The organism is Methanococcoides methylutens (genome assembly GCF_000765475.1).
Taxonomy (GTDB): Archaea; Halobacteriota; Methanosarcinia; order Methanosarcinales; family Methanosarcinaceae; genus Methanococcoides; species Methanococcoides methylutens.
The window spans coordinates 1-115,343 of the sequence record NZ_JRHO01000013.1 but is presented as its reverse complement, the minus strand read 5'-3'; the positions used below and the strand labels follow the sequence as shown (position 1 = coordinate 115,343).

The 115,343-nt window shown below is 41.3% G+C and carries 108 protein-coding genes and 3 pseudogenes; 63 read left to right on the top strand and 48 right to left on the bottom strand.

Annotated features, from left to right (window positions below):
• The first annotated feature begins 194 nt into the window (after window positions 1-194).
• Window positions 195-665 carry a metal-binding protein gene (locus LI82_RS06735; protein ID WP_048194415.1) on the top strand — a complete coding sequence of 157 codons (471 nt, stop codon included), beginning with the start codon at window positions 195-197 and terminating at the stop codon, window positions 663-665.
• Window positions 666-782: 117 nt separating this feature from the next.
• Here LI82_RS06735 and LI82_RS06730 read toward each other — a convergent pair whose 3' ends face one another.
• Window positions 783-986, bottom strand: coding sequence for a hypothetical protein (locus tag LI82_RS06730; RefSeq protein WP_048194413.1), 204 nt, complete (start codon window positions 984-986; stop codon window positions 783-785).
• A gap of 491 nt (window positions 987-1,477) precedes the next feature.
• On the opposite strand from LI82_RS06730, the gene LI82_RS12745 reads away from it, so the two are divergent.
• A complete protein-coding gene (locus LI82_RS12745; RefSeq protein ID WP_081955768.1) occupies window positions 1,478-1,636 on the top strand; it encodes a CxxC-x17-CxxC domain-containing protein in 159 nt (52 codons plus the stop codon).
• A 397-nt stretch (window positions 1,637-2,033) separates the two neighbouring features.
• Here LI82_RS12745 and LI82_RS12915 read toward each other — a convergent pair whose 3' ends face one another.
• Complete coding sequence (locus LI82_RS12915) at window positions 2,034-2,213, bottom strand: hypothetical protein (RefSeq protein WP_135607298.1); 180 nt, start codon at window positions 2,211-2,213, stop codon at window positions 2,034-2,036.
• Window positions 2,214-2,274: 61 nt separating this feature from the next.
• Window positions 2,275-2,433 carry a hypothetical protein gene (locus LI82_RS13090; protein WP_160174960.1) on the bottom strand — a complete coding sequence of 53 codons (159 nt, stop codon included), beginning with the start codon at window positions 2,431-2,433 and terminating at the stop codon, window positions 2,275-2,277.
• A 350-nt stretch (window positions 2,434-2,783) separates the two neighbouring features.
• Between LI82_RS13090 and LI82_RS06725 the strand changes: the two genes are divergently transcribed.
• The gene (locus tag LI82_RS06725; RefSeq protein ID WP_048194411.1) at window positions 2,784-3,476 is read left to right on the top strand and encodes a DUF1614 domain-containing protein; all 693 of its coding nucleotides are present in this window, start codon (window positions 2,784-2,786) and stop codon (window positions 3,474-3,476) included.
• Here the strand turns inward: LI82_RS06725 and LI82_RS06720 are convergent.
• Together LI82_RS06720 and LI82_RS06715 are read right to left on the bottom strand one after the other, a co-directional pair.
• A complete protein-coding gene (locus tag LI82_RS06720; RefSeq protein WP_048194410.1) occupies window positions 3,456-4,358 on the bottom strand; it encodes an RAD55 family ATPase in 903 nt (300 codons plus the stop codon). The two genes, LI82_RS06725 and LI82_RS06720, sit on opposite strands and share 21 nt — an antisense overlap.
• 68 nt (window positions 4,359-4,426) lie before the next feature.
• Complete coding sequence (locus LI82_RS06715; protein ID WP_048194409.1) at window positions 4,427-5,797, bottom strand: dihydroorotase; 1,371 nt, start codon at window positions 5,795-5,797, stop codon at window positions 4,427-4,429.
• A 340-nt stretch (window positions 5,798-6,137) separates the two neighbouring features.
• On the opposite strand from LI82_RS06715, the gene LI82_RS06710 reads away from it, so the two are divergent.
• The 5 genes from LI82_RS06710 to phoU are packed head-to-tail and all read left to right on the top strand — an operon-like array spanning window position 6,138 to window position 10,239.
• A complete protein-coding gene (locus LI82_RS06710) occupies window positions 6,138-7,007 on the top strand; it encodes a phosphate ABC transporter substrate-binding protein (protein WP_048194407.1) in 870 nt (289 codons plus the stop codon).
• A 36-nt stretch (window positions 7,008-7,043) separates the two neighbouring features.
• Entirely contained in the window at window positions 7,044-7,937 is an 894-nt protein-coding gene (gene pstC / locus LI82_RS06705; protein WP_081955767.1) for a phosphate ABC transporter permease subunit PstC, read from the top strand.
• Entirely contained in the window at window positions 7,937-8,794 is an 858-nt protein-coding gene (pstA, locus tag LI82_RS06700) for a phosphate ABC transporter permease PstA (protein ID WP_048194405.1), read from the top strand. The genes pstC and pstA overlap by 1 nt, the downstream gene beginning before the upstream one ends.
• Before the next feature lie 22 nt (window positions 8,795-8,816).
• Window positions 8,817-9,584 (top strand): phosphate ABC transporter ATP-binding protein PstB, encoded by a 768-nt coding sequence (gene pstB / locus LI82_RS06695; RefSeq protein ID WP_048194403.1) that lies wholly within the window; start codon window positions 8,817-8,819, stop codon window positions 9,582-9,584.
• A gap of 4 nt (window positions 9,585-9,588) precedes the next feature.
• Window positions 9,589-10,239: a phosphate signaling complex protein PhoU gene (gene phoU, locus LI82_RS06690; protein ID WP_048194401.1), complete on the top strand. Its 651-nt coding sequence runs from the start codon at window positions 9,589-9,591 to the stop codon at window positions 10,237-10,239.
• Window positions 10,240-10,450: 211 nt separating this feature from the next.
• On the opposite strand, the gene LI82_RS12455 is transcribed toward phoU, so the two are convergent.
• From LI82_RS12455 to LI82_RS06660, 7 genes are all read right to left on the bottom strand, one after another.
• Window positions 10,451-10,690: a methyltransferase domain-containing protein gene (locus tag LI82_RS12455; RefSeq protein ID WP_052402790.1), complete on the bottom strand. Its 240-nt coding sequence runs from the start codon at window positions 10,688-10,690 to the stop codon at window positions 10,451-10,453.
• Window positions 10,691-10,957: 267 nt separating this feature from the next.
• Window positions 10,958-12,190 (bottom strand): ABC transporter substrate-binding protein, encoded by a 1,233-nt coding sequence (locus LI82_RS06680; protein WP_048194612.1) that lies wholly within the window; start codon window positions 12,188-12,190, stop codon window positions 10,958-10,960.
• Window positions 12,191-12,236: 46 nt separating this feature from the next.
• Window positions 12,237-12,653, bottom strand: a complete 417-nt coding sequence (locus LI82_RS13640; RefSeq protein ID WP_330217376.1) for a hypothetical protein — start codon at window positions 12,651-12,653, stop codon at window positions 12,237-12,239.
• Between the two features lie 9 nt (window positions 12,654-12,662).
• Window positions 12,663-13,082, bottom strand: coding sequence for a class I SAM-dependent methyltransferase (locus tag LI82_RS13635; protein WP_330217375.1), 420 nt, complete (start codon window positions 13,080-13,082; stop codon window positions 12,663-12,665).
• A gap of 14 nt (window positions 13,083-13,096) precedes the next feature.
• On the bottom strand, window positions 13,097-13,921 hold the full coding sequence (locus LI82_RS06670; protein WP_048194399.1) for an ABC transporter ATP-binding protein: 825 nt from the start codon (window positions 13,919-13,921) through the stop codon (window positions 13,097-13,099).
• 5 nt (window positions 13,922-13,926) lie between these two features.
• The gene (locus LI82_RS06665; RefSeq protein ID WP_048194397.1) at window positions 13,927-15,009 is read right to left on the bottom strand and encodes a FecCD family ABC transporter permease; all 1,083 of its coding nucleotides are present in this window, start codon (window positions 15,007-15,009) and stop codon (window positions 13,927-13,929) included.
• A gap of 1,109 nt (window positions 15,010-16,118) precedes the next feature.
• Window positions 16,119-18,095 (bottom strand): DUF2341 domain-containing protein, encoded by a 1,977-nt coding sequence (locus LI82_RS06660; RefSeq protein ID WP_048194395.1) that lies wholly within the window; start codon window positions 18,093-18,095, stop codon window positions 16,119-16,121.
• 121 nt (window positions 18,096-18,216) lie between these two features.
• Between LI82_RS06660 and LI82_RS13670 the strand changes: the two genes are divergently transcribed.
• From LI82_RS13670 to LI82_RS06640, 5 genes and pseudogenes are all read left to right on the top strand, one after another.
• Window positions 18,217-18,390 (top strand): amidase family protein, encoded by a 174-nt coding sequence (locus LI82_RS13670; RefSeq protein ID WP_135607299.1) that lies wholly within the window; start codon window positions 18,217-18,219, stop codon window positions 18,388-18,390.
• A gap of 548 nt (window positions 18,391-18,938) precedes the next feature.
• Window positions 18,939-19,565, top strand: coding sequence for a YkgJ family cysteine cluster protein (locus tag LI82_RS06655; protein ID WP_081955766.1), 627 nt, complete (start codon window positions 18,939-18,941; stop codon window positions 19,563-19,565).
• An 80-nt stretch (window positions 19,566-19,645) separates the two neighbouring features.
• Window positions 19,646-20,146: pseudogene (locus LI82_RS06650) on the top strand (CRISPR-associated endonuclease Cas1); the annotation flags it as partial.
• Between the two features lie 22 nt (window positions 20,147-20,168).
• Window positions 20,169-20,720 (top strand): GNAT family N-acetyltransferase, encoded by a 552-nt coding sequence (locus tag LI82_RS06645; RefSeq protein ID WP_048194391.1) that lies wholly within the window; start codon window positions 20,169-20,171, stop codon window positions 20,718-20,720.
• A gap of 12 nt (window positions 20,721-20,732) precedes the next feature.
• Window positions 20,733-21,053, top strand: a complete 321-nt coding sequence (locus LI82_RS06640) for a hypothetical protein (RefSeq protein ID WP_048194389.1) — start codon at window positions 20,733-20,735, stop codon at window positions 21,051-21,053.
• A gap of 25 nt (window positions 21,054-21,078) precedes the next feature.
• On the opposite strand, the gene LI82_RS06635 is transcribed toward LI82_RS06640, so the two are convergent.
• From LI82_RS06635 to mmp11, 3 genes are all read right to left on the bottom strand, one after another.
• A complete protein-coding gene (locus LI82_RS06635; RefSeq protein WP_048194388.1) occupies window positions 21,079-21,816 on the bottom strand; it encodes a GNAT family N-acetyltransferase in 738 nt (245 codons plus the stop codon).
• Between the two features lie 332 nt (window positions 21,817-22,148).
• On the bottom strand, window positions 22,149-23,702 hold the full coding sequence (locus LI82_RS06630) for a thiamine pyrophosphate-dependent enzyme (protein ID WP_048194387.1): 1,554 nt from the start codon (window positions 23,700-23,702) through the stop codon (window positions 22,149-22,151).
• Window positions 23,699-24,607, bottom strand: coding sequence for a methanogenesis marker protein 11 (mmp11, locus tag LI82_RS06625; RefSeq protein ID WP_048194386.1), 909 nt, complete (start codon window positions 24,605-24,607; stop codon window positions 23,699-23,701). The genes LI82_RS06630 and mmp11 overlap by 4 nt, the downstream gene beginning before the upstream one ends.
• A gap of 612 nt (window positions 24,608-25,219) precedes the next feature.
• Between mmp11 and LI82_RS06620 the strand changes: the two genes are divergently transcribed.
• The 3 genes from LI82_RS06620 (at window position 25,220) to LI82_RS06610 (ending at window position 27,725) form a co-directional block, all read left to right on the top strand.
• A complete protein-coding gene (locus LI82_RS06620; RefSeq protein ID WP_048194385.1) occupies window positions 25,220-26,308 on the top strand; it encodes an outer membrane lipoprotein-sorting protein in 1,089 nt (362 codons plus the stop codon).
• 285 nt (window positions 26,309-26,593) lie between these two features.
• Window positions 26,594-27,118 (top strand): dihydrofolate reductase family protein, encoded by a 525-nt coding sequence (locus LI82_RS06615; protein WP_048194383.1) that lies wholly within the window; start codon window positions 26,594-26,596, stop codon window positions 27,116-27,118.
• Window positions 27,119-27,242: 124 nt separating this feature from the next.
• Window positions 27,243-27,725: a hypothetical protein gene (locus LI82_RS06610; protein ID WP_048194381.1), complete on the top strand. Its 483-nt coding sequence runs from the start codon at window positions 27,243-27,245 to the stop codon at window positions 27,723-27,725.
• A 51-nt stretch (window positions 27,726-27,776) separates the two neighbouring features.
• Here LI82_RS06610 and radC read toward each other — a convergent pair whose 3' ends face one another.
• Window positions 27,777-28,466: a RadC family protein gene (radC, locus tag LI82_RS06605; RefSeq protein WP_048194379.1), complete on the bottom strand. Its 690-nt coding sequence runs from the start codon at window positions 28,464-28,466 to the stop codon at window positions 27,777-27,779.
• Window positions 28,467-28,567: 101 nt separating this feature from the next.
• Here radC and LI82_RS12740 point away from each other — a divergent pair.
• The 9 genes and pseudogenes from LI82_RS12740 to LI82_RS06575 form a co-directional block, all read left to right on the top strand.
• Window positions 28,568-28,747, top strand: a pseudogene (locus LI82_RS12740) (IS5 family transposase); the annotation flags it as partial.
• A gap of 119 nt (window positions 28,748-28,866) precedes the next feature.
• The gene (locus tag LI82_RS06600; protein WP_135607300.1) at window positions 28,867-30,639 is read left to right on the top strand and encodes a hypothetical protein; all 1,773 of its coding nucleotides are present in this window, start codon (window positions 28,867-28,869) and stop codon (window positions 30,637-30,639) included.
• A 305-nt stretch (window positions 30,640-30,944) separates the two neighbouring features.
• Entirely contained in the window at window positions 30,945-31,769 is an 825-nt protein-coding gene (locus LI82_RS06595) for a molybdopterin synthase (RefSeq protein WP_048194374.1), read from the top strand.
• A gap of 247 nt (window positions 31,770-32,016) precedes the next feature.
• Entirely contained in the window at window positions 32,017-32,136 is a 120-nt protein-coding gene (locus tag LI82_RS13630) for a symporter small accessory protein (protein ID WP_330217374.1), read from the top strand.
• Entirely contained in the window at window positions 32,136-33,728 is a 1,593-nt protein-coding gene (locus LI82_RS06590) for a sodium:solute symporter family protein (protein WP_048194372.1), read from the top strand. The genes LI82_RS13630 and LI82_RS06590 overlap by 1 nt, the downstream gene beginning before the upstream one ends.
• Before the next feature lie 296 nt (window positions 33,729-34,024).
• On the top strand, window positions 34,025-34,141 hold the full coding sequence (locus LI82_RS13625; RefSeq protein ID WP_330217373.1) for a symporter small accessory protein: 117 nt from the start codon (window positions 34,025-34,027) through the stop codon (window positions 34,139-34,141).
• Entirely contained in the window at window positions 34,141-35,727 is a 1,587-nt protein-coding gene (locus LI82_RS06585) for a sodium:solute symporter family protein (protein ID WP_048194370.1), read from the top strand. The genes LI82_RS13625 and LI82_RS06585 overlap by 1 nt, the downstream gene beginning before the upstream one ends.
• Before the next feature lie 351 nt (window positions 35,728-36,078).
• Window positions 36,079-37,212, top strand: a complete 1,134-nt coding sequence (locus tag LI82_RS06580; RefSeq protein WP_048194368.1) for a DUF2117 family protein — start codon at window positions 36,079-36,081, stop codon at window positions 37,210-37,212.
• Window positions 37,213-37,582: 370 nt separating this feature from the next.
• Entirely contained in the window at window positions 37,583-37,957 is a 375-nt protein-coding gene (locus LI82_RS06575) for a transcriptional regulator protein (RefSeq protein ID WP_048194365.1), read from the top strand.
• 236 nt (window positions 37,958-38,193) lie between these two features.
• Here LI82_RS06575 and LI82_RS06570 read toward each other — a convergent pair whose 3' ends face one another.
• On the bottom strand, window positions 38,194-38,406 hold the full coding sequence (locus LI82_RS06570) for a ubiquitin family protein (protein ID WP_048194363.1): 213 nt from the start codon (window positions 38,404-38,406) through the stop codon (window positions 38,194-38,196).
• On the bottom strand, window positions 38,403-38,528 hold the full coding sequence (locus tag LI82_RS13555; protein WP_259370112.1) for a hypothetical protein: 126 nt from the start codon (window positions 38,526-38,528) through the stop codon (window positions 38,403-38,405). The genes LI82_RS06570 and LI82_RS13555 overlap by 4 nt, the downstream gene beginning before the upstream one ends.
• Window positions 38,529-38,653: 125 nt before the next feature.
• Between LI82_RS13555 and LI82_RS06565 the strand changes: the two genes are divergently transcribed.
• Window positions 38,654-39,304 (top strand): HAD family hydrolase, encoded by a 651-nt coding sequence (locus LI82_RS06565; RefSeq protein ID WP_048194361.1) that lies wholly within the window; start codon window positions 38,654-38,656, stop codon window positions 39,302-39,304.
• Window positions 39,305-39,337: 33 nt separating this feature from the next.
• On the opposite strand, the gene LI82_RS06560 is transcribed toward LI82_RS06565, so the two are convergent.
• From LI82_RS06560 to LI82_RS06525, 8 genes are all read right to left on the bottom strand, one after another.
• Window positions 39,338-41,248 carry a beta-CASP ribonuclease aCPSF1 gene (locus LI82_RS06560; RefSeq protein WP_048194359.1) on the bottom strand — a complete coding sequence of 637 codons (1,911 nt, stop codon included), beginning with the start codon at window positions 41,246-41,248 and terminating at the stop codon, window positions 39,338-39,340.
• 103 nt (window positions 41,249-41,351) lie between these two features.
• Entirely contained in the window at window positions 41,352-41,984 is a 633-nt protein-coding gene (gene psmB, locus LI82_RS06555; protein WP_048194357.1) for an archaeal proteasome endopeptidase complex subunit beta, read from the bottom strand.
• A 134-nt stretch (window positions 41,985-42,118) separates the two neighbouring features.
• Window positions 42,119-42,625, bottom strand: a complete 507-nt coding sequence (locus LI82_RS06550) for a TIGR00295 family protein (RefSeq protein WP_048194355.1) — start codon at window positions 42,623-42,625, stop codon at window positions 42,119-42,121.
• A complete protein-coding gene (locus LI82_RS06545; protein WP_048194353.1) occupies window positions 42,622-43,122 on the bottom strand; it encodes a transcription factor in 501 nt (166 codons plus the stop codon). Before LI82_RS06545 ends, LI82_RS06550 begins: the two co-directional genes overlap by 4 nt.
• Before the next feature lie 137 nt (window positions 43,123-43,259).
• Window positions 43,260-44,411, bottom strand: a complete 1,152-nt coding sequence (locus tag LI82_RS06540) for an ATP-grasp domain-containing protein (protein ID WP_048194351.1) — start codon at window positions 44,409-44,411, stop codon at window positions 43,260-43,262.
• Between the two features lie 14 nt (window positions 44,412-44,425).
• Window positions 44,426-45,487, bottom strand: a complete 1,062-nt coding sequence (locus LI82_RS06535; RefSeq protein ID WP_048194348.1) for a 60S ribosomal export protein NMD3 — start codon at window positions 45,485-45,487, stop codon at window positions 44,426-44,428.
• A 151-nt stretch (window positions 45,488-45,638) separates the two neighbouring features.
• Entirely contained in the window at window positions 45,639-46,388 is a 750-nt protein-coding gene (locus tag LI82_RS06530; protein WP_236622692.1) for an SAM-dependent methyltransferase, read from the bottom strand.
• Between the two features lie 249 nt (window positions 46,389-46,637).
• On the bottom strand, window positions 46,638-47,864 hold the full coding sequence (locus LI82_RS06525; RefSeq protein WP_048194344.1) for an NAD(P)/FAD-dependent oxidoreductase: 1,227 nt from the start codon (window positions 47,862-47,864) through the stop codon (window positions 46,638-46,640).
• 781 nt (window positions 47,865-48,645) lie between these two features.
• Between LI82_RS06525 and cobN the strand changes: the two genes are divergently transcribed.
• Window positions 48,646-53,187, top strand: coding sequence for a cobaltochelatase subunit CobN (gene cobN, locus LI82_RS06520; protein WP_236622691.1), 4,542 nt, complete (start codon window positions 48,646-48,648; stop codon window positions 53,185-53,187).
• Between the two features lie 96 nt (window positions 53,188-53,283).
• On the opposite strand, the gene LI82_RS06515 is transcribed toward cobN, so the two are convergent.
• From LI82_RS06515 to cdhA, 7 genes are all read right to left on the bottom strand, one after another.
• Window positions 53,284-54,219, bottom strand: a complete 936-nt coding sequence (locus LI82_RS06515) for an alpha/beta hydrolase (RefSeq protein WP_048194342.1) — start codon at window positions 54,217-54,219, stop codon at window positions 53,284-53,286.
• Window positions 54,220-54,291: 72 nt separating this feature from the next.
• Window positions 54,292-55,701, bottom strand: a complete 1,410-nt coding sequence (gene acsC, locus LI82_RS06510) for an acetyl-CoA decarbonylase/synthase complex subunit gamma (protein ID WP_048194340.1) — start codon at window positions 55,699-55,701, stop codon at window positions 54,292-54,294.
• 3 nt (window positions 55,702-55,704) lie between these two features.
• Entirely contained in the window at window positions 55,705-57,021 is a 1,317-nt protein-coding gene (gene cdhD, locus LI82_RS06505; RefSeq protein ID WP_048194338.1) for a CO dehydrogenase/acetyl-CoA synthase subunit delta, read from the bottom strand.
• 40 nt (window positions 57,022-57,061) lie between these two features.
• Window positions 57,062-57,814 (bottom strand): ATP-binding protein, encoded by a 753-nt coding sequence (locus LI82_RS06500; protein WP_048194336.1) that lies wholly within the window; start codon window positions 57,812-57,814, stop codon window positions 57,062-57,064.
• A gap of 12 nt (window positions 57,815-57,826) precedes the next feature.
• Entirely contained in the window at window positions 57,827-59,236 is a 1,410-nt protein-coding gene (gene cdhC / locus LI82_RS06495; RefSeq protein ID WP_048194334.1) for a CO dehydrogenase/CO-methylating acetyl-CoA synthase complex subunit beta, read from the bottom strand.
• A 62-nt stretch (window positions 59,237-59,298) separates the two neighbouring features.
• A complete protein-coding gene (gene cdhB / locus LI82_RS06490) occupies window positions 59,299-59,814 on the bottom strand; it encodes a CO dehydrogenase/acetyl-CoA synthase complex subunit epsilon (RefSeq protein WP_048194332.1) in 516 nt (171 codons plus the stop codon).
• 2 nt (window positions 59,815-59,816) lie between these two features.
• Entirely contained in the window at window positions 59,817-62,225 is a 2,409-nt protein-coding gene (gene cdhA, locus LI82_RS06485; RefSeq protein WP_048194329.1) for a CO dehydrogenase/acetyl-CoA synthase complex subunit alpha, read from the bottom strand.
• 365 nt (window positions 62,226-62,590) lie between these two features.
• Here cdhA and LI82_RS06480 point away from each other — a divergent pair, with 365 nt between their 5' ends.
• From LI82_RS06480 to pyk, 4 genes are all read left to right on the top strand, one after another.
• Window positions 62,591-63,484 (top strand): rhomboid family intramembrane serine protease, encoded by an 894-nt coding sequence (locus tag LI82_RS06480; protein WP_081955764.1) that lies wholly within the window; start codon window positions 62,591-62,593, stop codon window positions 63,482-63,484.
• Window positions 63,481-63,900: a hypothetical protein gene (locus LI82_RS06475; protein ID WP_236622690.1), complete on the top strand. Its 420-nt coding sequence runs from the start codon at window positions 63,481-63,483 to the stop codon at window positions 63,898-63,900. The genes LI82_RS06480 and LI82_RS06475 overlap by 4 nt, the downstream gene beginning before the upstream one ends.
• Before the next feature lie 143 nt (window positions 63,901-64,043).
• On the top strand, window positions 64,044-64,301 hold the full coding sequence (locus LI82_RS06470; protein ID WP_048194326.1) for a hypothetical protein: 258 nt from the start codon (window positions 64,044-64,046) through the stop codon (window positions 64,299-64,301).
• 114 nt (window positions 64,302-64,415) lie between these two features.
• Window positions 64,416-65,837: a pyruvate kinase gene (gene pyk / locus LI82_RS06465; RefSeq protein WP_048194606.1), complete on the top strand. Its 1,422-nt coding sequence runs from the start codon at window positions 64,416-64,418 to the stop codon at window positions 65,835-65,837.
• Window positions 65,838-65,974: 137 nt separating this feature from the next.
• Here pyk and LI82_RS06460 read toward each other — a convergent pair whose 3' ends face one another.
• Window positions 65,975-67,060 (bottom strand): (Fe-S)-binding protein, encoded by a 1,086-nt coding sequence (locus LI82_RS06460; RefSeq protein WP_048194324.1) that lies wholly within the window; start codon window positions 67,058-67,060, stop codon window positions 65,975-65,977.
• 59 nt (window positions 67,061-67,119) lie between these two features.
• On the opposite strand from LI82_RS06460, the gene LI82_RS06455 reads away from it, so the two are divergent.
• Together LI82_RS06455 and LI82_RS06450 are read left to right on the top strand one after the other, a co-directional pair.
• The gene (locus tag LI82_RS06455) at window positions 67,120-68,379 is read left to right on the top strand and encodes a GntP family permease (protein WP_048194322.1); all 1,260 of its coding nucleotides are present in this window, start codon (window positions 67,120-67,122) and stop codon (window positions 68,377-68,379) included.
• Window positions 68,380-68,463: 84 nt separating this feature from the next.
• Window positions 68,464-68,985: an O-acetyl-ADP-ribose deacetylase gene (locus tag LI82_RS06450; RefSeq protein WP_048194320.1), complete on the top strand. Its 522-nt coding sequence runs from the start codon at window positions 68,464-68,466 to the stop codon at window positions 68,983-68,985.
• Between the two features lie 74 nt (window positions 68,986-69,059).
• Here the strand turns inward: LI82_RS06450 and LI82_RS06445 are convergent, their stop codons facing one another.
• Genes LI82_RS06445 through LI82_RS06435 form a run of 3 tightly spaced genes read right to left on the bottom strand, consistent with a single transcriptional unit; the run spans window position 69,060 to window position 70,038 of the window.
• Window positions 69,060-69,380, bottom strand: a complete 321-nt coding sequence (locus tag LI82_RS06445; protein ID WP_048194319.1) for a hypothetical protein — start codon at window positions 69,378-69,380, stop codon at window positions 69,060-69,062.
• Complete coding sequence (locus tag LI82_RS06440; RefSeq protein WP_048194317.1) at window positions 69,377-69,751, bottom strand: DUF4064 domain-containing protein; 375 nt, start codon at window positions 69,749-69,751, stop codon at window positions 69,377-69,379. Before LI82_RS06440 ends, LI82_RS06445 begins: the two co-directional genes overlap by 4 nt.
• Window positions 69,748-70,038, bottom strand: coding sequence for a PLDc N-terminal domain-containing protein (locus tag LI82_RS06435; RefSeq protein ID WP_081955775.1), 291 nt, complete (start codon window positions 70,036-70,038; stop codon window positions 69,748-69,750). The genes LI82_RS06440 and LI82_RS06435 overlap by 4 nt, the downstream gene beginning before the upstream one ends.
• Before the next feature lie 258 nt (window positions 70,039-70,296).
• Between LI82_RS06435 and LI82_RS06430 the strand changes: the two genes are divergently transcribed.
• From LI82_RS06430 to LI82_RS06405, 6 genes are read left to right on the top strand one after another with little or no spacing between them, the layout of a single operon-like run.
• Window positions 70,297-70,743, top strand: coding sequence for a hypothetical protein (locus LI82_RS06430; RefSeq protein WP_048194316.1), 447 nt, complete (start codon window positions 70,297-70,299; stop codon window positions 70,741-70,743).
• Entirely contained in the window at window positions 70,740-71,159 is a 420-nt protein-coding gene (locus tag LI82_RS06425; RefSeq protein ID WP_048194314.1) for a DUF1673 family protein, read from the top strand. The genes LI82_RS06430 and LI82_RS06425 overlap by 4 nt, the downstream gene beginning before the upstream one ends.
• Before the next feature lie 33 nt (window positions 71,160-71,192).
• Window positions 71,193-71,933, top strand: coding sequence for a DUF1673 family protein (locus LI82_RS06420; RefSeq protein ID WP_048194312.1), 741 nt, complete (start codon window positions 71,193-71,195; stop codon window positions 71,931-71,933).
• The gene (locus tag LI82_RS06415) at window positions 71,934-72,518 is read left to right on the top strand and encodes a DUF1673 family protein (protein WP_048194310.1); all 585 of its coding nucleotides are present in this window, start codon (window positions 71,934-71,936) and stop codon (window positions 72,516-72,518) included. It abuts the gene before it with no gap.
• A 1-nt stretch (window position 72,519) separates the two neighbouring features.
• Window positions 72,520-73,248 carry a DUF1673 family protein gene (locus tag LI82_RS06410; protein ID WP_048194309.1) on the top strand — a complete coding sequence of 243 codons (729 nt, stop codon included), beginning with the start codon at window positions 72,520-72,522 and terminating at the stop codon, window positions 73,246-73,248.
• 47 nt (window positions 73,249-73,295) lie between these two features.
• Window positions 73,296-73,976, top strand: a complete 681-nt coding sequence (locus LI82_RS06405; protein WP_160174957.1) for a hypothetical protein — start codon at window positions 73,296-73,298, stop codon at window positions 73,974-73,976.
• Window positions 73,977-74,021: 45 nt separating this feature from the next.
• Here the strand turns inward: LI82_RS06405 and LI82_RS06400 are convergent, their stop codons facing one another.
• Window positions 74,022-74,930, bottom strand: coding sequence for a cache domain-containing protein (locus LI82_RS06400; protein WP_052402780.1), 909 nt, complete (start codon window positions 74,928-74,930; stop codon window positions 74,022-74,024).
• A gap of 176 nt (window positions 74,931-75,106) precedes the next feature.
• Complete coding sequence (locus tag LI82_RS12450) at window positions 75,107-76,012, bottom strand: cache domain-containing protein (protein WP_081955763.1); 906 nt, start codon at window positions 76,010-76,012, stop codon at window positions 75,107-75,109.
• Window positions 76,013-76,314: 302 nt separating this feature from the next.
• Here LI82_RS12450 and LI82_RS13620 point away from each other — a divergent pair, with 302 nt between their 5' ends.
• Together LI82_RS13620 and LI82_RS06385 are read left to right on the top strand one after the other, a co-directional pair.
• Complete coding sequence (locus LI82_RS13620) at window positions 76,315-76,434, top strand: symporter small accessory protein (protein ID WP_330217372.1); 120 nt, start codon at window positions 76,315-76,317, stop codon at window positions 76,432-76,434.
• Between the two features lies 1 nt (window position 76,435).
• Entirely contained in the window at window positions 76,436-78,028 is a 1,593-nt protein-coding gene (locus tag LI82_RS06385; RefSeq protein WP_048194306.1) for a sodium:solute symporter family protein, read from the top strand.
• A gap of 202 nt (window positions 78,029-78,230) precedes the next feature.
• Here LI82_RS06385 and modA read toward each other — a convergent pair whose 3' ends face one another.
• Window positions 78,231-79,043: a molybdate ABC transporter substrate-binding protein gene (modA, locus tag LI82_RS06380; RefSeq protein ID WP_048194304.1), complete on the bottom strand. Its 813-nt coding sequence runs from the start codon at window positions 79,041-79,043 to the stop codon at window positions 78,231-78,233.
• A 654-nt stretch (window positions 79,044-79,697) separates the two neighbouring features.
• Here modA and LI82_RS12905 point away from each other — a divergent pair.
• Window positions 79,698-80,651 (top strand): hypothetical protein, encoded by a 954-nt coding sequence (locus tag LI82_RS12905; protein WP_048194302.1) that lies wholly within the window; start codon window positions 79,698-79,700, stop codon window positions 80,649-80,651.
• 59 nt (window positions 80,652-80,710) lie between these two features.
• Here the strand turns inward: LI82_RS12905 and cas1 are convergent.
• Window positions 80,711-81,133 (bottom strand): annotated as a pseudogene (gene cas1 / locus LI82_RS12735) (CRISPR-associated endonuclease Cas1); the annotation flags it as partial.
• 62 nt (window positions 81,134-81,195) lie between these two features.
• On the opposite strand from cas1, the gene LI82_RS06370 reads away from it, so the two are divergent.
• From LI82_RS06370 to LI82_RS06360, 3 genes are all read left to right on the top strand, one after another.
• Window positions 81,196-81,945: a class I SAM-dependent methyltransferase gene (locus LI82_RS06370; protein ID WP_048194300.1), complete on the top strand. Its 750-nt coding sequence runs from the start codon at window positions 81,196-81,198 to the stop codon at window positions 81,943-81,945.
• 235 nt (window positions 81,946-82,180) lie between these two features.
• Window positions 82,181-82,978, top strand: a complete 798-nt coding sequence (locus tag LI82_RS06365) for a DUF1638 domain-containing protein (protein ID WP_048194298.1) — start codon at window positions 82,181-82,183, stop codon at window positions 82,976-82,978.
• 116 nt (window positions 82,979-83,094) lie between these two features.
• Window positions 83,095-83,529 (top strand): adenylyltransferase/cytidyltransferase family protein, encoded by a 435-nt coding sequence (locus LI82_RS06360; RefSeq protein WP_052402776.1) that lies wholly within the window; start codon window positions 83,095-83,097, stop codon window positions 83,527-83,529.
• 106 nt (window positions 83,530-83,635) lie between these two features.
• Here the strand turns inward: LI82_RS06360 and LI82_RS06355 are convergent, their stop codons facing one another.
• Both LI82_RS06355 and ribH read right to left on the bottom strand, forming a co-directional pair.
• Window positions 83,636-84,778 (bottom strand): pyridoxal phosphate-dependent aminotransferase, encoded by a 1,143-nt coding sequence (locus LI82_RS06355; protein ID WP_048194293.1) that lies wholly within the window; start codon window positions 84,776-84,778, stop codon window positions 83,636-83,638.
• 51 nt (window positions 84,779-84,829) lie between these two features.
• Window positions 84,830-85,249, bottom strand: a complete 420-nt coding sequence (gene ribH / locus LI82_RS06350; protein ID WP_201770303.1) for a 6,7-dimethyl-8-ribityllumazine synthase — start codon at window positions 85,247-85,249, stop codon at window positions 84,830-84,832.
• A 190-nt stretch (window positions 85,250-85,439) separates the two neighbouring features.
• On the opposite strand from ribH, the gene LI82_RS06345 reads away from it, so the two are divergent.
• The 5 genes from LI82_RS06345 to LI82_RS06325 all read left to right on the top strand — a co-directional run bounded on the left by LI82_RS06345 (window position 85,440) and on the right by LI82_RS06325 (window position 90,873).
• On the top strand, window positions 85,440-86,486 hold the full coding sequence (locus LI82_RS06345; RefSeq protein ID WP_201770309.1) for a calcium/sodium antiporter: 1,047 nt from the start codon (window positions 85,440-85,442) through the stop codon (window positions 86,484-86,486).
• Between the two features lie 323 nt (window positions 86,487-86,809).
• On the top strand, window positions 86,810-88,021 hold the full coding sequence (locus LI82_RS06340) for a quaternary amine ABC transporter ATP-binding protein (protein ID WP_048194290.1): 1,212 nt from the start codon (window positions 86,810-86,812) through the stop codon (window positions 88,019-88,021).
• A gap of 3 nt (window positions 88,022-88,024) precedes the next feature.
• Entirely contained in the window at window positions 88,025-88,855 is an 831-nt protein-coding gene (locus LI82_RS06335) for an ABC transporter permease (protein ID WP_048194288.1), read from the top strand.
• Window positions 88,856-88,967: 112 nt separating this feature from the next.
• A complete protein-coding gene (locus LI82_RS06330) occupies window positions 88,968-89,807 on the top strand; it encodes a glycine betaine ABC transporter substrate-binding protein (protein WP_236622689.1) in 840 nt (279 codons plus the stop codon).
• A gap of 178 nt (window positions 89,808-89,985) precedes the next feature.
• Window positions 89,986-90,873, top strand: coding sequence for a glycine betaine ABC transporter substrate-binding protein (locus LI82_RS06325; protein ID WP_052402774.1), 888 nt, complete (start codon window positions 89,986-89,988; stop codon window positions 90,871-90,873).
• A 169-nt stretch (window positions 90,874-91,042) separates the two neighbouring features.
• Here LI82_RS06325 and LI82_RS06320 read toward each other — a convergent pair whose 3' ends face one another.
• On the bottom strand, window positions 91,043-93,805 hold the full coding sequence (locus LI82_RS06320; protein WP_201770308.1) for a cation-translocating P-type ATPase: 2,763 nt from the start codon (window positions 93,803-93,805) through the stop codon (window positions 91,043-91,045).
• 223 nt (window positions 93,806-94,028) lie between these two features.
• On the opposite strand from LI82_RS06320, the gene LI82_RS06315 reads away from it, so the two are divergent.
• The 7 genes from LI82_RS06315 to LI82_RS06285 all read left to right on the top strand — a co-directional run bounded on the left by LI82_RS06315 (window position 94,029) and on the right by LI82_RS06285 (window position 104,657).
• Window positions 94,029-95,852 carry a glycosyltransferase family protein gene (locus LI82_RS06315; RefSeq protein ID WP_081955761.1) on the top strand — a complete coding sequence of 608 codons (1,824 nt, stop codon included), beginning with the start codon at window positions 94,029-94,031 and terminating at the stop codon, window positions 95,850-95,852.
• 133 nt (window positions 95,853-95,985) lie between these two features.
• Window positions 95,986-96,960 (top strand): galactose-1-phosphate uridylyltransferase, encoded by a 975-nt coding sequence (locus LI82_RS06310; RefSeq protein WP_048194284.1) that lies wholly within the window; start codon window positions 95,986-95,988, stop codon window positions 96,958-96,960.
• Between the two features lie 74 nt (window positions 96,961-97,034).
• Window positions 97,035-98,204, top strand: coding sequence for a glycosyltransferase family 4 protein (locus LI82_RS06305; protein WP_048194283.1), 1,170 nt, complete (start codon window positions 97,035-97,037; stop codon window positions 98,202-98,204).
• A 62-nt stretch (window positions 98,205-98,266) separates the two neighbouring features.
• On the top strand, window positions 98,267-99,397 hold the full coding sequence (locus tag LI82_RS06300) for a glycoside hydrolase family 57 protein (RefSeq protein WP_048194282.1): 1,131 nt from the start codon (window positions 98,267-98,269) through the stop codon (window positions 99,395-99,397).
• Complete coding sequence (locus LI82_RS06295) at window positions 99,394-100,593, top strand: glycoside hydrolase family 57 protein (protein ID WP_048194280.1); 1,200 nt, start codon at window positions 99,394-99,396, stop codon at window positions 100,591-100,593. Before LI82_RS06300 ends, LI82_RS06295 begins: the two co-directional genes overlap by 4 nt.
• A gap of 88 nt (window positions 100,594-100,681) precedes the next feature.
• Window positions 100,682-102,628 carry a glycoside hydrolase family 15 protein gene (locus LI82_RS06290; protein WP_330217371.1) on the top strand — a complete coding sequence of 649 codons (1,947 nt, stop codon included), beginning with the start codon at window positions 100,682-100,684 and terminating at the stop codon, window positions 102,626-102,628.
• A 46-nt stretch (window positions 102,629-102,674) separates the two neighbouring features.
• On the top strand, window positions 102,675-104,657 hold the full coding sequence (locus LI82_RS06285) for an amylo-alpha-1,6-glucosidase (protein ID WP_048194278.1): 1,983 nt from the start codon (window positions 102,675-102,677) through the stop codon (window positions 104,655-104,657).
• A 39-nt stretch (window positions 104,658-104,696) separates the two neighbouring features.
• Here LI82_RS06285 and LI82_RS06280 read toward each other — a convergent pair whose 3' ends face one another.
• Window positions 104,697-105,227 (bottom strand): YfcE family phosphodiesterase, encoded by a 531-nt coding sequence (locus tag LI82_RS06280; protein ID WP_048194276.1) that lies wholly within the window; start codon window positions 105,225-105,227, stop codon window positions 104,697-104,699.
• 512 nt (window positions 105,228-105,739) lie between these two features.
• On the opposite strand from LI82_RS06280, the gene LI82_RS06275 reads away from it, so the two are divergent.
• A complete protein-coding gene (locus tag LI82_RS06275; protein ID WP_048194274.1) occupies window positions 105,740-106,717 on the top strand; it encodes a hypothetical protein in 978 nt (325 codons plus the stop codon).
• Window positions 106,718-106,821: 104 nt separating this feature from the next.
• The gene (locus LI82_RS06270) at window positions 106,822-107,490 is read left to right on the top strand and encodes a hypothetical protein (RefSeq protein WP_048194272.1); all 669 of its coding nucleotides are present in this window, start codon (window positions 106,822-106,824) and stop codon (window positions 107,488-107,490) included.
• Between the two features lie 309 nt (window positions 107,491-107,799).
• Here LI82_RS06270 and ribC read toward each other — a convergent pair whose 3' ends face one another.
• On the bottom strand, window positions 107,800-108,264 hold the full coding sequence (gene ribC, locus LI82_RS06265; RefSeq protein WP_048194270.1) for a riboflavin synthase: 465 nt from the start codon (window positions 108,262-108,264) through the stop codon (window positions 107,800-107,802).
• 5 nt (window positions 108,265-108,269) lie between these two features.
• The gene (locus tag LI82_RS06260) at window positions 108,270-109,412 is read right to left on the bottom strand and encodes a pyridoxal-phosphate-dependent aminotransferase family protein (RefSeq protein WP_048194269.1); all 1,143 of its coding nucleotides are present in this window, start codon (window positions 109,410-109,412) and stop codon (window positions 108,270-108,272) included.
• A gap of 426 nt (window positions 109,413-109,838) precedes the next feature.
• Between LI82_RS06260 and LI82_RS06255 the strand changes: the two genes are divergently transcribed.
• Together LI82_RS06255 and LI82_RS06250 are read left to right on the top strand one after the other, a co-directional pair.
• Complete coding sequence (locus tag LI82_RS06255) at window positions 109,839-112,715, top strand: NosD domain-containing protein (protein ID WP_160174956.1); 2,877 nt, start codon at window positions 109,839-109,841, stop codon at window positions 112,713-112,715.
• Between the two features lie 274 nt (window positions 112,716-112,989).
• Window positions 112,990-113,511: a hypothetical protein gene (locus LI82_RS06250; RefSeq protein ID WP_048194265.1), complete on the top strand. Its 522-nt coding sequence runs from the start codon at window positions 112,990-112,992 to the stop codon at window positions 113,509-113,511.
• Window positions 113,512-113,651: 140 nt separating this feature from the next.
• Here the strand turns inward: LI82_RS06250 and LI82_RS06245 are convergent, their stop codons facing one another.
• Complete coding sequence (locus LI82_RS06245; protein ID WP_052402772.1) at window positions 113,652-113,876, bottom strand: CBS domain-containing protein; 225 nt, start codon at window positions 113,874-113,876, stop codon at window positions 113,652-113,654.
• 8 nt (window positions 113,877-113,884) lie between these two features.
• On the opposite strand from LI82_RS06245, the gene LI82_RS06240 reads away from it, so the two are divergent.
• The gene (locus tag LI82_RS06240; protein WP_048194263.1) at window positions 113,885-114,280 is read left to right on the top strand and encodes a hypothetical protein; all 396 of its coding nucleotides are present in this window, start codon (window positions 113,885-113,887) and stop codon (window positions 114,278-114,280) included.
• Between the two features lie 278 nt (window positions 114,281-114,558).
• On the top strand, window positions 114,559-115,071 hold the full coding sequence (locus LI82_RS06235) for a hypothetical protein (RefSeq protein ID WP_135607308.1): 513 nt from the start codon (window positions 114,559-114,561) through the stop codon (window positions 115,069-115,071).
• Window positions 115,072-115,343: the final 272 nt, after the last annotated feature.

Sequence of the window (115,343 nt, the reverse complement as noted above, 5' to 3'; positions counted from 1 at the left end):
TGCTGCTATTTTACTTTGGATGGAGTTATTGTAAACACAGAAAAACTGTTTTATATCAAGCTTTGACCTGAACGGAAGTCATTTTTCCCGGATCATATATTTGTTCCCTGATATGAAAAAGCACCATGATGCGAAGATATAAAATCCTTCACACCATTAAAGGCCAGAATTCAGATCAAGGAAACGAATTAACAATGCCAGACGCAAAAACACATGATACGATAAATATTGCAGTGATGTTAGTTATACTGGCAGTCATTTCCTATCTTACTATATGGGCAAAAAATGAGATAGCTATCAGTTATCTGGACATTTATATGATATCGGTCTTTTCCATATCCTATCTGTTCGCAACATTCTTCCTTAGCCCGGATCTCGATATTGAAAGTAAGCCGTATAAAAGATGGAAGATCTTCAAGTTCCTCTGGTGGCCCTACAAGGTTATATTCAAACACAGAGGATTCTCCCATAATCCTATAATCGGACCCCTGTCTATTGTAATTAATCTTGCATTGATAGTAGCCTTATTGTTTCTGCTTACAGGTGTTGATCTGCACAAAGTACCTTTGAGGTATATAGTAGCAACCACAGCAGGGATGTGTCTGTCAATGGAAGTCCACATAATATCGGACTTCCTGATATCAAAAGCAAAAAGTTATTTTTGAGATTTTCGTTCTAGAAGTTTCGTTTTATTAGATTCCGGAAAAGGAATTTTTAAGAATTATTTGTGGATCTTGTATGCCGATCAAGTCAATCGGTATCTTGAAAATGAATTATTGATCTTATTCAATTTCGACAAATTCCACATAATTACTTGAAGTTTTAATAGCTGAATCGAACATGTTGCCATCACGGTTGATCTTCCTGATGTATTCAAGTTTCTCTTTATACATATCAGCCTTATCCAATGCTCTGATAACACAACCGATCAAAGCATGAACATCATTAGTTTCACCGTAAAAAGCACATTTTGGTTTATCGGACATTATAGCTCCTATAACAAATATAATAAAACGAATGAACATTTGCCATTCATTCACAAAATGAAAAATTAATCATTACCAATTATCAAAAACCTTTAAAAAAACGTAGTTCTTATAATGTCCTCTATCTTTAATAAGGTTTGTATCCAGTCACATAGAGGAAATTAAGTAAATTCTCTCAAATTAAGTGATCATTACCACATCAATAAATACCTGAGGCTGCTCAATTGTTTGAACTAACTTGATCATTCCTTGATCCAGCAACTCCATGACCAATAAATAAACAATAAACATTTTGGAGACAAATCAAAAAGCAGCTCAACTTTTTACTGTCTTACCAGCATTTTCAGCCACCTGAAAACCAACAGTGATATATCCGGTCAGACCATGAGGGAACATAGTCAACTAGTTCATCAAGACCTCCCAAGAATAATAGATTCCCAAGTGCGGCTTTTTGGATCGAATTGGTATACAATATAAAGGGAGGAAAACAAATGGAAAATAGAGGTTTCAACAACGGACCAAGGGATATGCACAAAGCAAAATGTGCTGACTGCGGTCAGGAAACAGAAGTACCTTTCGTACCGGACCCAAACAGACCGGTATACTGCAGGGAATGCTTCCAGAGCCACAGACCACCTAAAAAATTCTAAGTGGATGTGACTAATAACTTTTAAAGATCAAAGTTAAATGTGCGATTAGATAGAATATCCCTATCAACATCGCACAATTCATTTTTGTATTATTATGTTAGCAATAGCTTATTGTTGCTGATTATGGCCTTTAAGACGCACAAAGTGCGTTTATTTGATTCCAATACCCATGGCAGTAATGGTACTGTCAATAATCACACATAACATCAGACTTATTGATATCAAAAATAAAATCATTATGAGATATAAAAAGCAGAATGATTGCCCTAATCATATCAATTTCAAGGACAATATGCACTTTTATTCAGTTTACGAATAAATAAATAAATAAATAAATAAATAAATAAATGAATATATAAATTCTATAAATTATATACGTTAGCCCGAACTATTCACTTCAGGAACTTGCTTTTATCGTGCCGATCGATCTCATCATGTCTAGCTTGAGATTGATCATTTCCCGGACAGATGTCATACTCAGACATTCCCTGCAACAATAAAATGTGTTCAGACCTATCATTTGTCTTTCAAGCTCTGTGTTGCAATTTCGACATAACAGTTTTTCTTCGTTTGCCATAATTTTCCCCTCCGTTAGTTTCTACTCTATTGATTTTTTAAAAGTTTCTAACTTCTATCTATCATTTAGATAGGAGGCCACCGAGCATGAACCTGTAAAGGTCAAGCTCTTCAGCATTCAGATCATTCCCGACGTGTCCCCCGATCACTGAATGTTGGTCATTATTTAACTGAGAGTTCTTTTTCAGAATGCTATCGTTTTTGATTTGAACTTTGATCATTAGCTTTCCTCTTTTTAAATTTAGACTCTATTTATCTCTGATCTCGTGTTACATATGACAATATACATTTAAAGCATATATATTATGTGTACATAATTTATAGATAACTCAATAAAATATATAGAGAATTTATACCTACGTAGCTTTTCTGATTAAGGCAGAGAAGGTAAGGTCCAGCAAATGTGATCTTACCTTTTCATCAAAAAAGATGCTTTATTGACTTCTCATGAACAATCTAATTGATATGTAAAGGACTGAAGTTTAAACTGAGATGACAAAAATCAGATTTTGAATTGAATTCGCATTAGAAATATTTAATAACTAAAAACGTGCTCTTATTAAAGAGAACAATGAGAGGATATATCAATAAATCAGAGATGCGCATGTTTTTGATCTTTGGAGCCATACTACTGCCTATGGCATTCCTGTGTTTTCAGCAGGAACTTTCGTTAGGGATAATATCTTCTTATCCACTTTTCATCATACTGGTTCTCATGCTTCTTGGTGCTAATATTGAACTACCTGTCAGTACCATCAGGACAAAGAAAACACAGGACCTTCAAAGGGATGCAGCAACACTTGAAGAGGTCTATTCAGTGCCTCTGGTAAAAGATATCTCATCCAGTATGAAGCTGGCATTCGACACGGTCATTACCCTCAATGTTGGGGGATTCATAATTCCTTTTGCTGTAATGCTGTTCCTGATCATATTTCAGCCTGACTTTGTAGGGCTTGAGATCATGCTGATCATGATAGTAGCTGCAACACTTCTCTCCGATTTTGTTAATGGTATCGGCATTGTGATGCCTGATTACATTGGTTTGATAGCAGTGCCTTTCGCACTCATCTTCGCACCGGGAAATGCAGCTTCCGTGATATTCGTATCAGGTATTGGAGGTATCCTTCTGGGAAATCTCACAGGACTGCTGATGTTTGATAAAGAGAATAAAGGAAGTGCTTTCATCAACCTTGGTGGAGTTGGAAGCTTTAAAGCAGTGTATGTGACAGCAATAGTTGCAGCATTAATATCCTGGTTCGTTTGAAGAAGAGTTCTGGCGCATGTTCATCCTCTCCTGAAGTTTGCTGGCTGTCAGGTTAACGGTCCTGTACTTTGAAATACCATTATCCGTGAACCTGAAAGGTTGTGGGGAAGTATCCACCCGGGTAGCTCGCATTTTCTGTACAGCCATAACAGGGGTCAGATTTGCATCGACCTCATTTGCCTGCATTTTATCAAGGAAGATTATTCCATCTCCAAGGAAATCATATGTATCATATGACTTTGTCTCAATTCCAAACTCTTTCTCAGTTACAAGGAAAGAAGTAATATTTTTTGATTTTAGCATCTTATGCAATGTACGCCATTCCAGGGATTTCCTGAACTCAGCAGGATCGGTGAACATGTTAAGAGAATCGAAAACGATACGTCGCGGTTTATACGACTCTATGATCTCACCGATCTCTTCAAATGACAGCATGGACATACCGAACACTTCAAGGTATCCATCATCGATATGCTTGCCAATATCCCAGCCAAAACGCATGAAATGCTGAATTAATTGCTGAATCCTTTCTTCAAAGGAGAAAAAGAGGCATTTCTCATCATTCTTGATCCCTTCCATCAAAAACTGCATACAAAGGGTAGTTTTACCTGTTCCCGGAGGACCTGTAACAACAACTGTAAATCCTTCCGGAATACCGCCTTCAAGCATGTCATCAAGCCCGACAACACCAGTATTGACCCTTTTGATAGCCTTCTCTATATTGTTCGTATCGATCTTGGATTTGAACTTGCTGCTATCAAGTGACATCAGAGCTTTTTCAAGTACAAGGTTCTTGGCTCCAAGTTCCTTCTCATACCTTTCAAGTATCTTAACAGCATCAGAACTTAATGTTGTGTGAACAGGGAACTTGTTTCTTGCCATAAATGTAGATTGAATGCTACATATTTAAGACTTACTTCATGTGTTCACATATATGAATAATATGTCCATCATTGCTCTTCTTCAGGGTAACCATGCCCTTCAAGGAACTTTCCGCGTCCCTTTTCAGCAATAACCTCATTCTCCCAGACAACTTCACCCCTAGCGATAGTGGTCATCGGGAAGATGGCATCCATACCTTCAAACGGAGACCAACCGGCTTTGCTGTGAAGCTTGTCAGCTTTGATAGGAGTGGCATTGCGTGTATCCACAATTATCAGGTCGGCATCATACCCTTCAGCAAAAACTCCTTTTGAGTGACGTGTATCAAGGCCAAATATGTGTGCAGGATTTCTGCTTGTGACCTCTATCATCCTGCCGATCGGAAGAATGTTCTTCTTTACAGCCATTAGCATAAGCGGCATAAGTGTCTCCACTCCCGGAACACCTGATGGTGCACTCCTGATATCAAGGTCCTTATCGAACTCTGAATGTGGTGCATGGTCTGAAGCTATAGCACTCACAGTTCCATCATTTACCGCATTCATAAGCGCTTTCACATTCCTGCGGTCACGCAATGGGGGGTTCATCTTTCCGAAAGTTCCCAGCTTGTCCCAATCCCTTGTAGATAAGAAGAGGTGATGTGGAGCGACCTCACAGGTAACGTTATGCTCACGGTTCTCTGCTGCTGCCACATATTTTTCCTTACGGATAAGCCCCAGTGCCTCAAGTGTGCTGATATGGCAGAAGTGTGATCTTGTGCCCTTTTCTGCAATGACTTCAAGTGCTTTCTCAACAGCATATCCTTCACAGAGGTTTGAGCGTATTCGTGAATGCGATGAAGGGGAAAAGTCCTTCTTAAGCAGCTTTTCGTTTTCCAGGCGGATGTTCTCATCCTCTGCATGTATGCAGGCGACAGCATCAAGTTCCTTGATGATCCCAAGAGCTTCCGAAAAGTCCTTCTCATCTATGTTTAACCCGCCTGTGGACTCGGCCATGAATATCTCACCAAATGAGGTAACACCCAATTCCCAGAGAAGGGAAAGTGACTCAAGGTTCTTTGTTACGCCACCATTGATTCCGAAATCGATTACCGATTTGCGGTTTGCGAGTTTAAGCTTTTCCTTGAAAGATGACTTGCTGATAGTAGGTGGAATGGTGTTCGGATGCTCTATCACAGTTGTGATGCCGCCTGCTGCTGCTGAACATGAACCTGTATACCAGTCCTCTTTCTTGATCATACCAGGTTCCCTGAAATGCACATGTGCATCTATACCTGCAGGTATGGTCAATGCACCTTTAGCATCTATCAGGAGATCGGGGTCAGCCCCGCTGATATCCTTTGCAATTCGCTCGATCTTTCCATTGTTGATCGATATTTCTCCTGGTTGCAAAAAGTTGTTGTAGAAGACCTTTGTGTTCTTAATTAGGATATCAGTCATGGATAGGAGCCCCTTTTTGAAAAATGTAGATTTAAATATAGATTTAGACTTAAGTCAACACTGGGATTTACTTTTTTATGTATTATAAAACTGTTCTTTATCGTTTTAGCATTTTGCACTTCTCTGTTCTGCTTCAATACTCACTGAACGATCAAATTATGTATCAAGATATATAGAATATATATGAATATAGCGAATATTTAGTATTATATATTGAAATATAGAATATATCGAGAAAGAATATATACGTTTCACCTTATTTCATCCCTTGCAGGTCGATAAATTACACTTCCGATCTGAAATCCAAAAAATGCTTTAGTTCAATAAGGTGAAAGAACCAATGTCCAAAAAATCAATGTCATATATGATCACGCTTTTGCTGGTCACTTCACTTGCTCTTTTCGGAGCAGGATGTGTTGGTAATGATGCTACAGATTCCGGTAGTGAAGAAGAAATGCAGTCAATTATGATCAAGGGATCTGACACAGTACTTCCACTTGCACAGGCAGAAGCTGAAGTTTTCATGATGGAAAACCATGAAAGCATCGTATCTATCATCGGTGGTGGATCCGGTGTCGGTATCGCAGCACTCATTGATGGTGAAGTAGACATCGCAATGACATCAAGAGCAATGAAAGAATCAGAGATCGAAAATGCACAGACAAATGGTATCAACCCACTGCAGCAGACAATTGCATGGGATGGTATCTCAGTTGTTGTAAATCCTGAGAACCCTGTATCTGATCTGACATACGAACAGCTCGAGGCGATCTATGTAGGAGATATCTCCAACTGGAATGAAGTCGGTGGCGAAGACCTTGAGATCGTGGTTCTCTCACGTGACAGCAGTTCCGGTACCTACGAGTACTTCAAGGACGAAGTGATGGAAGGAAACGAATACAGAGCTGATGCACTTATCAATCCATCAACCGGAGCGATCATCCAGACCGTCTCACAGAACCCTAATGCTATCGGATATGTCGGTGTCGCTTACCTTGACGAGACAGTAAAGGCACTTGCAGTAGACAAGGGCGAAGGTGCTGAGGAACCAACCTCCGAGAACATTCTCTCAGGTGCATACCCGCTTGCAAGACCACTTTACTTCTACACTGACGGTGAACCAACAGGCCTTGCACTGGAATTCATTGAATTCATATCCAGCGAGACCGGAGAAGAAACAGTATTTGAAGTAGGGTACTTCCCTGCTTAATTTTTTAAAGATCTCCTAAAGGATCAGGGATAAATTATGATGCATAGAAAAAAGAAGGAAAAGGCAATTGAATCCACTCTCTTAATGGTAAGTGGAATTACAGTTGTAGCTCTGTTCCTTCTTTGTTTTTTCCTTTTCAGGGAAGGTTACCTTTTGTTCGGTGACTATTCCATCATATCTTTCCTAACCGAAACTTCCTGGTATCCATCATCATCACCGGCAAAATTCGGTTTGTTGCCGTTATTGACAGGATCATTGATCGTAACAGCCGGTGCTATTATCCTCTCGGTGCCTCTTGGAATTGCTTCTGCGATCTATATATCAGAACTTGCAGACCCGAAGGTAGCACAAATTATCAAACCATTTGTAGAGATCCTCGCAGGCATACCTTCAGTCGTTTACGGTTTCTTCGGACTTATTATAGTGGTCCCGTTGCTACAGGACCTACTAGACCTCCCCACAGGACAGACAGCACTTGCAGGTTCTATCATGCTTGGAATGATGGCACTTCCTACAATTATATCAGTATCAGAGGATGCTATAAATTCAGTTCCCACTGCACTAAAGGAAGGTTCCCTTGCACTTGGAAGTACCAAGTGGCAGACTATTTACAGGGTAGTCTTACCAGCAGCATTGTCAGGAATATCCGCAGCCGTTATGCTTGGTATCGGAAGGGCTATCGGCGAGACCATGACCGTCATGATGGTAACAGGAAATACTGCTATCATACCCGGAATTCCCGAAGGTCTCTTTGATCCGGTAAGGACAATGACCGCAACCATTGCACTTGAAATGGGAGAAGTTCCACAGGGAAGTGATCATTTCCATGCCCTGTTCGCAGTTGGTGCAGTACTTTTCCTAATAACATTCATAATCAATCTTATCGCTGACAGCGTTAAGAAGAAATACAGACTCAAGGAGGCAGCATAATGTTCTTTGGAGCAAAGACATCCGAGAAACTGGCATTTGCCACGCTGAAGCTCTCCATGGCACTAGTACTCGCTTTTGTATCGGTCCTTGTGGTCTACATTACTGTCAACGGCTACAGCGTGCTCAGCCTTGATTTCATAACCCAGATGCCAATGAAAAGAATGACCGAGGGAGGCATTTACCCGGCAATTGTGGGAAGTCTCATGCTTATCGGACTTTCAATGGCCTTTGCAATTCCACTTGGCATACTCTCGGCAGTTTACCTTAATGAATATTCAACTCCGGGACGTACTTCCTGGGCAATTGAGATGGCGATCAACAACCTTGCAGGTACACCATCAGTAGTGTTCGGCCTTTTCGGACTGGCATTGTTCGTCAAGTACTTCGGATTCGGAGCGTCCATCCTGTCAGCATCCCTGACATTGGCCTTGCTGATCCTGCCCGTGATAATCCGTGCAAGCAAGGAAGCACTGATGACAGTACCACAGGAGTACAGGGAAGCTTCCCTCGCACTGGGTGTTACCAAATGGCAGACCACAAGAAAGGTAATTCTTCCTGCAGCGATCCCCGGAATGATGACAGGCATAATCCTGAGTATCGGCAGGGTTGCAGGTGAAACAGCACCGATCCTGCTTACAGGAGCAGCATACTTCTTACCAAGAATACCGGATTCGGTATTCTCCCAGTTCATGGCATTGCCATACCACCTTTTCGTACTGGCGACCTCAGGTACGAACATCACACAGACAAGACCGATCCAGTATGGAACAGCACTGATACTGCTCTTGATAGTTGTTTTCATGAACAGCATTGCAGTAGTGATAAGAAGACATTACCGGAACAAACTGAACAGGTAAAAGAGAATTCAAGGATGATCCTATGTCTAAAAATGAAATTAATACGAATATCAATATTAAAGACCTTAATCTCTGGTACGGTGAAAAACACGCACTTAAAGATATTTCACTTGACATACCGGAGAAAAGCGTTACTGCATTAATAGGGCCTTCAGGCTGTGGGAAATCAACATTCCTCAGATGCCTGAACCGCATGAACGACCTGGTAAAATCATGCAGGATAGAAGGAGAAGTACTTGTTGATGATGAGAACATCTATGAAAAGGACGTTGATGTCGTCGACCTGAGGAAAAAGGTTGGAATGGTCTTCCAGAAGCCAAACCCTTTCCCCATGTCGATCTATGATAACATCGCCTATGGTCCGAAGATCCATGGTTGTTCAAAATCCGAGACAAATGAAAGGGTACACAAAGCACTCGATGATGCTGCCCTTATGGAAGAGGTTCAGGAGAGACTTGGTGACCAGGCATTTGCACTTAGTGGCGGACAGCAGCAAAGGTTGTGCATTGCAAGAACACTTGCAGTCAAGCCGGAAATAATCCTGTTCGACGAACCATGCAGTGCTCTTGATCCTATTTCCACTTCCAAGATCGAGGACCTTATCCTTGAGCTTAAGAAGGACTATACTATCGTGATCGTTACACATAATATGCAACAGGCAGCACGTATTTCTGACTACACTGCCTTTTTCCTTCTCGGGGAACTGGTAGAGTTCGGAAAGACAAAGAACATATTTGAGAATCCACAGGTCAAAAGTACTGAGGACTATATTACAGGAAGGTTCGGGTGATCATATGGTGAGAGAAAGATACATTGAGAGACTTGATTACTTAAAATCAGAGATAGAAGAGATGGGAAAGGTATCCGGAGAAATGCTGGCCAGTTCAATAAAAGCTCTGGAAACCCTTGATATAGAACTCTCAGAAAAGGTTATTGAAATGGATACAGCCGTCGATAATTATGAATATGATGTCGAAAAGGCTACAGCCCACTTACTTGCCCTTCAGCAGCCAATGGCCGGTGACCTCCGCCTGATAACAGCCTCTTACAAGATCGCCATCGACCTTGAGAGAATGAGCGATTTTGCAGTCAATATTGCAGAGCTTGTCAAGAAGATCGAGGGAGAAAATTCGATTCCGTTGTCCGAAATAACCACCATTGCATCCATCACCCAGAATATGCTCACTAATTCCATCAAAGCCTACGCAGAAGCAGATGCTGAACTTGCAAAAGCAACAGCTGCAGAGGATGAGAAGGTCGATAAGCTATTCTATTCCACATGGGAAAAGATGGTTAATATGATGATAGATGATGCGATCCTTATTCCAAATGCTGTTGACCTGATATTCGTCCTCAGGTATCTAGAACGTATCGCAGACCACGCATGCAATATCTGTGAAAGTGTGGTTTATATGGTCACAAACCAGAGACCAAACCTTAATTGAAAGGTTGAAGTGCTTAAAAGGTTGAACGGTTAAAAGTTGATAGGGTTCTTTGAACCTTATTAACATCATTTTTTCAATTCAATTCAATTTATTATCATTTAATTCGTTTCTTCTCACTCAAAATAACGACATGAATCCCCATCGCATCGAATAACACTTCCCTTTACCTTTCCCTCAATGATTTCGAGTTCTATCGCACTGGGTTCAACAATTACAGATAGTTCACACTTCCCGGAGAGAGCAGAAGTACCTCACAATCCTTGATGATCGGATGCTGCAGCACACTTATCATACCCCTAAATAGCTCAACAGCTGACATGGAGACCTTTTTTGCAAGTGGGATTGCCAATGTCCCGCGTCCGGCACCAACATCAAGCACTCGGGAATCCGGAGAGATCAAAATTCCACTTATGGTCTTTTCAATCCGTTCTCCACTGTTTGCCCCGGACATCGCCCAGAAGCGCTTTGCATTCTATTTTTCCTCTCATACAAAAGCACAATCTACATTACTGTGCGATTCTACCTGCTTCAACATCTGGGGTTTCCAGATCTCATTCAAGTTTATTAAATTTTCATTCATGGTTAGTCCTCATATCGTTCCAATACCTTATTGCGTCCATATCCAAGGATAAAAACCGTCAGTGAAAAACATTCATAATCTGTATGCCAAAAAATGTTGAAATCCATATCAAATTTCAGTTGATATGGATTTGAGAATTTAACTGCAGGTTGGGCACCCCTCGACCGTCCAGTCCATCCACTGGGCTGAGCGCAACTCTTTTGCAGTATCGCGGTCAACACCATAGACGTTCTGGTAGAAGTCTAACAGCCACTCAGCAAGGTTAATATCCTCAAAGTGCTCCGGATATGTTCCCTTTGCAATCACCATTACATCAATCGGGTATTCAAGCCGTTTTGCACAGTTGCACGGTGACCACGGTAATGCTACAACCCGTCTGTTCTTCACGGCGCTAAGTTCCTGCAGATTCTGGTAGTAAGGTGCCTCATAAAGTTCCAGTGGCGGGTGATATCCAGATGCAGTGCAAAGCACAATCACATCAGGATCCAATGCCAACACGTGCTCGGCACTTACAGTCTTGAAGTACCCTGATTCCTGGAACCCATTTTTCGCATGAGCAATGTCCTGAATAAAGAACGACTCGATTGTATCAAGACCAAAGATTTGACCTGCACCACCATCACCCCGGGCTTTAGGCGATGCTCCAAAAATCAGCACATCAGGTTTTTCTTCATCGGGAATATCTTTTGTCCTTTCATTTATAAGATTAGTCTGGCTTTCAAGATATCCTGCGAGTTTGGTAGTTTCGGCCTCTTTGCCAAAGACCTGACCGATGATGCAAATTTCATCCGAGATGGTGGTAACATCCGGATCATCATAGCAATTTGATCCATATAAAACGACCAGCGGTATTCCAAGAGATTCGATCGTTTCGATGCTCTTTTGTGTGCTTTCATCATCAATGAAACGCAGTGAGCAGCTACCAAGGCGTACGATCACCACATCAGGATCAAGGCTTGCAAGTGTTTCGTAGTTCACCGCAGAACCGGACTTTGCAAAGCAAGGAAGGTCCACGATCCCGGGGTTCAGATAGGTAACCGGATTCATCCCATCCTCATAGATAAATGTCTCCCCACCGACGGTTTCGTAGGCGTATTTAAAGTTCCGTTGAAGACAGCTTGACCCCACACCCACAAGAGTATCTTGGACTCCAATCGAAGTCATAACCCCTTCAATCATTCCATCGCTGATCGTGGCCACCTTTTCAATCTCTATTGGTACCTGCACAGCAACTCCGCGACTATCGACAACTGTTCGGTACTTCTCGTGAGATACTGCGGAATCTTCACTAGCATTCCCCACACATCCTGCACTCAGCAGGACGCTCAACAATACAGTAACAAAAACGCAATATTGTAAATTGGATTTCATATTTATGTCCTCTTTTTTGATATAATGCATAAATAAATTCGAGTGATCAATCGTCTGCCTGTTGTTCCCACCAGATCTTCACAGAAGTATATGATTCATTCAAAAAAAGGGAATCATCATCCTTTTCAAGAACGTCTTCAAGGTAACTCTTAAGAACCGATTCCTGATGTTCTGTAGTGATATTGTAGTAGGATTTGAAATGTCCAATCGCCTCTTCAATAGACTTAAAACGGTTGAAATGGTCACGCGGAGAGACCTCTATATGGGGATATATGCCCATATTGTAGAGCACATTGTAGATCACATCGCATTTTGGTCCAGGATGATAATCACTCGCATGAAGGGAAGGCCAAAGCGCCTTGTAATGGGTTCCCCAGGAAGGTTCTCCGGCAAACCAGAATAAATAGACATATCTCGAGGAGACGTCTGTCATCTTCTTGATCGATTCCCTGATATCAGGCATACCTAAGGACTAAGAGGCTATGACCACATCATAGGGCCCTTCAAGATCCTGTTCAACATTCACATCCTCCCACCGCTTCTGAACACAGGTGATATTATCGGCCTCATACTCTGCGATGTTGTTCTGCAGCACACCCGCCATCCCTTCGGAGGGTTCTACTGCAGTTACATGCATTGCCTGAGTGGATAGTGGAATCGTAAGTGTTCCCGGCCCGGCACCAATATCCAGTATTCGGGAATCCGGAGTGAGTGCAAGTCCCTCGATGGTCTGCTGTGTTTGTTCTTTGTTATTCTGCGTCGCATTCCAGTATTGTGTTGCACTTTCCTTGTTATCCCATACACGGGCACACTCAACGGCACACTTCGATTCAATGTTCTTTAGCATTTGATTTTTCCAGACTTTATTCCAATCAATCGTATTTTCATCCATAGTAATTCATCCGTTTATTCTACATCTCTCCGAAGCGATGACATCTGTCTTGACATCCCATTTTTCTTTTTGACTGCCACATCACGGGGCAATACCATTTTGGTCCCATCCAGACTCCTGACTGTGCACATACTCTGGTAGATCTCATCGAGGACGGGCTCTGTGATCACATGGCAGGGATGACCCTGCCCAATTATCCCATTTTTATTCATAACCACCACATCGTCGCAGAACCACGAGACATGATTCGGATTGTGACTGCACGCAAGAATGGTAATTCCCTGATCAGCCACCTTGCGTAGTAGCTTCCAGATTTTCAACTGGTTGCTAAAATCAAGGGCAGAAGTAGGTTCGTCAAGGAACATCAATTTTGTCTCCTGGGCTATTGCCCGTGCTATCAACACCATCTGACGCTGTCCGCCTGACAACTCGTTATAAGGTTGTTCTGCAAGATGGGAGATCTCCAGCAATTCAAGTGCATCCAGTGCTTTTTCTTTATCGGCACGTTTGACGCCAAAAAAGCCTCCAAGATGTGGTGTTCTTCCCATCAATACAACTTCCTTTACCAGATATGGAAAGGGGGGTTTATGCTCCTGAGGAACGTACGCCACTACTTTGGCCATATCCTCGATCCTGCACTCATTGATGTCCACACCATCCATGGTCACGGAACCCTTATGGAACTTTAGGAATTTCATGCAGCATTTGAAAAGTGTGGTCTTTCCGCATCCGTTTGGACCAAATAACCCACAGAGCTGTCCTTCTTCAACATCAAAAGAGATGTCTTTAAGGATCTGAGTCGATCCATAGTTAAAATGAATATCTTTTACCTGTAGCATGAGAATCACCCAAGTAACGAACGTCCTTTGTTTCTCAAAAGATAGCAAAGATATGGTGCACCCACAATTGATGTGATGATCCCGACTGGAATCTCGGAAGTGGTGAGCGTACGTGCCAGTGTATCACAGACAATAAGATATATCCCGCCAAGCATTGCCGCAGAAGGTATCACAAATCTGTGATCAGGACCAAGGATCATTCGCGTTGCGTGGGGCATCATAAGACCAACCCACGCGATTATTCCAACAGTTGAAACCGCAACAGCTGTAACAAGTGTTGCAAGTGCGACCACGATCATCTTGGATTTCTCCGGGTTAATACCCAGTGCCCGGGCTTCTTCATCCCCCATTGAGAGAATATTCAGTTTCCAGCCATACATCCACAGTACCAGAAAAGACAGACCCACAATTGGTGCGATAATAACAACGTCATTCCAGGTAGCATAGTAGAAACCACCCATCAACCAGAAGACGATCTCACGTAATGAGGAATCATTAGCCGTATATTTTAGGAGGGATACCAGTGCTGAAAAAATAGAACCAATGATAACACCTCCAAGTATGAGAGTGATGATCGGGGTCTGACCTCGCGTTCTCGCCAGCATATAAGCGGCCATAACTGCAAGTGAGGCAAAAACAAAGGCCGATATCTGGATAGACTGAAATATATGGGGATAAACAATTGCCAGAGCCGCTCCGAACGCCGCCCCGGAGGAAACACCGAGAATATAGGGTTCAACCAGGGGATTCCTGAAACATCCCTGGAAGACCGCACCAGATGTTGCAAGGGCAGCACCTACTATAATAGCTAACAAAACTCTTGGTAACCGTATGTTCCATATTATGGTATTATGTAGTTTATTGATGCTGGATGCATCCTGAAAGGGACTGAGGTTAGCGATGATAGTTGCATATACATCTACAAAGGAGATATTATATGCACCAAGTACCATGGCGATGACTGCTGCAAGGCCCAGCACTGCAAAAAGAATGAAAAGGATTAAGAACTTTCTCATATCCGAGAAACCCGTTACATCCTGATTTGTTATCCGTTCCAGGATATTAATGCATTTTAATCTTTCAAACATTGTCAACTTCCTTTATCGGCATCTATTATTGCACATTAGTGCCTTCTTTTGGAAAAGAAAAAGACCGCAAGAAGTCCTGAGATTTTTGGGAGAATGATAAATCAAGTGAGAATCTGCGAATCTTAAATAATGATGCAGAGCAGACGCCTGCATCAGGACAAGTGATATAAATATCAGCAATGTGAGATTTACCTTTTTAGCTAGTTTAGTCTTAATAGCTCACCCCTCCGGTTTTTAATAATTATACCATAATTAATATCTATTAATAATATTTATTCAATTAATCGTTGTTTTTTGTGTTACTTATTTATTAAAAACTCATACTAAATAGGTATTATATATAATTTGGTATTAACACCGTGACGATGTTAATTTGTAGAAGGGGTATCAGGCAGTAAATATAAATAAATTAGAACAGAAAATAATATGAAATTGTTTACACATACGTATGAATTTGCTCCGCATTCCCATAAACGAAATCGATCTGTAAAGAAGAACTAATATCTCATTTGAGATAGATCATCAAATTCGTTTTTCGATTTGAAAGCGAAATTCTTTTTTTCAGATACCTATATCCACCGACTTACTGTTCAAAGGTAACATTTGAATTCATAGTACACTATGATAAAATAATAGCTCAAACGACTGAAAATGACTATTAAGAGCCTTCGAAGAATTTAAAATCTTGTGTTTACTTTTTTTGTTAAATATGACATCATACTTAAGATCCAATATCATTAGTCATCCATAATATGATGTTACGTAGTAATTTAGTAAAATATACAAAAAAAGAACTTAAATTCCGGGACAGTATATCTCGATTTCAAAGCTCAACCTCCAGAATTCCCCTTTTGATCTCATTGACCTACATATGCACAAACCTTGTGGGTTCCGGCAGTTTTTAACCCCTGAGGCATTTCTGGCAACCTCAAGACAGGTTTCAAGGGATATACTGTGATCGGGGTCAAGAAATAACTGTATAAGAGAAAAATAATTATTAAAAAAAGAGATAATCAAAAAAAAAGAACTTAAGGAATGGATCATTGGAAGATTGCTTTCCAAATATCCATCCTATTCACATTTTCAGCTATTCCGGTATAGCGATGATCTCATTGCTTCCTTAGTCTATATGCGATCGATAGCAAACCAATGATCGCAAATATAGCTTCAAATCCTGGTGTTCTCTTTTCTTCGGCTGGGGCTGAAGCCTCTATAATTTCTTGCAGGTCTTCGTGCATTAGAAGAGAAACACCCAAAAATGCGGGATCATCAGAGTAGTAGGCGTATAGACTGTTCAACAGTTCATTGACTTCTGCATCATCAGATCCTTCGCTCACGACAACTGTGATAAGAGCATATTCTCCACCCCCCCTTATCTCTCCCATTTTTGAAGCAACAGAATCCTCTATTTCTTCAGCTGTCAGCTCGATTTGATCCATGTCATGGGTCATTAGGACAAAGAGATCAACATTGGATGTAATGTTCTCTATAGCTGATCTGTCATAAGCTGCCGGGATTCCTGCAACCAATAATATCTTTCCAGCTGTTTTTTCATGGATGACTTCCAGAAGCTGTTCATTTTCCTGACACACCTGTTCCAGTTCAGCAGGATCGCAGGTTTTCAGGCTTATGTATATGCCATCAAATCCTGCAAGTGATTTCGTGTTGTAATCAAGGACTGCCTCGATCGCCTCAATTGAACTTTCATCAATTCCACCCACGAAATCCTTGTTTTCATCAAGGATCATTGCGTGGACGGTTATGTCATTTTCATGAGCAGACTTTATGAATCTTTCAGAGCTCCAGATATTATTGATGTCCGTTCTAAGGAACACTGTGTTTATGCCACTGTCCTTCAGATCGTTTATAACGGAAATCGATCTGTCATCAGAATAAGGTTCAAAGATAAAGATCGCTTGTTTTCCAGCCTCAGAGGCGGGCATATTAATATCTTTTAAAATCGGCTGAGGGACCTGCATCTCACTTTCCGGCAAGGGCTCTGGCTCTTGCGCAACGACCTCTCCGGGCAGGAAAACGGTTGGCTCCTGTGGCGTATATTTACGTACAAATGCATAATCCACAGCCATATATCCCATATTATTTATGGTGCTGGCTGTAGTTGAATGCAAGTATAATTTCAATTCATTGTCCGGGATATGGTCAATTATAGTTTCATCTTCATTCTCAATGTAATAGGAATAATCCATCCTTGTATCTCTTACTCCGTTCTTGAACCATGAAACGTTTTTGAAATCACCATCCTGATACCATGCAATACCTGATGTATACCATGTCCCCTCCGCAATACCAAGGTCTGTCAGGTCTCTTGATTTGAACTTATCGTCATCCCTGGTCAGAGTCCACGAAACCTTACTCTCATTGGCGAGTTCTGTACGAAGGATAATCCTATTTTCGCTTTCGTCTTGCGGATCACGAAGTCCCTGCTCCAGCACCGGACCTATTGGTTCGGATCCTGTGGTAACCTTCATTCTCTTGACAACGAACATTGAGTTTATCCCAAATGCATCCTTGGAAGTAATTTCCGAAAAATCCGTGGGGTGTTTTATTGGGTTTACCAAACTGAGGATCCCATTGCTAATCTCAATTTCTCCTCCAGCATTTGTATCTGATCTCCAGTTTGCAATGCCCAGGCGCGATTCGACAAAGTCATCAAAGAAATCGAACGTGGAAGCACCATTGCTAATGTCAGTTGCAGCTGGATTTCCATAATGCATTGTCACACCTGTCATTCCATTAGCGGGGATCGAAGGAACCTTGATCCATATAATAGCACTCTCTGATTCAGCATCCCACTCTTCGATCCAATGATACAATTGATTATCGTTTACGGAAAATCTGATATCTGACCCATCCGGGTTTGCTTTTGAGAAATCGAAATTTGAAGAATCCAGCAGAACCTGTATCTGGTAATTGCTTAAATCCTTACCAGAGTTCTCTTCTATTGTCATTTCTTCAGAGTGATTCCAGTCCCCTCCCCCTGTATTGGATAGAGCAAAGCCTGTACTTGTTATTCCGGTCAAAAGAATTATAGAAATTAGCAGAACTAAGATTATTTTTCTTTTCATACAACTCACCTATCTTATTTATTGTTCTGTCTTCATTTATATTATATGTGTTTATTCGAGTTCTGGTTGAAGCCAAGGTCAAAGAACCTCTTTCGAACAGTTCCCTGCTTTTAGCTATACTATGACCTATAACCTGACCGGATGGCCTGCTGCAGTTGTACGTGCCGGCACTTCACCGGAAGGACTGCCCATTGATGTGCAGGTGGTGGCTCGCCCATGGAGAGAAGATGTTGCTCTGGCTGTGATTCAATACATCGAGAAAGTCATGGGCGGGTGGCAACCTCCGCAGCTCTGAGAAGCATGCAGAGAACACTTGAGAGAAATGCTGAAAAAGTTCAAAACTGCAACTTTACTTTGTGTTTTCCCCATCCTGCAACCCTACTTTCCTACATAGTAAGCACTCACCGGGTTTCCGATTATATCAGGAGTGAAATAAAAAGGACTGGATATCCACATAGTCTTTTTTATTTTATTTATAATATTATATGGAATTATTAAAACTTTATTTTTCATAAGATCATCCTTATACCTATTAATTAACAAAAAAAAGCTAATAATAGCTTTAAACAAAGATTTAATTTTTAATAATATTTTAAAATTGATTATTCTAATTTATTTTCTAATTATAAGTTCAAAAAGCTAAATTTAAATTTTAAATCCTTATTTTTCTGATTTTATTTGTTTTTGAAAATAATGGGCTTATTATTACTAATTATAAGCGTAAAAACCTTATTATATCTGTTTTTAATAAAGCAAAGCTCCTATATATGTGTTATATCATTATTAAAACTAATTCTAGTTTTTAATTGATAAAATATTTTCTAAAAATGGAGCTTAAGGATTTTGAACTCTGTTATAATGGTAAAAAAAGCTATTCACTACAATGTGATACAGAACATTCTGCAATACTATGAATGTCCTGATACCTGTAAGGCAGAATGTTGCAGGAATGGACGGGTTCATATATTCGAAGCCGAGTTCAATCTTCTGAAAGAAAATGATCATGAAAGAACAAAGGATATTAGAAGTGATGTTCTTTATCCAGCTCTTTACATTATGAACAATCCATGTTCTTTTCTCAATCAGACTAACAGGTGTGACACCTATGAAAGAAGACCAACTGTTTGTGGTATGTACCCATTCAAAGTGAACAATTCAGGGACATCATTGGGATTACAACCATGTCCATTGGGTTTTATGATCATCAAAGACATATCATCATGGGCAACAGACACAATATCGAAAGCAGACATTACTGCTGCTGAAAAAGTTGAAAAACTGATGCAATGGGAGATAAGCCTTGAGTCTTATGCAATAGAGGCCTCAGAATTTCATTCCAGAGAGTCCCTGCAAGAAATGCAGATACCTTACGATGAACTTGAGATGCTATCCATGTTCCTGCTATCTAAAAATGCATTGAAGAAGGTCCCTGATATATCCGATGTACAGGAGAAACATTGTTCAATATAAGATGATCAATATTCCTTCCCCGATATTTTAGCATGAAAGATGCTTACAGGCAAGTCATCTAAGATCAAGAAACGTTCAGGTTCATTGTTGATCTTGCTGTTATGAACCTGATTGAGAAGGGAGCTGTGGATAATAAGGACTTTATCAGAACTGAGAGCTTTTCATTGAGGCTTAGACCAACAGGAGCAAGGAAGGTTACTGCTGAGTTCAACAATATGATGAACGGTAAGGTTGAGTACAGGAAAAAGAATAGTTCTTGGGGATCTATCCTGTTACTCAAGGCAAGGGAGTTAAGCCATCATCTTGTTGGGAAGAGGAAAGCTGTTGAGTTTATGAAACCTGTTTATGTGGCTGAAAGGCATGATACTGATCTGTTGAGGAAGAAGATCATTGATATGTCCTACACTGAATGGAAGGATATGGGTTTCTCTAAAGGTACTTTGCATTACATGAAGCAGAACGCTAAAGCTGATAAGCCTTTTACTCTCAATGCTCATGTAAGAGAAAGAGAAGAAATGTGGGAACAGAGTGTTAAAGTATTACATGAAGTTAAACTGAGCTATGTTGGTAATGGTAAGTAACAATTATTAAAAGTGATCTAAAATGACAACTCAAGATATTCAGATTAGAGAAGCAAAAGAATCCGATTTTGCTGCTGTAATGCAAGTAGAAAAAGAAGCCTTTGGCTATGAGAAGGAAGCAATTTTAGTATCTCAACTTCTTGAAGACAAAAGTGCAACACCAGTATTATCTTTACTGGCTTTCAACGAAGATGAAGCAGTCGGACATATTTTGTTTACAAAAGCAACTTTAGATGGAAAAGCATCTCCGTTAATTTATCTTCTTGCACCTCTGGCAATTAAACCACAACATCAAAAACAAGGAATCGGTGGAATGTTAATTAATGAAGGGTTGAAGAAATTGAAAGGGATTGGTGCTGAAATGGTATTTGTTCTCGGACATGAAAGTTATTATCCAAAGTACGGATTTAAGCAGGATGCCGGAAGTATGGGTTTTGCTGCACCTTATCCAATTCCTGAAGAGCATGCAGGTGCATGGATGGTCTATCATTTGAGTTCAGAATCTGTTGATGGAGTTAAGGGAAGAGTTGTATGTGCAGATGCTTTGAATAAACCAGAGCATTGGAGAGAGTGAAAGACTAATCCTATGATGAATGGGAAGGTTGAGTACAGGAAGAAGAATAGTTCATGGGGAACTGTCCTGTTGCTGAAGGCAAGGGAGTTAGCTCAATATCTTGTAGGTAAGAGGAAGACAATTGACTTCAGCAAGCCTGTTTATGTTGTTGAAAGGGATGATTCAGATGATATGAGGAAGAAGATCCTTGCCATGCCTTATGATGAATGGAAGAAAATGGGTTTCTCTAAAGGTACTTTACATTACATGAAACAGAATGCTGAAGCAGATAAACCGTTTAGTTTGAATGCACATGTGAAAGAGAGATTAGAGAGTTGGGGAGAGTGCTGTTAATGGATGCTAATACAGAAACATCAGATTATTGTCTTTCTATTATTTGATATGTTTCAATTTCCTCAAATGAAACGAATCCCAATTTCTTGTATATTTTCTCACCCATCAAAGAAGCATGCAAAACACAATATTCATTTTTGTTGGTTTTAGCTTCCATAATTAATTTTTCAGTAATCTTAGTTCCAATTCCCTGCCCTCTTCCTTTAGGAATAGTTCCGATCATATGAAACCCTGCAATATTATTAGAATCAAAAAAAACGATCCCACACCCGAGATATTCACCATTTTTTGTATAATTAAACATTCTTACCTTAGATGCGTCTTTACTTATTAAATAAATAATATCTCCATCGACCCTAGTACCAAATGCTTCTGAAGCCGTTTCAGCAAAACTAAAGGCGTTTTCTCTTGATCTAACTTGATGAATGTTTTCATCCATCTCAAAGGTTGCTTCTACCATTTTCAACTCCAGAGCCATATTCATCTGTCTGAAAAGCAATTCAACCTGAGAATGATTCTCTAAATCATTTGTTTTTGGAATCGTAATAATGTTTGGCAACAACTTTTTTTGACTCAGATCAATAATCTCTGAGATAATTTCTTTTTTAGGTGAAACCGAAAATACTCTATTAGGATAATCGGAATTAATTAGTGAAATTGAACTGTAATTTTTATTTTCATCTAATTTGTCCGTTTTTTCTCCAATATAAGTCCAAAATTCATATAGATTATTCAATATTTCGTCATTCATCTTAATTTTCATTTTTAGTTCACTGAATCTAATCTATAATTAATTTTTGGCAACCGAGAAAGGCTAATAAAATCAAGCGTTTTAGACTAAAAGCGTTGAATTTTTTTTGTTTACTAACTTTGAAATACTCAATTTTAAAGATAAAATGAAATTAACTAAAAATTTTAAAAGTTCGGTTTTTTACACTTACCTATATCCCCAACTTTCTATGCGAGAGGGAAGATTCGAACCTATTGTAAATCAAAAATTTCTAAGAGTGGTCTTTTTAGATATTCTATATAACAAAAAATAATTCATGAATCATGAATCAGACCACCAAAAAAGCAATCCAAGGTCCCTATTCTTCACTTATACAAAACACAATCAGCCCTGACATAGATAACCGAAACCCCATTTATAGAAAGCTTATCCCTCACAAGCCCTTCGAGTTCCTTTATCCTGTCACCAGCAAGTTCCGGATCATTGAACTCAAAGACAGTGACATCATCACATAGAGCCTTTACAGCCCCCGTAAGGTCAGGTGTAGACTGGCCACCCGTCATTGCTGCTGTCCTGTTGTCAAGTACCATAACCAGCACGTCACGTCCAGTCTCGACAGCATTTATCAGACCTACGATGCCGGAATGTGAAAGTCCGAAATCACCTATGACAGCAACGGACTTCTTATCGAAACCTATGGCTGTGGAAATAGCGGCACCGAGTGCAAAGCCTACATCAACGGCTTCAAGGGGTGCAGGGGCACTGCGTATGGAGCAGCCCATGTCGCCTGCTATCAGAATGTTCAGGTCGTGAAGCATTCTGTAGACCGGCAGGAAAAGACAGTCCTCGCACAAAGAACGGGAACCTCTTCCCTTGATAGTTTCAATGAAAGTATATTCAGTTACCTTATCTTTATCGAAGTTCTCGATTGCAAGAGCGATCTGCTCTTTTTCAATGCGACCATAGGGGAGATGTCCGGTCATCTTTCCCAACACGTTCCCACAGATACTGATGTGAGATTCGATGAAGGCTTCACTTTCCTCAACAACGAGAACCTTTTCATGGTCGGATATGAAATCCCTTAATTTCCTGAGAGGAAGCGGGCATACGACATTAAGTGAAAGATGTGAGACCTCAAGCTGTTTTTCGGACAATAGTTCATCCACGAGCAAAGAGGGATAGCCGGAAGAGATAATTCCGATCTTGCTTGTTTTACTGGCTTTAACGGATCGGGTCAGTGGACTGTTCTCTGCTTCATCCACAAGCAACGGCTGCACATTTATGTGAAAATGCTGGTGCTTGCCACGCATTGTCAGCTTCCAGATCGACCTGTCAAATGTGGCTTTTGCTTCGGTCCCTGTTTTAATATCATCCGATCTTGTAACAGTTCCAATGGTTTTTTCCAGACGGTCGGTTATCCTGACTATAACAGGTGTCTTTGTACTTTCAGAGAGCTCAAAAGCCCTGATAAGTGAACTGTATGTAGCATCCGGATTCGACGGGTCGAACACGGCGACCTCCGCCACCTCGCCATACCATCGCGAGTCCTGCTCATTCTGGGATGCCCTGACCCCCGGATCATCTCCTGCTACGATCACTACCCCGGCACCAATTGTGTGAGTAACAGCTGTAACAAGGGGGTCGGAAAGGACGTTCATACCCACGTGCTTTGTGAGCACAAGAGATCGTTTGCCTGAGACCGAAGCACCCAGTGCTGCCTCCAGGGCAACCTTCTCATTCGTCATCCAGAGCGTGGGAATGTCAGATGCGAGGTTCTTCTCAAAATAGTTCATTACGGCAGTGACAGGAAATCCGGCAACTCCCGTGACCAGCTCCACTTTGCTGTCGATCAATGCAAAATAGAGTGCTTCAAGCCCTGTGATCTCTGAAATTCCGATCTCACTGCCAGTTTGGTTCATAACTTTTCTTCCAGGTCTACCGATTCGTCAGGTCGTGCGAACCATGCCAGTGATGCAAGAGCACCGATGACACCGTTGCCATCAAGCCAGATATCAACGCCGTTCTTCTCCGCATGTTCCATGGCGATATCCTTAGTAAGCTCCCCACTGCGGCACATGGTGCTGTATTCCTCCATCTTAGAGGCTTCAAAGGATGATAGTACGACCATTCCAGTCTCATCGGAAACACTGTATTTGAGAAGTGCAGCCTTCAGGTCTTCCAGAAGCTCCTGCTTTGCTTCCTTGCTGACACAACCAAACTCCAGCACAGTGGAAACACAGTTCTGCGTCTTTGCTGATACCGGGAAAAGCTGTACAAGTGAATGTGAAAGATAGACGGATTCGTTGCAGTTCAGCGCCGTTGCAATGTTGTGTGTCATTGACCATGTGGCACCCTCTTCCTTGGTGTCGGTATCATCTATGCCAATAAGGACACGCTCACGCCTTGGAACCACGATGGTGCCTTTGGCAGCTTTTCCGCCACCGGATTCACTAACGTCGTAGCGCAATACTCCCTGTGCAAATGCCCTGCATTTAGTAGCACCAACGCCACCACCACCAAGACCTGCATAGGTTATTGATACTTCATCACCTTCGACCACAACGGACTCGATTCCTGCAGCAGCCACAGATGGCTGAAGTGTAAGGTCACATACTCCGGTGTCCACAAGATAGCGGGTCATGTTCCCCACAGCACGTGCCTGCTGTATCAGGGGTGACCTTGCATAATGAAAACGTGACCATGCAGCCCCACTATAGCAATTGGTATGCTCAATTATCTCTGCGTTCTTATTATCCTCATCGCAGACTACATATATGCCCCTGTAAGGGATTGTGTAGGGGTCTGTTAGTTCTACTTCTGTCATCTGAATTGATAATTACAGGTGATGGTTTAAAAGTTTTGTTAAAAGGGTGCTTTGTTCGGGAAATAAAGTAGTTATTGGACAACAACATGAATTTTTGGACGAAATCATTATTATTCGGTCAAAAAGTAAAAAAGCCAATTCCCCTCACTTTAATTCCCATCCTCACAACAGTCTTTCAATTAACCCAGTTGTATTTCATTCACTTCTCATAAACACAAATGCAATTCCCAACATGATTAAGGTCAGCGAGGGACTAATAAATGGCATCTCGGCAATTTCCCTATCGTGATCTAGTTGATAACGGTGTTATTATCAAAAAAACAATTGCTATTGCAAGATAAAATCTGATGCATCATTTCATTTGGATCTATCCCCACATCCAACATTGATAATATATTTCAATGATATCATATATCAGAACATCGTATAAATGTATTAACTGTAAGGATGTGGATTTTGCTCAAAAACTAATTTCATCTAAAAATTATCGAAATCTGACATTTCACATAGAATTATCTAAAGAAACTGTAAAGAATATTCCCTATTTTTAGCGATTTAACCATATTTTTATAGATGTTATGCATTCTACCCCATACCTTTTGGAGTGGAACTATGAATACACAAAAATTAACAGTTATTTTACTAATATCATTTCTCCTACTCTTTTCTGCGGGATGTATTGGTGAAGAACTTACAGCCGAGCAGATAGCTGAGGAATACAAACAAAAGCAAGCAAGCGTTGAGGACTATTCTGCTACTATTAACACGACGGCATATTTGGGTGAGCAGGAAATCACATCCATTTCTTCAATTTCCCAAAAGATGCCCGATAAGATGAAAACTACTATAATAAAAGCCGAACAGGGTGAAGGCATGGTTATGGTTTCCAACGGGAAAACAATGTGGACATATAATCCAGATCAGAATTCTGTGATGGTTATGGAGATGGATCCCGAAAATACTTTTGATGCCAGCCAGATGGAATATAATAGTCTAATACAGGATCTTCTGGATGATAGTGATCTTACATTCGATGGAATGGACAATGTTGCTGGCAGAAGCAGTTATGTAATATTTGCAAGACCAAATGATAACACAACATCTACCTTTGTCGTTGATACGAAAGCATGGATCGATAAGGAAACATGGATGCCCCTTAAATTTGAGATCTATGATGAAGAAGGAAATCTCCTGATCGTTACCGAATACAGAGATTTTGAGTTAAACACAGGCATTCCTGATTCAGAATTCGAATTCGAGATACCTGAAGAAGCTGAAGTTATCAATTTCGATGAAACTGATATGGTTCCTGAGGAAATGACTCTTGAAGAAGCACAGGAGCTATCTGAGTGCGATATATTGATACCTTCGTACCTTCCTGAGGGGTATGAGTTTGAAAGTGCAATGGTCAGCAATCAATCAAGATATTATAATGGAATACAGGAGATCATTACCATACTCTATAAGAAAGATGTGCCATACCTCACCATCCATGAAACCTTCTATGACGAAGAACCCCTTGAACCGATGACAACAAATAGCGAGATCGTTGATATTAATGGCCACGAAGGACACCTTAATTTTCTGGGCCATGATGAATATTTTGCTACCCTTTCATGGAATGCAGGAAAAGCAACCATTACTATAACCAGCACATTAGGACGTGAAGAAACAATAAAGGTCGCGAAATCAATGGAATGAGGAGCTCAACTCCTCATATTCTATTTTTGGATAAATATCCATTGATAGAAGAGCTGGAGGAAGCTGAAAGCCATAAGTAAATCAGTAACAGCCATAGTACTCATAGAAATGTTGCTTATTGGAATGGCATTCTTGTCCGTACTTAAAAAGCAAAAACGATTGAACCAAACAACTTCTTTTTTCGGTCAACAACACGAATTTTCGGACAGAATCATGAATATTCGGACAAAGAATTGACAGTTGAAAGTGCATGAAATTAGGTGAAAAACTAAAAGGTGTAAAAAGATGAGTAGAAATATTATTTTGTATATTGCAATGAGTCTGGATGGTTACATCGCACGAAAGAACGGAGATGTTGATTGGCTGGAAGGTGATGGCTCTGAACCTGATGCGAATATTGGTTATGATGAATTCTATGGAACTATTGATACATTGATCATGGGTCGGAAGACATACGACCAGATACTTACTTTCGGAGAATATCCGTACAAGGGGACCAGAGGATATGTTTACACATCAGAAAAAAGGGACAAAAATGAAGATGTTGAATTCACTGATGAAAATGCCGAAGATCTCATTGGAAAACTAAAACGAGAGACCGGAAAAGATGTCTGGTTAATAGGCGGCGCAGGACTCATTGATGCTTTCATAAAGAAAGAACTGATCGATGAATACTTCATTTCTGTTATCCCCTGTATCCTGGGAGAAGGTATCTCTCTTTTCAAAGACAACAATCCTGAGATCAAGCTGAAATTGTTAAAGAATGAAACTGTGAATGGAATTGCAATGCTCCATTATACAAAAAGATAAGCGATATTCATATGGATCAGTTCATTGAAATTAAGGGGACAAAATAAATAAAACAAATCAGAGATACATCATATATTTATGAATAGTACATATAATTAAATATTGAATGATGGATTTAGCAACAATGGAACTTAAACTTTCTACGGAAAAAAGAACAGAATATACAGATAGAATTAAAGATGTTATCAAAGATCCATCTTATTCCATATTTGTTATCCTGGGATTTCCATTCATACTTGCATTGATAGGAGGACTGTTCGACCCATTTTCTATGTTCGTTATACTGGTTGGACCAATTATTACATTGGCTTGCTATGCCTACTACACAGGAAACAAACTGTCTTCTGCAATGTTAGGACTAGTGGTAATTCCACTTATGTTCTTTTATGCCGGACCCATCGGTGCAATTGTTGATTTCCAACTCTCACGACTTGACAGGTATTTTGAATGGACATACATATTTGATATTATTGATGATTTCTGGAAGTATTCGCTTGCCCATTCACTAATAGGCTTCCTAATTGCATTCCGAAAAATACCATACCTGTTACTTGCATTGCTTATCTTTGTGCTACAGCTTATGGAACTTCTCAGCCACGTCGATTGAAAATAGTACCGATATCCCCTTATATTTGATTAAATACTGATTGACGAAATATCAACTGATAAAACCTTCTTCCTTCAAACTGACATACCTGCCATCCCCGATTATCACGTGGTCAAGCACATTGATCCCGAGGATCTTCCCGCCCTCCACAAGCTTTTCAGTAACAGCAATATCCTCCCTGCTTGGTGAAGGATCTCCAGATGGGTGGTTATGGGTCAATATAACAGATGCTGATGATTCCATCAGTGCCGACTTGAACACCTCGCGCGGGTGGACGATATTTGCATTCAAGCTGCCTACGGATACGACCTCTTCCCGAAGGATCTGGTTCTTGGTGTCAAGGTAGAGAGCAGTGAGAATTTCCTTTTTGAGCTCCCTGTGTTTTGGATAAAGGAGTGAATAGACATCACCGGCTGATCGTATCTTCCGTTTGGGATCATCCATGAAGACCTCCAGCTTTCTTGCAAGTTCAAAGACAGCAGCTATCTGAGTGGCCTTTGCAGGCCCGATACCACGCATCTTTGTTAACTGGCTGATGTTTGCCTGGCTGAGCTGCTTCAGGTTGTATTCAGAAAGTATGCGTGCACACATGTTCAGGACGTTCTCATCCTTTGAACCTGTGCGAAGGATAATTGACAGTAGTTCTGCATTGGAAAGTGAACCGGGGCCATGCTTTAACAGGCGTTCCCTGGGACGTTCCTCTTCAGGCATATCATGTATCCGCACTTTGTTGTCAGGCATATGGAGGTATAATATAGAAGATTAATATAAAGCATCCGAAATTTAAGTATCCATATTATATTTTTATGAGGAACTATATAATGACATGATCTTATTAAAAAATATTTTCAGTCCTGAAAAGAAAGTATAGAAAAAGTTTCTGTGCAAGAAAGTAAAGAAATCAAGTGAAATAAGTGAAGTTCAAGACGTTAACACACAATCTTGACAAGTATGTTAAGATTGTATGTTTGGTATGGTTGAGTATTTCTACAAAGACACTTTTAGTAGTAGTTTATAAATAATAATAACTATATTTTTATATAGCTTTTAATCGGTGGTAGATATGAGCTTAAACTATACAAATTTGAAAATATGTAGGGTATTGATAATTCTAACTCTTTCTATAACGCTTTTTACTTCGATGATATTGGTTGCCTCGGCAGCTACAACTTATGAATTTCAGGATCCTCACGGGGAATATACTTTCAAATTCACCTTTCCAAATGGGGATGTAGTAGGTTGTGACCCTGTGTATCATGTTGATGGCAGGGGTGATTATGTCAAACTTTCAGTTGATAGCACTCCGGAAAATAAGCAGTCGGGTGTTTATACTATAATTGAAGTTGAAGGAGTAGATACTAAAGGATGGTCACTCCTCAAACGAAGCTACCCTATAAAGAGAACATATAATTCAACTAATGAATTCATGTTGTCCTATATCTTAGACTCAGATTATGATAACCTTAAATACGCTACTAGCAATTTTTATTCCGTACAAGTGTCGAGTAGACAGTCTCGAGATCTTAGATATCTAACTTTCTTTTTAATGGCTGTAGAAGATGATGAAGATGATTTCTTTATTGTTCCGGCATATGAAGAGATCGAATGTGGCGAAACAATTGATTTCACTCTGAAAAAAGAGAGAAATGGCATCTATTCAGACGTAGATGATAGTGATGTCGAATGGATTGTTAGACAATCCCGATCACTTAGTGATTTTAGAAGTGTAACTATAGGAACAATAGATAATGCAGGCCTTTTAAACTCCAATGGTGGTGTTTTTACTTCCGAAGAGATCGGTACCTGCTCTGTTTTTGCCAGAATGGGTGGGGAAATAAAAGCCGAAGCTGAAGTAAATGTAATATGTCCTTGTGACGAGGAAGCAGATATTGAGGAAGTTATTCGCCTCTACCAGCTTCGCATTTCTGAAGGCCCATATCACAGGGATCTTAAAGCAGGAAAAGTATGGTCAAGTTTCATAGGTCTTCAACCGGGTACCGCTACAAACCTTTATGCTAACTTAAATGATGAATATGGAGAATTTACCTGTGGATCATATCAAGATAAAGTATTGAGATTTCTGAGTAAAATGCAGTCAAATCCCGAAGAATGTCATCTTTTGAACGGATATGATTTCGGGCCCATAGAAGGATCATACAGTGCACACCATGCAACCGTTGTATATCCCAAAGGAACTGACTGGAAAAAGACCGGGATAGTCTTTGATCCATGGCCTCAACAGAAACCGGAGGTAATGTCCATTAGCGAATGGGAAAAAACCTTCTCACCGATCGCGGGTGACACTTCTCCAGGATCCAGACATAAATATAATACTACAAAAGACCCAAATGATTACCAATATGCTGCATGGACCGCAGCCGGTGACCTGGCTCAGGAAACAAGTGACCTGATTGGGGATGTAGGTGCATTAGTGGGCTTTGGCCAATGTCCGGTAAACATTTTGATCACTGACAGTAATGGTCGTCAGATGGGTGCTATTGATGATAGCAACATGGTTTTTGATATTCCGGATGCTTTCATTACGAGGATGGGCGATGGAGAAGGAGGCTATTCATGGTATTTCATTCTCCCGAATACAGGTGAATATGATGTTGACATTACAGCATTTGATGATGGTGAGTTTGAGTTCTTCGTCATGAACACCAATACAGAACAACTGCAAAATTATGGGGAGCGAATCATAAAGAATGGTGAGGTCGCAGAGGTTGAACTGAGCTCACAGTATCCGACAACACCTATGACGCTACCTGATGGCTCTAAAGTTATTCCGACCCTGGAAGAACCTGTAATTCCAGAGAGCACTGTGCCGACCGAAGAAAAAGGACTTCCGGGTTTTGAACTCTGGATGACTACCTTTGTAATTTTCGTAGTTATGCTGTTCAGAAGGTCATAAGTTCAGAAGTTTGGATGTAGTAAGTGGCATTTTCTTTTTTCTAAGCCACTAACCTTCTTTTCTTTTTTAATCTTTTTTGATATGATTTTTGATTTTTATCTTTTTCATTTAACAGAGAATAGGGCATTACTATCGCTACCAGTGGCATCAACCACATGTTTTCGTAACCTGCATTTTCTGACGCTCTCCCTATAAGACTAAGAGTGCTGTTGATCGTTGGAAAAATAACTTCAACGAAGTTAGGTATTGTACACCAATACACAATCCAACGTGCTTATATACTGAGCTGAAAATACAGAAAGACCATGAAAGTCATCTCAGTAATAGGCTACAAGAACACAGGAAAGACTACCCTTGTTACAAGACTTGTGCAGGAACTTTCAAAGCTTGGTCGTGTGGGAACGGCCAAAATGATGCTTGACCATCGTCTTGATGATCCGAAAACTGACACAGGCAAACATTTCGATGCCGGTGCTGACATGGTCACTGCAGTCACCAACAGCGAACTTGTTTCCATCCAGCGTGATCCATCTATTGAAAAGGCAATCGATGCTCTTGCAGACGCAGGAATGGACTTTGCTGTGGTCGAAGGTGCAAAGGACAGCACTATCGCAAAAATATTACTGGGAGATATAGATGAGGATGTTCAGAATGTGGTTGCAAGGCTTCCTGCAAGGTCTGAATGGAACCTTGGAGAGCTTGTAGACGTCATCAGGGAACAGCCTGACCATGTGACACTGGACCTGCTTCTCAAGCAGATCAAAGAGACTCCTGGAATAGAGAAGGTAGGCGGTATAGGAAGCTTTACCGGGATCGTCCGTGTGGACAATGAGGACTTCAGGACCAGCCAGCTCGAGTTCGAGAGTTATAAAACAGCGGCGGATACAAGCATTCAGAAGATCCGTGAAGAGATCATGCAGCAGGAAGGTATCATTGATGTGCTGATCCATCACAAGGTCGGCACTATTAAGCCTCTGGAGGATATCGTGTACATTGTAGTGGCAGCAGGCCACAGGCAGCAGCTATTCCCGGCGCTTGCAGAGACTCTTGAAAGAGTTAAATCAGAAGTACCTATCTGGAAGAAAGAGATCACTGTTGATGGTAACTTCTGGGTACACGACCATGCCTGAACTGTCTTTCAGTTCAGCGCATCCAACCTTATTTTACATGTAAATTAATTATAATTCTCCTTTTAATTGACCTTTTACTACTTATACAACTTCACCACACGTCAGCTTCCGTATACTTATGGACATTGATGCAACTATATGTTCAGTAACTTCCAGAATATACTTAGTTCAGACGAAACATTAATGTATGCTCCATGTTAACGCTTGACATGATTTATACAATTTATAAAAAAACGTGGTGATAATTATGTTAGGAATAGATGACCCGCAGATCTGGCTCGCCTACGTGCTTTGCATTGTAAGCGCTCTTGGTTGTATGGTTTATGGCCTTTTGAAATGGAATGAAGAAGAGGAGGATGACATCTAATGGCAGTCAGTACCCCTCTGCTTGGAGTTATTGTACTTGTATATCTGATGATAATCTTCTACCTGGGATTATTAGGATACAAGAAAACAAAACAGATCGATGACTACATGGTCGCCGGAAGAACGATCCATCCTTATATTCTTGCACTTTCCTATGGTGCGACATTTATCAGTACATCTGCGATCGTCGGTTTTGGCGGTGCTGCAGGTGCTCTTGGCATGGGTCTGCTCTGGCTTGCAGTGATGAACATCATTGTCGGTATCTTCATCGCTTTTGTCATATTTGGAAAAAGAACAAGAAGCATTGGTGCCCGTCTGAATGCTGTCACATTCCCGGAATTGCTTGGGAAGCGTTTCCAGTCCCGGTTCATCCAGGGATTCTCCGGAGCCCTCATCGGCGTGTTCATGCCCCTTTATGCAGGTATCGTCCTGATCGGCGGAGCACGTTTTGTTGAGACCACACTTGGAGTGAACTACGATATTGCAGTTCTTATCCTTACGATCATAGTAGCAGCTTATGTAATTACAGGCGGACTTATTGCTGTAATGTATACCGATGCATTGCAGGGTGCTTTCATGTTCGTCGGTATGATAATCCTGCTTGCACTGACATATGTCAAACTCGGAGGTGTCAGTGCAGCACACGAAGCACTTTCAGGCATGTCAAATCTTGTTCCTGAATCCCTTGCTGCGGGAGGACATCTTGGATGGACAGTGATGCCGGCTTTCGGTACGCCCATCTGGTGGACACTGATTTCAACCCTCGTTCTTGGAGTAGGGATCGGCGTACTGGCACAGCCTCAGCTTGCTGTCAGGTTCATGACAGTTGAGAACGACAAGGCACTAAATCGTGCTGTCTTCGTAGGAGGACCATTCATCCTGATGATGACCGGTGTGGCCTTTACCGTAGGAGCCCTCTCAAATGTCTATTTCCAGAAAACACAGGGACTTATTGCAGTAGCAGCAGCAAAAGGGAACACTGACCTCATTATGCCGGAATATATCAATGGTGCAATGCCGGAATTGTTCGTTGTCCTCTTCATGCTAACACTACTTGCAGCTGCAATGTCTACGCTGAGCTCACAGTTCCACACAATGGGAACCGCCATAGGACATGACCTCTACCGCGAATACATCAAGAAAGGAGAGATCGGAAATACGGTGAACATCACAAGACTTGGTATTGCAGTGACCATCCTTGCAAGTGTCATCCTGGCATACATACTTCCAATAAGTATCATTGCAAGAGCAACAGCGATCTTCTTCGGGTTGTGTGCAGCAGCATTCCTTCCAATGTACATAGGCGCATTGTTCTGGAAGAGGATGACAAAAGAAGGCGCTATCGCAAGTATGCTTGTAGGTACTGTAAGCAGCCTTTTCTGGCTTACGTTCGTCCATGCAAAGGAAGCAGTTCCTCTCGGCATATCAAAAGCGATCTTCGGAATGGACACATTGCTCACAGGAACATGGACAGTCGTTGACCCTATCCTTGTAGCGACCCCCCTTGCAATGGTTGTTGCAGTGGTTGTCAGCCTTGCCACAAAGCCTCCATCGAAGGAACACCTTGATGCTTGTTACAGCAATCAGAAATGAGAGTAACTCGCTGATCAAAACATTAAGAAAATGTGTGGACAGATCATACAAAAGGACAGTATCGTTGCTGTCCTGATCCATCATAATACCGGCAGGATAATACCTGAGCTGCTATTCAGTTCAGCGCAGTAACTACCGGTTGATTTTTTTATATACCTGATAGTATATATCTTCAGACTTTGTGAACAGCTGCCAATTTTATTCTAAATATATACTTTTTTTCATACGAAACCTTAATGTATAGCATTGTTAACATTTGTCATGATTTATATTGATAAAAAAACGTGGTGACAATTATGTTAGGAATAGATGACCCGCAGATCTGGATCGCTTACGTCCTTTGCGTTGTAAGCGCTCTTGGTTGTATGGTATATGGTCTTTTAAAATGGAATGAAGAGGAGGAGGAGCTCTAATGGCAGTGAGTATACCTCTTCTCGGAATTGTTGTACTTATTTACCTGATGGTTGTTTTCTGGTGCGGCTGGCTTGCATACAAGCGTACCAAGGAAGTGGATGACTACATGCTGGCAGGAAGGAACGTGCATCCTGTCATTCTTGCCCTCTCCTACGGTGCTGCATTCATCAGCACATCGGCAATTGTAGGGTTTGGCGGTGCTGCCGCTGTCCTGGGAATGGGTCTCTTGTGGCTTGCTGCCATGACTATAATTGTAGGGATCTTTGTTGCTTTCGTTTTATTCGGATCCAGAACCAGGAGTATGGGAGCTAACCTTAAAGCAGTCACTTTCCCCGAACTTCTGGGAAAGCGATACCAATCCCGTTTCATACAGGGTTTTTCCGGAGCAATTATCGGGTTGTTCATGCCTCTTTACGCAGGAATTGTCCTGATCGGTGGAGCAAGATTTGTTGAAACCACTCTGGGGATCAATTATGATGTTGCAGTCCTGATCCTTGCGATCATTGTTGCAGCTTATGTTATTACAGGAGGATTACTTGCCGTTATGTACACCGATGCCTTGCAGGGAGCCCTGATGTTCATTGGTATGACCGTCCTTCTGGTTCTTACATATATTAAGCTCGGAGGAATTACCGAAGCCCATATGGCACTTACCAATATGGCAAGTCTTGTACCCGATAGCCTGGCTGCAGGAGGACATACGGGATGGACCTCAATGCCAGCGTTTGGCTCGCCTATATGGTGGACACTTATTTCAACACTGGTGCTTGGTGTGGGTATCGGCGTTCTTGCACAGCCACAGCTTGCCGTACGTTTCATGACCGTGAACAGCAAGAAGTCGCTCAACAGGGCAGTCTTTGTGGGAGGACCTTTTATCCTTATGATGACAGGTGTCGCCTTTATCGTAGGTTCACTTTCCAACGTATATTTCTTCCAGACAGATGGCCTGATAGCCATCGCCGCAGCAGGTGGGAATCAGGACCTTATCATTCCTGAATATATCAACAGTGCCATGCCTGACCTGTTTGTAATTATATTCATGGTGACCCTGCTTGCAGCAGCAATGTCAACCATGAGTTCACAGTACCACACAATGGGAAGTGCGATTGGTCACGACTTCTATCGCGAGTTCCTTATGAAAGGAAAATCCGGGCAGACAGTGACTATGACAAGAGTGGGAATTTTCATTACCATTATTGCGAGTGTGATACTTGCATACATCCTGCCTATTAGCATAATTGCAAGAGCAACAGCAATATTCTTCGGAATTTGTGCAGCAGCTTTCCTGCCCATGTATGCAGGTGCTCTTTTCTGGAAGAGAATGACCCGCCAGGGTGCAATTGCAAGTCTTCTGGTCGGTACATTCAGCAGCCTTTTCTGGCTGACATTTGTCCACGCAAAAGAGGCAGTACCACTGGGCATTTCACAGGCACTTTTCGGTATGGATACGATCCTGACCGGGACCTGGACAGTTGTTGACCCGATACTGGTGGCCACTCCTATTTCAGCTATTGTGGCCATTGCGGTCAGCCTGATGACAAAACCACCATCAGAAGAACATCTTGCGACCTGCTATAAAAAATAAGATCAGCAGATAAGATGATCAACATAGAAGAAAATTAACTGATAAACTTCATGTTGACATCTTTCGCATTTTTTCTTTTTTGATAAAGAAATGAGCTGAAAGCTTTTACTTTATAGTATAAAAACGATTTCAAAGATTATGGTATAAGCTATTCTAAAAGGAAGTAATCAGAATAAGATGAAAGGCAAAAGTCTATGACGGAAGTTTAGAGGGGATGGATTTATACTTCATAATAATTAGTTCGACTTTTGCCTAATTTTAGTTCGTTTACATCGAATATAAATGTATTGATTTTATTGTTTGGAGATCACATCGAAAACCAAAAATACGGTCCATTACAAAGTATTAACCATGAAAATAGGTGTTGTTATCCACGGACCTGAAGTGATCGATTCCGGTCATGCAAAACATATACTGGAGATTCTCTCAGGCATGGGGAAAGTCACTGCGAAGCTTGGTGGTACAATGGGAAAGATCGCAGTCATGGATGCACACATGGAAGATCTCATAGATATTAAGGAAAGCCTCAAACCTAGTAATGCCATTGATTCCCTTCTTGGTAACTGTGATGCTGTTTTCCTGCTCAATCATGGGAAAACGCCAGAAAATGGGATTGAATTTGGCAGTATTGTAATGTCCAGGCTTTCTGACAGGAACCTCAACCCCATCATCCAGATAGAAAGCCCGGGCTGTGAAGGTAGCAGCGTGATCTACTGGAACGATGAAGGTTACAGTCTCGCAACGAAAGTGGGAGATCTGCTTGCAATGCCAGTATCCGAAGGTCAGGATCACGGAGATGTTGATATCTCGACTCTAGGCTCAAAGACTATGAGGAAGATACGAGGGGTTCATGCCGGCGAGCTTATCATGGTCGAAGGATTCGTCATTGGTAAAGCTATTTCCGAGGATGTATCCATTGTAGTGGAAAACGGTTTTGTAACGGGATTAGAGGGCGGCATAATCAAAGAGCATGGACTTGAGAAACTGCATATGTACGAATCCTTGGAACCACTTGATATCAGGAAAGCCTGGGTTAAGACCGGCGCTATAAGACGCAGTTTACCTGAAGTTGGGATCGGATCAAAAAAATGCCATACATTAATACATGAAAGCAGCTCTTCCCTCATGGCCACTTTGATCGATCATCTGGCAGAGCGATCCATAGAACTTGCCGAAGGATGTAAATGTGCCATCACTGTGGGTGATGATACGACTGCAATAGCAGGTGATATTCTCTACAGGTTGCATATTCCTGTCATTGGGATCACTGATGGTGACCCCGATGGTTTTTCACACACTGCACACTTTTATCCGGGATCTCTTGTTCTGCAACTTGAGCCGGGATGGGATGATATTATCGGGAAACTTATACGCAAGAAACTTTTCGATGGCAATGATCGTGCAAGATTTGACAGCTTTGAAAATATGCGAGAGAATGTTCTGGAAATAATCGGGGAAAAACTGGTACTGTTGACCAATTATTAAATAATCTATGTTAGTTGACAGATTTCCACACCAGGACTAATAGTAGATCTGTACAGTAAATCTGCATAGTAAATCTCCATACCAGAGTTTCCATACAAAACTCCACCATAGTAATTACTCCATAGTAGTCACCCTGTACGAAATACGGGATGATCTTGAAGGCTGATCTTTAAAAATATACATGTAAAATAAGGAGATTAAATATTATATTATTTATTTATTTATTTATTTATTTATTTATTTATTTATATAATCTCTGCATAATTGCCTAATTCGTCACACACAGTTTAAATATAATAATGACACATCTTTAATTGGGGGTAGAAAATACTCTACAGTATTACTCTACAATAGTGGTACGGTGGTAAACATGATAAGCTTTGGTGGAAAGCAATTGGGTGAATCCAACGAGGAGATCGTTGAGTCTCTCAAGAGTCTTGGAATGACACGAAATCTTGCTACGACCATTGCATATCTATCAAATGTGAAAGAAGCCTCTTCGCAGGAGATAGAAATGAGCACAGGTCTTCGTCAACCCGAAGTCAGTGTTGCAATGAGAGAAATGAGAGAGAACTCCTGGATCTCAGTCCATAATGAGAAGGTGACCGGCAAAGGAAGGCCTACAAAGATCTATTCTTTAAAAACTCCTTTTGCAAAGATCATTAAACATTATGAAGAAAAGATCCGTGAGGAAAACGAAGCAAGAATGCGCATAATCAACAAACTGAAAACTCTTGCCAAATAAAGAACACCCGGATTTAGATCCTTCCGGGTTTTTTTTGTTAGATGTGTTCTTTGGTTGCAAGAAAGAAAGTTTCAAAACAGCTTTGCTTTTTTTGATTTATATGATCATCGATCACATTACTATATATTATCAAAATACTTTGCAACTCTTGCAACCATATACATTACATTGCAGCAATATTCAAATGAATTGTTAATGAATTATATTGCTGCGATGAATTATATTACAGGGTAGTATCAGCCACCTGATATCGCCCTGAGAATAGTTATTGTTCCGGCATCGACTGTCCCATCAATGGGAACAGCCTGACCGTTGTTTAATAATATTACTAGCTCCTGATTTATATCCAGAATTTTCAACAGGTCTTCATAGGTTGCTCCATCGGGAACATCTATGATCTGTCCTTCCGGACTTTCAGGGAAGATCTTCACTTCTACTTGCGGACTCAATCTAGTATTTCACCGCCTTCTCCTTTGAGATCTTCGAGGTTTTCGTGTATTAATTTGTCTTCCAGAATTTCGATCTTCTTTTCACCCTTACGTTCTGACTCGCGTTTATGGTACTTTGACATACATTTCACCTCACTAATAAAGTGGGTTGGTATAGTTATTAATCCTTTCGAAAACCGGTATATAAACCTTAAAAAGAATGAAAGAACAGGCAACCTTTATGTCAGATCAACCGGATTTTAAATGCATGTTAAATTCACTGATATTTGACGCTGATGGAGTCCTTATGGATTCTATGCCATGCCATGCTGATGCCTGGGTACACACATTCTCTGAAGTTGGTATTGACATCGTCCGACAGGATATCTATGACATTGAGGGTTCAAACCACGTCGGCGTCATCAAGCTCATATTCAAAAAAGCCGGTCGTGAAGCAGACCCTGAAATTATCGAAAAGCTTCGGGTTCGAAAACGTGAACTGTTCTTAAAAAAGAAGAATATAGATCCTTTTGACGGGATGTACAATCTACTGAAGAAACTTAAAAACGATTTCCATCTTGCCGTGGTTTCCGGTTCAGATCGTCCGATCGTTGATAGTATGATAAATGAATTCTATCCGGACATCTTCGAAGTGACGATATCAGGTGCCGATGTTAACAATGGAAAACCAGATCCTGAACCTTACCTTAAGGCCATGGAAATATTAAAAGTAAAAAAAGAGAACTGTCTTGTGATCGAGAACGCACCTCTTGGCGTAGATTCTGCAAAGAATGCAGGAATTTACTGCGTGGCAGTTCCAACCTATGTGGATGCTGAAAAACTTAAGAGAGCAGACCAGATAATCCAGGATCACAAACAATTAATTGAATTCCTGAGCGATATCGAATCGCCCAGGTAATTCTTTCAATATCCTTTTTTTCTATTAGATGCTTCAAACAAGCCTTACAGTCTCAAGGTTTGTAAGTGCTCTTGTTTCAAGACGATACTTCTTGTGCAATGAACTTGCAAGATCAATGCAGGAACGTTCATCACCATGCTCAGTGAAAACACGCTCTGGCTGTGGCTTCATCTTCTTGAAGAAGTCCATCAGCTGTTTTCTGTCAGAGTGACCTGAGAAACCATCGACTACCTGTACATCCATATTCATCTGGACAACCTCAGCTCCGTTCTTGGATGAGAGCGGGATCTCCTTCCAGCCTTTCTGAATGCGTCTTCCAAGTGTACCATCTGCCTGGTAACCGACGAACACAAGAGTGTTGTTAGGATCAGGTGCAAATGCCTTGAAATATTCCATAACAGGACCTGCATTCATCATACCGGAGGTCGAGAGGATAACACATGGGTGTGGATCATTGATGATCTTCTTTCGAAGGTCATGGGAATCTACCGGCTTGAAGCATTCTGCAAGGAACGGATTCTGTCCTTTCTGGAAAATGAGCTTCCTGAGATTATTGTTCAGGTATTCCGGATAGGTCGCATGGATTGCTGTAGCCTCCCATATCATACCATCAAGGTAGACAGGAATATCGTCAATTATACCTTTCCTGATAGCATCTTCAAGAACTATCATAACTTCCTGGCTTCTTCCAACAGCAAACGCAGGGATCAGTACAATACCATTGTTGGCAATTGTCTTTTTGACGATCTGCTGAAGGTTCTTCTCAGCTTCTTTAAGGGATGGCTGTGTTGCCGAGGATGCACCATAGGTTGATTCGGTTATAACGGTCTCAACACGCGGGAACTTGTTGACAGCCGGATCAAAGAGCCTTGTCGGACCGTACTTGTAGTCACCGGTGATAACAACATTGTGAAGACCATCACCAATATGGAAATGTGATATGGCTGAACCAATGATATGGCCGGCATTGTGGAATGTGAGCTTAATATCAGGTGCAATATCGGTGACCTCTTCGAAATCAAGTGCAATGGTGTGTTTAAGTCCGTCACGCACATTTGAAGACTCGTAAGGTATCCTTTTACCATCTTTTGCAGCTACATCGATATAATCCAGCTGTAAGAGCACCATCATATCCCTTGTAGGTGATGTGCAGTAAATAGGACCTTCATATCCATATTTGTAAAGGAGAGGAACAAGTCCCTGGTGATCAAGGTGAGCATGTGTAATTACAACCGCATCGATCTGGTTAAGTGGCTGTACTTCAGGTAAATAGAGGTATGGGGTCATATTGTCGTCTGAACCAACGTTCACACCACAATCGATCAGGACCTTTGACTCAGGAGTTGATAAAAGGAAACAACTTCTTCCTACTTCTTTACACCCTCCTAATGATGTGACCCTTACCCACTTATCCTTTGAGGTACATTCCCTGTGAATATTGCGACCAACGGTCTTAAGAATCTCTTTACGGTCCTTGTGGTTGGTTCGCATAAATTCCCTGATGTTATTAACAGTTCGGGATTTGATAGGCGGCGTGCGGACAACCTTTGGTGTCCAGCCGATCTTCTTTGTGATCTCACGGAGCGTCTCTCCGTGCTTACCGATCACAAGTCCGGGTTTCTCCGCTTCTATAACCACTTCTCCCACATCAGGATCAAAGTGAAAATTAGTTAGAATGGAATCCTTTGGAACGGTATCTTTTATTTTTTCGATAGCATCCTCTGGAGGAACTAAGACCTTAGGGTCCGGACGAACGACTATCCTTGTTCGAAGAGCTTTTGCAAGGTTCCTTACGATATGACCATTATCTGCAAAATTTTTAGGATCCTCAGTATAAACAACAAGTTGTGGTCCCTCAAACTCAACACTGGTGATGGTAGTTCCATCAGGGACCTTTTCTTCTATTTTCTTTTTTAGGTCAGATAGTACATCTTCTATTGCCATTAAATAGCCTTCCTATTTCAAAAAAGTCAAAAAATGTTAAAATTTAAAAAAAATATATTAAAATTAGACCAAACCCATAAGAACGGATCTGGTCTGCATAAAATCAATATAGAGCTTTACGTTTTTCCTTAACCTCTTCCTGATCAAGTCTTTCATACTTGTCCTTTGTGATCACAACGACGTCAATACCTTCTCCGGAAGCGGAATCCCTCTTCATTGCATTGTGAAGAGCACGTATTGCAAGGTCAACTCCTTCATCTACGGTCATATCATCTTTATAGCGGTCCTCGAGAACACCATATGCCATAGGAGATCCTGAACCTGTTGACACTGCCTTTGTCTCTTCGATCTTGCCTCCAAGTGCATCCAGTGAATAAACTGCAGGTCCGTTCTTGTCAAATCCGCCAATAAGCAACTGAACCATAAGTGGATAATATCTCTGTCCGCTCAAAAGATTAGAGAGAAGTGTCGCAATACCTTTGATGGTGACTGACTCCTGCCTGCGCATCTTGAAAAGCTTGGATTCTACACTAATGACACGTACGATCTGCTGTGCATCGCCTACAGAACCTGCAGTGGTCATTCCCACAAGGTCATCGATCTGATAGATCTTCTTTGCAGTCTTGCTGGCGATAAAATTCCCCATTGTTGCTCTCTGTTCAGTAGCAAGGACTACTCCATCAGAGCACACTATACCTACAGTAGTTGTGCCTTTTAAATGCTTATCATTATCCATTAATTATACCTCATAGTAAAAAACGAGAAAATCAATAGGTAAAAATGTGTTTTGCTTCCCGCAATACAACATCTCTTTAGTGATTTTAATATATAAATTTATCCATAGTCATTTTTCAAAAGACAATATAAAGATCAATAAATTCCGACCTCATCTTCAAGATCCTGAACCCTGGCAATAGCATCTTCACTCATCCCCCTGTCCTTCATACGCTGGATACATCTTGAAATGGTCACAGTTTCTTCCCCCATTACAAGATTATCAGCATGAGACACGATCTTCTCTTCGATGCTCACAGGAAGGTAATCGTCTTCAGGAAGACCCAGAAGTGAAGCTTCCTGACAGGTTATACCTGCACCAATATGGTTCCTTATAATACGTATAAGACGGGGATCAAGATCAAGATCTTCTGCGATCGATGCCCCTTCCAGAGCGTGCCTTATTCCATGAGTACGACATCTTCCAATATCATGAAGAAGGGCACCCACTTCCACGATCCCGAGATCTACATCCTTACCCGATCCCCTGTATGCAGCAGCAATTTCCACCGCCTTCTTTGAAACCACCTGGCAATGGCGGATAACGTTCGCTGCACAGCCTGCTTCCTCAAGAAGTTCCAGGGCATCAGAAGGTGAGATCATGGATTGCTGGTTTTTAGCTCTTCAAGGCGTTTTGTAAGCTTTTCGACCATAGGTGAATTATCTTCGAACATAAGATCTTCACCGCATGCAGGGCAAAGGAACTCACATTCACTTGCATCATTGAACTGGAACCTTACACATCCTTCAGGACATGTGTAGAATACATTATCTTCTTCAGATTCAAGGCGCAACTGAAGGTTCTTGAAAAGTTTCTTTTTTTCCTTTGCAAGATGGGATTCAATGTCACTAAGATCAAGCTGCCACAAGTAAGTAAGCCATCCACTGCTGGAATCACGCTCCCTTCTGCAGATCGCAAGCTTGTTCTCGTTCATGATGAAAAGTGTTCTCCTGACAATGTTAAGCATAACACCGGTTGCTTCGGCGATCTGCTCGTCAGTGACCTCGCCCTCAGGCATCTTCTCGATCATCTCAAGCCCTTCTTCACCCATTAATTGTATCAGATATCCTCGGACAACTGGATCATTTAAATCTGTCAATAGTATCACCTTTCAAGTAAGATCGTATTTATAAGTAGATAATATGAATAATTATTAAACTAAGGATAGGACTCTTGGGTATTTTGTTATTTATAACTAATCCATAAATAATTGGTATTAGTTTCGTCCTTCCGGTCTTAAGCCATGTTTCTTATTCTGTATGTTGTGTCCAATGCCTTTTCCATAACGTCTTCACGGGTAGCACCTGTAGCAAGTATTGATGCAACGGGATCATCGGGAAGAGCCTGATATCCCGGTGCAGGAATATCAGCAATGGGTTCAGTCCTTATCATCTCATAAAATGAGCCATCCACAGTTACATTCTTATCAGCATACAATACAGCCCGAATGGCATATCGACAGATATCAGGAGTTTCTTCCGGAAGAATGCCATCAAAGGACCGTACATGAAGATCAAAGAGATTAACGCCGGTTGACATTTCCACAGTATCCAGACTTCCCTGCAATCGGGCATTTACCTCTATTACCACAGGACCTGTATCAGTAAGGAGAAAATCCACACCATTGGAGCCTATTAATCCAAATTCGGATGAGATCTTTTCAGAGATCTCATACATTTGCTGAGTATAAGGTGTCCTATAAGGCGTTATGTTACCACAGTACGCAAAAGGCAAGCCGGAAAGCCAGGGAACACCGATGAGCTGCTCGTTGGCTGCTATAGGGACTGCACGGGATCCGACCGCAACAAGAGAAACACTTGCGGGAAAACCTGACAGGAACTCCTGGACCATGATATCCCCGGATGTCAAGGTCGGATCCAGTTCAGGGATCTCTTCCAGAATGGCAGTAAGATCATCTTCATTATGTGCGATCCTGTTCAAACGGCCTCCTCCTGCACATTTAGGTTTCACCATGAGAGGATAGCCGATCTCATCAGCTTCTTCCACATTACCTGAGCGAGGATGGGAAATTCCCAGAGACTCAAGCTCTTCTGCAAGAAATGATTTGTCAGAAACCTGTTTCATAGTAACAGGATCATTGTTCAGTATCCTGCAGGACTGATCCCCCAGGTCCAGTTCTTCAAACCCGGAACCGAGTACGATGGCATCGGGACATACATCAAAATTATCGATCAGTTCAAGAATGGTCTTTTTATCGATGTCCTTGATGTCGATATCTTCGTTCGTAAGAAGAGATTGACATGCAACTGTATTTTCTTTCAGGTCCATGTCACAGAAAGCATCGATGGCATAGACATTATAGCCGGCTTTTGTAGCTGAGCAGGCTATGTTCCTGCTACTGTACCCTAAAACAAGAACATTCTCCAAAAAAGATAACCTCCTTATAGCCTGTGTGCACTGTCCTCCGGCAGAGCAAAAAGTCCCTGCTCGGTACTTATCACCGGTATCTCACTGCCTGACTCGGATGAGAAGAACATAGGCTTCTTTAATGTTATAGTCTGATAAGTGGAAGGATCAAGGACCATTATATCATCGCCCTCCACAGCTACAAGAACAGCACCAACTGCATCATCCCTGTTGGCTATGCGTATAGCACCATTGAGTTTTTCAGTTTCTTCGAGAAACTTGGCACCAGTTGCAAGGTAGATACCTTTGGAGTTCTTTCCGGAGTTCCTGATCTCGATAACATCACCTTTAAAGAGAATGATATCACCTGGCATGAACTCAGGCAATCTCATGGAAAAAGTAATTCTGTAAAGGTCTTTCCCGTCTTTGTGACTGTAAAGCGTAGGAGACTCTGAAAAGGTCCCCCCGATTTCTGATACAATGGCCTTGCATATCTGACGGCCTGCATTTGCCGAACCAAGATATAGATCAGCTCCATCCTTTGAATCAATGCAATCCGTAATGAACGCAAAACGGTCTCCTTTTTTCCATAATTTCTCTACCATCTCGGCACAGATGAGCTTACAGGAATCGATCTCTTCAGGAGTTACGATTCGGTTTGCTGCCCTTATCTGCAGGATAGCCTCGAAATAACCACCTGCCATACGGCTGCACCTGTCACAGGCTTCACGTATGATGCGAACCTCTGCCTTGAGCTCCTGATGCAGTGGTTCTCCCTCAACCATAGCATCGATCCCTACTCTTACCTTATAGAGATGGGGAGTCATCTCCCGGGGATCAATGTAGACGTCAACATCATCCGCTTCATCGTGGATAAAAAGCTCATCTTCAACAGTCCTTATGACGATATCCTTAAGGTCACCTTCATCCCGCCATTTATTGCGGTCAAATCGAGCATTGCACCTGGAGCATATCCGTGTGTGAAGGACAAGCGGAAGCACAGCTAAAGTAAATTGTTCTAAAAAGCATTTCCTACAAACGTTTTTGTAGAGTCTTTTGGTCTCTGCCCCACACTTTGGGCATAATGTAAAGCTCATTAGAGTTGTGAATGGGCAGTAGTTAGATATTAGTCTTTTGTACAGTTCAGGTTTATTGATCCAATATTAATAACCAAAGTAATTGGTCGAAAAAAAGAAATGGAATTTTAATAAATATTCCACTTCATTAAAGTGCTGTCTGCAGAATCTTTTACTTGTTTTTTTTCTTTGCAACAATCGCAAATTCCGGAGATTTCGGATCATATGGGACCCCACTTACATTTGAATAATGTTCAGTTACACAGAATCCAATATCTTCAAGTTCTTTTCTAATGGATGCCAAGCCGTAATACTGCAACCAGTTGTAGACTTCAATTGTTCCGGATTCTTCTATGATAGTATATTTATCAAGAACGACCTTTTCATCACCATACTTGAAAGTGTTCATAAAGCCATAGTATTCGTTAGCAGACCAAAAGCCATCCATCAAATAAGGTCCGTATGCAATTGTTTCTTCTCTTTGATCGAAAGCACTGATTGAACACACATCGAGGAAAATTGACCCGTCATCATCCAGAAATTCATAGAATTTACCGAGCAGTATCTTTCTTTGATCAGGACTTAAAGCACAAAAGTCACAGAATATCATGGTTATAAGGTCAAAACTCTCCTGTGTGTCAAAATCAAGGTAGTTCTGCAGAACATGATCGATCTCTAATACGTTCTTTGATGCAGTCTCCCTTGCATATCGAATTGACCTTTCTGAAAAATCGACTCCTTTAACTATGGCCCCTTTTTTAGCAAAGCGTGTTGTATAGAGACCGGGACCACAGCCAAAATCACAAATTCTGGTTCCTTTTTCAATATTAAAATGATCGGTCATCCATTCAACAGAATCCTTTATGAAAGTGCTATTCCGGGAAGCAAGGTCTACATCCCTGTTAAGGTGATACTCAAGCATTTTCTTTGAAATATGTTTATCGTTCCATAGAGTCTCAGCTGTGTAAAACTCAAATGGTTCAGGCTTTTGGTTAATTGATTGTAAATATTTGAACATATTATCATCCGATTATAAAAAAATATTATTTTTTGAAACGAATATATGTATCGTTCCATACTCTAGCTTCTATTCAATTCAACTGAGGACGATAAATTCAGTTCATGATAAATAAAAAAAGAATAATTAAGATTTATAAGTCTGTTGCCAGACTTATTTTTTAAATTTGTTAAGCCCAGAAAACTTCTGTTTTAGTTTCTGGGTGAACAATGGCCTGAGATTCCAGAGAAGTTTCTTGTTACTCTTGAACAATGCAGACACAAGTACAATGAAATCCATCTTATCGAAATCCACATCCTTGACTGATTCAGCAAGACTGTTGAGATCATCATCTGCCAGGTTAAAGAAAGTGTCTTTCACGATCAGGCTGTTGCCGATATCCTTTCCGATGGTCTCACGCCAGATTGATTCGTATTCCTGAAGCATCTTCTCAGAAACATCACCGGATGCGATCGCCTTTGCTGCAACCTCACCTGCCATCATCCCAGCATCCATGGCATTGCTTATCCCGCCACCAGTAAAAGGATCGGACTGCCTTGCAGCATCACCTACAAGCATTAATCCATTGGCAATTGTCTTCTCAATAGGACCACTTGCAGGAACTGCACCAGCTACCCTCTCAATGATCCTGCCCTCAGGAATGTTATTCTCTACAAAATCGGTCAATAGGTCTATCGGCCTCTTGCTACCGGCCCTGTTCCCGAGTATGCCAATACCTACATTTGCAACGTCACCGCCTTTAGGGAACAACCAGACATATCCTGAAGGTGCAACTTCATTTCCTATATAGAAATAACAGAAATTCTGATCTATACCAGAGCCACTTACAAGGAACTGTGCACATGTTTCAACCTGTGAAGGCTTAAGGGATGTATCGATGCCTGCCCACCGGCCAACCTTGGATTCAACTCCATCTGCACCAATGACAATACCGGAGCGAATCATATGCATTTCACCATGATACATCAGGTGAACGCCACATACAGCCCCATTCTCAATAATAAGTCCGGTTACCCTTGTCTTTACAAGAACATCAGCACCAGCTTCTGCACTTTGTTCTGCAAGTGCACGGTCAAATACCTTCCTGTCAAGAACATAACCGACTTCCGATCCGGCATTCTCTTCAGACATCGTAATGGTAATACCATTAGGTGATATGATATGTGCTCCTTTAACTTCAGAGCAGATCCATTTTTCATCAGGTTCAATATGCTGTTGAAGTCGTATTTTGCTTACACCCTCAGCACATCTTATAGGTGCACCTATCTCCTGTCTCTTCTCAACAAGAAGAACAGAAAGTCCTTTCCTTGCAGCAGTGGTTGCTGCTATCGAACCAGCCGGCCCTGCACCTACAACGATCACATCATACCGATCTTTCATAATATTGCTCCAAAGGTCCTGATCATTTATTTCTAATAATCCGGGACGGCTGTTACAATTGAGTTATTTTATTTAAGAATATTGTAGCTATAGCTTGTTGAGATAGTGTTTTTGGATTTGAAGTTTCCAGTAAAAGGCCTAATTTACAGATACAGAATTAGCTTAATGTAATAATTTGAGAGATATTTAGTCGTACAAATAAAAGTGGCTTTGATTAAATGTTTTATTTTATTTATATAATCCAGATCAAAGTTAGTACAAAGTGTAACATAATTTTAAAAAAGACACCAATAAGCATTAGACTTATTTTAATATTAGCAATTAAGATAACATTAGTTGTATATTCAGAAAATTTATATAGTATAATTCATTCTACTTATGAAAACATATGAGATATAAATATGCCTCAATGTTTTAAGTGTAATTGTATTGACATAAAATAGCATTTTTGTTGTTTTATATAGTAGTATAATTACAAACATAAGTTCAATTTATCTTTAGATAAATAAGTCGCTAATGAAAATCAAAAAAATGACAATCAAATTTCCTGCCATATTATGGATAAAAGTAGAACTCCAAAAACAATCGTGTGATCCAGGCTCTCCCAGACTCAGGAATAAAAAATGTGCTAATTTTTTTGGATTTTTAAAACAAGTTGATTTACATTATCTTAAGTGAATTTGAAACAATTTGATTCAAAATATGTGAAGGTATTTAGATGCACGCCATTTGGTCAACTGCACTTGTTGGCAGAATGCGCTGCATTATTGGTGGTAGGTATATGAAAAAATGCGGCATATTAGCTTTAAGCATACTTTTGTTGCTGGCAATTGCAATGCCAGTGGTATCGGCAGGAAGTTACGACAACATGGAACTTGTTGCGAATACAACGAGTGATGAGAACGGGTACTATAGCTTCGAAGATATTCCAAATGGGAATTATACACTTATTGGAATGAATTATTCAGCCAAGTGGAGAAAAGTAGAAGCTGATATTTTTGTCAATGGTTCTTCTGTGGAACAGACATTAAATCTAAGTACAAGTGGAGCCTCCGAAGCACAAATCAATTTATGGTATGATTTTTTGGATAGATCATCGATCTCAGGACAAACATTTAAAAAAGCAATGAGTTTGCCATATGATCAATTGCCATATTCAGATATATTACTTTTAAAAGAAAAAGATATATCGATTACAAACAGTCCACATCTTAACATATCCATAATTACAGGTTATGAAAGCTATTCTGCAAAATTAAACAGTGTAGCTGAAAGGTTAAACAGCAATCCTGATTACAACATAACTGTTTCATATTATTTGCCTTCTACAATCGAAGGTAGCATCGACTTTTCTGAAACAGATATAATTTATGTTAATATGTTCACTGCAACTGCTTCAGTTATATCAGATGATATCGATGCAGCGATTGCAAACGGCACAATAGTAGTAGGATATAACACATACCTCAATGAAAACTATGTTATTCCAGCAGGTTTTTCCAATGAGGATGATTTTGAAGCACTTCTTCAGGATTACTGGATATATGGTAGCATAGATGAATCAAACTTTGATAACCTGATATTCTACTTAGCCACTGAATTTGGTGATCGCAACGACCTGAAAGCAGAGGAACCTTCAGGTTCAAAGAGAGCAATTTACCATCCTGAAATGCCTGCACCATATTTCACTAACAATGCCAGTGAATATTTTGAATGGTACAGCAACAGGAATTCAACAGAACATTCCTTTGATGAGAATGCTCCAACTGTTGGCCTAACATTCTATGCCTCCTATTATCCGGATAATATGGATACTTATGATAGTATCATTGAAACGCTGGAAGGAAGAGGAATAAATGTTATTGCATGTTATAGTGACAGCAAAGAAACTGCAGATATTTTCTTTAACCACAGTCCTGAAACAAAAGTTGACCTGATACTTTCAACAACTTACCGAAGCCAGTACTTTGACATCGAAGGTTTGGGTGTACCGGTCATGAACACGGTACTCAACGGATACATGAACCTGACGGAGTGGCAGGATACAAACAATCCGCTACCAAACACCAATATGCTGAGGATCTACAGACCGGAAACGTGGGGCTGGATTGATCCCATAATGATCGCATCAGAAGAAATCGATGCTCAGGGTAACGATATCTACGTTCCTGTTGAGAGTCAGGTAGATTGGCTTGTGGACAGGGCTGAAGCACAGACAGAACTTGCTCTAAAAGATGAGTCTGATAAAAAGGTAGCTATCATTTACTACAACCATGGAGCAGGAAAGGACAACATTGGTGCTTCCTACCTTGAAGTAGTGCCAAGTATCAACAACCTCCTCAATGCAATGGCTGATGCAGGGTATGAAGTGAACAGTTCAGAGATCCCCAACGAAACAGAATTCGTAGATCTTTTCCTGACACAGGGAAGTAATATAGGTACATGGGCACCAGGTAAACTGGAAGAGCTTGTGGAATCCGATAAAGTTGAACTGATACCTGAAGAGACATATAACGGATGGTTCAATGCACTCCCTGAAGAAAGAAAACAGGAAGTAATTGACATGTGGGGTGAAGCACCCGGAGATATCATGGTCTATGTAGACAACTCCGGAGACAGGTTCATAGTCATACCAAATATAGAGATAAGCAAAAATATCATACTTGCACCACAACCTACTCGTGGATGGTTACAGGACAATGATGCACTCTATCATGCCGGAGAACTGCCACCTCACCATCAGTATATCGCATTCTACCTCTGGTTACAGAACGAGTTCGATGCAGATGCAATGGTAAACATGGGAAGACATGGTACTGTAGAATGGTTGCCTGGAAAGGAATTCTGTCTGTTCAAAGAGGAATGGCCTGCCATTATGGCTGGTGACATTCCTGTGATCTATCCATATGTAATGGATGGTATGGGCGAAGGTATGCAGGCAAAACGCAGAGGTAATGCCATCATTATCGATCACCTCATACCACCTGTAGTAATGTCCGGAAGTTATGGCAATTACACAATATTGAATGAAAAGATAGGCCAGTACAATTCCCTTTCCAGCGATCCAGGTATGCAGGAATTAAGGTATAATGAGATCCTTAACCTGACACTTGAGTTGCACCTTGACGAAAGGGTGAACATGAGCCTTTCACAAGAAGAGTCAACCAGAGAAGAGTTCCTAGATGAGCTTGATGACGTTTTAAGGGAACTCAGGACAACATCTATGCCATATGGATTGCATATCCTTGGAACTTCACCACAAGGAGAGCAACTTACCGGAATGGTCTGTTCTATGCTTGGAAATGATTTCAAAGAGGAAGTTGCACTATACAACACATCAGAAAATGCACCAATCATGCTTCTCGACCTTATACTGAATCAGGGAATTGATTTCACTGATGCCCAGGAACAAATTCTTGGTGCTGGTAACAGTTCAGTTTCAATGGATGATTATCTGGGAACTGCAACTGAGTACGCCAATAATCTTGGTCAGAGTGAGGATGAGATACAGCAGGTTCTCAAGGCTATGGATGGTAAGTATATTGAATCTAACCTTGGAGGAGATCCGATACTTCGTCCGAATACACTTCCATCAGGAAGTAATTTCTATGCTTTTGATGAACAACTCATACCGACCAAACAAGCATGGGATCTCGGAACGGATCTTGCCAACGAGACCATTGACATGTACAAAGCTGAAAATGATGATGAATATCCAAACAAGGTTGCATTTATACTCTGGGCAGGAGAATCCACGCGTCATGAAGGTGTGATGGAATCAGAGATCCTATACCTACTCGGAGTCAAGCCTGTCTGGGATAACGGTGAGGTAGTAGACGTTGAGCTGATCAATTCATCCGAATTAAATAGACCACGTATAGATGTGCTTGTACAGATATCAGGCCTTTACAGAGATAGCTTCCCACATAAAGTAGAGCTGATCGATAAGGCAGTCTATCTGGCATATAATGCACCTGCTAATGGCTACAGTGCGGAAGAGGATGTGGTGCGACCTACACCTGAATATATTCCATATAACCCCGCAGATAACACAAACTATGTCAGGGAAAATACCAACAACATCTATGAAGGACTGAATACAACATTCCAGAATGAAACTGCTTCCATGACCGTTTCCCTGCTCAGGATATTCGGTCCAGAGGACGGTGCCTATGGAACAGGTATGGCAAATGCGATCTCTGCAAGTGACACCTGGGAAGACAACACCGTTCTTGCAGATCTTTACATGGAAAGGATGAGCCATGCCTATGGTGAATACGTCTGGGGAGAAAGCATTGAGGAAATTGTCAGCCAGTGGGATGTTGCTGATAGCTCCATAGATAACGAAGACGTCTTCAAAGAAAACCTCGAAGACGTAAATGCGATCTTGCACAGCCGCAGTTCGAACACCTATGGATCCCTTGATACAGATGACTTCTTCCAGTACATGGGCGGATTGATGCTTGTTGTAGGAGAAGCTTCCGGTACAACCCCAGACACATATATAATGAACCTGCAGAACCCGGATGCTGAAACCATAGAGACACTGAAGACATATCTCTCAAGGGAGATCGTTACAAGGTACCTCAACCCAACATGGATCGAAGGTATGCAGCAGCATGGTTTCGAAGGTGCAGGTGCAATGGGTGACTTCATAGAGAATCTCTGGGGATGGGAAGCTGTATGTCCTGACCTGATAGATGAACATGTATGGGACAGTGTATATGACACATACATGACCGGAGATAATGCGGAGTGGATCAAAGACAACAACCCGTATGCATACCAGTCTATGAACGCAAGAATGATCGAAACTGCAAGAAAGGGTAACTGGGATGCATCTGATGAAGTGCTTAAGAACCTCATTAAAGATTATGTTGAGTCCGTTGCTGAGAACGGTGTTACCTGCTGCCATCACACTTGTGGCAATCCTTCACTCGACCAGTTCATCTCCGGACAGATATCCCTTCTGGGAGTAGATGTAGATAGGGATACTCTCGAGAAGTACAATGAACTTATGCAGGAAGCAACACATCGTTATCCTGAAACCAGTACCAGCAGTAAGAGCAACTCGAACACACCTTCTGCAAACATAATCAATACTACAAGCACAAACACTGATACTGCAGGTTATGGAACTGCTACAGAACAGGCATCTGCAGTGGATGATAACTACGTGGAAGGATACGAGATGACAAAGGAAACAACTTCTGAAGAGAATGCATCCTCAAGTGGATTCTCAGGATCTGACGTGATCGCTACAGCAGTTGTTCTGGTTGCCGTAGGAACTATCATCTACGGATTCCGCAGACAAAGACTCTAAAAATAAGTGGCATCCTTAGATGGATGCCTGTTTCTTTTTTACTTTTTTGATTGCTTAATTGCTTATTTATCCATAAATCATTCATCAATAGATATATTAAGCAAAGATATCTTCCAATCCGCTTTCCAGATATGGATACATCGCGTCAGTATAACCATGTGCTGTGCCATCAACAGTTCCGAATGACTTAGGTTCTTCGGCCTTTTCGAATGTGTTCATTGCAGCATCGTAAGGAATGATGGTGTCATTGAGCGAGTGTATCATCACAAAAGGACGTGGAAATATACCACCAACATAGTTGTCAGGGTCAATGGATGTGTAAAGATCATAGGCTGCCTGGTCAATAACATCTTCCCGATCGAGAGAATCGGAATCATAACCACTTGTACTAATCCCGATAACTCCAGAGATGGACTCATCGATGGATGTTGCGATGATAGCGAACCTGCCACCGTTACTTGAACCGAGCATTGCTATTTTCGAGCCATCAATCTCAGGCTGGTCACGCAGTACATCTGATGCCATCAATGCATCGTAGACCATGAGGAATTCAACAGGCTCAGCACCGTTCCTGAAGAGCATTATATCGTTTTCCACATTCACCGCACCAAGATTGCGCTGATCGAGGATTATAGATGCATAACCCATATCAGCCAGAAGCACAGAAAGGCTATGTTCACCTTCTTTAGTAACGCCTGCTCCCGGCAGGATAACAACCGCAGGAACAGGATCACTGTTGTTGTCATCTGTTGCAGGGATCGTTAAGAGGGAATCTACCTCTGTTTCTCTGCTTGTGTATGTGATGGTATTTACAACATAACCGGGGTTGGAGTCGTCAACATTAATAACAGAATACTCAAGTCCTTCGCGTTCCGGATATGACAGCAAGCCATTATCTGTCATTGTCCATTGATCTTCCTGACCACTATAGAAGAGACCATAAAAACCTGCAAGTAGGAGTGAAACACCGATGAGAAGTACAATGTTGTTGTGACGTTTTAGAAAAGTTCGCTTTGGTTCGATCTTAGCCATAGCTAGACAAATGGTAGTACAATAAAAAAAAGGTTTTCCGTGCCAAAGCTGACACGGATAGGATAAATTGATTTATTTCTGTGGTGGCCAGTTCTGTTCCATCCAGCCAGGAAGTCTTCCTGAATCTGCCGGACCGATCATAACAGCGGCACCAGTCTCGTCTTCCACATCACCCTGAAGACGTGCTGCAAGTCCCGGAAGTACAATAACATTGTTGTTGAGCTTCTCCTTCATGTCGAAGCCTGCATCTTCCAGTCCCTTCTTGATCTTTGCAGCTGTGAGCTGACCGCCTGCTACAGCAGCTTCCACACCAATACCATCGGTGTCGATAGCTGTGAGGTAACAGTCAATGCCATTTGATGAAAGATCGCTCTCTACAGTATAGTACGTCAGTGCGAAGTTGGTTGTGACAAGCAGAGGTGAATCTGCTGTTGGTGAACCTACCTCATAGACTGCCGGATCTACTGTGACCGGCTTACGTGGGTCGGTGTAGATGGTGTCACGGATGTGAACTTCCGGAAGCTGTGCGTATGGCTCGATACTGTGGAGTATCATGATATCGCCGTACTTGACAGTGAACACTGATGCGACCACGGTTTCCCAGTAGGATGCACTGACATCGTCATCGTGTGCCATCCATGCTGTAAGAGGTACTGCCATGATAGGGAATGCAATGTCACGGTCACCGTTGATGCCTGCCCTTCTGATCTTCAGGAAGTTCTGGAAGGTTGTTCTCAGTCCCTTGCCTGTTGGGAATGTTCCCGGATCAAGGACAACATCCTCAATACCATTTTCTGAGAATGTCTTGGCCAGTGACTTGAGCATGTCAAGATCGTTTGGTGCGAACACTGTCACAGGAACATTGTATTCCTGTGCAAGAGCTGCAACATCCTTCCAGTTGTCCTTGTTAGCTGCATAAAGAAGTGGTCTCTTTTCTGCTGCCACCTCAAGTCCTGCTTTGAGAACTTCAGGGTTGAATGAACAGAGGACCATTGGGAAATCAGTGGTTTCCATTACTTTCTTTACTGCTGCTGCGAACTTTGCAGGATCGTCTGAAATGCTGCGCACTGCGATCATATCAAGTGTCAGGAAATCTCCGACATAGAATTTCTTGAAGTCCTGTATCTTGTTTACCCTTTCAACAAGGTCCTTCTCATCCATGGTGTCCCAGACATCATATGCGAATGCTGTCTTGTTGAAGAATGTAAGTTTATGGCGGTGTAATACATCATCGCCACCGATGCTTACTGCATTTTCACCGACACCGATCACAACTTCCCTGATCTCAGGTGCAAGAAGTGCCTCAAGCTCAGCATATTTCTTCTTGTACTTCTCTTCACTTACAAGAGGAGTACAATCAGTAGCTTTCAATGACCTGTCAATAAGGTGGGATGCAAATGCCATACAGGATGTTTCGCCACACTCACCACAGTTGGTGCCCGGAAGGAATTTATAAGCTTCAAGAGGGCTGTTAATTTTCATTTTTCACACCTCCGCTCCGATCCAGTTGGTAATGTCGATCTCATCTGCCTCAATGGAACCATAGAGTGTCTGTGTGATCTCTTTGAGAACCTGTACAGATGTTGGATGCATCATCATGAACATATCGTTTCCTGCAAGTGAGAGTGTAAGACCTGTAACGATCTCCCAGATAGGACCTCTGTACTCACGTGGACCCCAGTCGGAATCCTGGTTGAGTGGTGATTCCTTCATCCATGACTCACGGGCACCCCATGCATTGGTAGTACCGGAAGACATTGGGAATGTCAGTTCTTCATCACCCATAAGACCTGCAAGCCTTATACGTTCCATGTTAGTGTAAGCATAATCAAGACCGTAACCAAGAGCTGCAGTTGTTGGGTCCATTACGATGCTGTCCCTTGGGACACCACATTGCTTCATGAGCTTCCTGTTGAGTTCCTTCTGTGCGTTGATCTCAAGCTGTGTCCAGGAAAGTACTGCATGACCATGGTCTGTTGCAGCCTTTGCAACCCTTTCGTAATCAAGGTTGAGACTTGCAGATGCCAGAAGCACACGCTCGCCTTCTGCGACCTCAGCTGCCTTTTCAAGAACCTCGGGGTCCTTCTGCGGGTTACCTGAGCCACCGATGACGATAGGTACGTCAACTGCCTGAAGGACATCCTCTACGACCTTTGCTGCTTCCCTTGCAGGAGTGTCGTTAATCAGAGGGTCTGTTGAGATAAGGTGTATTGTTACCATATCTGCGTTGAAGTCACGTACGACCTTCTTTGCCCATTCTGCAGGATCGTTGATAACATCTTCATAGTTGCCTTTGACAGATTTTGCCATTCCGATAGGCATATCGAAGACATCCATTGTAACGTAGTTGCGATGTGGCATTTCAGCATCGAAGTAATATGGAAGTGCATTCTCTCCACCAAGAGTGACAGTGCTCTTCCTTGAACCACCATCTGCTGATGTAGCACCAAGGGTCACTTCCTGAATAGGAGTTGCCCATTCGCTCATCTTAGAAACATCGAACTTTGCAGGAATGAGGTCCTGTATCCTGGACTGTCCGGCTACAGGTGCCTGTGGAAGTCCGCCCATGGATGCAGCGAAAAGCTGGTCTACAGGGTATCCCAGCATCCTTGCGATATTTGCGACATGTAATGAGATCTGTGCAGCTTCATGACCAAGTGCATAGGCCATAGCAGGATTAAGACCTCCGCCTCCACTGATATCAAGCTCAATGTCTCCTTCTATGGTCACTCCTTCAAGTGACTCGACATCAAGATCTTTAAGGATATCAGTAAGACCTGATAATTTCATCTTATTTGACATATGAGTTCCACCATTTAATTAAGTGAAGTAATGAAAGTTCTTACAAACCAAGTTTCTCTGCGATCCTTCCAACCTCTTGTACAGCAACAGACTCGTCGGGAAGGTCGAAAAGGGGTAACCCTTTAAGGTCTCTTTCTGCGATCATGCTGTCCATCGGAACAGTTCCGATGAGTTCGAGATCAAGATCTTTTGCAGTTTTCTTGATTTCTTCCTTATTGACATCTGTGACCTTGTTCGCAACAACATAGATATTCTTTATATTGGTCTCAAGTTCCTCGGTAAGTTCCCTTATGCGCTCGGCAGTCCTCAGACCACGCCTTGAGCCATCGGTAACCACGATGAGATCATCAACATCACGAATGATCTTACGACTGAAATGCTCAAGACCTGCTTCCGTATCGAGAATGACAACATCATAATTCTTTACGACCTTGTCCATGATACCACGAAGCAGGTTATTGACATAACAGTAGCATCCTGAGCCTTCAGGACGACCCATTACGATAAGGTCGTACTTTGGCATCTCCTCAAGGATCTCATAGATCTTTGATTCGAAGATGGATTCCTTGTTAATGTCAGGAGGGAAATTGTCCCTTTCATCCTGCATGAACTGTTTCATATCACCGACTGTCTTGATAGTTTCGCAACCAAGGGTCTCCGGAAGATTTGTATCCGGGTCTGCGTCGATAGCGAGGACAAGCTTATCAGTTCTTGTAAGATGGCGGATGAGAAGACTGGTTATTGCAGTCTTCCCCGTTCCACCCTTACCTGTTATTGCAATTACTTTTGTCACAGAAGGCCTCTTTTACTCCTTTTTCTGGATAATCACTTTGTCTATGCTGACCTTTGCATTCTTGAGGATGATCTTGACACCGCCAGTTCCGGATGAAGGTGGCATCATCATTGGCATACCCTGCATTGGCATTGCTGCCTGCATCATAGCCGGTGCTGCAAATGTTGCTGCTTCTTCCTCTGCCTCTTCTTCGGCCTCAGGTTCTTCCTCTGCTTCCCATCTCTCGACTATTGGATGTTCCTTGTCAGTAAGGAAACTTCTCAGTGAATCAAGATCCGGAGCATCTTCTTCAGTTGCAACCTTATCAGCAATATCAGCAGGTATGTCAGAAAGCACACGATCTTTCAGGTGTTTTGGCATCCATACAACACGATCCCATCCGCCATCAGACTGAATGAACTTTGGTGACCTGAAATAATTGATACCTATACCAAGGAAACCAACTACCTGTTTTCCACCACCGGTCTGACCTGCCATTGTAGAGAATGGAAGACCATTTGGTGCAGTGCCTGCATAATCCCTGTCTACCCAGCCAATACCATCTACCTCAGGTATGTAGAAACCTACTACCTCGAAGCAACCACATGATGTGTGCGGATATTCAAAGAAAGAGTGAAGTTTGATACGGTCATATTCACCGCTTGAAAGTGACTTTGCGATATCGTTCACACCGGAGAACTCACCGGATTCAGCATCGATCACATCGCCCTTAGGGATTGCGAACTGTGGACCCTCAGGATCGACCTTTGCTGCTGCGCGGCCGTCGAACCAGTTAATAGCACCACAAAGTGAGATCCTGTCTGGTGTGATAACACAGACGTTGGATGGAGCAAATGACTGACAGAGACTGCAGCCATAGAATGTGTCTACATCCTCATCGTGCAGGTCACGTGTCCTGTCATCCCTTGACTTGTAGATGGCCTTTACGTTGTCCATCTCTTTCTCGATCTCTGCAAGATCTGTCACATAGACAGCTTCGACCTTCTCTATGAATGGAAGTTCGTTCTTGAAGAGCATCATAACAGCCTGTGCTATTGGCTCAAAGGATGTTAAGCCCTTAGCCACAGCATCCTTGCTGACACGTATCCATACATCGTAACGCTGATTCAGGTGCATTAAGCCCTGGATGTAGTTCTGGAAATCGTGGTTCCTACGTTCGACTATAGACTCAAGGTCTTCTTCCACAAGTTCTCCTGCGATCTTGTAGATCATTGCGAACGGATGTCTTGATCCCTCTTCCATTTCTGAAAGATCAGGACCGATAAGTGTGAACTTACCATCTTCCACTTCATCCATAGGTGTAGCTCTTACAAGCTCGTAACCTTTTGATTTCGGTCCTGAGAGTTCGACATGCATGCCGTCCTTTCTAATCCTTTCCCCTTCGAACATAGGGGATATCTCAAAGGGGAATTCCTCTGCCATATTTTGTCCTCCGTAATTGTAACCTAATGTTTGTAATATGATTTATGTGATTTTGTCGGGTCTTATAAATTCTCGATCAGTTCATCCAGTGCTTCGACGTGGACCTCCGGAGTTATGTTACCAAAAGACATGGTAGCATTCTGGAGATAATGTCTGTCAATAGAGATAGTTTTGAGTTTAGAGAAGCTCTTCAGACCTGAATATACCTGGTTGATATAGTACTTGAAATGTCCCAGTGAAATTATTGTGTCATACTGGCCTTTGCCATCAAGACCGGTCCAGTTAGGATCACAAAGATATGTTGCAAGAGCGTGGACGTTGATGTATTTTGCATCCACACCTGCATCTACGAAGCCCTTGATAGAATGGCCGGTAGCAGCTACCGGCATATCAGCTTTCTTTGCGATCTCAATAGCACGTTTCAACAACTCTTCGTCTTTGAGGATCTGGGATCCTACAACGAAAAGAGGGCGCTTTGATTTTGATATCAATTTTCCTGCAACATTTGGCTGGACCGCTTTTGAGGTCTTGCAGCCATATGAGCAGTGCATCTGCGTGTTCTTAATTACGTCGACCATGATTAAGCCTCCTTGCAAAGTCTCTTAAGGTTGGTCGGCTGTGCTGAAACATCTGATTTCATCACTGGTCCTGAAAGGATCTTCTTCCTCTTCCAGTCGATCTCCCAACCATGTTCTTCTTCCAGTATCTTAAGCAGCTTTTCACGTTTTGCAAGCGGAAGATCTGTCTCTGTCCTGACGAACTTGTACCAGTCTTCAGGCATGACACCAAGATATTTCTGGCTAAGCTCAATGTAATGTGTCAGTTTGATCATCCTTCCCATGTTGTTATCACTTGGGCGGATACAGCTCTTTGCAAGCATTGGCATCATTTCCTCAACGGTCTCTGCAGTAGTAAGCAGATATTCCGGAGCGGCCGGGATCTTTATTTCACTTCCATCCCTTGCATCGTAGACACTCCACTTATCCTCCTCATAAGGCTTTGAGATAAGTGCCCTGCGGTACTTTGAACCATGAGGCCCGAGAATTACCGGGATACCAAGCCTTGAGCAGCCTGTTCCAATGGAAGCTGCCTTCTGGGAATATGCACCCCATGCAACACCAACAGCACCAACACGGTTGAGTGTATAATCTGCGATCTCTTCATAGTTACCGGAGATATTCTTCTGTGCAAAGATAGCTGCGACCTTGATGACCGCTCCGGTGATATGGGAGTTGGAAACACATGAACCTACGTTCATCAGGCCTCCGCTCCTGAACCTTGAAGGATATTGCTCATAAAGTGTCTGGCCATCCTCGTTCTTGTACATACCAAGGTCCATTGCAGAACAACCGGAAACAACAACAATGTAGTTCCTTCTAAGCATTTCATCTGCGACTGTGTAAAGGTCCTTCGTACCATCAGGATAGTTGGAACATCCGACAAGTGCAATGATACCAGGTGTTGTACCAAGAACAAGGTTAACACCTTCTTCCCTGATCTCCGGATCACTGATAGGTCCTCTACCGGCACGAACTTTTCCAACTTCTTCACTGATCAAATGCTGTGAAGATTTCTCGATAACGTTAACGATATCGATATCCTTTGGACATGCGTATTCACAGCGTCCACATGCGATACATTTGTCATGGATCCACTCGAACTTTGCGAAGTCACCCTCTTTTGCGAGTTTCATTGCTTCGCTTATTGGCAGGTTATCAGGACATGCTACCTCACAGGCAAGACAGTGAACACATTTGTCGACCTGTTCCTTTAGCTCTTCCTCTGTAGGAAGTGCCTTGATACCTTTCTGTTCCCTTATCTCGGACATCATCATGGTAAGACGGGGTGCAAGCTCTCCGAGCTTCTCATAATCGAACATGAGAACACCTTTCTCCTTACCGGTGGTAAGGTCTTCAATGATGTCTTCGATGCTATCATTGGAACGGTCCTTAAGTCCGTACATGACCTTGTCGTTAGTTGTAATGACAGGTATCATGAGCTTACTTGCTTCTTCAAGAACATCAGCGCGGATACACTGTTCATCGACAATGATAACGTCAGGAATTCCGGACCTGATGGTCTTAAGCTCTTTTGCAAGAGTACCAACGATCTTTGCTCGTGGAGGGGTCCTGTCGCCTGCTTTGTAACGAGTCATGTCAAGTGCAGTACAGCACAGGCCTCCGAGCTCCATCTTATCGTTAAGGCCCTTTTCATCCATGTAATCAATGATATCAGTGATAGCTGCAACGTTGTGTCCGATAACGATCAGTGTGGGTTTTGAAGCATCAAGACATCCCATTCCGATATCAGCAAGAGGTGGTTCCTCATCAGATTTGGGGAAATCGAGACAGGATATCTGTGCGATATCTGAGATCTCCATACCAACATGGTCAAGCATACCACCATGAAGTGCCTTTGATTCGAAATCAATTGCTGCTCCTTCCTGACCCACGTGAATCGCTGCAAGCAATTGCGTAAGCTGTTCTTCAACATAGCTTAGAACATCATCAAGGTCTCCGAGCGTTTTTGGCTGAACACCTGTGACAAGCTGGACATTTGGAGCAATAATATTAGTAGCACCAACATCGAGAGCGAAATCCCTTCCATGCAGGTCGATCAGGTGGTGAAGAAGATGTCTTCCGTGTCCGGAGTGCGCTGCTGCACCTGTGATGACACGAAGCATGAACTCACGTGCATTGTGGCCTTCAAGGTTGATACCACATGCTCCTTCTTTGTTACCGCTAAGATCACATGGTCCGAAAGTACAGTAACAACACTGGTCACACATTGGAGTATAGACCGGATTGTACCTGTCCAGAATATTGTGATCCCAATCTCTTAGTGATGAGACACCGGGCTTAACTGTAGGCCCCATTTCAGCATCAATGCTTTCAGCTTCCTTTTCAATAGCACCTACAATGTTGTTGATGGTGATCTGAACATTTTCAAGGTCATCGATAGAAAAGCTACCTGTAGTTAGCTCACTCATATGTTTTCTCTCCTCCTGGATTGAACATTTCATAGTTAGAGGGGTATATAGACTATTCCCCGAGGGTGTTACGAATTATCTAAAACGTAATAACTGACATATAGTCTTTTGAATGTGGGTTTAGTATGTGAATCTCATATATAAATATTTTGGCTATTTGTCATGATTATACTAGATAATTCTTTTGTGAGTTTACACCGTTACAAAAACTAAAAACGATATGCAAACCCATTAAATTATAAAAATCGTGCTCACAGTTAAATATAATATCCTATGTTTGGACGTACCTTTAGAAATCATTTTATTTGATAGCAGATATTGACATATTAGATCATAATAATGTAATTTGTGATCGGGAGGATACTTTGGATAATAAATGCTGGATATGTGGCAAACAGGAACCTATGATGTTTACCTGTCGTCATTGTGGTAAGACATTCTGCTCAGACCACAGACTTCCTGAAAGACATGCCTGCGAGGGACTTGATCGCAATGCAGGATATTCTTCAGGGACTTCCGGAACATCAGGAAACTATAACGGAAGCACTACCGGAGGTCAGGCATACGGAGCGGGAACGGAAATTGATGACGTTATAAAGAATATGATGAAAGATGCAGCCAAAACTGCTGCAAAAGGAGCAGCCACAGGTGCAGTTCACAGGACAAGGTCATCAATATCAACAAGTCCTTCAATGGCCATTATATTCATCTGCATCATTTCATTCTTCCTTGAGCTGATACCAGGTTATGTGGAACTATTCCAGCTTGTCCCGAGCACTGTTTTCCTGAAACCATGGACCTTGATAACACACATGTTCCTGCATGCCAGTTTCGGGCACATATTCTTCAATATGCTGGTACTATTCTTCTTTGGAAGAGAACTGGAAAAACGTATAGGAAAAGACATGTTCCTGTATGTGTACTTCATTTCGGGAGTTGTTGCAGCCATTGGATATGCACTTACCACCAGTGTCAGCTACTATCCTATGGTCGGAGCCAGTGGTGCCATCATGGGAGTTTTCGCCACACTAACTATATTAGCCCCGGATATGCAGGTATATGTATACTTCATACCAATGAGGATAAAATACGCCCTCATGCTCTTTGTACTGCTTGACTTTGCATTGATAGGAGCTCCTGACATGATCGCCCATACCGCTCATCTTAGTGGTGTTCTGGTTGGACTTTACATGGGACTTCGGATCAGGAATTCCAGAAAACAACGCAGAAGAGCAGAGTATGATCCTCGAAGGTGGTGAATCTGAAAACTGATAAACGCCACCTTTCAAGATACCGGCCAAAACCAGAAGAAGGGGAGGAAATCCCCATACAATTTATTGAACTGGAAGAAAAGATCGCTGGATGGTCACCTGAACTTAAAAGGACCATCTACCTTACTGCACCATGCAATTATGATCCTGAAAAGCTTAAACGTGTGCGTGAGGTATTTCTTCTTAAAGTATACAATTGGTTTCTTGATGGAATAAGTGTAATAGAACTATCTCACACAGAACGCATCCAGTTCGAAGATGTAATGAATGATTTTCTCCTCTACGGAGGAGAATTGCGTTATACAAGAAAAAAACAGGGGAAAAAGGCCATCAACCATTTCAGGCTTGAAGACCGACCTGTAGAAGTACGTGCAAAAAGAAGGTTTCTTGGAGAAATATTGTAAACCTTTTTTTATAATGTCGAATAGTATTTTTAAAAAATTCCCATACATTTTAACGAACAATAAGCTTTATCCATTAAGCTTGTATTAAAGATACATCAAATTTCGATTATCTATTATTCATGATCTCTTAAGAGGTGCTATTTATGGAAAATGATCCATTCAAGGAAATTCAGAGACAGATCGAAGGGCTTAAACGTCAACTGCAGGAAAAAGATGAAATGATCATGGACCTGGATGGTCAGATTACTGAATTGACAGCTTACATTAATATGCTTCATGAAAGGTTCACCGGGCTTTCTCTGGAAATGGGCGAACTATTTGAGTCCAATCCTTCCAAAAAGCGTGGAACATATGCAAGGGATTCAATTGTGTATCAGTCCGAATCCGAAGAAACAAAATAATACCTTTCAATTCTTTTTTTAATGAAATAACTAATTATATATTTAATACTAAAAAATAAATTCCACATAGTTAATGCTTTAAGGCAGCCAATGTATAATTAGAGTATGACTTTTCTGAAGCTGCCTGATCACAAAACCAAGATAGTATGCACCATAGGACCTGCTTCTTCATCGGAAGAGGTCTTGCGTGAACTTATACTGAATGGAATGAACGTTGCGAGGATCAACTTTTCCCATGGCAGTTTTGAAAGCCATGGAAAAGTCATCCGTACGATCAAAAAGCTATGCAAAGAACTGGATGTTGTCATTTCCATTATGGCAGATCTTCCTGGCCCAAAGATCCGTGTAGGTCAGCTTCAGGATGAGCCTCTTACCTTACAGAAAGGAGATAAGATAAAACTGACAACGGATAAGATCGTAGGCTCAGGAAATCTGATACCTGTAGATTTTGATAAGCTTCCTTACTGTATTGCAAAGACCACAGATGTTTACTTCAATGACGGCTTCATCCAGATGAGATGTAGTGGTGTCTGCAACAATGAAGCTGAATGTGAGGTCGTTGTAGGAGGCCTGCTTTCCTCCCATAAAGGTGTGAACCTGCCAGGAACTGATCTTTTACTTGATCCTGTTACAGAAAGGGATCTTGAGATCGTGGATTTTGCCTTAGGTGAAGGAGTCAATTGTTTCAGTGTATCTTTCATCGAGCGTGGTTCCGATATAGAGAAAGTAAGATATCATGCTGAGAAAAAGGGCCATTCCGTCTTCCTTGTGGCAAAGATCGAAAGAAGCCAGAGCTTGAAGCACATTGATGGCATACTTGACATGACAGATGGACTGATGGTCGCACGTGGTGATCTTGGCGTAGAGATCCCAATAGAAGAGGTCCCGATAGTCCAGAAGGAGCTGATCCAAAAAGCTAATCTTCGCGGGATACCGGTAATAACTGCAACCCACATGCTTGAATCAATGACCGAGAATATCCGACCAACACGCGCCGAGGCTACTGATGTGGCAAATGCCATCCTTGACGGAACCGATGCTGTAATGCTATCCGGTGAAACGGCCGTTGGAAAATACCCTGTCGAGACCGTAAGGACAATGGTCAATATAGCAAAGCAGACAGAGAAGTGGCGGACAAAGAAAAGCTTTGGCCTTGACCTTATCAGAAAAGGCATCGATGAGACCATCATGAACATAAGTGATGTTATTTCACTTCAGGTACACGAAGCTATCAACAGGCTTCCCATAGAATATGTTGTCACACCTACGTATTCCGGTGGCACCCCAAGACGCATCTCAAGGTTCAAGCCAGAAGAATGGATAATTGCCATGAGCCATCTGGACCTGACATGTGAGCAGCTGGCATATTCCTATGGCGTATATCCCATCAAAGTGATGGATGGGTTTGAAGGCCTTGAAGATAAGGTAAACAATACCATGAGAGCAAAGGGCATAGGCAAATCCAAAGATATGATCGTCCTGACCCAGGGCCATGAAGGTGGTACAAACCTTCTGAAGATCATACAATTGACTTAATTACTTACTACTTAGCTGGCTGCTCGGTTGGCCAACTTATCCGCTTACTTTTTACTTGCTGACCAACTGGATGGCTACTAACTAAATTGAAGTTTAATTTTAAAGTAGCCTTCTATTAAGCCATCAATTATTCAAATTCAAAGTATGCTCTCCAAAAGCAGTAGTGAGATGTCACGCATATCCATCTCTTCATTTTTTTCCTGGCACACGTTTTCCAGATGATGGTAACAGAACGGACAGTAGGAAACAGTTCCATCAGGAGTGTCCTTGAAATGTTCGATGGTAAGCATTGCAGTCTTCGATGAAATTTCCGGGAAATTTGGTTTCACTCCGGCAGGACCACCACAGCATGCTCTTTTTCTGTCGAACATCTCCCTGACCTCAACTCCCATTTCAGAGAGGATCTTTCTTGGGATGTCTGACATTTCCATAATTGCACAGGCATCCCTTATGGATACGGTCTTGTTCAGCTTCTTTGGAATGAGTTTTCCTTCATCAATGAGCTGGTCGAAAAGTGAAAGTGAATATATGACCTCAAATTCAGGTTCACGGAAGAGCTTCGGATATTCTTCCTTAAGAACAAGATAACATCCCGGACATGAAGCAATGACCTTTTTTATCCCGAGGGATTCAAGATATTCAACATACTCTTTTGCATATTCCTTAGCTTCTTCAAGATGGCCATTGTCTATCAGGAAAAGACCACAGCATTTCTCTTCCGGAATAGCCATTGGAGTTATACCTCCTGCATTGAGTATCTTAATGGTGGAGCTGGCGATATCCTGATGTGCAAATGCTATCCAGCAACCTGCCATGTAAGCCACATCAGAGCTATCATTAAGCTCAAGTTCGTCTTTGATCCAGGAATTTCGAATTGAAGCATCCTTCCTTCCCGGACTTCCTGCTTCTAGAATATTCCTGCATATCTGTGATGTCCTAGCAGGCTCTTTTCCATGTTGTGCCAGTATTGCTCTTTCCCTCTGGATAATATCTGTGATCGGAATGTTCACGGGGCATACATCATCGCAGGCACCACAGCGGGTTGAAAGATAAATATCATTAATTTCTTCCTGATCAAGTTCATCTCCATCGAGCAGCTTCTGCAGCAGCATTATCTTCGATCTTGGAGTATACTTGTTGTCCGTCACTTTTGAAATATGACAAACATCATAACATTTTCCACAATCGATACAATAATCCACAGCAAGCAGGTCTTCATCCATATTATTGCTCCTTTGATCTTCCGATGGCATCATATATCTTCTGATACATCAAGCCTTGTATGGAATCGCTGCTCATCTTTATATTTATTATTATTTTCATCAGTATCCTCACTATAAGATTTCACGTCACCCCTTTCCTTACCCTGATAGCAGCTACATTCATATTTGGAATACTCAATGGCATGACCGAATGGCTGGTGCAGTATGTTACCGGGGGTGCCGGTCGAATATTTTCTCTTCTGGGAATCCCCATATATTGTGGAGCAGTGATAGCCCAGATCCTGAGACACGGACACTTTATTGAAAGGATCGTGGATGATGTGAAACGAGCCATCAAAGCACCTGATATGGCTGCAGGAGTTGTAGGCTACCTTCTTTCCATTCCACTCATGTGCTGTCTTACTGCATATGTGGTGATGCTTCCCCTTATTGAACAGATGGAGAAGGAACATTCATCAAATGGAAGGCTTTTCTACATGGCAGCCTTTGGAAGTGTTCTCTCATTCGTGCTCATTTTGCCATTGCCGGTTGTTTATAGCATGACCACGACTTTCAGCGTCCCGCCATCAGAGAGTTTCAGCATCAATCTAATAACAGTCCCTCTTTCCATATTCCTGCTAGGCATCGGTTACGTTGTCTCGAAAAGGCTTAGCAGAGGCCAGCAACACCCGGTTCCGGAACTTGAAGGACTGGTGGAACCAGTCATGTTATCCATTCCCAGATGGAAGATCTGGCTACCAATTGCACTACCAGTCCTCCTGATCACAATAGGCTATTTGTTCTCACCGCTATCAATGATCAGTGACGTGAACATCGCTCTTGTGATCTCAGTATTCGCCTCACTTCTGCTGGTAAGCGAAGGGCCACGAAGGCTCGCACTTGAGAAAGGGACAAAGAATGCAGGCATCATACTCTTTGACCTCTGTGGCGCAGGGGCCCTTGGTTTCGTAATATCGGCAAGCAGTTTCCCGGATGAGGTCTTTGCATTGATATCCGGCATTCTCCCGGTTGTAGTAATACCCTTCGTACTTGCAGTCCTCATTCAGACGGCACAGGGCTCCCGTGTGGTCACAGCAGTCATCACAGCAACAATCCTCGCTGGCACAGATATTGTTGCTTCAATTCCAACGATCCCTCTCATACTGATGATCTCAGCCGGCACACTGGTCGTTTCATATGTCAGTGACCCTTATTTCTGGCTGATACAACGCTCTACAGGAGATTCTATACCAACTGTCGTTCGCAGGTTCACGCTTCCTCTTGCAGGTGCCGGGATTCTGATCTTCTGCTGTGCCATGGTACTTTTCGTGCTTGGCTGAAGCCTTGATTAAGGAACAAAGCGGAAAGGAAAAGAAAGAAAAAGCAGGACAATTCTAAAATCCCATCAGGCCAAACTATAATCTATGCTGTCTGACAGGGTTGTTGTGATCAAAGGTGATATTGTAGAACTGGATGTTGATGCCATCGTAAATGCTGCTAATAATTCCCTTCTGGGAGGTGGCGGAGTGGATGGTGCTATCCATGCTGCAGCGGGACCTGAGCTTCTTGAGGAATGCAGGAGCCTGAAGGGCTGTCCAACAGGAGAGGCAAAGATCACCTCCGGTTATCATCTTCCTGCAAAGTGGGTGATACACACCGTCGGTCCGATATGGAGGGGAGGAACTTCCGGGGAAGATGAAATGCTGGCTCGATGCTATCGCAACAGCCTGAAAGTAGCGGTAAGGAATAGTGTGAGAACTATCGCCTTTCCATCAATAAGCACAGGTGCTTACGGATTCCCTGTAGATAGGGCTTCCAGAATCGCGTTAGCTGAGATCGCTGGTTTTCTTGGAAAAGGTAGTTCTATCGAGAAGGTTCTTTTAGTTTGTTTTAATGAAAGAGCTTTTGAGAGCTATTCCCGTGCTCTAGAGGAAATGGCATTATAAAAGGGAAGGGTTAAGATTTGCATTCCTATTTTCACTATCTGTGTTGTAATGGGGGGCTGGTTGATGTGATTAATTTAATTTTCATCCCATATTGCAAGAACTCCGCCAACTGTAAGTAAAGCTCCGGGAATTATCCACCACATCCAGAAGAATAGGCCAAATCCGATTATGCCGGATACAAGCATTAATTTCCCTCCTTTTTTCATGTCAGTTCTGGCAATATTTCCTCCGGCAATTCCTACCAAACCCACTACCAGTGAAACCAGCCCAAAAAATACCATTGCCAGCAAAGAATCAGACAGTGCGAACATCGTGTCGTAGAATATGACCAATGATGTGATTACTCCTAAGGATCCTCCAACAAATCCCAACGCGGTTTCAACCTTTATGCTCATGACATTTCTTCCCCGATATCCCTCATTGCTATAATTCCACCGGCAGTTAGCAGTATTCCCGGGATGATCCACAATGCAAAGAGCAGGAAGAAACCAAATATACCTGATGCCAGCATTAATTTAGCACCTTTCTTCTTTTCCGTTCTAGCAACAACCGAGCCTGCAATTCCAATCATGCTCAATGCCAGTGCTATGAGACCTAAACCCAAGACTATAAAGTTTGCAATTCCAAAAACCTGACTGGGAGCATAGTCTATTATCCTGCTTCCAAATCCGAAATTGTACGCTGCAACCAAAAATGCAATTGCAGAAGCAGCAACTCCGAAGATTCCTCCACTTGCCCCCAATATTATTGCAGTTTCCTTGCTCATGATATTTCTCCAATGATATCCTGCTTCCTGACCAGATAGTAATACAAGATCGCACCTATAAAATTCAGAAAAATTAAGGCAGCCGACCAGATAAGTTTATCATAATCACCTTTGCCAGGAAAACGATCTATGCTCCTTTGTATACAGTCGACCAACATGAATATCCAGAAAACAAGGGCTATTAAGATGATTCCCCATAACGGTTGGCCTATGTGATATGCAAAAACAATTATCGCAAAGAATACAATAAGTCCGGCAAGCATCCATTCTGAATCACTTTTGCTCATTTGCATGCCTTCCCTTCTGATTATATTCAATTTCATCATTTATTCATTTTAAACGTCTTTACTTTATAGCAGAGCATTTCATTATAATAATTTTATGTCCATTTCATCAAATTATTAAGTTTAATGGGATTTTTGATTATTAGAGACATACATTAATAGTTGCATGAGATGAAATTAATTATACATTTGACGATTTGTTTTGTATAATAGCAAAATAAATTAGCAATGTATTTATAGTAAACATACATATGTTGACATATGTTCCTTCCAACAGGAGATAAACAGTTCGAGTTCTGGAAACTGCGAAGGAGTGGATCCCGCAACATCAATATCGCACACTCATTCAACATATCCAGACAGGCAGTATCCAGGGCACTTATTGGCATGGACAAACGTGTTGAAAATATATTGCTTGAGATGGCGAGATCAAACCAGATTCATGTGGAGAGTATGAACATTGAAAGAGGAATATTGTTCGGTCAGTCAATTCCCCTGAATGTTGATGCCTTGATCTTTGTGTCTGAAAAATATGGTGTTCAGGTGTGGTATGAGCACGAGGGAGATTGCAATGAATGCAGCAGGTACAAGGAGTGCATGGAATTGCTCTGGGATTTTGCAGATGAGATGAAGATCAAGCTCGAACAAACGGACGATCCAACAAAACTGGCAGAGGAACTGTTTGAGAAGTTGAGGGAGTTAGTATGACAATAAATGTGGCAGAAACGATACGGAGAATCATGGGATGGTGTCCCAATGCAAATATGGGGAGATTAAAATCATCTCAGCAGATTGATTTTGCAAACACTTCACTGAAACCATCAGGAAAGGTGAATAAAAGAAATTCAGAATGGACAATCGTTGGACTTATAGTATTTTTCGCGATATTCGTATTCACATTTCACATCGGTCAGCTATTATGGGGAATCATTGCAATGGCCCTTGTTTTTTGGTTTTTCATGTTAGCCGACTGTCTGCAAAGAAGCACAGATCGTTTTCCCGGTAAAGGCGAATATGATAAATTGATCTGGTCGGCTGTCCTGATAATCCTGAATTTCATAGGTGCAGTGTTGTATTACTATCTGGTAAAGATTCAGGAAAACAAGACGAACCTACAAAACTGACAGAGGAACAGTTTGAGAAGTTGAGGATTTGGTATGACAATAAATGTGGCAGAAACTATACGGAAAGTCATGGGATGGTGCCCGAATACACCTTCAATGAAATTGAGATCAAATCAGGATCTTGATTTTGTAAACACTTCACTCGAACCTTCCAGAAGATCAAATATTGAACTTGTTCAATCTGAAAACGTGATGTTCCCTGCAAATACTTCCCTGTTTTTCATTATCGTTGTATCAGTTTTAAATGCGGTTCTGTTTTTAGTCAGGGGTGAGAGTTCTACAATCCTGATTCCTACCATCGTTGCAATGTATTTCATATATTACTTCCTTGTAACAAAATTTCTTCAATCAAACGTATTAATTGATGAAAGTGGGATTCATTTACAATCTTTTGAGCTGAAGCATATTACATTAAAGTACAACGAAATAAGATCAGTCAGAGCAAATAAGCGTATTAGATCTACAGTTCTGATCATTCTACTACTGGCAATACCACTATCAGCTCTTGTTTCATTGGCTGTTTATTCAGCAACGATACGCGGTGAGTGGCAAATGATCATATCAATTGCCTCATTAGTGCCCGGATATTTACTTGTAAAACATAAATTGAATGGGAAATATCACGACATAGATACACAATTATCCATCAAATATGAAAACAAAAATCGGTATACAAGATGGTATGAACTTACTTCTGATTATTCAATTATGACAGACGAGATGACAGCATCTAAAATACAGAATGCTATTGAACATTATAGGAGGACACAGTAAATGGTATCCTTTGAAAGTGTCAAAAGAATGATGGGATGGTGTCCAAATGTGGGTGCCATGGAAGCCCGAAATGCAGTACAATTCGAGAATCTGGCAATAAATACGCCTAATAACAGAGGTAAAAGGACTCATAGGGATAACGGGTGGTGGAATAAATACCACAACAGAGTCTTAATGGAATTACTGTTGCTCATGTATCTGGCTGTTTTTACTTTTGATGAGTATGGAAAAGTTAATCTGGACATGTACCTCATAGGCGCCATCAGTGGTTTGTTCTTCCATTTTCTCATGGGAATGAATGACTGGCACAGATTTAATAAGGCTGCTTGCAGAGGGAGCGTACAACCACAAACCACCCGAAAACAAAAAGCGATAACATTTCTGGTTATTATTAGCCTGATTGCTTTCGTTGTATTTTTGGTAACTAATATTACCGGAGGAATGGCATTTGTATCGGGTACCATGCTCTTTGTCTGGATAAAAATCCTCGGAGTGCTCTATTGGGAGCAGAAGAACGGGAAGACATTGATCATTCACAAAATATCCTTTTTTGCTGTGGATATCAATACCCTCAGGACTGAATAAAATGACTGTTTTAATCGAAACTATACGTAAAGTCATGGGATGGTGTCCAATGAAAGATATAGAGTTTAAACCGACTCAAAACAACTGCTCACCGGATTTAAAATCTGAAAATGGGAATTTGAGTCAAATGGATAACCAATCAATCAAAGAAAAAGATATTCCCCTCCAAATGATAGATTGGCGTCAGTTAACGATTTTACTCACCCTTAGTTTGTCTTTTCTGATTTTAGTTTTTAACGATCAGTTTACCATAACACCGGTAGGCCATCTTATCCTTGTGTTAGTTCTCATTATGTTGATGGCATTTTTCTTCCTGTTCGATCACAACCGGGTTTCCATTGGTTCCGAAATACTGATGATAAAAACACCTCTGTTCAAACCGATAAACATTCCAAAACAGAAGATTAAAGAAGTAAAGACTATTGACAATACCGTGTACAGGAAAAAGCCGCTCTATATTGTTCTCATTATAGTTATGCTACTGGCCTTTTTTGTGCATACCCGGTACTTATACAACTTGTCAACAAAATCTCTATTATTGGAAGACATAAGATCAAATACCACAATGGTTGTGTTCCCTTATTTTCTTTATATATATATGGTTTATAAAAATCATCGGAGATCCCATTGTCCAAAAGCGATTAAGATACATGCTGAAAATAAGGCCATCACGCTATTTCCAAGAAATGATATTGAGTATCAAACTCTGAAGGAGATATTGGAGAAATGATTGATAGTTTTGCAGAAAATATTAAGAAAATGATGGGGTGGTGTCCGATGAAAGATATAGAGTTTAGACAAACGCAAAAAAATTGCTCACCGGATTTCCAGTCTGCAAGTTCTTTGGGTAAAACAGTTAATGTTCGACAGGTCCAATCTGCTAACGTAATCTTTCCAACCAATAGCAACTTGTACACTGCTTTCTTAATGATAGGATTTAGTGTATTGCTTCGCCTTCCTTCACGTCTTGGTCTTTTGAATTATTTGATAATTCTGTCAGTGACGTATCTTTTATGCTATTTCCTTGTGGCCAGGAGCTTTCAGGCAAGTATTTTGGTCAATGGTTCTGGTGTGCATTTAAGTTCCATCGGGCTTAAAAAAATTACATTAAACCACAGTGAGATTGGTTCCATCATTGCCAACAAGCTTGTACAGCACTCAAAGAAAACACTCCTGATGTTGAAAATCATAGCTTTTCTAATAATTTTTGCATTCGTCACACATATGGTTATGCTGGGGGAATGGCGAACAATTATATCAATGGTCCCACTGTTGCCATTATCCCTTTTTGCATATCAAAAACAGAAAAAAGATTACTACAATTTGGATACACAATTATACATCGAATACAAAAATAAGAAATGGTATAAATTGAGCCCTTATTATTCGCTTATAACTGATGAGGTGACAGCATCCGAAATACAGGATGCGATTGAGCATTACAGGAAGACACCGTAAAATGCCTTCCTTTGAAAGTGTTAAAAGAAAAGGGGTGATGGTGGATCACTCCACCATTTCCTCATTCCCCTCTGCCCAGGCAGGCTCGTTTATAGCAAAGAATTCAAGGTCAACATGTCCGGTGTTCTCCGTGGATTGTTTTGAGTTTGCAGGTATGTGGACAAGCTTTCCTTTGCTCAGCTCAACTGGCATATCTTCTATGTAAAGCACACCTTCACCTTCAAGGACATAATATACCTCGGGGTTCTTCATCATATGAGATTCAATGGACTTACCTGGCTTAATTATCACATGAGCAATACTGTAATTGACTTCCAGTTCTTTATCAGTTGTTTCAGGGTGGAATAAATTACCAATAAACACGTCTCCAAAACGGCTGAAGTGTTCAAGATCTTCAAGATCATTGGTGTAGATGTAGTCATCGAGATAAAAGCCGGAATTCACAAGGTATGTCTGGTTATCGATCGTAGTTCTCTTGACGAATGTATACTTCTTGGAAGGAGAAGTCTCGCCAGGTTTTGGCCAGTAATAATCGACCCATCCCTCACCCTCTTCACTTAAAGCAGTGTCTATGAACATCCTGCCGAACGGTTTACCGTTATAATCTTCAAGATCTTTCACATCCTCGCCCTCACCGCTTGCTTTAGGAGGGTAAACAACCCGTATTCCTTCAGCCTTCCAGACGGTGATGTAGGAATCATCATGATACCACTGACTGTTGTTCTCTCTGAATTCAGGAAATGCAAGCTCTCCTTTTTCATCGATCAGTTCAATAGCGGCATTGACCAGAGCAATTCTATCCTGTTTCTGGGATAATAGCTCATTATGTGCTTCTATGATGATTTGATCTTCCTGTTCACTCATTTCTGTATTATCTGGCTGCACACAGCCTGCAGCTACCAGCAACAGAATTGCCATGGACAGAACGCAAAGTATCTTTTTTAGTTCACTCATATTATCAAACCTATTGAATATTTAAGGAGAAAGTTTAAAATTTTACATATAATAGATCAACAAAAAAGCAAGGATGTTCTTTTATCTCTTCTCTGCTTCATTCCAAATTAAATACAAGATCCGGTTATCTGTAAAAGTTACTAATGCCTACTTCTTTAAAAAAGTGGAGTGAGAAATCACTCCAGAATTATCTCGTGCTCTGGTTTCCAGGCAGGCTCGTTTATAGCAAGGAACTCGAGGTCAACATCTCCGGTGTTCTCCATGTGCTGCTTTGCGTTTTCAGGTACAAGGACAAGTTGTCCTTTCCTAAGTTCAAACGGCACATCTTCTATGTAGAGAATACCTTCACCCTCAAGAACATAATATGTTTCCGGGTTCTTCATAATAAGGGGCTCAAGGAAATCACCTGGTTTAATTATAAAATGTGCAATGCTGTAGTCTATATCCAGACCCATATCAACTCTGTTCGGGTTGATCAGATTTCTAATGGTTGCTTCTCCAAAGTGGTTGATATCTTCAATGTCTTCAAGGTTTTTATTATAGGTGTAGTCATTGACGTAAAAGCCGGAATGCACAAGATATGTCTCGTTACCGATGGTAGTTCTCTTGACGAAAGTAGATTTCTTGGAAGGAGCGGTCTCACCTGGTTTTGGCCAGTAATAATTTACCCATCCCTCGCCATCTTCGCTTAAAGCAGTGTCTATAATCATCCTGCCTAATGGTTCACCGTTATAATCTTCAAGATCGAGCACACTTCCGCCTTCACCACTTACTTTAGGAGGGAAGACAACACGTATTCCTTCAGTCTTCCAGACGGTGATGTAGGAATTATTATTGTACCACTGGCTGTCCTTTTCTCTGAATTCAGGAAATGCAAGTTCTCCTTTTTCATCTATAAGTTCAATAGCAGCATTGACCAGGTCTATTCTTTCCTGTTTCTGGGAATATAGCTCACTCTGCTCTTCTGCTAGCAATATATCTTCCTGTTCACTGGCGTCCGTATCTTCAGTTGATTCAACACAACCCATCCCCAGGGTTGATATAAGTAGAATAAAAATTAAAATGCCTGTTATTTTTTTCATCGAATAATCACAGGCACACTAATAGAGCTTTACTATATTTGTATATTTCTAAAGTTTATTATGTGGTGTTTTGTTACGCACTCATCATTTTTTCCTTTACGATATGCTCACAACCCAAGTCTGTTCACTCTAAAACGTCTATGCACTTTTAGCTCCATTGATGTCTGTTTACATTCAATCAATTGTATTATTTTTTACGAATAACTTCGAAACATTAAAGTATGGTCCTTGTTAACAATTACCATTATCCGAGCTTGCTACATGTTAGCAAGCGTCAAACAAAAAAATGGCAAGTGGTATTTATGTTAGGTATTGATGACCCTCAGATATGGTTGGCCTATGTCCTGTGCATCGTAAGTGCACTGGGATGTATGGTATATGGGCTTTTAAAGTGGAACGAAGAAGAGGACGAGGAGTGCTAAGATGGCGGTCAGTACTTCAACCCTGGGAATATTTGTCCTGATCTATATGCTCGCCGTTTTCTATTGCGGCTGGCTTGCATACAGGAGAACTAAAGAGGTCGACGACTATATGCTCGCAGGAAGGAAGGTCAATCCTTACATTCTCGCACTTTCCTATGGTGCAGCATTTATCAGTACAGCTGCGATCATCGGTTTTGGCGGTGTGACAGGAACGCTTGGCCTGGGAACCCTCTGGCTCGTATTCATGAACATATTTGTAGGTATTTTCATCGCTTTTGTCGTATTTGGAAAAAGGACAAGAAGCATTGGCGTGAACCTTAATGCTGTTACATTCCCTGAACTTCTGGGAAGACGGTTCCAGTCACGTTTCATTCAGGGTTATTCCGGAGCTCTTATCGCTTTGTTCATGCCTCTTTATGCAGGAATTGTCCTTATCGGTGGTGCAAGATTCATGGAAACTGCACTTTCCGTTGACTATAATATTGCTGTCCTTATCCTGACAGTTATTGTTGCTGCCTATGTTATCACAGGCGGATTGCTTGCTGTTATGTATACCGATGCGTTGCAGGGAACCCTTATGCTTGGTGGTATGGCAGTTCTTCTCGCACTTACCTATGCAAAGCTTGGCGGTATCGTTGAAGCTCATCAGGCACTCACTAATCTTGCACCACTTGTACCTGAAAACCTGGCTGCAGGTGGCCATCAGGGATGGACAGCAATGCCGGCCTTCGGTTCACCCATCTGGTGGACAATGGTGTCAACCATCATCCTCGGTGTTGGCATAGGTGTGCTTGCACAGCCACAGCTTGCGGTCAGGTTCATGACCGTTGACAGTAAGAAATCCCTGAACAGGGCAGTCTTCGCTGGTGGTCCTTTCATCTTCATGATGGCAGGTGTCGCATACATTGTAGGTGGACTTTCAAACGTTTACTTCTTTAATACTACCGGAATGCTTGCCATTGAAGTTGCAAAAGGAAACATGGACGTCATCATGCCTGAATACATCAACACTGCAATGCCTGAGATGTTCGTCATCGTCTTCATGATCACCTTGCTTGCAGCTGCAATGTCAACCCTTAGCTCACAGTTCCACACAATGGGAACAGCCATCGGACACGACTTCTATCGCGAGTTCATGATGAGAGGGAATGCAGGAAAGACCGTGGATGTTACAAAGATCGGTATCTCAGTGGCCATCCTGGTCAGTGTTATCCTTGCATACATTTTGCCTATTAGCATCATTGCAAGGGCTACTGCGATCTTCTTCGGACTTTGTGCAGCAGCTTTCCTCCCAACTTATATGGGTGCACTCTTCTGGAAGAGAATGACAAAAGAAGGTGCAATTGCAAGTCTTATCGTTGGTACTTTCAGCAGCCTTTTCTGGCTAACTTTCGTCCATGCAAAAGAAGCAGCTCCTCTTGGAATCTGTCAGGCACTCTTTGGCACAGAGACATTGCTCACAGGCACATGGACAGTTATTGATCCGATCCTTGTGGCAACCCCTCTGGCAATGCTGGTTGCAATTGGTGTAAGTCTTGTTACGACCCCACCAGCAGTGGATCACCTTGAGAAGTGCTACGGAACTAAGAATTGAGAGTATATTACTGGGATATTATGAGTTGCAGGCGATCTCAAAGCCTGCATCTGGCTTTTTTTATTTTATTTTATTTTATTTTTCCTTTAGATATTATTGTATTAAGTTCGAATCAAATCCCCCGCATGATTGTTTTGGGATATAGGTAACGTGATAAACGATATATTGTAGGAAATCTATCTAACCACAAAAAAAGACCTTATTAGATACCTTCTAAATCATGTTTTGGAATTGTGAAAACGTACTGATCCAATATTGAGCTACCTTTTTCTCCCGTGACAAAATCTACGAACATCTGTGATTCTTTCTGGTGTTGGGTTGATGTAACTACAGCTATGGGATAATAAATAGTTTCACTCATCGGTACAGAATTTATCACTTCTATGGTATCTGGTTTTGCAGTCTTGACATCTGTCATGAAGACAAATCCGGCATCAACTTCTCCCCTCTCTACATGAACCATTGCGGATTTTACCGTGTCACCTACTATCATCTTATTTTGCACGTTATTCCATAAGCCATTTTCAATCAGCGTTTGTTTTGCATACTTACCCACTGTTGAAATCTGTGTATCGGTGGATGCTATCTTTTTTACTTCAGGCTTTGAAAGGTCCTCCATTGTTGTTAGGTTAAGAACATTGCCTTTTGGAACTATTATCACAAGGTAACTACCTGCAAAGTCTTTTCGGGAATCGTTGTAAACGAATCCATCAGAAGCCAGAATATCCATTTGGACTCTATCTGCTGGAGCATACACATCTATAGGTGCCCCTCCTTCAATTTGCATCCTTAGAGAACCAGCATTTGCAAAGTTCATTATGACATCTATATCAGGATTTTCAGCCTCAAATTCTTCTTCCATATCTGTGAAAACTTCAGTCAACACTGCTGATGCAGATATGGTGATGGAGGTCGGTTTCTGTTCGTCATCATTCGAGTTAATTGAGAAAGCCGAAAGAACTATGACAATAATGATTGCTATGGCAACCATTAACGTTTGATTTCTTGTATTCATAAAAAGCACCTTCATTTTCGTATACTTAGAGTATAGAGATTGAAATTTTATTCATCAGACTCCATGCTTTATTTCTATAAATGGTAGCAAGAGCGTTATGTTTAACTGAACCGAACGCTAATTGGTAACTGTACAGTAGTATATAAAATTTTTGAATTGTATCTGTGCTTATATAAAGTTCAGAGGCTCTTTTAATGTAACTTATATGAATATATTTGAAAGTTGCTAGGAAAACTAGAAAATAAGTAGAATATCAAATATTCATACAGTTATCATTGTCATCTAGCGTACAAAAAAACGAGTTTCCTTTTTACTAGACGTTTTGATCAGGGTTGTGCAAGGGGACAACACTATCCCGTACACTTTTTTCACGTTGTATATATCCCCACACATAAAATCGGGGATATAGGTAAGCACGAAAAACCAAACTCCCAAAAATTTCATATTTAAAGATGAACATTGTTTATTTTTTAGAGTTGTCCTATTTACTTGTTAACTTTTTTCTGAAAAATGTTTGGTTTATATTTAGTAACTAATTATTATCAAATTTTATTATTTTATTTTTTAAGCAACCAAACAAAAATAAGAAGTGTTATATAATTCATATTATGATAACACATTCAATTATTTTATAGCCTTTGATGGAGAAATTTGATGAATATTTGGAAAATATTAAATATAGCTCTCTTTATTCTAATATTGAGTTCTTTTTCGGCAAATGCAGCACAAATAAGTGAATATGAAGCTTCAAAAATAACATCATCTTATACTTATGATGGAGAACTATGTGAGGCATATGGGCCATATGAATATAACAACAATATGTATTATGTTTGTACAATCTCTGAGGGAGACAATGTAAAAGCTGAAATTGTTATTGACGCGAATAGTGGTGATTTAGTTACAAGTGAACCTGTAGCTAAATACCTAATAAAACATGATTTAGCTCTTTACTATTTGTTTGATGAGGAAAGTTACAGCTTAAATATGCAGAATGCGGACGTTTACAGGCAAGATGTTGTATCCCTTGAAGAAGATTACAATTTTTGGATTGATCTTCGGGATATTGCAAATACACAAGAACAAAAACAAAATGCAAAAGAAGCCGCAGATATTTCGCTTGATATGAAAACCATTTGTGAAAACAAAGTTGAGGTAATTGAAGAAATAATTGATATCCAGACAAGAATAAAATCTGGTGGAACACTTAAAGATGCAGAAAAGATAATTGAAGCTGAAGAAAAAGCTTACTATATCGAAAAACAGGCTTTACCCAAAATAAACAATGCTATTGAAAGAACTCCTATAATTTATAGCACAATTTTGAATAACAATTATAAGTATGGAATTAGCGACTCAGAATGGAACATTTATAAAAGCGATGATGTGTCATTTTTGGAATATGAAAAAGATGTAACTCAATCAAATATTGCATATTGGGAATCAATGGAAAACATGTTAGAAAGTGACACACAGTGGCATTATGAAGCCATGTTAGATAGAATTGGAGCAACTGAATCTTCAAACACAACACCCAGTTTTACACTTGGACTTTCAATGTTAGCCCTATTAATTGTAGGTATGTTTTTTCGCACTAAACAAGGATAAATAATACAGCATAAATCGCAGGCACTATGCCTGCGACCTATTTTTATTATTCGAACCCCACTCCACATCTCCAATCTCTCCCTAACAAGAGCATTGAGGGTAAACGGCATCTCACTTCTGGCATTCTGCTTCATGTAGTGTAAAGTACCTTTGGAGAATCCCATCTTCTTCCTATACTCAACCTTGCCATTCATCAAAGAATTAAACTCTTCAGTAACTTTCCTTCCACTTGGTCTAAGCCTCAATGAAAAACTCTCAGTCCTGATAAAGTCCTTACTATCCATAGCTCCCTTTTCAATCAGATTCATAACAGCAAGATCCACAATAAACCTGAACGGCTCTTGGAGGTCATAGGCTAAACTGTTCTTACTTGGATTCATCTCATGAAGGAAACCAACATGAGCATCAAGACCAACTGAATTGATAGCTCTCAGACATTCGGATTCAAGCAATGCATAGCCATAATTCAACATCACATCGATGAAAACGCAATCATTATCAGGATACCACAACAGATTTAAGCTAATCTCTGTTTGATATTCTTATGGCAGAATCACCGATTTTTGAGATATTTGATGGATTGCCCAGACAGGGGCCTGGCAGCAATGAATGTACTGAAAAAGCCTTTAATTTGCTTTCTTCCCTTCCTGCAGGCAGTAAGATCCTTGACATTGGTTGCGGTGTGGGTATGCAGACAATTCATCTTGCGAAGATCTGCAACGACTGTCACATCACTGCAACTGACATTTACCAGCCTTTTCTGGATAAGCTGATGGAAAATGCAGTTAAAGAAGGAGTTGATGACAGAATTACCACGGTTTGTGCTTCCATGGATGACCTGCCTTTTGAAGCAAATGAATTCGACATCATATGGGCAGAAGGCTCCATCTTTATCCTTGGTTTTGAGAAAGGAATTAGCTACTGGAAACAGTTCCTGAAAGAAGGGGGCTATATGGCAGTGACAGAGAACACATGGTTCACGGATGAACCTTCTTCAGAAGTTGTTGAATTCTGGCAGGAAATATATCCTGGTATCATGAATATACCGGATACTGAAAAAGTTATTACGTCAGTAGGATATGATGTCATTGATCACTTTAAACTGCCAGTTTCTGTCTGGTACGAGTTTTATGACAATCTGGAAAAAAGAGTTGATGAAATCAGTGATAACTATAAAGGAAACACTGAGGCAGAAATGATACTTGAGTTTAACAGAAAAGAGATAAAACTCTTCAGAGAACGCCCAGATGAATATGGTTATGCGTTCTACATTTTTCAGAAGAACAAACTCTAATAGCGTATATGTGGAGTGACTTGCTCATACAAAGCAGATCACGTCCAAATACAAACCGTTTTTAATTTGATTTTTTGCTTTACTACTCGTCCCCACTTGCGCGATTCTTCACCGCATTTGTTTCCCGAAATTGTCGCCTAGTTCCCATAGAAAAACAATAAAAACGACTATTATAGGCATCCTTATATAGTTCCGACCTGCAACATTACTTACCTGTTAAAAGAGGAGTAGACCTATGCCTGTAATAAGCCTGATAGGATGCAGGATGTTCGAAGATGAGATCGTTCATCTTGTTGAACATGATCCTTTGATAGATAACCTGATCATAGTAGAGAACAAGGACTGTGCCGGCATTGTAGAGAAGCTGGATGATATAGGGGTTTCTTACAAACTAGTACCTGAAAGTAAGCTGGCATCCCTGTACTCAGAACAATGTACTGATTCCTATTGTTGTATCATAAATATACTTGAATTTGCATTACATGCTATACCCACCAACCTCAAATCCGAGGTCTATGCGAAAGTCGAAGAAATGGCACCTTACTCGGAAGGTATACTTTTGTTCTATGGGCTTTGCGGTAATGTTCTGGGGGATGTTGAAAAGGATCTCGAGGATATTGAGTGCAAGATATGTATTCTCAAGGAAGAGAACGGTGAGATCATCGATGATTGCATAGGCGCAGTGCTTGGAGGCAGAGAGGCATACCTGCATCACCTCAAGAGCTTCAAAGGAATAGGCACCTTTTTCCTGACACCCATGTGGGCTGCGAACTGGGGAGATATGCTTGTTGCCGGTGGTTTTGGAAAGGACCCAAATGATACTGAAACTTCTAAATTCGTTTTTGATGCGGTGGGGTACAAGAAAGTAGCAAAATTGGATACCGGACTGCGTTATGAAAAGAAGTTCGATGACATCGTGAAGGAGTTTGCGGAGATATTTGACTTTGATATCCTGAATATCGAGGGAGAGCTTGGTCTCATTGAAGGCTGTTACAGGAAGTTCCGTAATGAAGTCCTGAAAAGGGAACAATGATCAGCAGAATGGGCTGTTGTTCATTCCCGGCGTAATATTATTAATGTTGTTGTGTATTACCTGAACTGCATAATCCATCTATCTCTATCCATTAATCCATATCTTCAGGGTGATCTTTGTTGAAACGAGTACTTGCCACAGGAACTTTTGATATTTTACATCCCGGACATGTTTTCTTCTTAAGTAGTGCCCGTGCTCTTGGTGATGAGCTTTATGTCCTGGTCGCAAGGGATTCCATGATAAGACACAAGGCAAAGCCTATTGTTCCTGAAATTCAGAGACTTGAAATGATCAGTTCATTGAAGGTCGTAGATAAAGCAATGCTTGGAAGTGAAAAGGACATCTTCGACCCGCTATATGAGATAGATCCCGACATCATAGTTCTTGGTCATGACCAGACCTTTGATATTGAGGAACTTCAGAAAAGCCTGAAAGAAAAAGGTTTTAAGGCAAAAGTCATACGCATCGATGAATCACTGAAGTGTCCACTATACAGCAGTGGAAGAATAGTCAATAAGATACTCGAGCGATATTGTGAAAGTCAGGACTAACTACCTAAGTAACTGGTTAACTAAGTAACTGGTTAACTAACGAATCTACCTGATCTAATTCAAAATTGTTAAAATAAAAAATAGAAGCAACCTAAAAATAAAAGGTTTAGAGGAGTGTGTCCTCTATCCTCTGGAGTGCTTCCCTTATCCTTTCCTGTGATGTAGCATAGGATATCCTGATGAAATCCTTGCTGCTTGCTCCGAATCCTGATCCTGGAGTTACAGCTACGTGTGCTTCCTGCAACAGTTTGTCTGCTATTTCATCACCGTTACCGAACGCGCTTACATCGGCAAATGCATAGAAAGCACCGTCTGGCTTCTTGCACTTAAAGCCGATCTTGTTCAGTCCATCGATAAGGATATCACGTCTTGCCTTGAACTCCGTGATCATGTTATTGACAGGTTCCTGTGGTCCTTCCAGTGCTGCTACGCCACCAAACTGTGCGAAGGTCGTAGCACTGCTTACGGAGTGGGAATGGATCTTCTTAAAGCCACTCATTAGTTCTGGTATAGCTGCCACATAACCAAGTCTCCAGCCAGTCATTGCATATGCTTTTGAGAAACCGTTAACTGTTATGGTGCGGTCGTGCATACCATCCATTGAACCCATGCTGATGTGCTTTTTATCATAGATGATCTTCTCGTAGATCTCATCGGATATCACAAGCAGGTCGTGGTCGATAGCAAGGTCTGCAACTGTCTTAAGCATCTCTTTATCATACACTCCACCTGTTGGATTGCAAGGGGAATTAACGATGATGAGCTTTGTCTTGTCAGTTATGAGTTCCTCAATTCCGTAAGGCATGAATCCGTTGTCCGGATCAGTAGGTGCCCATACAGGGTTTGCACCTGCAAATTTGATGCAGGGGCTGTAGGATACCCATGAAGGATCAGGAAGGATAGCCTCATCATTGTCATCGAGGACAGACATAATGATCTCAAAGATCGCCTGCTTTGCACCAGGAGTGACAAGTACGTCATTTGGTGTAAGATCAAGCTTGTTCTCATTTACCAGCTTGTTTGCAATTGCTTCCCTGAGTTCCGGAATACCGTTTGATGGTGCATAATGTGTTTCACCACGGTACATTGCGTCAGCAGCTGCCTTGCAGATGTGTTCAGGAGTGTCAAAGTCCGGTTCTCCGAGACTGAAACTGATGATATCGATACCTTCACTTTTCAGCTTGTTGGCAGCGTTTGCGATCTTTATCGTTGCCGATTCTTCTACACGCTCAAGTCTTGATGATGGCATAGGAATTACCCTCATTATATCGTTTTTGAATTCAAGTTGGAATTGTACAGGTTATTTCAGGCGTCTGACAAGCTTTACTGCAGCTTCAACTGCACGCTTTGCATAATCCACGCGCTGGTGTGCTTCCATGCGTGTCATGCCAGGTCCTGCAATACCAAGTGTCACTGGTTTGTCAAATTCAAGTGAAAGATCGGTGATCTTCCTTGCAGCATGCTGGACAACAATCTCGTCGTGCTTTGTAGCACCTTCGATCACAATGCCAATTGTGATCACAGCATCGATGTCGTCTCTCTTGCAAAGTTTCTTGATAGCAAGAGGCATATCATATACGCCGGGTACCAGAATTGTGTCTATGACCTCAGCGCCAAGGAACTTTGCATGCTCTGTTCCCAAAAGCTCCATCTGGTATGTCAGGTCCCTGTTAAACTCAGCTACAACAAATCCCAATCTAATAGGTTCACTATCACTCAAAGCATATAACTCCTTTATAATGTATATAATGTCTAACTTCTATTATTCATTAAACATCAATCTTGCATATAAATATACGTATAGGGCATCATTTCACCCAATTCCGGATTCTTATTATGCACGATTTGATACACAAAAATGAAGTCATGATACACAAAGATTAATAGAAATGCTTTCAAATAACAAGCTGATGCTATCAAATGTTGCCATACTGCTTGTCGGCCTAATACTGCTGGTAAAAGGCTCAGACCTTTTTGTCAGTTCAGCATCTGCTATTGCAAAAAAACTTGGGGTTTCAGAGTTTATAATAGGACTAACTCTTGTTGCTATTGGAACTTCCATACCTGAGCTTGCTTCTTCCATAGCAGCATCACTTTCACAATCAAGCGGAATTGTTGTAGGAAATATTGTCGGTTCGAACATTGCGAACATAGCTCTTATAGTCGGCTGTGCTGCGATCATTTCGGTGGTGAAGACAGATTCAGATATGCTGAAAAGAGATGGATACATTATGCTTTTTGCTACCACCCTTTTCCTGCTTTTTGCATTTGATCTGCAACTATCAAGAGGTGAAGCAGTTATACTTATCCTTTTTTATGTAGCTTATGTTTTCTTTTTGTTCGAGGACAAGTCAAAATATAAAGATAAGTCCTATTTCGTGGAGTTTATTGGTTATTTTGTTAAATTCAAATATGTAGGGTCGATGAACAATCGTATCAGAGAAGGGATCAATGGCTTTAACTCCGATGGTAAAAAAGAGACTGAAAAGGAACGCGGAAGCATTTCCAGAGACCTTCTAATTCTTGCTGTTAGCGGAATAGCAGTGATATTCGGTGCCAAGTACTTTGTCAACGAAGCAATATTCTTTGCACAACTATTTCAGTTGCCTGATACCTTTGTTGGTGTCACGCTTGTTGCAGTAGGCACTTCCCTTCCTGAACTGATGGTGACAATATCTGCTGCACGCAAAGGTTATGGAAACATTGCGATCGGAAATGTGATCGGCTCCAACATCACCAACATTTTCCTGGTACTGGGAATCTCTGCGTTTGTATTCCCTCTCGAAATAACAGGACTCAGTATCATGTTCACGATCCCGTTCATGATAATGATCAGCGTGGTTCTGTTATGGTTCATTAACACTCACTGGGAGATCAGGAGAATAGAAGGAATAGCACTGATAGTGCTTTATGCGCTCTTCCTCATATCATTATTCAAGTCCGAAGTGGCATTTTGATCATCGAACAATCATTAATTTTTCAATTGAGATATCATCTATTGCCTGATAATCTGCAATCAATTGACTGATTCGGCATTAATTAAATATTTATCAAAATAGACTTATCATTTAAGATTACTTACTGATTATTTTTAAATTGATGAAAATAAATTCTGCAAAAAGGTACCATAGAAATCATGTTATTTGATTTGTAAATGATCTGCGGACACTCTGATCCATAAATTTTGCAACCCACAAAATATATAACACATTGTTTCACTGATAAGAGCCAATGAAATTAAGACCTCAATAAGTTTTATTCAACATTGAGAATGCATTCAATGTTAACTGGAGATTTTAATATCCAAAAGCCAAAAAAGAAAATTGAAGTACGAAACCTAACTAAAATTTTTGGGAAAAAACCCCGGAAAGCCCTTTCTCTTATCGAAAAAGGATTCACTAAGCGCGATATTTTTGAAAAAACCGGACAGAACGTTGGACTTTACAACGTTAATTTTGATATCTACGAAAGCGAGATCTTTGTAATAATGGGCCTTTCAGGTTCAGGAAAATCCACTCTTTTGCGATGCATAAATCGCCTTATAGATCCTACTGACGGACATATTCTCCTTGATGGCGATGATGTTGCCACAGCAAGTTCGGAGGAACTGCGAGAGATGCGCAGGAAAAAAATGGGAATGGTTTTCCAGAATTTTGCACTTATTCCCCACAGGACTGTTCTTGATAATGTTGCATACGGTCTTGAGATACAGGGCGTATCAAAGGATAAAAGATATCCTAAAGCGAATGAAGCTATCGAGACAGTTGGTCTCAAAGGTTATGAAGACAGCAGAACATCACAGCTTAGCGGAGGGATGCAGCAAAGGGTTGGACTTGCACGAGCACTTGCAACTGATCCCGATATCCTCCTGATGGATGAAGCTTTCAGCGCTCTTGATCCCCTTATAAGAAGCGAGATGCAGGATGAATTGCTTGCACTGGAAGACAAGATGCAGAAAACTATAGTTTTCGTATCTCATGACCTTGATGAAGCCCTGAAACTGGGTGACCGTATCATGATAATGAATGATGGTAAGATCGCACAGATAGGCACTGCTGAAGAGATCCTTACAGAACCTGCTGATGATTATGTCTCAAGGTTCGTTGCAGGTGTTGACCGGACCAAGATATTTACTGCAGAAGCGGTAATGAAACGTGCCGAACCAGTGGTATCAATAAACTCCGGTCCGAAAGTTGCTTTGCAATTGATGAGGGAACATGGTATATCCTCTATTTTTGTTGTGAACAGGGAAAAGCATGTTGAAGGTATCATTAAGGTGGATGATGCATTAAAAGGCTCAAAGGAAGGAAAGGGCCTTAGAGATGTTATGTCTCATGATGTCACAATAATTCATCCTGATACACCTTTAAACGAACTTATCCCGATAATAGAGAATAGTTCCCCCCTTGCAGTCGCAAAGGATGATGGAAAACTTATTGGAATAATTGTAAGAGGAAGTGTACTTGGTGCACTTGCGATCGAGGAGGTGTAATCGATGGCTATAACTAAAATACCGGTGGGCGAGGCTATAGAAGTTCTGGTCAACTGGATCGAAGGTAATTTTGGAGTATTGCTGGATCTTTTCAGTGATGTAACCGATTACATGATCACCGGTCTTAATGATATACTGCTTTTGTTCCCCCCTATATTATTCACGCTGATCATTGCAATTGCTGCATATTTCATTGGTAAGAAAGATCGAAAGCTTGCAATTGGAAGTGCTGTTGGTCTACTCCTGGTCGATAATATGGGACTGTGGGAGTTGTCGATGGAAACTATTGCACTTGTACTCGCATCTGCTTTCCTTGCATTACTTATTGCAATACCATTGGGAATTGTCTCTGCAAAGAATGAAATGGCATTTCATGTGATCAAGCCAATACTTGATCTGATGCAGACAATGCCTTCATTTGTGTACCTTATTCCTGCCGTCATATTCTTTGGACTTGGAAATGTCCCCGGACTTGTTGCAACCATTGTTTTCGCAATGCCTCCGGCCATCAGGCTTACAAACCTGGGTATCAGACAGGTCCCAAAGGAACTGACAGAGGTCGCCGATGCATTTGGTTCGACCCCATTGCAGAAACTGGTCAAGGTGGAACTTCCAACTGCACTGCCAAGTATAATGGCAGGTGTCAACCAGTGTATCATGCTTTCACTTTCAATGGTAGTAATCGCTGCCATGATCGGTGCGAGAGGTCTGGGATATCAGGTCCTTATTGGTATACAGAGGGTCGATATCGGCCAGGGATTCGAAGCAGGACTTGGAATTGTGATCATTGCAGTCATACTTGACAGGTTCACACAGCATCTTACGCCTAAGTAAGATGCATCTTTCTTTCATAGCGGCAAATCGTCGCATGGCACATTCGAAAAATAAATTTTAATAAAAAGTTTGTGATAATTTGAACGGCAAAATAAAATCATTAATGCTAATTATGGTAGTAATGCTGAGTCTTGTTGCAGCCGGTTGTACCGGACAGGATGATGCAGGAGAAGAAACTGTTTCCGAAGAGGTTACAGTCGGATACGTCCTCTGGGACGGAGAGATCGCAAGCACCAATGTGATAGAACAGGTACTTGAGATGAAGGGCTATGACGTAGAGATCATAGCAGTAGATGCAGGTGCACTTTACCAGGGTCTTTCACAGGGAGACTTTGATTTTACAACCTCTGCATGGTTACCTATTACACAGGAAAACTACTGGAACCAGTATGGTGACCAGATAGTCAACGTAAGACACAACCTTGAAGAATGCCAGCTTGGACTCGCAGTTCCAACATATGTTGAAGTTGATTCCATCGATGAGCTCAATGCAAACAAGGAAGCATTTGATTCTGAGATCATAGGCATCGATCCTGGTGCAGGTATCATGCAGAACACTGAGAATGCAATTGAAGCATACGAACTTGATTACACACTTATCTCAAGCAGTACAGCTGGAATGACCGCTGAGCTTAGCAGGGCTATCGCTGATGAAGAACCTATAATTGTTACACTCTGGTCACCACACTGGGCATTTGGACGCTGGGATCTCAAATACCTCGATGATCCGGAAGATGTATTTGGTCAGGCAGATAATGTGGACACCCTTGCACGCATGGGTCTTGAAGAGGACATGCCGGAAGTATATGGCGTGCTTACAAGGTTCCACTGGTCACATGAAGATATACAGTCAGTAATGCTTGACATGGAAAGTGACATGTCTCCAGAGGAAGCAGCTGCAAAGTGGATCGAGAACAATCCAGAAAAGGTAAACGAGTGGCTTGGTGAGTAATTACTCACCCCACTTTTTATTTTAGCTACTATACCCATTTTAGCTACCAGACCTGAAAAAGGATCTGTGTTCTCTATCATTCTTCAAATTTATGTTTGGGTTGGATCAAACAGGGTTTCCTTCCCTATCTTCAATATTTGTATTAAATCCCTGTACTTAAATACCAGGAGGAAAAAAGTTGAAAAATCGATCAATATATGCGTTAGCATGTTTCATGCTTGCACTGGCCATTATAGGGGGCGGATGTATATCCGAAAGTAAAGAAAATCCAGTCGAAGAAACCGTGTCAGAACCAGTAACACTGGGAATAATTCAGTGGGATGATTCACGTGCAAATTCCCAGGTCTTCAAGCAGATACTTGAAGCAGGCGGATATGAGGTAGAAGTTGTAAATGCTGATGTAGGTGGTCTTTACCAGGCAGCTGCACAGGGTGACATCGATGCAATTGTAGGCGTATGGTTACCTATTACACAGAAACCATACTGGGATAAATACGGAGAAGATCTGGATTATGTAACAAATGTATCCACGGGTGCAAAATGTGGACTTGTTGTTCCTGAATATGTTACAATAGATACCATCGAGGAACTTAATGAAAATGCAGACAAGTTCGATGGAATTATAAATGGAATTGAACCTGGATCCGGTATCATGCAGAGTACAGAAAAATGCTTTGTAAATTATGAAATGGGCAACTTTGAACTTTACTCCAGCAGTACTGTTGGTATGGTCACTGAACTCCAGTCTGCTATTGATAACGAAGAATGGATCGTTGTAACCCTCTGGAGACCACACTGGTCCTTTGCAAGGATGGATGGTTTGAAGTTCCTCGAAGACACTGAAGGTGTCTATGGTGAGAACGATAATCTGGCGATCGTTGCAAGGAAAGACTTCCAGGAAGACAGGCCTGAAATATATGAGATCATGAAGAGGTACAATATGGACCTTTATGATATCGAATCCATGATGATCGATATCGATAAAGGTAAATCAGCCGAACAGGCTGCCGCAGATTGGTTAGCAGAGAACCCTGAAAAGATCGATGAGGTTCTTGGGAACCAGTGAGGTTAGCACCTCACAAATTCTTTTTTTACTTTTTTTGGAAAATCTAAGAGATATTTTATCTACCCTTTAACAGAGATGGGGTACGTTTTCAAAATTGAAAATAGATTATGAATTATCATAAATCCAAATTTTGACATTCAACTTTGGGATGTATTATAGTTCAGTGTGATCACCACTTCAGGAAAGCTTTTGCAAGTAATGATCCCTTTCTGATGTAATATTTCCTGATCTCATCCTGCAAGAACAGCAATATTGCAAATGGTAGTGCAAGCAAAAGGTATTCCACCGGAACAGGTGCTGTTCCGAATATCGTGTTCGCGAACGGATAGAACATTATCATGGAAAGTATCAGTAATTCACTCACTATAGCCAGCAATATCATTTTGTTAGTGAACAGGTTCCTGGACAATGCTGATTCCACCCTTGTACGGGATACTAGCAGGTTTGCGACCTGGCATATTATTACCGCAGCGAAAAACGCCATTATTGCCTGTCTGTAGAGAAGTTCAGTGCTTAGCAGAGCCTGTCCCCATGTCCATCCTCCGTCCAGAAGTACTGCAAAGTAACACGTAAAGCCTGCAAGAGCTTCGATGGGTCCTTTCATTCCATACGATGTCAAAAGCACCTGTGGTGTCAGGAGCTTTTCATATTTAGAGCGAGGAGGTCGGTTCATTATGTCACCTTCACCTTTCTCAACAGCCAGTGCCAGTGCCGGGAGTATGTCCGTACCAAGATCGATGGCAAGGATCAGTTGTACGTTCATTGGCAGAGGGATCGCAAGAAGGACGAATGCAATGAACGGCAGTATTTCCGGGATGTTGCTTGTAAGGATGTAGGCAATGAACTTCTTGATATTATCAAAGACGGTCCTTCCTTCTTCCACTGCACTGACGATGGTGGCAAAATTATCGTCAAGAAGTATCATGTCAGCAGATTCCCTTGCAACATCCGTACCGCTTCCCATAGCGACTCCCATGTCAGAATTCTTGATTGCAGGGGCATCATTGACACCATCCCCGGTCATGGTAACGATCTCTCCCATTGACTGGAATGCCTGTACTATCTTTAATTTCTGGACAGGGGATGTTCGTGCGAATATAATATCCGGTGCCTTTAGTTTTTCTGAAAGTTCATCAAGTGAGAGTTCATCCAGCTCGGCTCCTGTGATAATCACCGGCTCATGCCCATTGTTACTGAAACCAACGGTCTTTGCGATCGAAAGGGCAGTTACCGGATGATCACCGGTTATCATTACTACCTTGATTCCAGCCCGGTGGCATTTATTGATAGCATCTTTAACCTCCGGCCTGGGAGGATCGACAGCTCCGGTAAAACCGATGAAAGTAAAGCCGGCATCATATTCCATCTCCTCTTCTGCCCTTCGATAGGCAAGAGCAAGAACACGCTCTCCCCTTTCAGCGATCTTTAGATGCATGTCAAGGAGATCGTTCCTGTCATTTTCGGTAATAGGTACCTCATCCCCATTCATCAGGATGCGGTCACACATTTTGACAACGACTTCACTTGCACCTTTCAGGTAGGACTCCTTATCATCAGTATCAACATCATTACCAGTATCAGCATTATTACCAGCAACAGCATCAGTATTAGAATGGTAAATGACCTGCATCCTTTCTTTCAGGGAGTCGAACGAATATTCCTTCAAACGAGCATTCTTTTCCCGCATAGCATTAATATCCGCGAATTTTGATGCATACATCAACAAGGCACCTTCAGTAGGATCCCCCTTATATCCTGCAGGTCCCTCAGTAAGCCTTGAATTATTACAAAGGACCGCTACTTTCAGGAGTATCTCCGGCGGCACTTCCCCGTTTGCCACATCGATATGTTCAAAACCCAGAGTTACCGAATGTATGGCCATCTTGTTCTGTGTCAGTGTCCCGGTCTTATCAGTACAGATGACCGTGGTGGATCCAAGCGTTTCCACTGATTCAAGCTGTTTGATAAGCGCATTCCTTTTTGCCATCCTTTTTGAGGCCAGGCTTAAGGCAAGGGTCACAGTTGGAAGCAATCCTTCCGGGACATTGGCAACGATGATACCTATTGCAAAAATGAGGTTCAATAGGAACAGGTCCTGTATCACAAAGCCAATCGCAAAGAAGGATATACCCAGAAATATTGCTATTACGGAAATGATCTTGATGAAAGTGTTAAGCTCTTTGCGAAGAGGAGTTTCAACGGATGTTGTCTGTTCCGTAAGGGTTGCAAGCTTTCCCATCTGTGTGTTCTGGCTGGTTCCGTAAACAATAGCTTTTCCATTACCCGTTAATACAAGCGTACCTGAGAATACCATGTTCCTGCATTCGAGTAAGTTTGGATGGGTACATTCAAGCGAGCGTAACTGCGGCTCAGCCTCTCCGGTCAGTGAAGAATTGTCAACCTTTAAGGTATTCTCTTCAATGAGCCGGCCATCAGCAGGTACCTTGTCACCTTCCTCAATGAATATGACATCCCCTACAACCAGTTCTGATGCCAATATTTCCTTAATTGTCCCATCCCTCAAAACCCTGGCAGCAGGAGGTATAAGCTGGCGGAAACTTGCCATTATCTGTTCAGCCTGGTATTCCTGTATGAAAGTAAAAGTTGCATTAATAATGACAACTCCAAAAAGTGCGACCGATATGTAGAGGTTGCCTTTCCCGGGATCCAGGCGTTCTGCTGTATATGAAAGAAAAGCCCCTGTGATCAGAAGGATCGAGAAAAAATTGCGGAATTGCTTTAGGTACTTTTTTAGAGCTGATTCGCTCCCCATGTTTTCAAGAATGTTCTTTCCACACACCTCCAACCTTCTCAGGGCTTCAGCTGATGTTAATCCTTCAGCATCAGCATCGAACCTTTTGAGAAATTCTTCGAGAGAGATGTTATGCTCATCGCCTTTTACCCCGCAATCAGGAACTTCATTGTTGAGTATAATGTTACCCCCATACTCTCAACATTTAACATATTTATACATACAATTGTAATAATAGGATATAGATTCTTCCATCTGGCCAATCAGGGAGTAAATCAAATATTCCGTCTAAATTTTTTCAGAATATATGGTATAATTAATGAAACAATTGATATTTTTACCAAACCTAAATATACTACTCCTGCCAATATCTGAAGACAACTGATAAGTACGGGGGTACTGCGTGTTCGAACGTAAATGTATTATTATCGCGGGTGAAGAAGCTGGTCCGAAGTCCAACAAAATGGGCGGTATATGGAATGTTATTGAGGCAGAAGTAAAAACTCTTGCTAAAATGCTTGAAGACGGAACAATAGACGAGGAAACAACTCCAAGGATCTTCGTTGCGTGTCCTTATTATGGCTATAGTGGTTCGGATTGGAACAAGGGACTCAACCGTATCACAGACATGAGTGAGTTCGAAGATTTCGTGCCAGATGAAAGCCTTTCACTTATCATTGAAAAGCTCCGGGAAAAAGGCATCGAACTTATTGTTGCATCCAAAAAGATCTCAGGAATAGAGATCCTCTACCTTATGTTCAAGACCAATGATTTTTGCAGGACTGGTGTTGATTATAAAGGAAAACATGTCTGTCTGGAAAATAAGATAAAAGCCGAAGCATATGAGCTCACAGGTCTTGATTCCCTTTCATATGAGGAAATGGGTAACAGGACCGAATATACACATTACCTTAATCTTTCGTACGCAATATCAGAATTTGTTCATACTCTTGTAGCTCTCAGGGAAGAAAAGGCCAAGACCTATGAAGATGAACTAATATCCGAATTTGCCAGTTCTTTGATGCCTTCATGGCATGTTTCATTGCACTGTCATGAATTCGGTGTCTTTTATGCAATTGCCAGGCTCAAGAAGATCGGTGTTCCTATCAATTCAGTTGCAACTTATCATGCAACTATTCCCGGCAGAGTTGCAGGACATCTTTCCATCCAGAAAATACGTGATAATGACCGTTCATGGGGAGATGGGGTTCCAAAGAATATGGCAACCCTTGAGTCGTTATCCTCATATGCAGATGTTGTAACTGCCGTAGGGGATTCTACTAAAAAAGAGATCAAATTGTTCTATGATATTGATTCCATAATTGTGAGGAACGGCATCGATATTGAGATCGAGGACATTGATGAGCTATGGGATAAAAAACTAAAGCTCCGTACTAAGATCCAGGAATTGACTTCCGAAAAGATCTACAAGACCTATAACAGCGTAGAACTTTCACCTGAAAGAATAATTCCTATCTTCTCGATCTCAAGGATCGAAATTGAAAATAAAGGTTATCCTGACCTGCTGGATTCACTTCTTATTCTTGACAGGATGGTCAGAATAGAGGTCGAAGCAGGCAGGCTTGATGAGAACTACAGGGTTGTTTGTTTCATCATAACTGCTCATGGTCCGAAAACTAATCTGCCGGAAAACTTCCCGATAATGCTCGATGAAGAGGTGCTGATCGGTGAAGAGCTGCGGATCCAAAGAATGATCGAAGAGAGAGGACTTGAATGTTCCAGACTTCCAAGTGCTAGCAGGTATGTTTCTGCTGTTCTTTATCCTCAATGGTTGTCGAGCAACGATGGTGGTTTCAACATGACGGTGGATGAGTTCATGGCTGGTTGCATTGCCGGCATATTCCCTTCCAAATATGAGCCATTCCTGTTAACCGGTCTTGAGGCAGGAAAAGAAGCAACACCAAGCATTGTAAGCAAAGTTTGTGGGTTCAGTGATGCACTAAAAACCGTCAAGCGTCTTGTAATGGGAATGGGGGGAGTATTGGTAGTTGACAATATCGATCAGTCTTATCTTGAGACCATAGCAGATTATGCACTTACCATGGATTACTTCATCGACACTTACACTGACGATAAGACAAAATACAACTTCCTCTGCCAGGAAGCAAATCTCCTTGCCAAGGATATGAACTGGCAGGAACCTACTAAGCAATACTACGAGATGCTTACAGGCATAAAAGCAAAACATGAAATGAAAGATCTCTAATGGATATAAATTGCCTTATGTGAACAACTGTATGATCTTCATTCAGGACTGAGCTTGGAAATTTAATTAAGATCTAACTTGAAAGATACCAGGAAGGATAAACCTGGAATATTATATTGGGGATGTTGGGTAAATGTCAGAGATACGTAAACATTATTTTCGGAATGAATATTGCATAATTGCACCAGGAAGAAGCAAGAGACCATCGGTCTTCAAAGCAGAAAAGAAAGAAGGGGCGTCCAACAAATGTGTTTTTTGTGCTGGTGAAGAAGATAAAACACCACTTGCAACTGCTGTTTATAAAAATGGTAGCATCCTGAAGGATTCCGAAGGTTCAAGGATAACAGGATGGGATGTGCGTTGCATACCAAATCTTTATCCTGCACTTTCCCCGGATGCCAGTGAAGTTCATTCAGATCTCGAGGTGGTTCCAGGCTATGGTTTCCATGAGGTTATAGTCGAAACGCCTTTGCATGAGAATGTGATACCTGATCTTTCCGAAGAAAAGATGGCATTACTTATGAAGGTCTATCAGGACCGTGTAGTTCACTATGAATCCATGGACAAGATAGAATATGTTTCACTTTTCAAGAATTGGGGAGAAAAGGCAGGTGCATCTCTGGAACATACACATTCCCAGTTAATAGCAATGCCGATCAAACCTCCGGCTTTAATGGAAGAAATGAAGGCCATCGATTCATATTCAGGATGTCCTTATTGTGATATTATAGAGAAAGAAAGTAAAAGTGAGAGACTCTTATATGAAAATGATCATTTTCTGGTTATTGCGCCTTATTGCTCAAAAGTTCCGTATGAGATGTGGGTTCTGCCTAGGGTACATACAAATCACATCTCATGTTTCAACCAGGACCAGTTGAACTCTCTTGGAAAAGCAATTCATTATGCTCTATCTGGCCTATGGGACAATATTGGAGAGATACCTTACAACTACATGTTCTATCAGCTAAGGGATGAAACTGAATATCACTTTAACTTAAAGATCGAGCCGGTTACAACTAAGAAAGCAGGATTTGAGAAGAATACCGAGGTATTCATCAATACAATGCCGCCGGAAACGGCTGTTAATTATCTTCAGGGTAAATTTTGAAGCTACTGTAGATGATAATATTAAATATACATAGACATATTTACAGACATATATAAAATATTTAGGGTTAGAATATGGGGAAAAATTTAAACATCGGGATGTTTTCCTGGGAAAGTTTACACTCGGTCAAAGTAGGCGGTATAGCACCGCATGTTTCCGAACTTGCAGAAGCTCTTGCTGAGAAGGGACATTCGGTTCATATATTTACAAGAAATCATGAACTTGAACCATATGAGAAAGTAAATGGGGTTCACTACCATCGTGTATACCATTCTCTTGACGGAGGCATTGTCCAGCAAATGGACAGTATGTGCGATTCAATGTACTCGAGATTCCTTGATGTCACGAAGGAATATGGAAAGTTCGATATATTGCATGCCCATGACTGGCATCCCTTCAATGTGGTCTCAAGGATCAAATATGAATTTGGAATCCCTTTTATGTTCACATATCACAGTACCGAATGGGGAAGAAACGGTAATGTCCATGGGGATTGGTGGGAAGCAAAGGAAATATCACACCGGGAATGGAAAGCTGGCTATGAATCCATAAAGGTCATATCCACTTCACAACAACTTACAGATGAGATCAAGTTCTTATACCAGATACCTGATGAGAAGATCTCCATCATTCCAAACGGGATCTTCCATGGCAAAATGAAAAAGGACGTTGACCCCGGTGAAGTAAAAGAAAGATTTGGCATCCATCCTCTTGCACCGGTTGTTCTGTTCATAGGACGTATGAGCTACCAAAAAGGTCCGGATATCCTTGCTGAAGCGATCCCTGAAGTATTGAATCACCGATGGGATACTCAGTTTGTTTTCATTGGTGAAGGTGAAATGCGCCCTCACTGTGAACATCTCGTAAATGCAGAAAATGTTTCAGATCGTTGTCATTTCCTGGGGTATGCGGATGATGAAACAGCCAGGGACTGGTACAATGCATGCGATATTCTCTGTATCCCAAGCAGGAACGAGCCTTTTGGCATAGTTGTTCTTGAAGGCTGGGATGCTGAAAGGACCATCGTTGCAACAGATGCCGTTCAGATAATCAATAATTTTGTCGATGGTATCCTTGTCTACAAAAACCCGGATTCTATTGCATGGGGTTTAAAGCACGTGCTTGATGATCTCTCCAATGGCAGCATGAGACAAGCCGGTAAAGAACTTATCGACACTAAATACAACTGGCACAAGATCGCAGAACAAACAAGTGAAGCGTACCTTGATGCTCTCAAAAATTAAATTGCAATAGCATTAGTAAATAACTAATGTCTTGAAAATATAATAAAATACGAGGCTTTTGAATGCAGTCAGTTTGCATCTGTTCGGAAGTACATCTTCCGTGTGTATTAAAATGGTACTGGCCATCTGAGGGATATCATTCTCCGGAGTTTGAAACATATTTTGATCAGCCGCATATATACTCTACTTTAGAAAAAAATATCCCACAAATAATTAGTATGAATGAAGCTTTGCTGGATTCCATCGATAATGGTGCAAAGTATACGTTTGATATATCCGGAATATTTTTAGATCAATGTAAATGGAATCCTGCTTTAATAGGATCATTTCAGGAGTTAAAGGACAGGGGTGCCAGTTTTTCAGCTTCACCCTATTACCATTCAGTGTCATCCCTTTTCCCTGATAATAAAGAATTTAAAGAACAGGTTTCAATGCATCGGAACAAGATCAAAGATATCTTCAATATTAATCCCCTGACCTTCATAAATTCGGAACTGATACTTACAAAAGAACTCAGTACTATCCTTAAGGAAATGAAGTTTAAGTGTCTAATTTCAGAAGGTTCGGAGAATCTCTTATATGGAAGTGATCCAAAACACATTTATGGCGATCAAATACCAACGCTATTGCGTCATATCTCCCTTAGCGAAGATATCGAATCGCGCTTCTCAGACCAGAAATGGATAGGTTATCCTTTGATAGCCGATAAATTTGCTTCCTGGATAGCTAATATGGAAGGAGATATCACGACATTGCATTTCAAATATAGTTCTATGCTTGCCCATCAGCAAAGCAGGAGCGATATACTCCAGTTCCTGATCGATCTTCCGGCAAGTTTCGAGAAATATGGAATTTCCATGGTAACACCTGAAGAAGCTTTGAAGAAATTCAAGCCAAAAGAACTTCCTTCTATCATGAACAGGTCAACCTCCCGTTATGGAATGCATAATCTGATGGGAAATCATCCCCAGCATCTGTACCTGCATGAACTGATCGAGATCGGAAAGATCATGGAGTCCATAAAGGGTGCTCCGGAATATGATAAATTAAATTGTATCTATCGATACTTGCAGCAAAGTGAGATCTTACTGGAGATGGGGTCTGAAAACAATAATCATGGCTATGAAAAGGCTGTCAATATATTCTCCGCGATCTCGGACTTTAAGCGTGCAATACTGGAGGTGAAAGTATGAGATCTGTGTGTATGTACTTCCAGCTCCACCAGCCATATCGTTTAAAGTGGTTCTGGCCGGATGACTCTAAAGGATTTGAAAGATATTTTGATGTTGCAATAAACAGGAGCATCTTTGAGAAGGTTGCCAGCAAGTGTTACCTTCCAGCTACAACTCTCCTGGCAGAACTCGTTGACCAGCATGAAGGCGACTTCAAGTTCAGTGTCTCAATAACCGGAACTCTTCTGAGCCAGTGTGAAAAATGGAATCCTGATGTCCTTGAAATTTTCAGGCAGCTTGCTGATTCAAAGTGTGTGGAATTCCTTGATGAGACAAATTATCATTCACTTGCAGGTCTTTTCGATAGCAAGGATGAATTCAGGGAAGAGATAAAGGCCCACCATGACCTTACTTCAGACCTAATGGGTGTAAAACCACAGATCTTCAGAAATACGGAACTTCTGTACAACAATAGTGTTGCAGAGACCGTCTCATCTCTGGGTTACAAAGCCATCCTTACAGAAGGTGTTGACCAGCTACTTGAATCCCGTTCTCCCAATCATGTCTACAAGGCAAAGGACTGTGACATCGCCGTTCTTATGAGGAACTATAAGATGAGTGATGATATCGGATATCGTTTCTCCGCAAAATGGTGGGAAGAGTATCCATTAACTGCTGACAAATGGGCATGCTGGGCATCTAAGGAACAAGGAGATTGCCTTAATATCTTCATGGATTACGAGACCTTTGGTGAACATCAATGGGCTGATTCAGGTATCTTTGATTTCCTCCGGGCTTTGCCGAATGAGGTTCTTAGCAAAGGTATTGAGTTCAATACTCCTTCAGAGGTCATTGAGAAATATGATCCTGTAGATGAGATCGATGTTGGGGACTTTAACACGATCTCATGGGCAGATATGGAGAGAGATACAAGTGCATGGCTTGGTAACGATATGCAACGCAGATGCTTCGAAGAGGCAAAGCGGCTTGGACCTTACGTGAAAAAAACGAAAGACCCCGAACTTATCAATATATGGAAACATCTTCTGACATCCGACCACTATTACTACATGAGCACAAAATGGTTAGGTGATGGAGATGTCCATTCGTATTTCAGTATCCATACATCACCTTATGATGCAGCAATAAATTTCATTGCAGTATTATTGGATTTCAAATCCTGTGTTTTCAGGAAACTGGCAGAAATGGATGCATGATCGAATGTGCGGATGAACATATCAATTGACGAACAATTGGATTGATAGACGAACTAATAAATAACCTGACAACAGTCCTTAGTGTGGGGTGAAATATCTGATCCGGCATCCAAATGCAATACTTGGCAATGATAAATTGCTTGTGTCACTGGGTGAAAAGGGCGATCTACGGGGATTTTTTTATCCCCGCAGAGATTGGGCACAACACGTTGGAGAGTCCAAAGCTTGCATTTACAAAGGTGGAAAATTACTATGGCTGGATTCTCCTGAATGGAATGTAAAACAGGCACCATCAGATGACACAAACGTGATAAGGACACACCTTTCTCATTTTTCCGGTATCGAAGTATCAATTCATGATCTTGTGCATCGATCCAGTCCGGTTCTTGTAAGGAAGTATGAGATCACTTCAAAAGAACATTTTGAAGGCAAATTTTATTATTATTCTAATTTCCAGGCAGGGGGAACCCATAGAATGAACTCTGCTTTTTGTGATGTGAACAACGGTCTGCTTGTTCAATACATGCAGAACTTCTACATTGGCCTGGTAAGTAATCCGGGATTTGAAGATTGGCAGGTCGGTAAGATACAGGAAGAAGGCTGGGTCGCAAGTGCCAGAAATGATATGGAAGATGGCCAGCTTCAGCAAAATTTGGAAGATATAGGTGACATGGACAGTTCCATAGGCTGGGACCTTGACCTTCAATCTGGTGAAACGGTCACGATCACAGTTTTAATCGGCATCGCTTCGGAAAGGCAGTTGATATACGACCTGATGGCTGATGTTCGGAAGCAGTCCTCTGATGACATAATTCACGGATCTGAAAATGACTCCATTCGCTGGCTATCAAAAAAGAGATCTCTGGAGTTATCAGCACTTGATGATGATCCACTATTCAAAAATAAGGTCAAAGCCTTATACGATCGTTCATTACTCTCTCTGAAATTACTTACCGATCCCGAGGGGGGGGCAATTGTAGCTGCTCCTGAGTTCGATCCTGCTTTTGAGATGTGTGGTGGATATGGATTTTGCTGGAACAGGGATGCAGCAGAATCTGTTCTTGCCCTTATGAATGCCGACTATCCCGAATATGCCGGAAAGTTCTTTGGCTGGTGCAAAAAAGCACAGCTTCCTGATGGTTCATGGTTCCAGAGATACTGGCTTGATGGAAAGGAAGCCCCCTCATGGGGTAATTTTGACGATACTATCCAGATCGATGAGACCGGTTCAACGCTTTATGCAATCGATCGCTATTATCGAGAACTGGAAGGAACTAAAAGGGATGATTTTCTGGGAAACATCCGGGAAACTGTCCGGAAGGGTGCAGAATATCTGATAAAAAGGACAGAACAGGGGCTCCATGATCCTTGCAGATGCCTGTGGGAATCTGAGATAGGAATATTCAGTTATACAAATGCTGCTATCTATGCAGGTCTAAAAGGTGCTGCTCATCTGGCCGAAGAGGCTGATGAGCACATGCTCTCTAAAAAATGGTCTGACAGGGCTGACCTTGTCAGGAAAGAGACTATTGATAAGCTGTGGCTTGATGAAGGCTATTTTTCCCGGGGGATTATTGACAACAATGTCCACAGAACTATAGATTCGAGCATGATCGGGACTTTCATTCCTTTTGGTCTCCTTTCACCGAATGATCCTGATGAAAGAGCCATGATACTCTCAATGATAGATCATATTGAAAGCTCCCTCAGGGTTTCGGTCAACGGGTATTTTGGGATCAAACGTTATGAAAATGATGATTATATCGGTGGCAACCCGTGGGTAGTCACAACATTATGGCTTTCCCGTGCCTTGCTCACTCTTGCCATATCCATGGAGAACAAGGATGATGAATATGACCTGCTGGTGAAGAAGGCACTTGAATATATAAAATGGACAATGAAGAGTGCAACGAGTACCGGCCTACTATCCGAGCAGGTGGACAGGAATACAGGAAAAGCTGCATGGGCCAGGCCTTTGGGCTGGAGTTGTGCACTGTTTATTGAAAATGCATTGCTTCTGGACCAGTTGAAATAAGAATGACAGATTAAGTTCGAAGTGAATATATCGAGGTGTAATTCGAATGTTCCCATCTGCAACATACAATGCTGAATTTGATCATGCTTCCACCATTTCCCATGAATGGCTTATCACGAACGGAATTGGAGGATATGCATCATCCACTGTCATTGGTGAAAATTCAAGAAAATACCATGGTCTTCTGATAGCTTCTGCAAATCCTCCGGTTGACCGAAGGGTCCTGCTTTCCTCCCTTGATGAAGAGATAATAGTTGGTGATGAGACATATCATCTTGCAAATCACAGGTACCCCGATACGCTGTATCCATCGGGTTTCGAATATCTCGATCGTTTTTCTGCTTCCCCGTTACCTACCTTTGAGTACAGCATCAGGAACATCAGAATCATAAAGACCATTTTCATGATCTATGGACAGAACACGACGGTTGTAAAGTACAAACTGTTCAATCCTGATAATGAAGACATCGTTTTCCGGATATTGCCTCTTGTGACAAACAGGGACTTTCACCATCTTGGGAAGGCAGGACACATCAATTTTAGTAAAATATTTTATCCTAACGAAATTCAGATTGGAACTGCTGATTGTGATCTCCAGATACAGTCCAATATGCACTACAGACACAAACCATACTGGAACTATAATATCGAGTATGACGTTGAGCGTGAAAGAGGAGAAGCTTATCAGGAAGATCTCTATAACCCAGGATATTTTGAAAAACAAATTCCTGGGCCTTCGAGTGAGTTATATGTTGTTGCCTCGGACAGCATCCTGAAAAGTAAGGATATCGATGATGAATTTGTTAATTCCGAATATCAAAGGGAGCTTCTAAGACAAAAAAATTTGCATGATCATGCCAATTTAAAGGGTGACTTCACACAGAAGCTCGTTAATGCTGCAGATTCTTTCATTGTTAAACGCAGTTCTACCAGCTCAGGATCGATCATTGCAGGTTATCACTGGTTTGCAGATTGGGGAAGAGATGCGATGATATCGCTTCCGGGACTCACTCTTGTAACAGGAAGATTCAATGATGCAAAAGAGATCCTGAAGACCTTTTCTGAGAACTGTTCAGCAGGTCTTATACCAAACCGCTTTTCAGATGACGGCATTTCCCCTCCGGATTATAATACGGTTGATGCTTCACTTTGGTTCATCCATTCACTTGGAAGATATTATTCCTATACTAAGGATGTAGATTTTGTCAGGGAAATGTGGAAAACTGTTGTTTCAATAATCCGGAATTACAGTGAAGGAACCTTATACGGAATTCGTATGGATGAGGACGGACTCATTGAACATGAGGGTCAGCTTACCTGGATGGACGTGAAGATCGGGGACATGGAGATCACACCAAGGGCTGGAAAAGCATGCGAAATAAACGCTTTGTGGTATAATGCTCTATGTACTGCTATCCGGCTGGGGAAAATATTAGGTGAAGACACAAAAAAGTATCAGAAAATTGCTCAACTGGCAAAGAGCAACTTCACTGAAACTTTCTGGAATCAAACGGACCTGTGCCTTTATGACTGCGTTTCTGTAAATGAGGATATGTCGGTCACTAAAGATGCAACAGTTAGACCGAACCAGATATTTGCAGTCTCACTTCCCTACACGATGCTTGATCATGAAAAGAAAATAATGATCGTTGAAAAGGTGAAGGAAGATCTATTAACCCCCTATGGACTGAGGTCCTTATCACCAAAGGACAGCCGCTACAATGGAAGATACCGGGGAAATAGAGATTGCCGGGACCGTGCATACCATAACGGAACTGTCTGGTCATGGTTACTCGGACCATTTATTACTGCACATGCAAAGGTCAACAACAGGTCTCCATTAGGCCGGGAATATTGCAGGCAATTGCTGATTAATTTTGAAGCTCATCTTGATGAGGCCGGAATAGGAACGATCTCAGAGGTATTTGATGGCGATTCGCCACACAGACCCGGTGGATGTATCTCACAGGCATGGAGTGTTGCCGAAATACTGCGGGCCTATGTTGAAGATCTGAATTGTCAAAATTAACACCGGAAGTATGGAATAAAGACATAAGGAACTTTGAACTCACTTCCTTTCATACTCAAAATAACTACACACATCCCCATCGCACCTTATCACACTCCCCTTTACCTTTCCCTCAAATATGTCAAGTTCTATGGCGCTGGGTTCAGCAACTCCAGGCACGATCGCACTGCCTGGTGAGAGCAGAAGTACCTCATAATCCTCGATGATCGGATGGTGAAAATGCCCGAAGATCAGAACATCCACGCCCATCTCTTTTGCCAGATAGCGCAGACCGTCCGGGTTATCAGAGGTCAGCTGTCCTTTGTGAATGACACCTATTTTGACACCTTCAACCTCAATGACCTGCCTTTCAGGCAAAAGCTCCATCAATTCAGGTACATCGGTGTCCCCGCGAACTGCAACAAGTTCACCCAGACCTGCCAGTTCATTGTAACATTCCATTGTCTCAAAATCCCCTGCATGGATCAAGATATCACTGTTTTTCATAATTGTGAACAAGTCACCCGGCAACAACTCCAGTAGCGACTGCCCGGCTTTGATATGTGTATCTGATAAAATAATTAGTTTCATGTAACTCCCATTAACTAATTAAAATTTTACATTACTGGCATATAATGATTCCTCTCACAAAGACGAAGTACATTGTTGCAACGTGGATAATTGTTCAGTGTAACATGACATTGTCACCCTTTTCCTTTATATTCATCAGGGGGCAATTGATTTGCCCTCGAGCCAACCCCCGAACGGAGGAATCTCTCTGAATAACTGGTTGAGGTGTTCCTGTGTCTGCTTTATTTCTTCAAATGGATCCCAGCGGGATAATCCAGAGGGACCCCTACGCGTTAAACCGAATTTCATATATTCCACTCCCTAATATTTAAACAGTTAGAGGTATGACAATTAGACCTAAAAAGATAACGGGTATGAAAACATGTATTGTCCAGACAGGCAGCATTTGTATTTTGTTAAAAACTAACGGTTCAATCCGCATATACCACAACTTCCATATGTTTTTGAAATACCTTAATATGTATTCGATGTTTGTATAAATTTATATTTAAATTTTTACTTGAGGTGGTTAGTTGCAGTATTATAAATTTGTAGTTTACGATGAACCTTATTGTATTTGGGACGTTGATTTGGCACAAGTAAATCTTGAATTTATTGAATCAATGAAACCAGAGTACTTTGAAAATGTGGTACAAAATAACCTTGAATTACTTGAAAGTGAAGAAAAGAATCTTGCAGCTATTTCAATTCGATTAACATATTTTCACGCAATGGAAACCTTTTTTTCATTGCTTTGTGCAACTTTGCAAGCTTCAAATTGTGTTGTGGCTTGGTTACAAAAATATCCACCGGGCAGTTTGCAAAAAATGGTAAAGGATATTGGTGATGGAAAAGAAATAATGACAGGACTTGGAAAACAACAGTTATCATGGGAAGATTTATCAAATACATTAAATTCTTTTGTACTTGAGGATAAGGATAAAGAAACAAAGGTTAAAACAAAATTTACTAAATTATGGAGAATACTAGCTGACGACTTCACAAATGAAACTCTGGTTTCTGAATATAACAACTTAAAGCATGGGTTTAGAATTCGACCGGGAGGATTCCATTTGTCTATGGCAACAGAAAATATACATGGTGTATCTCCTCCTCCCGAAGATTTTAAATCAATGGGAAGAAGTGAATTTGGCACTTCTTTTTTTATGCGAGAAAATATTTGCCAAAAAGGTGTTCCACATGGCAAGCATCATTTCAAGTTGAAAAAACATAATGTCAATTGGGATCCTAATACCATTGGTATGCGAGTCATTTTGTTAAGATATTCAATTCAAAATATCCTATCATTTTTAAGAATCGTAAATGGAATTAAACCAGACACTGTAAAGTTTAGTTGGCCATCAGATTTAGAATTATTTGAGAAAGCATTTGCATTTCAAGGTGGAGTTTTCCATATGAGTTATGGTCCCACCATTCGTCAAGAAGATATTGAGATCTTCACTAAGGAAGAAATATTGGAACCATACCAGCGAATAAAAAAGAGTAAATGAATATCTAAAATAAGTTATCGCGATCCCAATAGACAGGATCGATATTTTGTTAGTGCTTAGTACTCAGACTTCTAAGAATGAAGACTACTTTGGAGATTTCAGAGATGGAAAGTGAAAACACGTTTGATAAAAAAGTTGCTACAATTCGTTTCTTCATCGATGCAGCAAAGTATCATCAAAAAAATTTAATAAAGGAACTAAATGAAGGGAATCAACCAAGTATTGATCTAAATAATTTTGGAGTATTCATGCAAAGCTCCAAAAGGCGCGAAATACCGATTCCAGTGACAATTGGCTTTCAGAGTGGTTATGCAATTGAACTTTATGAATTCTATTCTTTCATTAATTCTATAATGGCAGCTGTAAATAGTATCATAGATCTAAAGTGTCGAATTGTTGATGGTTATTCTGACTCACATTCTTTTTCTTTTGGCCAATATATGAATCCAAAAGTCCAAAAAAAATTATCGCCTTCTAAATCCTCTATTTCCCACAACTTTATTTTCAACAATTCTGAGTGGATAGAAGAAATAAAGGAAATTCGAAATACTATACAGCATCAACCAGTACAAGACTTTATTGAAGCTTATCTTATTTTCAGGGGTGAAAAAGATGAAGATGGTAATGTAATCGATAAAAGTGTTGTAAAAAAATTTGTACCTTTGAAAAATGATGATTCAAAAGAAATATCTGAATTTTGTCAGAACAATTTAAAGTTATTAGAAATATTTTGGCAACAAATGAGTGCAAATATTCTTAGTAACGACTATTGAATTGGATATGTACTGCTCGGATAGGCAGCACCTGTATTTGTGAGAGCTTGAAATTAATCATCGAGAAATTCTTTAATTTTATTCCACAATGGTGTTTGATCTTTATTTTTGGTTTCACATTCCCAGACAATCAAATACTTCCAACCGAGTTCTTTTAATAACGTGCAGTTCCTTTCATCTCTTTGCATGTTACTTTCGATTTTCTCGTAGATTTCCCATTAATTAAAACCATCAAGTATCCAATTAATCATAGCAAGAGATTTCTCTCTACCTCTTCACTATCTCAAAAAAAAGAATAAAGAAACGATCTTAATGTCTCAAAGTCCCAACATCCTCAAACCCTTGTCTCTGGCCTGTACCGGCCTGCTTGACAAGTTTTTCGGGATGGAACAACATGTTAACGACATTTAAGGCATGTTCACGGGAGCGCATTTCCATAAGAAATGCGAGTTCCTTTTCATCCCTTCCCTCATCTTCATGAACAAACACCTCTATGATGTGGATGTTCGTCATAAGCTGAGCCTGTATAATGCCGGTTGAAGCTTCATGTGCGCAGATCTTATCCTGTTCTTTTGCTCCCGGCATGCCTAAGGCTATGACGATGTCGCATCCTTCTTCTTCTATGAGCTTCTTGGATGCAACCGGCAGGTCCTTTACGCCGGGAACTGTGATCCGCTTGATCTTAGCGGATACGTTCTGCTGGATCTCATCGACCGCAGCACGTCCCATGTTGAAACGTGCAAAGGTCGTGTCTACTACGCCTATGGTCTTCATGTGATTCACAGTGTGTCAAGTACGCTGGCAGCTGCCTCTGTACCTGCACCGATCTCGTTTACAATGTTGAGCTTTTTCAGTACAAGTTCGAGTTCCTGGATTGTCAGCATGATGTCCTTTGGTGCGACATTGCCCATGCTTCCGATCCTGAAGATCTGGCCGCTGAGTCTGTTCTGACCGCCGGCGATGATGATTCCCTTGTCCATCATTCCGCTCTTGATATCGTTGCCGCTGACACCTTCAGGTGCTTTCATTGCAGAAACGGTGTTAGAGTAACCGCTGACCTCATTGAGCTGTGGGAACATCTCGATGCCCATAGCGTCCATTGCAGCACGGATAGCAGCAGCACCGGTTGCCTGGCGCTTTGCCCTTGCTTCCATACCCTCATCCATCACGATCTTCAGTGCTTCCTGAAGTCCGAAGAACAGTGGTACTGCAGGTGTGTATGGAGTCTGGGACTTGTCTGCGCTCTTCTTGTATGCCTTAAGGTCAAGGTAGTATGGCAGGTTTTCCTTGGTCATTGCATCAAAAGCACGTTCGCTCACGGAGAGCATGGAAAGTCCTGGTGGTGCAGCAACACATTTCTGGGAACCTACTACAGCGATGTCTACTCCCCATTCATCGACCTTGACATCATCTCCGCCGATGGATGTGACGCCGTCCATTATGAACAGTGCATCGTACTTCTTTGCGAGCTTACCAACTTCCGGAGCTGGATTGCGGATACCTGCTGAGGTTTCGTTGTGGACCATTGTGACAGCTTTTGCACCTTCTGCAAGCTTCTCTTCCACAAGGTCGAGGTCAACGGACTGTCCCCATTCGAACTCAAGAGGAACTACCTGTCCGTATCTTGCTGCAATGTCCTTGAACCTTTCACCGAACTTACCGTTCTCGATCGCGACAACCTTGTCGTCCTTATCGATAGTGCATCCGATCGCAGCTTCCATTGAAGCTGTTCCTGAGCCGCTGACTATCATGAGATCGTTCTGTGTCTGGAAGATCTCTTTGAGCATTGCGGTACAGTCATCAAACATTGCAGAAAATTCCTTGCCCCTGTGGTTTATCATGGGTTTTGACATTGCCCTGAGCACTTTTGGTGCAACAGGAACAGGGCCAGGCATCATTAATAATGTGTCTTCAAGGTCCATATAATTCTCCTGGTATTTTTATTAATAAACGTAAGTGAATGTCGTATCTAATGTAAACCTAGTATATAACTGGTTTCATGGAGTTGAAAGTAATCAGCCATCCTTATGGGCAATTATATAATATGTAGTCTCGATATTTTACAGGAGAGATGTGTTTTCTTGAATGCACTGCTACAAATCACAAACGCATTCGTTCCAAGTATATATCTCATATAGTTTGAATTGAAGTTTATAATATTGCGTTCCTATTCCTGCGGTTCTGATCAATATATGCCAGCTTGAGCAATAACTGTAACTTTTGACTTATTCTATTATTATCAGGGTAAATAGAAAAGAATATCTACTAAATTGTAGATATTACATGTATAAGGGGGATTTATTTAAATGAAAACATATTTAATGATTTTTGTAGTATTTTTGATTGTAATGACCATTGGAACAGCATCTGCCGATACATTCACAGTGAACGACAGCACCGGGCAAGATGCAGATTTCACTTCGATAAAGGATGCCGTGGCTGCTGCAATGGATAATGATACACTTACTGTTTATCCGGGTACCTACACTGAGAATATTGTTGTGGATAAGGAGCTAATGATCATCTCACAATCTTTAAATCCGGATGATACAATTGTCCAGGCTGAGAATCCAAGCGATGCCGTGTTTTACGTAACTGCAAATAACGTCACTATAAAAGGTTTTAATGTAACAGGCGCAACTGATAACTTTGGAATACGTCTCATTGGAGTCGATGACTGTAATATTGCCGAAAATGACATCTCGAACAACAATTGCGGAATCAGACTGGATTCAATCAACGATAACTTCAGCAATGACAATACTCTGAGCAATAATATTATGTCTGACAACTATTACGGAATCAGACTGCAACAGTACAACGATAACAATACTCTGAGCAATAACTCTGCAATCTCGAGTACTCTTACTGGTATTCTGATATATTCCAACAACAACGTATTGGAAAATAACATCGCTTCCAACAACGTTTACGGCATCAGGATAAGCCAATCCAGCAATTACAATACACTGAACGATAACACTGCAAGTTTTAACACTGATACAGGTATCGTTCTATTGAATTCCAGTGATAATACTCTCAATAATAACGTTGCAAGTTCGAACGGCGATTGCGGAATATGTTTGACCGGGTCCAACAACAGCATGTTGAGCAGTAACATAGTGTTGGCCAACATTTATGGTATCAGGTTGGAACAGTTCAGTAAGAACAATACTCTTGGCAATAACAATGCAAGCTTTAACTCTGACAATGGCATATCCCTATTGAGTTCCAGCGACAATACGCTCAACGATAACATTGCAAATTTGAACTCCGATTGCGGTATATATCTGGATGAATCCAACACCAACATGCTGAGCAATAATCTTGCGTCTAGCAACGATTACGGAATCAGACTGGAGCAGTCCAGCAATTACAACACACTGAACGATAACACTGCAAGCTCGAATTCCGTCACCGGAATTCTGATATATTCCAGCAATAATATGTTAAACAGTAATATAGTGTCAGACAACGTTTATGGTGTTAGACTGGAATCATCCAGCAATAACAATACGCTGAATGATAACATTGCAAGCTCAAATACTGACTCCGGTATTGTTCTGTTGAATTCCAATGATAATACGCTGAAAGACAATATTGTATCGACTAACTCTGATGATGGTGTTCATCTTGAGAATTCCAGTAGTAACCTTCTCTATAACAATTACTTCAACAATACAAACAACGTTGGATATTATGGTGTCAATACCGGTAATCTCTGGAATGTCACCAAAACGATGGAAATGAACATTGTTGGAGGTCCTTTCCTTGGTGGTAACTACTGGGTACATCCTAATGGAGCTGGATTCAGTGTTGATACAGCAGATTCTAACAAAGATGGAATCTGTGACGAGCAATACAACATTTCTGAAACCGAATTTGATTACCTGCCGCTTAGTATTATAGTTGATGAGTTTATGCCAGTAATCAGTATAGTTTCTCCTATGGATGGTTCCTCCACACCTTCAAGTTCTATTACTGTCTCTGGCCTTGTTAATGGAACCGGATCTACCCCGTTGGTTACTGTGAATGACATTGCTGCTGAAACCACTCTTATCGACTTCAACGGCACTTTCACAGCAACAGTACCTCTTGTAAGTGGTGTGAACACCATTTATGCAAACGTAACCGATGTTGTTGGGAACACCAACACAACATCTGTAACTGTTACATCTGACAATCTCATGCCAGCGATTATTATAGATTCTCCTGTGGATAGTTCCTCCACATCTTCAAGCTCTATTATTGTCTCTGGCTTTGTCGATGGAACCGGATCTGCACCGTTGGTTACTGTGAATGACATTGCTGCTGAAACCACTCTTATCGACTTCAACGGCACTTTCACGGCAACAGTACCTCTTGTAAGTGGTGTGAACACCATTTATGCAAACGTAACCGATGCCGCTGGGAACACCAACACAACATCTGTAACTGTTACATCTGACAACCTCATGCCAGTAATCGGCATAATTTCTCCTGTGGATAGTTTCTCCACATCTTCAAGCTCTATTATTGTCTCTGGCCTTGTCGATGGAACCGGATCTGCACCGTTGGTTACTGTGAATGACATTGCTGCTGAAACCACTCTTATCGACTTCAACGGCACTTTCACGGCAACAGTACCTCTTGTAACTGGTGTGAACACCATTTATGCAAACGTAACCGATGCCGCTGGAAACACCAACACAACATCTGTAACTGTTACATCTGACAACCTCATGCCAACGATAATTATAGCTTCTCCTGTGAATGGTTCCTCCACATCTTCAAGATACATTAATGTCTCAGGTCTTGTCAATGGAACCGGATCGTTGCCATTGGTTACTGTGAATGACATTGCTGCTGAAACCACTCTAACCGACTTCAATGGCACTTTCACAGCAAAGGTAAGCCTTGTCAGAGGTGCGAATACCATTTATGCAAACGTCACCGATGCTGCTGGAAACACTAATACAGCATCTATAAATGTTCGAAAAACTGGTGGTTCCTCCAAAGGTGTTGGCACTGCGGTAATCATACCAATTCAAGAAGAATCTGAAGAGGAGAATACTACTTCCACTTCAAATGCTACAAATAATTCAAGCGTAGCAGTTCCTGAAGAAGGATTTGTTGAATATACGCAGGAATCACAGGAAGAACTTGAAACAACTCCGGGATTCAGCATGATGTTTGCAACTGGTATTATGCTAGCTGCATATGTTATGTACAGAAAGAAGGATTGATGACATCCTTCTCATATTTTTATTTTTCTTGAGTGTGACGTAAATCATTTTGAATGTCTTTGATTATTACTAAAGCTTATCACATTCATGATTGTTTCAACACCATTAGCTCAATGTGCTTACCTTTTCTAACCATGGACTAATTATGCTCATAATGAGCATCTGTTTTCAATTTTGCGAATAGTATTTATATTTATAATCACATAAGTTATATTTGATATTAGATGACCAAAATAAGGCAGTCTAATAATATGGATAAAGGGGTGGTTAAGTTATGAAAATAGTAAAAGTAAGTGTAACTTTCTTGACAATGTTAGCTTTGCTGGTTTCCATTCCAGCTGTAATGGGCACAGGATACACCGATGTAAAACCGGGCTCATGTCCAAATCCAATCAACCTGAAGAGCAATGGGGTAGTATCAATAGCTGTCGCAGGCTATAATGGTTTCAATGGTACGGATCTGAGCACTATTAATTTAGATACATTGATGGTCCAGTTCAATGCTAATGGGGTAAAGAATGTTTCTATCGAGAGATACAGCTTTGAAGATGTGATCAATGACTCCGCAGCACCAGGATTTCCTTGTTGTAACCCAATAACAGAGGGAGATGGTGTCGATGATCTGGTCGTGAAAGTAAAGATGGCGAATCTCAAAGAGCATATTATACCAGCCACAACTCAAATGAGGGTTATCTGGCAGGTAGATGGATCAGATCAATGGAGCGGATCATCGTGGGATCAGATTCAGGTCTTTGAGCCACCGGAAGTCCCCAAACCTAAATGTAGTGGGAAATAAATCCACACCACTTTTACATTTTTTATTTCCCATAATAGTTTAAATGCAAGTTTCAATTTATACACTAGCTGTTTTAGCATTCAATCCCTGTTGGATTAATCATTCTTAACCATGCAACAACTTGATCACATCATGCTTTGTCACAAATCCGGTTGTAACTCCCTTCTCAAGTACCAGGACCGCGGGATTTCGTCAAGCATGTGTGATATAACATCAAGTTCAGTAGCTGGTGAGACAGTCGGGAATGCATCTCCCATCATATCCTTGATCTTCATCTGGGATATGGTCGAAGCTTTCCTGTCTGCCATATATTTCATGATAGTATCCTCTGAAATACTTCCAACAGGTACGCCATTGTCGATCACCGAAACCTGTGAATGACATTGCTGCTGAAACAACTCTAACCGACTTCAATGACACTTTCACAGCGAAGGTACGCCTTGTCAGAGGTGCGAATACCATTTATGCAAACGTCACCGATGCTGCTGGAAACACTAATACAGCATCTATAAATATTCGAAAAACTGGTGGTTCCTCCAAAGCTGTTGGCACTGCGATGATCATACCAATTCAAGAAGAATCTGAAGAAAAAAATACTACCTCTGTTTCACATGCTACCAATAATGCAACCTTAGTAGCTCCTGAAGAAGGGGTTGTTAAAGAAACGCAGGATTCGCAAAAAGAACTTGAAACCACCCCAGGATTTAGCATGATGCTTGCAGCTGGTATTCTGCTAACAGCATATGTTGTTTACAGAAAGAAGGATTGATAAATAATCCTTTTTATCTTTTTTATTTTTCCTGATTGTGAGGTAATCTGTTTTGACAACATCTGATTTTTTACTACAGCATATTACATTCATGATCGATCAGCACCGTCGGCTCAATATGATTCTGTCAGTTCCCAAAGATTATTATGATTATTATGCGTATCTGTTTTTATTTTTACAAAGAGTTTATATAATAATAAATACATAACTTATAATTGAAATTAGATGATCTGATTAAGAGCATCTAATAAAAGGAAATAATAAGGGGTGGTAAAGGTATGAAAATCGTAAAATATACTTTAATAGTCCTGACGATGTTAGCCTTGCTAGTCTCCATTCCAGCTGTAATGGCTCATGGAAACACCGACGTAAAACCAGGTTCAGATCCAAACCCAATCAATATGAAGGAACGTGGGGTACTGACAATTGCTGTCGCAGGTTTTGATGGGGTGAATGGTACTGATCTGAGTACAATTGATTTAGATACGTTGCAGGTCCAGTTCAATGCTAATGGGCAGAAGAATGTTACAAATGTAACATACAGATTTGATGATGTCATCAATGCTTCTCCACTTGCAGATCTTGGCACCCCTACTCCAGTAACTACAGGAGATGGTTACATGGATCTGGTCGTGAAAGTTAAGGTTCAGGATCTCGTCAGTGCAGGTCTTGCTACATTCGTACACCAAATGAATGTTGGATGGCAGGTAAATGGATCCGATCCTGTGGAGTGGGAGGAGTCAACGTGGGATGAGATCAGGGTGATGAATCCAGGAAAGGGACCTAAATAAACAAAAAGCCAAGAATAAGGAAGTCCATTGCAGTGGTGTGGCATAAATCCATACCACTTTAACATTTTTGATTTCCAGGTTATCTTTAAAGCCCAAATTTTAATTTATATAATTAAGCTTTTTTCCATCCAAATATCTATTGGATTGAGATTATCAAATTAGTTCATAATTTTTCCCATTCTAATTTGATGACATTTCCCTCACACATAATTTGCAAATGAGTTCGTTTCTTTCACTCCATTTTGCAAATTTGTAGTTACAAGTAATTGATA

Excerpts from the sequence above, each read along its gene's own strand:
- LI82_RS06250 (WP_048194265.1), top strand. The coding sequence starts at position 112,990 with ATGAAAATAGTAAAAGTAAGTGTAACTTTCTTGACAATGTTAGCTTTG.
- LI82_RS06420 (WP_048194312.1), top strand. The coding sequence starts at position 71,193 with ATGACAATAAATGTGGCAGAAACTATACGGAAAGTCATGGGATGGTGC.
- LI82_RS06460 (WP_048194324.1), bottom strand. The coding sequence starts at position 67,060 with ATGGATGAAGACCTGCTTGCTGTGGATTATTGTATCGATTGTGGAAAA.
- LI82_RS06595 (WP_048194374.1), top strand. The coding sequence starts at position 30,945 with ATGAAAGTCATCTCAGTAATAGGCTACAAGAACACAGGAAAGACTACC.
- LI82_RS13625 (WP_330217373.1), top strand. The coding sequence starts at position 34,025 with ATGTTAGGAATAGATGACCCGCAGATCTGGATCGCTTACGTCCTTTGC.
- LI82_RS06710 (WP_048194407.1), top strand. The coding sequence starts at position 6,138 with ATGTCCAAAAAATCAATGTCATATATGATCACGCTTTTGCTGGTCACT.
- LI82_RS06715 (WP_048194409.1), bottom strand. The coding sequence starts at position 5,797 with ATGACTGATATCCTAATTAAGAACACAAAGGTCTTCTACAACAACTTT.
- LI82_RS06415 (WP_048194310.1), top strand. The coding sequence starts at position 71,934 with ATGGTATCCTTTGAAAGTGTCAAAAGAATGATGGGATGGTGTCCAAAT.
- LI82_RS06525 (WP_048194344.1), bottom strand. The coding sequence starts at position 47,864 with ATGAAAGATCGGTATGATGTGATCGTTGTAGGTGCAGGGCCGGCTGGT.
- LI82_RS06435 (WP_081955775.1), bottom strand. The coding sequence starts at position 70,038 with ATGAGCAAAAGTGATTCAGAATGGATGCTTGCCGGACTTATTGTATTC.
- LI82_RS06730 (WP_048194413.1), bottom strand. The coding sequence starts at position 986 with ATGTCCGATAAACCAAAATGTGCTTTTTACGGTGAAACTAATGATGTT.
- cdhB (WP_048194332.1), bottom strand. The coding sequence starts at position 59,814 with ATGGTCGACGTAATTAAGAACACGCAGATGCACTGCTCATATGGCTGC.
- LI82_RS06260 (WP_048194269.1), bottom strand. The coding sequence starts at position 109,412 with ATGGACCTTGAAGACACATTATTAATGATGCCTGGCCCTGTTCCTGTT.
- LI82_RS12905 (WP_048194302.1), top strand. The coding sequence starts at position 79,698 with ATGAATATTTGGAAAATATTAAATATAGCTCTCTTTATTCTAATATTG.
- LI82_RS06680 (WP_048194612.1), bottom strand. The coding sequence starts at position 12,190 with ATGAAATCCAATTTACAATATTGCGTTTTTGTTACTGTATTGTTGAGC.
- ribC (WP_048194270.1), bottom strand. The coding sequence starts at position 108,264 with ATGAAGACCATAGGCGTAGTAGACACGACCTTTGCACGTTTCAACATG.
- LI82_RS13620 (WP_330217372.1), top strand. The coding sequence starts at position 76,315 with ATGTTAGGTATTGATGACCCTCAGATATGGTTGGCCTATGTCCTGTGC.
- pstB (WP_048194403.1), top strand. The coding sequence starts at position 8,817 with ATGTCTAAAAATGAAATTAATACGAATATCAATATTAAAGACCTTAAT.
- LI82_RS06285 (WP_048194278.1), top strand. The coding sequence starts at position 102,675 with ATGTTCCCATCTGCAACATACAATGCTGAATTTGATCATGCTTCCACC.
- LI82_RS06575 (WP_048194365.1), top strand. The coding sequence starts at position 37,583 with ATGATAAGCTTTGGTGGAAAGCAATTGGGTGAATCCAACGAGGAGATC.
- LI82_RS06535 (WP_048194348.1), bottom strand. The coding sequence starts at position 45,487 with ATGAGCTTTACATTATGCCCAAAGTGTGGGGCAGAGACCAAAAGACTC.
- LI82_RS13635 (WP_330217375.1), bottom strand. The coding sequence starts at position 13,082 with ATGGATGAAAATACGATTGATTGGAATAAAGTCTGGAAAAATCAAATG.
- cdhC (WP_048194334.1), bottom strand. The coding sequence starts at position 59,236 with ATGGCAGAGGAATTCCCCTTTGAGATATCCCCTATGTTCGAAGGGGAA.
- modA (WP_048194304.1), bottom strand. The coding sequence starts at position 79,043 with ATGAATACAAGAAATCAAACGTTAATGGTTGCCATAGCAATCATTATT.
- LI82_RS06665 (WP_048194397.1), bottom strand. The coding sequence starts at position 15,009 with ATGTTTGAAAGATTAAAATGCATTAATATCCTGGAACGGATAACAAAT.
- LI82_RS06645 (WP_048194391.1), top strand. The coding sequence starts at position 20,169 with ATGACAACTCAAGATATTCAGATTAGAGAAGCAAAAGAATCCGATTTT.
- cdhD (WP_048194338.1), bottom strand. The coding sequence starts at position 57,021 with ATGTCAAATAAGATGAAATTATCAGGTCTTACTGATATCCTTAAAGAT.
- LI82_RS06735 (WP_048194415.1), top strand. The coding sequence starts at position 195 with ATGCCAGACGCAAAAACACATGATACGATAAATATTGCAGTGATGTTA.
- LI82_RS06355 (WP_048194293.1), bottom strand. The coding sequence starts at position 84,778 with ATGCCATCATCAAGACTTGAGCGTGTAGAAGAATCGGCAACGATAAAG.
- LI82_RS06400 (WP_052402780.1), bottom strand. The coding sequence starts at position 74,930 with ATGAGTGAACTAAAAAAGATACTTTGCGTTCTGTCCATGGCAATTCTG.
- LI82_RS06630 (WP_048194387.1), bottom strand. The coding sequence starts at position 23,702 with ATGAACCAAACTGGCAGTGAGATCGGAATTTCAGAGATCACAGGGCTT.
- LI82_RS06550 (WP_048194355.1), bottom strand. The coding sequence starts at position 42,625 with ATGATCTCACCTTCTGATGCCCTGGAACTTCTTGAGGAAGCAGGCTGT.
- mmp11 (WP_048194386.1), bottom strand. The coding sequence starts at position 24,607 with ATGACAGAAGTAGAACTAACAGACCCCTACACAATCCCTTACAGGGGC.
- LI82_RS06585 (WP_048194370.1), top strand. The coding sequence starts at position 34,141 with ATGGCAGTGAGTATACCTCTTCTCGGAATTGTTGTACTTATTTACCTG.
- LI82_RS06725 (WP_048194411.1), top strand. The coding sequence starts at position 2,784 with ATGAGAGGATATATCAATAAATCAGAGATGCGCATGTTTTTGATCTTT.
- LI82_RS06720 (WP_048194410.1), bottom strand. The coding sequence starts at position 4,358 with ATGGCAAGAAACAAGTTCCCTGTTCACACAACATTAAGTTCTGATGCT.
- LI82_RS06610 (WP_048194381.1), top strand. The coding sequence starts at position 27,243 with ATGGAACTTAAACTTTCTACGGAAAAAAGAACAGAATATACAGATAGA.
- LI82_RS13670 (WP_135607299.1), top strand. The coding sequence starts at position 18,217 with ATGACCTATAACCTGACCGGATGGCCTGCTGCAGTTGTACGTGCCGGC.
- LI82_RS06300 (WP_048194282.1), top strand. The coding sequence starts at position 98,267 with ATGCAGTCAGTTTGCATCTGTTCGGAAGTACATCTTCCGTGTGTATTA.
- LI82_RS06600 (WP_135607300.1), top strand. The coding sequence starts at position 28,867 with ATGATATTGGTTGCCTCGGCAGCTACAACTTATGAATTTCAGGATCCT.
- LI82_RS06410 (WP_048194309.1), top strand. The coding sequence starts at position 72,520 with ATGACTGTTTTAATCGAAACTATACGTAAAGTCATGGGATGGTGTCCA.
- radC (WP_048194379.1), bottom strand. The coding sequence starts at position 28,466 with ATGCCTGACAACAAAGTGCGGATACATGATATGCCTGAAGAGGAACGT.
- LI82_RS06270 (WP_048194272.1), top strand. The coding sequence starts at position 106,822 with ATGGAAAGTGAAAACACGTTTGATAAAAAAGTTGCTACAATTCGTTTC.
- LI82_RS06345 (WP_201770309.1), top strand. The coding sequence starts at position 85,440 with ATGCTATCAAATGTTGCCATACTGCTTGTCGGCCTAATACTGCTGGTA.
- LI82_RS06445 (WP_048194319.1), bottom strand. The coding sequence starts at position 69,380 with ATGAGCATAAAGGTTGAAACCGCGTTGGGATTTGTTGGAGGATCCTTA.
- LI82_RS13630 (WP_330217374.1), top strand. The coding sequence starts at position 32,017 with ATGTTAGGAATAGATGACCCGCAGATCTGGCTCGCCTACGTGCTTTGC.
- LI82_RS12745 (WP_081955768.1), top strand. The coding sequence starts at position 1,478 with ATGGAAAATAGAGGTTTCAACAACGGACCAAGGGATATGCACAAAGCA.
- LI82_RS06335 (WP_048194288.1), top strand. The coding sequence starts at position 88,025 with ATGGCTATAACTAAAATACCGGTGGGCGAGGCTATAGAAGTTCTGGTC.
- pstC (WP_081955767.1), top strand. The coding sequence starts at position 7,044 with ATGATGCATAGAAAAAAGAAGGAAAAGGCAATTGAATCCACTCTCTTA.
- LI82_RS06635 (WP_048194388.1), bottom strand. The coding sequence starts at position 21,816 with ATGAAAATTAAGATGAATGACGAAATATTGAATAATCTATATGAATTT.
- LI82_RS13090 (WP_160174960.1), bottom strand. The coding sequence starts at position 2,433 with ATGATCAAAGTTCAAATCAAAAACGATAGCATTCTGAAAAAGAACTCT.
- LI82_RS06450 (WP_048194320.1), top strand. The coding sequence starts at position 68,464 with ATGCTGTCTGACAGGGTTGTTGTGATCAAAGGTGATATTGTAGAACTG.
- LI82_RS13640 (WP_330217376.1), bottom strand. The coding sequence starts at position 12,653 with ATGCCTGATATCAGGGAATCGATCAAGAAGATGACAGACGTCTCCTCG.
- LI82_RS06280 (WP_048194276.1), bottom strand. The coding sequence starts at position 105,227 with ATGAAACTAATTATTTTATCAGATACACATATCAAAGCCGGGCAGTCG.
- LI82_RS06470 (WP_048194326.1), top strand. The coding sequence starts at position 64,044 with ATGGAAAATGATCCATTCAAGGAAATTCAGAGACAGATCGAAGGGCTT.
- phoU (WP_048194401.1), top strand. The coding sequence starts at position 9,589 with ATGGTGAGAGAAAGATACATTGAGAGACTTGATTACTTAAAATCAGAG.
- pstA (WP_048194405.1), top strand. The coding sequence starts at position 7,937 with ATGTTCTTTGGAGCAAAGACATCCGAGAAACTGGCATTTGCCACGCTG.
- LI82_RS06310 (WP_048194284.1), top strand. The coding sequence starts at position 95,986 with ATGTCAGAGATACGTAAACATTATTTTCGGAATGAATATTGCATAATT.
- LI82_RS06670 (WP_048194399.1), bottom strand. The coding sequence starts at position 13,921 with ATGCTACAGGTAAAAGATATTCATTTTAACTATGGATCGACTCAGATC.
- LI82_RS06340 (WP_048194290.1), top strand. The coding sequence starts at position 86,810 with ATGTTAACTGGAGATTTTAATATCCAAAAGCCAAAAAAGAAAATTGAA.
- LI82_RS06235 (WP_135607308.1), top strand. The coding sequence starts at position 114,559 with ATGAAAATCGTAAAATATACTTTAATAGTCCTGACGATGTTAGCCTTG.
- LI82_RS06615 (WP_048194383.1), top strand. The coding sequence starts at position 26,594 with ATGAGTAGAAATATTATTTTGTATATTGCAATGAGTCTGGATGGTTAC.
- LI82_RS06590 (WP_048194372.1), top strand. The coding sequence starts at position 32,136 with ATGGCAGTCAGTACCCCTCTGCTTGGAGTTATTGTACTTGTATATCTG.
- psmB (WP_048194357.1), bottom strand. The coding sequence starts at position 41,984 with ATGGATAATGATAAGCATTTAAAAGGCACAACTACTGTAGGTATAGTG.
- acsC (WP_048194340.1), bottom strand. The coding sequence starts at position 55,701 with ATGAAAATTAACAGCCCTCTTGAAGCTTATAAATTCCTTCCGGGCACC.
- LI82_RS06405 (WP_160174957.1), top strand. The coding sequence starts at position 73,296 with ATGAAAGATATAGAGTTTAGACAAACGCAAAAAAATTGCTCACCGGAT.
- LI82_RS06385 (WP_048194306.1), top strand. The coding sequence starts at position 76,436 with ATGGCGGTCAGTACTTCAACCCTGGGAATATTTGTCCTGATCTATATG.
- LI82_RS06560 (WP_048194359.1), bottom strand. The coding sequence starts at position 41,248 with ATGGCAATAGAAGATGTACTATCTGACCTAAAAAAGAAAATAGAAGAA.
- LI82_RS06255 (WP_160174956.1), top strand. The coding sequence starts at position 109,839 with ATGACCATTGGAACAGCATCTGCCGATACATTCACAGTGAACGACAGC.
- LI82_RS06515 (WP_048194342.1), bottom strand. The coding sequence starts at position 54,219 with ATGGCTAAGATCGAACCAAAGCGAACTTTTCTAAAACGTCACAACAAC.
- LI82_RS13555 (WP_259370112.1), bottom strand. The coding sequence starts at position 38,528 with ATGTCAAAGTACCATAAACGCGAGTCAGAACGTAAGGGTGAAAAGAAG.
- LI82_RS06370 (WP_048194300.1), top strand. The coding sequence starts at position 81,196 with ATGGCAGAATCACCGATTTTTGAGATATTTGATGGATTGCCCAGACAG.
- LI82_RS06620 (WP_048194385.1), top strand. The coding sequence starts at position 25,220 with ATGAATACACAAAAATTAACAGTTATTTTACTAATATCATTTCTCCTA.
- LI82_RS06430 (WP_048194316.1), top strand. The coding sequence starts at position 70,297 with ATGTTCCTTCCAACAGGAGATAAACAGTTCGAGTTCTGGAAACTGCGA.
- LI82_RS06530 (WP_236622692.1), bottom strand. The coding sequence starts at position 46,388 with ATGCTTGAGTATCACCTTAACAGGGATGTAGACCTTGCTTCCCGGAAT.
- LI82_RS12455 (WP_052402790.1), bottom strand. The coding sequence starts at position 10,690 with ATGTCCGGGGCAAACAGTGGAGAACGGATTGAAAAGACCATAAGTGGA.
- LI82_RS06455 (WP_048194322.1), top strand. The coding sequence starts at position 67,120 with ATGGAATCGCTGCTCATCTTTATATTTATTATTATTTTCATCAGTATC.
- LI82_RS06440 (WP_048194317.1), bottom strand. The coding sequence starts at position 69,751 with ATGAGCAAGGAAACTGCAATAATATTGGGGGCAAGTGGAGGAATCTTC.
- cdhA (WP_048194329.1), bottom strand. The coding sequence starts at position 62,225 with ATGAGTGAGCTAACTACAGGTAGCTTTTCTATCGATGACCTTGAAAAT.
- LI82_RS12915 (WP_135607298.1), bottom strand. The coding sequence starts at position 2,213 with ATGGCAAACGAAGAAAAACTGTTATGTCGAAATTGCAACACAGAGCTT.
- LI82_RS06365 (WP_048194298.1), top strand. The coding sequence starts at position 82,181 with ATGCCTGTAATAAGCCTGATAGGATGCAGGATGTTCGAAGATGAGATC.
- LI82_RS06425 (WP_048194314.1), top strand. The coding sequence starts at position 70,740 with ATGACAATAAATGTGGCAGAAACGATACGGAGAATCATGGGATGGTGT.
- LI82_RS06330 (WP_236622689.1), top strand. The coding sequence starts at position 88,968 with ATGGTAGTAATGCTGAGTCTTGTTGCAGCCGGTTGTACCGGACAGGAT.
- LI82_RS06580 (WP_048194368.1), top strand. The coding sequence starts at position 36,079 with ATGAAAATAGGTGTTGTTATCCACGGACCTGAAGTGATCGATTCCGGT.
- LI82_RS12450 (WP_081955763.1), bottom strand. The coding sequence starts at position 76,012 with ATGAAAAAAATAACAGGCATTTTAATTTTTATTCTACTTATATCAACC.
- LI82_RS06295 (WP_048194280.1), top strand. The coding sequence starts at position 99,394 with ATGAGATCTGTGTGTATGTACTTCCAGCTCCACCAGCCATATCGTTTA.
- cobN (WP_236622691.1), top strand. The coding sequence starts at position 48,646 with ATGAAAAAATGCGGCATATTAGCTTTAAGCATACTTTTGTTGCTGGCA.
- LI82_RS06640 (WP_048194389.1), top strand. The coding sequence starts at position 20,733 with ATGATGAATGGGAAGGTTGAGTACAGGAAGAAGAATAGTTCATGGGGA.
- LI82_RS06565 (WP_048194361.1), top strand. The coding sequence starts at position 38,654 with ATGTTAAATTCACTGATATTTGACGCTGATGGAGTCCTTATGGATTCT.
- LI82_RS06660 (WP_048194395.1), bottom strand. The coding sequence starts at position 18,095 with ATGAAAAGAAAAATAATCTTAGTTCTGCTAATTTCTATAATTCTTTTG.
- LI82_RS06305 (WP_048194283.1), top strand. The coding sequence starts at position 97,035 with ATGGGGAAAAATTTAAACATCGGGATGTTTTCCTGGGAAAGTTTACAC.